94 protein-coding genes, 1 tRNA gene and 2 pseudogenes are annotated in these 97,495 nt (G+C 37.6%); 29 read left to right on the plus strand and 68 right to left on the minus strand.

Translation table 11 applies throughout. The features are described from left to right. Positions 1–88: 88 nt before the first annotated feature. The 5 genes from rnr to BAU23_RS13585 all read right to left on the minus strand — a co-directional run bounded on the left by rnr (position 89) and on the right by BAU23_RS13585 (position 4,945). Complete coding sequence (rnr, locus tag BAU23_RS13565; RefSeq protein ID WP_071734643.1) at positions 89–2,515, minus strand: ribonuclease R; 2,427 nt, start codon at positions 2,513–2,515, stop codon at positions 89–91. Between the two features lie 142 nt (positions 2,516–2,657). Next, entirely contained in the window at positions 2,658–3,398 is a 741-nt protein-coding gene (gene estA / locus BAU23_RS13570) for a carboxylesterase (protein ID WP_165615090.1), read from the minus strand. Between the two features lie 161 nt (positions 3,399–3,559). Beyond that, entirely contained in the window at positions 3,560–3,793 is a 234-nt protein-coding gene (gene secG / locus BAU23_RS13575) for a preprotein translocase subunit SecG (protein ID WP_000557263.1), read from the minus strand. Between the two features lie 94 nt (positions 3,794–3,887). Further along, positions 3,888–4,580: an LrgB family protein gene (locus tag BAU23_RS13580; RefSeq protein ID WP_000078301.1), complete on the minus strand. Its 693-nt coding sequence runs from the start codon at positions 4,578–4,580 to the stop codon at positions 3,888–3,890. Continuing rightward, complete coding sequence (locus BAU23_RS13585) at positions 4,577–4,945, minus strand: CidA/LrgA family holin-like protein (RefSeq protein ID WP_000673215.1); 369 nt, start codon at positions 4,943–4,945, stop codon at positions 4,577–4,579. Before BAU23_RS13585 ends, BAU23_RS13580 begins: the two co-directional genes overlap by 4 nt. 293 nt (positions 4,946–5,238) lie before the next feature. On the opposite strand from BAU23_RS13585, the gene BAU23_RS13590 reads away from it, so the two are divergent. Further along, on the plus strand, positions 5,239–6,189 hold the full coding sequence (locus BAU23_RS13590; RefSeq protein ID WP_071734644.1) for a nucleoside hydrolase: 951 nt from the start codon (positions 5,239–5,241) through the stop codon (positions 6,187–6,189). Between the two features lie 51 nt (positions 6,190–6,240). On the opposite strand, the gene eno is transcribed toward BAU23_RS13590, so the two are convergent. From eno to BAU23_RS13635, 9 genes are all read right to left on the minus strand, one after another. After that, the gene (gene eno, locus BAU23_RS13595; RefSeq protein ID WP_000103949.1) at positions 6,241–7,536 is read right to left on the minus strand and encodes a phosphopyruvate hydratase; all 1,296 of its coding nucleotides are present in this window, start codon (positions 7,534–7,536) and stop codon (positions 6,241–6,243) included. 30 nt (positions 7,537–7,566) lie between these two features. Continuing rightward, entirely contained in the window at positions 7,567–9,096 is a 1,530-nt protein-coding gene (gene gpmI, locus BAU23_RS13600) for a 2,3-bisphosphoglycerate-independent phosphoglycerate mutase (RefSeq protein WP_001231161.1), read from the minus strand. Continuing rightward, entirely contained in the window at positions 9,093–9,848 is a 756-nt protein-coding gene (tpiA, locus tag BAU23_RS13605; RefSeq protein WP_001231042.1) for a triose-phosphate isomerase, read from the minus strand. The genes gpmI and tpiA overlap by 4 nt, the downstream gene beginning before the upstream one ends. 32 nt (positions 9,849–9,880) lie before the next feature. Continuing rightward, positions 9,881–11,065 (minus strand): phosphoglycerate kinase, encoded by a 1,185-nt coding sequence (locus BAU23_RS13610; RefSeq protein WP_001036333.1) that lies wholly within the window; start codon positions 11,063–11,065, stop codon positions 9,881–9,883. A gap of 139 nt (positions 11,066–11,204) precedes the next feature. Next, entirely contained in the window at positions 11,205–12,209 is a 1,005-nt protein-coding gene (gap, locus tag BAU23_RS13615; RefSeq protein ID WP_000161234.1) for a type I glyceraldehyde-3-phosphate dehydrogenase, read from the minus strand. Positions 12,210–12,236: 27 nt separating this feature from the next. After that, positions 12,237–13,265 carry a gapA transcriptional regulator CggR gene (gene cggR / locus BAU23_RS13620; RefSeq protein WP_001258192.1) on the minus strand — a complete coding sequence of 343 codons (1,029 nt, stop codon included), beginning with the start codon at positions 13,263–13,265 and terminating at the stop codon, positions 12,237–12,239. Between the two features lie 135 nt (positions 13,266–13,400). Next, positions 13,401–13,646, minus strand: coding sequence for a glutaredoxin family protein (locus BAU23_RS13625; protein ID WP_000869723.1), 246 nt, complete (start codon positions 13,644–13,646; stop codon positions 13,401–13,403). Positions 13,647–13,655: 9 nt separating this feature from the next. Continuing rightward, positions 13,656–14,963, minus strand: a complete 1,308-nt coding sequence (gene rpoN / locus BAU23_RS13630; protein WP_071734645.1) for an RNA polymerase factor sigma-54 — start codon at positions 14,961–14,963, stop codon at positions 13,656–13,658. A 258-nt stretch (positions 14,964–15,221) separates the two neighbouring features. Next, a tRNA-Arg gene (locus tag BAU23_RS13635) sits at positions 15,222–15,297 on the minus strand. A gap of 204 nt (positions 15,298–15,501) precedes the next feature. Here BAU23_RS13635 and BAU23_RS13640 point away from each other — a divergent pair. The 8 genes from BAU23_RS13640 to clpP all read left to right on the plus strand — a co-directional run bounded on the left by BAU23_RS13640 (position 15,502) and on the right by clpP (position 20,086). Beyond that, complete coding sequence (locus BAU23_RS13640; protein ID WP_000216167.1) at positions 15,502–15,708, plus strand: DUF1657 domain-containing protein; 207 nt, start codon at positions 15,502–15,504, stop codon at positions 15,706–15,708. Between the two features lie 91 nt (positions 15,709–15,799). Next, positions 15,800–16,288: a YhcN/YlaJ family sporulation lipoprotein gene (locus BAU23_RS13645; RefSeq protein WP_044738072.1), complete on the plus strand. Its 489-nt coding sequence runs from the start codon at positions 15,800–15,802 to the stop codon at positions 16,286–16,288. A 28-nt stretch (positions 16,289–16,316) separates the two neighbouring features. After that, on the plus strand, positions 16,317–16,793 hold the full coding sequence (gene spoVAC, locus BAU23_RS13650) for a stage V sporulation protein AC (RefSeq protein ID WP_000095410.1): 477 nt from the start codon (positions 16,317–16,319) through the stop codon (positions 16,791–16,793). After that, a complete protein-coding gene (gene spoVAD, locus BAU23_RS13655; protein ID WP_000938981.1) occupies positions 16,794–17,810 on the plus strand; it encodes a stage V sporulation protein AD in 1,017 nt (338 codons plus the stop codon). After that, positions 17,807–18,157: a stage V sporulation protein AE gene (gene spoVAE, locus BAU23_RS13660; protein WP_000575919.1), complete on the plus strand. Its 351-nt coding sequence runs from the start codon at positions 17,807–17,809 to the stop codon at positions 18,155–18,157. The genes spoVAD and spoVAE overlap by 4 nt, the downstream gene beginning before the upstream one ends. A gap of 9 nt (positions 18,158–18,166) precedes the next feature. Further along, positions 18,167–18,373 (plus strand): DUF1657 domain-containing protein, encoded by a 207-nt coding sequence (locus BAU23_RS13665; protein WP_071734646.1) that lies wholly within the window; start codon positions 18,167–18,169, stop codon positions 18,371–18,373. A gap of 20 nt (positions 18,374–18,393) precedes the next feature. Beyond that, the gene (locus tag BAU23_RS13670) at positions 18,394–19,263 is read left to right on the plus strand and encodes a DUF421 domain-containing protein (protein WP_000018902.1); all 870 of its coding nucleotides are present in this window, start codon (positions 18,394–18,396) and stop codon (positions 19,261–19,263) included. Between the two features lie 241 nt (positions 19,264–19,504). Continuing rightward, positions 19,505–20,086, plus strand: coding sequence for an ATP-dependent Clp endopeptidase proteolytic subunit ClpP (clpP, locus tag BAU23_RS13675; protein WP_001049163.1), 582 nt, complete (start codon positions 19,505–19,507; stop codon positions 20,084–20,086). Positions 20,087–20,468: 382 nt separating this feature from the next. Here the strand turns inward: clpP and BAU23_RS13685 are convergent, their stop codons facing one another. The 23 genes from BAU23_RS13685 to BAU23_RS13795 all read right to left on the minus strand — a co-directional run bounded on the left by BAU23_RS13685 (position 20,469) and on the right by BAU23_RS13795 (position 41,051). After that, the gene (locus BAU23_RS13685; RefSeq protein WP_000250255.1) at positions 20,469–20,717 is read right to left on the minus strand and encodes an HPr family phosphocarrier protein; all 249 of its coding nucleotides are present in this window, start codon (positions 20,715–20,717) and stop codon (positions 20,469–20,471) included. Positions 20,718–20,740: 23 nt separating this feature from the next. Continuing rightward, the gene (whiA, locus tag BAU23_RS13690; protein WP_000006565.1) at positions 20,741–21,691 is read right to left on the minus strand and encodes a DNA-binding protein WhiA; all 951 of its coding nucleotides are present in this window, start codon (positions 21,689–21,691) and stop codon (positions 20,741–20,743) included. A gap of 88 nt (positions 21,692–21,779) precedes the next feature. Then, positions 21,780–22,733, minus strand: a complete 954-nt coding sequence (locus BAU23_RS13695; protein ID WP_000712191.1) for a gluconeogenesis factor YvcK family protein — start codon at positions 22,731–22,733, stop codon at positions 21,780–21,782. Positions 22,734–22,736: 3 nt separating this feature from the next. Next, on the minus strand, positions 22,737–23,618 hold the full coding sequence (rapZ, locus tag BAU23_RS13700) for an RNase adapter RapZ (RefSeq protein ID WP_000138460.1): 882 nt from the start codon (positions 23,616–23,618) through the stop codon (positions 22,737–22,739). Between the two features lie 20 nt (positions 23,619–23,638). Beyond that, positions 23,639–24,097, minus strand: coding sequence for an NUDIX hydrolase (locus BAU23_RS13705; protein WP_001190080.1), 459 nt, complete (start codon positions 24,095–24,097; stop codon positions 23,639–23,641). 214 nt (positions 24,098–24,311) lie between these two features. Continuing rightward, complete coding sequence (locus BAU23_RS13710) at positions 24,312–25,118, minus strand: DUF368 domain-containing protein (protein WP_000455189.1); 807 nt, start codon at positions 25,116–25,118, stop codon at positions 24,312–24,314. 161 nt (positions 25,119–25,279) lie between these two features. Then, positions 25,280–26,236 (minus strand): thioredoxin-disulfide reductase, encoded by a 957-nt coding sequence (trxB, locus tag BAU23_RS13715; RefSeq protein WP_001288070.1) that lies wholly within the window; start codon positions 26,234–26,236, stop codon positions 25,280–25,282. 83 nt (positions 26,237–26,319) lie between these two features. After that, entirely contained in the window at positions 26,320–27,831 is a 1,512-nt protein-coding gene (locus BAU23_RS13720; protein ID WP_071734647.1) for a tetratricopeptide repeat protein, read from the minus strand. 145 nt (positions 27,832–27,976) lie between these two features. Further along, positions 27,977–28,483, minus strand: coding sequence for an acyltransferase (locus BAU23_RS13725; RefSeq protein ID WP_001255076.1), 507 nt, complete (start codon positions 28,481–28,483; stop codon positions 27,977–27,979). 78 nt (positions 28,484–28,561) lie between these two features. Next, complete coding sequence (ppaX, locus tag BAU23_RS13730) at positions 28,562–29,212, minus strand: pyrophosphatase PpaX (protein ID WP_000700952.1); 651 nt, start codon at positions 29,210–29,212, stop codon at positions 28,562–28,564. A 66-nt stretch (positions 29,213–29,278) separates the two neighbouring features. After that, on the minus strand, positions 29,279–30,091 hold the full coding sequence (lgt, locus tag BAU23_RS13735; protein ID WP_000924237.1) for a prolipoprotein diacylglyceryl transferase: 813 nt from the start codon (positions 30,089–30,091) through the stop codon (positions 29,279–29,281). Positions 30,092–30,115: 24 nt separating this feature from the next. Continuing rightward, a complete protein-coding gene (gene hprK, locus BAU23_RS13740) occupies positions 30,116–31,045 on the minus strand; it encodes an HPr(Ser) kinase/phosphatase (protein ID WP_001127254.1) in 930 nt (309 codons plus the stop codon). Positions 31,046–31,201: 156 nt separating this feature from the next. Further along, on the minus strand, positions 31,202–31,582 hold the full coding sequence (locus BAU23_RS13745; protein ID WP_001267314.1) for a phage holin family protein: 381 nt from the start codon (positions 31,580–31,582) through the stop codon (positions 31,202–31,204). Positions 31,583–31,768: 186 nt separating this feature from the next. Further along, positions 31,769–34,639 (minus strand): excinuclease ABC subunit UvrA, encoded by a 2,871-nt coding sequence (gene uvrA / locus BAU23_RS13750; protein WP_071734648.1) that lies wholly within the window; start codon positions 34,637–34,639, stop codon positions 31,769–31,771. An 11-nt stretch (positions 34,640–34,650) separates the two neighbouring features. After that, complete coding sequence (gene uvrB / locus BAU23_RS13755) at positions 34,651–36,627, minus strand: excinuclease ABC subunit B (protein WP_071734649.1); 1,977 nt, start codon at positions 36,625–36,627, stop codon at positions 34,651–34,653. 150 nt (positions 36,628–36,777) lie between these two features. Next, positions 36,778–37,209 carry a DUF4362 domain-containing protein gene (locus tag BAU23_RS13760; protein ID WP_071734650.1) on the minus strand — a complete coding sequence of 144 codons (432 nt, stop codon included), beginning with the start codon at positions 37,207–37,209 and terminating at the stop codon, positions 36,778–36,780. A 46-nt stretch (positions 37,210–37,255) separates the two neighbouring features. After that, complete coding sequence (locus BAU23_RS13765) at positions 37,256–37,876, minus strand: hypothetical protein (protein ID WP_071734651.1); 621 nt, start codon at positions 37,874–37,876, stop codon at positions 37,256–37,258. Then, a complete protein-coding gene (locus BAU23_RS13770) occupies positions 37,873–38,634 on the minus strand; it encodes a MerR family transcriptional regulator (RefSeq protein ID WP_000260354.1) in 762 nt (253 codons plus the stop codon). The genes BAU23_RS13765 and BAU23_RS13770 overlap by 4 nt, the downstream gene beginning before the upstream one ends. A 100-nt stretch (positions 38,635–38,734) precedes the next feature. Continuing rightward, positions 38,735–38,962: a hypothetical protein gene (locus BAU23_RS13775; RefSeq protein WP_000521907.1), complete on the minus strand. Its 228-nt coding sequence runs from the start codon at positions 38,960–38,962 to the stop codon at positions 38,735–38,737. A 105-nt stretch (positions 38,963–39,067) separates the two neighbouring features. Further along, a complete protein-coding gene (locus tag BAU23_RS13780; RefSeq protein ID WP_001150206.1) occupies positions 39,068–39,289 on the minus strand; it encodes a hypothetical protein in 222 nt (73 codons plus the stop codon). Positions 39,290–39,306: 17 nt separating this feature from the next. Beyond that, on the minus strand, positions 39,307–39,696 hold the full coding sequence (locus BAU23_RS13785; RefSeq protein ID WP_071734652.1) for a hypothetical protein: 390 nt from the start codon (positions 39,694–39,696) through the stop codon (positions 39,307–39,309). A gap of 11 nt (positions 39,697–39,707) precedes the next feature. After that, positions 39,708–39,905 carry a helix-turn-helix transcriptional regulator gene (locus BAU23_RS13790; protein WP_000538358.1) on the minus strand — a complete coding sequence of 66 codons (198 nt, stop codon included), beginning with the start codon at positions 39,903–39,905 and terminating at the stop codon, positions 39,708–39,710. 123 nt (positions 39,906–40,028) lie between these two features. Continuing rightward, entirely contained in the window at positions 40,029–41,051 is a 1,023-nt protein-coding gene (locus tag BAU23_RS13795; protein WP_071734653.1) for a YeiH family protein, read from the minus strand. Positions 41,052–41,203: 152 nt separating this feature from the next. Here BAU23_RS13795 and BAU23_RS13800 point away from each other — a divergent pair, with 152 nt between their 5' ends. From BAU23_RS13800 to abc-f, 4 genes are all read left to right on the plus strand, one after another. Continuing rightward, on the plus strand, positions 41,204–42,097 hold the full coding sequence (locus BAU23_RS13800) for a LysR family transcriptional regulator (RefSeq protein WP_001100000.1): 894 nt from the start codon (positions 41,204–41,206) through the stop codon (positions 42,095–42,097). Positions 42,098–42,148: 51 nt separating this feature from the next. Beyond that, on the plus strand, positions 42,149–42,517 hold the full coding sequence (locus BAU23_RS13805) for a MerR family transcriptional regulator (RefSeq protein ID WP_001219183.1): 369 nt from the start codon (positions 42,149–42,151) through the stop codon (positions 42,515–42,517). Positions 42,518–42,521: 4 nt separating this feature from the next. Further along, positions 42,522–43,067, plus strand: coding sequence for a flavodoxin family protein (locus BAU23_RS13810; protein ID WP_000497593.1), 546 nt, complete (start codon positions 42,522–42,524; stop codon positions 43,065–43,067). A gap of 265 nt (positions 43,068–43,332) precedes the next feature. After that, a complete protein-coding gene (abc-f, locus tag BAU23_RS13815; RefSeq protein WP_071734654.1) occupies positions 43,333–44,967 on the plus strand; it encodes a ribosomal protection-like ABC-F family protein in 1,635 nt (544 codons plus the stop codon). Positions 44,968–45,248: 281 nt separating this feature from the next. On the opposite strand, the gene BAU23_RS13820 is transcribed toward abc-f, so the two are convergent. The 10 genes from BAU23_RS13820 to BAU23_RS13865 form a co-directional block, all read right to left on the minus strand. Then, on the minus strand, positions 45,249–45,560 hold the full coding sequence (locus BAU23_RS13820) for a YbjQ family protein (RefSeq protein ID WP_000637520.1): 312 nt from the start codon (positions 45,558–45,560) through the stop codon (positions 45,249–45,251). Between the two features lie 65 nt (positions 45,561–45,625). Next, entirely contained in the window at positions 45,626–47,341 is a 1,716-nt protein-coding gene (locus tag BAU23_RS13825; RefSeq protein WP_016130854.1) for an ABC transporter ATP-binding protein, read from the minus strand. A gap of 127 nt (positions 47,342–47,468) precedes the next feature. Next, positions 47,469–48,653 carry a PDZ domain-containing protein gene (locus BAU23_RS13830; RefSeq protein WP_176527010.1) on the minus strand — a complete coding sequence of 395 codons (1,185 nt, stop codon included), beginning with the start codon at positions 48,651–48,653 and terminating at the stop codon, positions 47,469–47,471. 95 nt (positions 48,654–48,748) lie between these two features. Continuing rightward, positions 48,749–50,185: a S41 family peptidase gene (locus BAU23_RS13835; RefSeq protein ID WP_000830323.1), complete on the minus strand. Its 1,437-nt coding sequence runs from the start codon at positions 50,183–50,185 to the stop codon at positions 48,749–48,751. A gap of 118 nt (positions 50,186–50,303) precedes the next feature. Then, positions 50,304–51,197 carry a permease-like cell division protein FtsX gene (ftsX, locus tag BAU23_RS13840; protein ID WP_000645024.1) on the minus strand — a complete coding sequence of 298 codons (894 nt, stop codon included), beginning with the start codon at positions 51,195–51,197 and terminating at the stop codon, positions 50,304–50,306. Next, entirely contained in the window at positions 51,187–51,873 is a 687-nt protein-coding gene (gene ftsE, locus BAU23_RS13845) for a cell division ATP-binding protein FtsE (protein ID WP_071734655.1), read from the minus strand. The genes ftsX and ftsE overlap by 11 nt, the downstream gene beginning before the upstream one ends. 321 nt (positions 51,874–52,194) lie before the next feature. Further along, complete coding sequence (cccB, locus tag BAU23_RS13850; RefSeq protein ID WP_071734656.1) at positions 52,195–52,518, minus strand: cytochrome c551; 324 nt, start codon at positions 52,516–52,518, stop codon at positions 52,195–52,197. Between the two features lie 458 nt (positions 52,519–52,976). Next, a protein-coding gene (prfB, locus tag BAU23_RS13855) for a peptide chain release factor 2 (protein ID WP_097809445.1) occupies positions 52,977–54,075 on the minus strand; the annotation gives its coding sequence in 2 pieces (ribosomal slippage) (positions 52,977–54,002 and positions 54,004–54,075; 1,098 coding nt in all). Between the two features lie 143 nt (positions 54,076–54,218). Further along, positions 54,219–56,726, minus strand: coding sequence for a preprotein translocase subunit SecA (secA, locus tag BAU23_RS13860; protein ID WP_000579391.1), 2,508 nt, complete (start codon positions 56,724–56,726; stop codon positions 54,219–54,221). Positions 56,727–56,979: 253 nt separating this feature from the next. Further along, positions 56,980–57,918, minus strand: a complete 939-nt coding sequence (locus BAU23_RS13865) for a helix-turn-helix transcriptional regulator (RefSeq protein ID WP_071734657.1) — start codon at positions 57,916–57,918, stop codon at positions 56,980–56,982. An 83-nt stretch (positions 57,919–58,001) separates the two neighbouring features. On the opposite strand from BAU23_RS13865, the gene BAU23_RS13870 reads away from it, so the two are divergent. After that, complete coding sequence (locus tag BAU23_RS13870; RefSeq protein ID WP_001008700.1) at positions 58,002–58,445, plus strand: VOC family protein; 444 nt, start codon at positions 58,002–58,004, stop codon at positions 58,443–58,445. A 103-nt stretch (positions 58,446–58,548) separates the two neighbouring features. Here the strand turns inward: BAU23_RS13870 and hpf are convergent, their stop codons facing one another. The 7 genes and pseudogenes from hpf to BAU23_RS13905 form a co-directional block, all read right to left on the minus strand. Continuing rightward, complete coding sequence (gene hpf / locus BAU23_RS13875) at positions 58,549–59,091, minus strand: ribosome hibernation-promoting factor, HPF/YfiA family (RefSeq protein ID WP_000671183.1); 543 nt, start codon at positions 59,089–59,091, stop codon at positions 58,549–58,551. Positions 59,092–59,412: 321 nt separating this feature from the next. Next, entirely contained in the window at positions 59,413–59,610 is a 198-nt protein-coding gene (gene cspC, locus BAU23_RS13880) for a cold shock protein CspC (RefSeq protein WP_071734673.1), read from the minus strand. A 125-nt stretch (positions 59,611–59,735) separates the two neighbouring features. Beyond that, positions 59,736–60,341 carry a ComF family protein gene (locus BAU23_RS13885; RefSeq protein ID WP_071734658.1) on the minus strand — a complete coding sequence of 202 codons (606 nt, stop codon included), beginning with the start codon at positions 60,339–60,341 and terminating at the stop codon, positions 59,736–59,738. Further along, positions 60,341–61,549 (minus strand): annotated as a pseudogene (locus BAU23_RS13890) (ATP-dependent helicase ComFA). Before BAU23_RS13890 ends, BAU23_RS13885 begins: the two are co-directional and overlap by 1 nt. Positions 61,550–61,679: 130 nt before the next feature. Further along, positions 61,680–63,062: a C40 family peptidase gene (locus BAU23_RS13895; RefSeq protein ID WP_116733294.1), complete on the minus strand. Its 1,383-nt coding sequence runs from the start codon at positions 63,060–63,062 to the stop codon at positions 61,680–61,682. Positions 63,063–63,295: 233 nt separating this feature from the next. Then, on the minus strand, positions 63,296–63,610 hold the full coding sequence (locus BAU23_RS13900) for a winged helix-turn-helix transcriptional regulator (RefSeq protein ID WP_000400851.1): 315 nt from the start codon (positions 63,608–63,610) through the stop codon (positions 63,296–63,298). Between the two features lie 172 nt (positions 63,611–63,782). Beyond that, positions 63,783–64,625, minus strand: coding sequence for a DegV family protein (locus BAU23_RS13905; protein WP_071734659.1), 843 nt, complete (start codon positions 64,623–64,625; stop codon positions 63,783–63,785). 238 nt (positions 64,626–64,863) lie between these two features. Between BAU23_RS13905 and BAU23_RS13910 the strand changes: the two genes are divergently transcribed. Further along, entirely contained in the window at positions 64,864–65,499 is a 636-nt protein-coding gene (locus BAU23_RS13910) for a YigZ family protein (RefSeq protein WP_071734660.1), read from the plus strand. Between the two features lie 74 nt (positions 65,500–65,573). Beyond that, the gene (locus tag BAU23_RS13915) at positions 65,574–66,692 is read left to right on the plus strand and encodes an LCP family protein (protein ID WP_000392810.1); all 1,119 of its coding nucleotides are present in this window, start codon (positions 65,574–65,576) and stop codon (positions 66,690–66,692) included. Between the two features lie 102 nt (positions 66,693–66,794). On the opposite strand, the gene wecB is transcribed toward BAU23_RS13915, so the two are convergent. Both wecB and BAU23_RS13925 read right to left on the minus strand, forming a co-directional pair. Continuing rightward, positions 66,795–67,910: a non-hydrolyzing UDP-N-acetylglucosamine 2-epimerase gene (gene wecB, locus BAU23_RS13920; RefSeq protein WP_000140120.1), complete on the minus strand. Its 1,116-nt coding sequence runs from the start codon at positions 67,908–67,910 to the stop codon at positions 66,795–66,797. A gap of 75 nt (positions 67,911–67,985) precedes the next feature. After that, positions 67,986–69,356: pseudogene (locus BAU23_RS13925) on the minus strand (UDP-glucose dehydrogenase family protein). Positions 69,357–69,796: 440 nt separating this feature from the next. On the opposite strand from BAU23_RS13925, the gene BAU23_RS13930 reads away from it, so the two are divergent. The 3 genes from BAU23_RS13930 to BAU23_RS13940 all read left to right on the plus strand — a co-directional run bounded on the left by BAU23_RS13930 (position 69,797) and on the right by BAU23_RS13940 (position 74,596). Beyond that, the gene (locus tag BAU23_RS13930) at positions 69,797–70,870 is read left to right on the plus strand and encodes a glycosyltransferase family 4 protein (RefSeq protein WP_000378308.1); all 1,074 of its coding nucleotides are present in this window, start codon (positions 69,797–69,799) and stop codon (positions 70,868–70,870) included. A gap of 208 nt (positions 70,871–71,078) precedes the next feature. Next, on the plus strand, positions 71,079–71,816 hold the full coding sequence (locus tag BAU23_RS13935) for a polysaccharide deacetylase family protein (RefSeq protein ID WP_000595944.1): 738 nt from the start codon (positions 71,079–71,081) through the stop codon (positions 71,814–71,816). A gap of 104 nt (positions 71,817–71,920) precedes the next feature. Then, on the plus strand, positions 71,921–74,596 hold the full coding sequence (locus tag BAU23_RS13940; RefSeq protein WP_071734661.1) for a sigma-54-dependent transcriptional regulator: 2,676 nt from the start codon (positions 71,921–71,923) through the stop codon (positions 74,594–74,596). 154 nt (positions 74,597–74,750) lie between these two features. Here BAU23_RS13940 and exsM read toward each other — a convergent pair whose 3' ends face one another. Further along, positions 74,751–75,164, minus strand: a complete 414-nt coding sequence (exsM, locus tag BAU23_RS13945; protein WP_000207036.1) for an exosporium regulatory protein ExsM — start codon at positions 75,162–75,164, stop codon at positions 74,751–74,753. Positions 75,165–75,353: 189 nt separating this feature from the next. On the opposite strand from exsM, the gene BAU23_RS13950 reads away from it, so the two are divergent. Continuing rightward, positions 75,354–76,535 carry a chromate transporter gene (locus BAU23_RS13950; RefSeq protein ID WP_071734662.1) on the plus strand — a complete coding sequence of 394 codons (1,182 nt, stop codon included), beginning with the start codon at positions 75,354–75,356 and terminating at the stop codon, positions 76,533–76,535. Positions 76,536–76,575: 40 nt separating this feature from the next. Here the strand turns inward: BAU23_RS13950 and chbG are convergent, their stop codons facing one another. From chbG to BAU23_RS13975, 5 genes are all read right to left on the minus strand, one after another. Then, positions 76,576–77,280, minus strand: a complete 705-nt coding sequence (chbG, locus tag BAU23_RS13955; protein ID WP_000593464.1) for a chitin disaccharide deacetylase — start codon at positions 77,278–77,280, stop codon at positions 76,576–76,578. Positions 77,281–77,331: 51 nt separating this feature from the next. Then, positions 77,332–78,657, minus strand: coding sequence for a 6-phospho-beta-glucosidase (gene celF / locus BAU23_RS13960; protein WP_000145740.1), 1,326 nt, complete (start codon positions 78,655–78,657; stop codon positions 77,332–77,334). 3 nt (positions 78,658–78,660) lie between these two features. After that, positions 78,661–78,984 carry a PTS lactose/cellobiose transporter subunit IIA gene (locus tag BAU23_RS13965; protein WP_000989054.1) on the minus strand — a complete coding sequence of 108 codons (324 nt, stop codon included), beginning with the start codon at positions 78,982–78,984 and terminating at the stop codon, positions 78,661–78,663. A gap of 183 nt (positions 78,985–79,167) precedes the next feature. Further along, a complete protein-coding gene (gene celB, locus BAU23_RS13970) occupies positions 79,168–80,475 on the minus strand; it encodes a PTS cellobiose transporter subunit IIC (protein WP_001168835.1) in 1,308 nt (435 codons plus the stop codon). Between the two features lie 16 nt (positions 80,476–80,491). Beyond that, entirely contained in the window at positions 80,492–80,794 is a 303-nt protein-coding gene (locus BAU23_RS13975; protein ID WP_001023569.1) for a PTS sugar transporter subunit IIB, read from the minus strand. Between the two features lie 429 nt (positions 80,795–81,223). Between BAU23_RS13975 and BAU23_RS13980 the strand changes: the two genes are divergently transcribed. Then, positions 81,224–82,777, plus strand: coding sequence for a polyamine aminopropyltransferase (locus BAU23_RS13980; protein ID WP_071734663.1), 1,554 nt, complete (start codon positions 81,224–81,226; stop codon positions 82,775–82,777). Between the two features lie 18 nt (positions 82,778–82,795). Next, positions 82,796–83,167, plus strand: a complete 372-nt coding sequence (gene speD / locus BAU23_RS13985) for an adenosylmethionine decarboxylase (RefSeq protein ID WP_071734664.1) — start codon at positions 82,796–82,798, stop codon at positions 83,165–83,167. A gap of 301 nt (positions 83,168–83,468) precedes the next feature. Here the strand turns inward: speD and BAU23_RS13995 are convergent, their stop codons facing one another. The 3 genes from BAU23_RS13995 to BAU23_RS14005 are packed head-to-tail and all read right to left on the minus strand — an operon-like array spanning position 83,469 to position 85,414. Further along, complete coding sequence (locus BAU23_RS13995) at positions 83,469–83,786, minus strand: PTS sugar transporter subunit IIA (protein WP_000379630.1); 318 nt, start codon at positions 83,784–83,786, stop codon at positions 83,469–83,471. Between the two features lie 9 nt (positions 83,787–83,795). Continuing rightward, the gene (gene celB, locus BAU23_RS14000) at positions 83,796–85,097 is read right to left on the minus strand and encodes a PTS cellobiose transporter subunit IIC (RefSeq protein WP_071734665.1); all 1,302 of its coding nucleotides are present in this window, start codon (positions 85,095–85,097) and stop codon (positions 83,796–83,798) included. 14 nt (positions 85,098–85,111) lie between these two features. Further along, complete coding sequence (locus BAU23_RS14005) at positions 85,112–85,414, minus strand: PTS sugar transporter subunit IIB (RefSeq protein ID WP_001023562.1); 303 nt, start codon at positions 85,412–85,414, stop codon at positions 85,112–85,114. A gap of 225 nt (positions 85,415–85,639) precedes the next feature. On the opposite strand from BAU23_RS14005, the gene BAU23_RS14010 reads away from it, so the two are divergent. The 3 genes from BAU23_RS14010 (at position 85,640) to BAU23_RS14020 (ending at position 88,645) form a co-directional block, all read left to right on the plus strand. Next, positions 85,640–86,857: a dicarboxylate/amino acid:cation symporter gene (locus BAU23_RS14010; protein WP_000649358.1), complete on the plus strand. Its 1,218-nt coding sequence runs from the start codon at positions 85,640–85,642 to the stop codon at positions 86,855–86,857. A 208-nt stretch (positions 86,858–87,065) separates the two neighbouring features. After that, positions 87,066–88,223 carry an acyltransferase gene (locus tag BAU23_RS14015; protein WP_071734666.1) on the plus strand — a complete coding sequence of 386 codons (1,158 nt, stop codon included), beginning with the start codon at positions 87,066–87,068 and terminating at the stop codon, positions 88,221–88,223. A gap of 41 nt (positions 88,224–88,264) precedes the next feature. Next, positions 88,265–88,645: a VOC family protein gene (locus tag BAU23_RS14020; RefSeq protein WP_071734667.1), complete on the plus strand. Its 381-nt coding sequence runs from the start codon at positions 88,265–88,267 to the stop codon at positions 88,643–88,645. Positions 88,646–88,684: 39 nt separating this feature from the next. Here the strand turns inward: BAU23_RS14020 and BAU23_RS14025 are convergent, their stop codons facing one another. Further along, positions 88,685–90,685, minus strand: a complete 2,001-nt coding sequence (locus tag BAU23_RS14025; protein WP_071734668.1) for a YhgE/Pip family protein — start codon at positions 90,683–90,685, stop codon at positions 88,685–88,687. 135 nt (positions 90,686–90,820) lie between these two features. On the opposite strand from BAU23_RS14025, the gene BAU23_RS14030 reads away from it, so the two are divergent. Continuing rightward, the gene (locus BAU23_RS14030; protein WP_071734669.1) at positions 90,821–91,705 is read left to right on the plus strand and encodes a LysR family transcriptional regulator; all 885 of its coding nucleotides are present in this window, start codon (positions 90,821–90,823) and stop codon (positions 91,703–91,705) included. A gap of 58 nt (positions 91,706–91,763) precedes the next feature. On the opposite strand, the gene BAU23_RS14035 is transcribed toward BAU23_RS14030, so the two are convergent. Both BAU23_RS14035 and BAU23_RS30205 read right to left on the minus strand, forming a co-directional pair. Beyond that, complete coding sequence (locus tag BAU23_RS14035) at positions 91,764–92,849, minus strand: transcriptional regulator (protein ID WP_071734670.1); 1,086 nt, start codon at positions 92,847–92,849, stop codon at positions 91,764–91,766. A gap of 90 nt (positions 92,850–92,939) precedes the next feature. Further along, positions 92,940–93,089: a hypothetical protein gene (locus tag BAU23_RS30205; protein ID WP_071734671.1), complete on the minus strand. Its 150-nt coding sequence runs from the start codon at positions 93,087–93,089 to the stop codon at positions 92,940–92,942. A 254-nt stretch (positions 93,090–93,343) separates the two neighbouring features. Between BAU23_RS30205 and cydA the strand changes: the two genes are divergently transcribed. From cydA to BAU23_RS14055, 3 genes are all read left to right on the plus strand, one after another. Beyond that, complete coding sequence (cydA, locus tag BAU23_RS14045; protein ID WP_000381947.1) at positions 93,344–94,699, plus strand: cytochrome ubiquinol oxidase subunit I; 1,356 nt, start codon at positions 93,344–93,346, stop codon at positions 94,697–94,699. Continuing rightward, positions 94,692–95,717, plus strand: a complete 1,026-nt coding sequence (locus tag BAU23_RS14050; RefSeq protein WP_071734672.1) for a cytochrome d ubiquinol oxidase subunit II — start codon at positions 94,692–94,694, stop codon at positions 95,715–95,717. The genes cydA and BAU23_RS14050 overlap by 8 nt, the downstream gene beginning before the upstream one ends. A gap of 375 nt (positions 95,718–96,092) precedes the next feature. Beyond that, on the plus strand, positions 96,093–97,451 hold the full coding sequence (locus tag BAU23_RS14055; protein ID WP_016130880.1) for an arsenic transporter: 1,359 nt from the start codon (positions 96,093–96,095) through the stop codon (positions 97,449–97,451). Positions 97,452–97,495: the final 44 nt, after the last annotated feature.

Consider the following 97,495-nt stretch of genomic DNA (forward strand, 5'->3'; position numbering starts at 1 on the left):
CGAAGCCGCCGAACATTCTAGCCACTGCAGCTGGATTACATTAAAAAGAAAAAGCCCCGCTTTTCATCAAAGCGAAGCCACTCTTCTCTTACTTACGCTTTTTCTTTTTCTTCTTGAATCCTGGTACATTTTCAAAGAATCCTTTTTTCTTCTTGCCATTACTATTACTATCTTTTTTACCCGGCTGACTAGCGGATGTGGATGCTGATGCTTTTCCTTTTCCTTGGCCACCACGATCAAACTTTCTTCCTGTGCCGCGTTCGCCACCGCGCTCATTACTACGCTCACTACGTCCACCGCGTTTCTTTCTGCCTGTTCTTGGCTGCTCGATAACAACCGGACGATCTTTGAACTTACGACGAGGCGTACCTTTCATGCCAACGATTTCGAAGTCAATCGCGCGCTCGTCTTTATTTACGTTAATAACGCGAATTGTAATTTCGTCACCGATGCGGAATACGTTACCTGTACGTTCTCCGATCATTGCGAAATGTTTCTCGTCATAACGGTAGTAATCATCCGTTAAGTAGCTAACATGTACAAGACCTTCAATTGTATTCGGAAGCTCTACGAATAAACCGAAGTTTGTTACTGAGCTAATCATACCGTCATACTCTTCACCGATCTTATCAACCATATACTCTGCTTTTTTCATTTCGTCTGTTTCACGCTCAGCTTCAACAGCACGGCGTTCCATATTAGAAGAGTGCTCTGCAATCTCCGGTAAGTTTTCACGCCATTTTGCTTGTGTTTCCTTGTCGACTTTACCGTTAATGATGTATTCACGAATTAATCTATGAACAATCGTATCTGGGTAACGACGAATTGGTGATGTGAAATGCGTGTAGAACTCAGTTGATAAACCGAAATGTCCTAAGCTCTCCGAATCGTAACGAGCTTGCTTCATAGAACGAAGCATAACTGTTGAAATTACTATTTCTTCCGGCTGCCCTTGAACCATTTCAAGAATTTGTTGCAGTGCACGAGGATGCACTTCATTCGCACGTCCTTTTACTGCATATCCGAAGTTCGTTACAAATTCGAAGAAACGCTCAAGCTTATCTTCTTTCGGATCTTCATGGACACGATACATAAACGGTACGTTCATCCAGTGGAAGTGCTCTGCTACTGTTTCGTTCGCAACAAGCATAAACTCTTCAATTAACTTCTCTGATACAGAACGATCACGCATTACAACATCAGTCGGTTTTCCTTCTTCATCTACTAACACTTTTGCTTCTTTAAAGTCAAAGTCAATTGCACCACGGCGCATACGCTTTTCACGTAAAATTTGTGCCAATTGACCCATCTCTTTAAACATCGGTACTAGCGGCTCATAGCGTTTGACTAACTCTTCGTCCTCATCTTCTAAAATGCTTCTTACGTCAGCATACGTCATACGCTCTGTCGTTTTAATCACACTTTGGAAAATCTCGTGCTTTACAACATCACCTAGATTGTTGATTTCCATTTCACAAGATAGTGTCAGACGGTCTACTTTCGGATTTAACGAACAAATACCGTTTGATAAACGATGCGGAATCATCGGAATTACACGGTCTACAAGATATACACTCGTCGCTCTCTCTGCTGCTTCAACATCAATTGGAGAACCTTCTTGAACGTAATGACTTACATCCGCAATATGAACACCAAGCTTGTAGTTACCGTTCTCAAGCTTCGTTACTGTAACAGCGTCATCTAAGTCTTTTGCATCTGCGCCGTCAATTGTAACAATCATTTGGTCACGTAAATCACGGCGATCTTTTAAATCCTCTTCTGAAATCGTTTCTGGTACACTGTTTGCATGCTCCATCACTTCTTCAGGAAATGCTAAAGGTAAATGGTGTTTATGGATGACAGATAAAATATCTACTCCTGGATCATTTTTATGACCTAGAATTTGAATAACTTCACCTTCTGCACTTAAACGATTCTCTGGATAGCTCGTAATTTTCACAACTACTTTATGGCCTTCTACAGCACCCATTGATGCGCTTTTCAAGATGAAAATATCACTTGTCCAACGCTTATTATCAGGTATAACAAACCCAAAGTTTTTCGATTCTGTATATGTACCAACTAGTTCCTTCGTTCCACGCTCTAAAATACGAACAATTGAACCTTCTTGGCGTGATCCACTTGATTGTGAGCTAACACGTGCTAATACTGTATCACCATGAAGTGCACCGTTTAACTCTGTAGGCGGGATGAAAAGATCATCGTCTCCCGTTTTCTTCTCGTCTGGTACTACGAATGCAAAGCCACGTGCATGTCCAATTAACTTACCACGTACTAAATTCATCTTTTCAGGAAGACCGTAGCGATTACTACGTGTGCGGATAACAAGTCCCTTCTCTTCCATCATTACAAGTGCCTTTACAAAATCTTTAAAGCCTTCAGAACCTTCAATTCCAAATGCCGCTTCTAACTCTTGTATTGTTAACGGTTTATACGCTTCTTCTCTCATAAATAATAACAACTTATCAATATTTTCTTGTATGATTTCTTCCAAGCAGAAATACCTCCTTTAAACCCTTATATTATTTAGTGTATCCGAAAGACTCGGGATGTATAAAGCGAAACTTTAATACTCCCCTAATGATTTTTACAGTTTTCACAAAAAATTCCTTATGAAAAAAAGAGGCAACTAGATCTTACCAATCTAGTTGCTCCAAGAAGTTATATACATCCTCATGTAGCTCGTCACGTTGCTTATCAAGTGTAATGACATGCGTAGAGTCTTCATACCATTTAATGTCTTTTAACGTAGATTCTACACCGTTATAAATAATGTTAGCACTATCTGTATTAATCATTTCATCATGACGCGCTTGTACAACAAATGTTGGTGCATAAATCATATCCACATTGTTACGTACGTCAGCAATTAATTGTTGTAATGCTTTTAATGTATTCATCGGTGTCTTTTGGAATTCCAACATTTCTTGTTCGATTTGCTCTGGTGATTTTTGCTCACGATTTTTATATTCGCGGGCATATGCCAATATACCTTGGTACATCGTTTCTTCACTCTTAATATACATCGGTGCACACATTGGTACCACACCTAAAACCGGTACTGTATAACCTAATTTTAAAGAAAATACTCCGCCAAGTGATAATCCAACAACAGCAATTTTCTCAAAGCCTTTATCTTTTAAAAGCTGATATGCCTCCGTTACGTCTTGCCACCAATCTTCAGGACCCGTATGAACAAGCTCTTCTGGTGGTACACCGTGCCCTTTATAAATTGGCGCATGACAAGTGTAGCCTTTCTTTTCTAAGAAACGCCCTAACATACGTACATCAGCTGAGTTTCCTGTGAAACCATGTAGTAATAAAACAGCGCGGTCTCCACCCTCAAATGTAAATGGTTTCGGAGATGCTAACTTCATCATGTACTTCTCCTCTTTCTCTTCTGTAATCTAGTCGTATTCTTTCTATATCTAGTGTACCATATTTATATTTCTATAATCTAATTAGAAACATCTTTCAAATGGCAAAATAAAAAAAGAAGAACCATTAGTACAACTTACTAACGCTTCTTCTTTCAATTCTATAAATTTAAGTACGTAACAGCAATTGTTAATACGAAGAATAGAACGGCTAAAACAATCGTAATACGGTTTAATACTGCTTCAATTCCACGTGCTTTTTGCTTACCAAATAATTGCTCTGCACCGCCTGAAATTGCACCTGAAAGGCCTGAGCTATTACTAGACTGCATAAGTACCATAACAATCATTAAAATCGATACAATAATAAGTAAAACGGATAATAACGTATGCACTTGGCGTACCTCCTACAAAGATTCAGTTATTTTAACTGTAGCATAAATCCTATAGAAAAGCGAGAGCTATAGGGTCGCTCTCGCTTTTCTTCTATTACATAAACATCATTGCAAATAATGGTCCGAGCAAACATGTCAAAATTGCTGTTAATGTCATTGTTACCGATCCAATAACACCTTCATGCTCATTATTTTTCATCGCTCTCATAACACCCATAATATGAGATGCACATCCAAATCCGATACCTTTACCAACAGAGTTTGTAACACGGCTCCATTTTAATAAAAGCGGGCCTGTAATCGTTCCAGTAATACCTGCGATAACGACGAAGGCCGCTGTTAAGGAAGGGACACCGCCCACTTGTTCAGATACACTCATCGCAACTGGCATTGTCACTGACTTTGGTAAAGAAGATAAAATTAAACTTTTATCTGTTCCCATAAGCGTGGCGATAGCGAAATCACTTGCAATCGCCACTGTTGTACCTACTAATACGCCACCAGCAATTGGTACAACATATTTTTGCAGAACGTGGCGTTGTTTATAAAGCGGGATTGCAAATGCTACAACACCTGGTCCAAGTAGCTTCGCAATCCAGCCACCACCGCTTTCCATATAGTTTTGATATGGTATATCAAGCATGATAAATAAGAAAGCCATTAATCCTGTCGCTACAAGCATTGGAATTGTAAATGGTGTTGGAAATAATTTATAGATTTTTTTAGATAATTGATATAATAGCACCGTAAAAAGAACCCAACCGATTCCGATTAATATTTGGCTCATTGTGTCTCTTTTTCCTTTCTATTCGCAAGATATTGTCCTGTATGTCCTGCGACGATAATAATTAAAAATGTACTCGCTACAATTGTAATGAAAAGAGAAATTCCTTTACTCATAAAAAAAGCACCGTAATTCATTAGGCCAAGTGTTGGCGGAATTAATAAAAACGGCATAATCGCAACGAGTGTTTCTGCTCCTAAATCAAACCATTTCACAGGCAGAACTTTTAAGCTAAGTAAAACAAGTAAGAGAAACATCCCAATTAAACTTCCTGGAATCGGCATATTTAACATTTCTTGCAGCCAAGTTCCAACCATATAAAACACATAAAGAGCAGCAATTTGGACAAGAATCTTTGTAAATTTCATCTTCATCATCCCTCATGTTTATACGATCTTCTGTTAATATCTTTATCATAGTATAAATTGTAAAATGCTGCAATTTATCAAATCGACAATGAAAATTCACTATATTATACGCTTACACCCCTGATATGACTGCGTTTCCGAATGTAATTTATGTCAAAAACCTTGACCTATTATATAAAGTTTATATTTTCTGAATTTTGATGGTTGTTATTTTAATAAAACAAAATTCTTCACTCCATTTTTATTCTTCCTTCTCTTTAGCACACATATATATAAATATAGGTGGTGAACATATGTCTAAAAAAGTTCTCATTTTTTGTGATCCTGGAATCGATGATACGATAGCCCTCCTCCTTGCATTCTTTATCGATGAAATTGAAATCGTTGGGATTGTCGCTGATTACGGCAATGTTCCAAAAGAAATGTCCGTACAAAATGCTCATTTTCTTAAACAAAAATCAAGAAATAGAGATATAAAAATATTTGGTGGTTCAGACCGTCCTCTCAATGGAGATCCTCCCGCTTTTTTTACCAATATTCACGGTAAAGAAGGGTTAGGGCCAATCATCCCAAATGAAAAGTTACAAAACGGGGAAATGGAGAATTTTTTTGAAGTTATCCCGCTTATCGAGCAGTATAAAGACGAACTAATCATTGTAAGTTTAGGGCGACTCACTTCCCTAGCTGTTTTATTTATTTTATGTAAAAATTTAATGCAGCAAATCAAGTCTTATTACGTAATGGGTGGTGCCTTTTTGCACCCAGGTAATGTAACTCCCATATCAGAAGCGAATTTTTATGGTGATCCAATCGCGGCTAACATTGTATTACAATCCACATCCAACATGTACATATACCCGTTAAATGTAACTCAGTATTCCATCGTTACACCTGACATGGCTGAATATATTGAGGCGAAAGGAAAGGCTTCTCTCGTTAAACCTCTATTCGATCATTACTACTATGGATATTACGAAAAAATTTTGCCACAATTAAAAGGCTGCCCTTTTCATGACACGATACCGATATTAGCTTTACTTGATAATTCTATGTTTACCTACTACAAATCACCAATTACCGTCATGACCGAATCTTACGCTCAAGGAGCAAGCATCGGTGATTTCCGCTCTTTAGTAGGATCAAGCCCATTCATCAATCGGCCCTCGCAACAAATTGCTATCGATTTTGATTATAATCTCTTCTTTAAACATTTCATGTCACTTATGACGAGTGAGCAATTTTAAGCATAAAAAAACAGACCGTGATTTCTCACGGTCTGTCGTTATTTTCTACAATTATCGTTTGATGTTGTAGAAAGATTTGATACCATCGTAAACAGCGATTTCGCCTAGTTCGTCTTCGATGCGTAATAATTGGTTGTACTTAGCAATACGGTCCGTACGGCTCATAGAACCAGTTTTGATTTGGCCAGCGTTAGTTGCAACTGCGATGTCAGCGATTGTAGCATCTTCAGTTTCACCAGAACGGTGAGATACAACTGCTGTGTAACCAGCACGTTTAGCCATTTCGATAGCTTCGAAAGTCTCAGTTAAAGTACCGATTTGGTTAACTTTAATTAAGATTGAGTTAGAGATACCTTTTTCGATACCTTCAGCAAGTTTTTGAGTGTTAGTTACGAATAAATCGTCACCAACTAATTGTACTTTATCACCGATACGCTCAGTTAATAATTTGTGACCATCCCAGTCGTTTTCGTCTAAACCATCTTCAATAGAGATGATTGGGAAGTCTTTGCAAAGCTCTTCGTAGAAATCAACCATTTCTGCAGAAGTTAAGCCAGTACGGCCTTCGCCTGCAAGGTCATATTTACCAGTTTCTTTGTTGTAGAACTCAGAAGAAGCAACGTCCATTCCTAAGAATACGTTCTCGCCAGCTTTGTAACCAGCTTTTTCGATAGCTTCGATGATTACTTCTAATGCTTCACGGTTAGAACCAAGGTTTGGAGCGAATCCACCTTCGTCACCTACTGCAGTGTTAAGACCTTTGTCATGTAATACAGCTTTAAGTGCATGGAATACTTCAGCACCCATACGGATTGATTCTTTGAATGTTGGAGCGCCAACTGGTAAGATCATGAACTCTTGGAAGTCTACGTTGTTATCAGCGTGAGAACCACCGTTGATGATGTTCATCATTGGAGTTGGTAATTGTTTTGCATTGAATCCACCAAGGTAACGGTATAATGGAAGACCTACGAAGTCAGCTGCTGCGTGAGCTACTGCCATAGATACACCAAGGATAGCGTTAGCGCCTAGTTTACCTTTGTTTGGAGTGCCATCTAATTCGATCATAGCACGGTCGATACCAGCTTGGTCAGTTACGTCGAAACCAACGATTTCTGGAGCGATTGCTTCGTTAACGTTGTTTACTGCGTTCATAACACCTTTTCCAAGGTAACGAGATTTGTCACCGTCACGTAATTCTACTGCTTCGTGCTCACCAGTAGATGCACCACTTGGTACGATAGCGCGTCCGAAAGCGCCGCTTTCTGTGTAAACTTCTACTTCTACAGTTGGGTTACCACGAGAGTCAAGGACTTCGCGAGCATAAACATCAATAATTGTTGACATAATAAATTCTCTCCTTTTTATATAAGCAAATTATTTAATAATTGTTTTACCTGTCATTTCTTTCGGTTGTTCCACATTTAAAAGTGTAAGCATTGTTGGAGCGATATCTCCTAAAATACCACCTTCACGAAGCTCTACATCATTTTTTGTAACGATGAAAGGAACCGGGTTAGTTGTATGAGCTGTCATTGGTCCACCATCAGCAGTTAACTCCTGATCAGCATTACCATGGTCAGCAGTAATAAGTGCTACACCATCTTTTGCAAGAATCGCTTCTACAACTTTTCCTAAACATTCGTCAGTTGCTTCTACTGCTTTAATTGTTGGTTCCATCATCCCAGAATGGCCAACCATATCACAGTTTGCAAAGTTAAGAATGATAACATCATGTTTATCATTTTCAATTTCATTTACTAAAGCGTCCGTTACTTCGTAAATGCTCATTTCAGGTTTCAAGTCATACGTTGCAACCTTCGGTGAGTTAATTAAAATACGCTCTTCTCCTGGGAATTCAGCCTCACGACCACCGCTAAAGAAGAATGTAACGTGCGGATACTTTTCAGTTTCCGCGATGCGAAGTTGCTTTAATCCCGCTTGCGCAACAACTTCACCTAATGTGTTATCAAGGTTCATTGGCTTGAATGCCACGTAACCATCTACAGTTTCACTGAAATGTGTCATACAAACGAATTCAGGAATGTGAGGTACTTTTTCACCACGATCGAACTCACGGAAGTCTTCGTTTGTAAATACACGAGCAATTTGAATTGCACGGTCTGGACGGAAGTTATAGAAGATAACTGCATCATCATTATTGATTGTTGCAACTGGCGTGTCATCTTCGTTAACAATTACAGACGGCAATACGAATTCATCGTAGATACCATTTGCATAAGAGTCTTCTACACACTCTTCTGCTGATTTATAAGTAGGTCCTTCGCCATTCACCATAGCACGGTAACATTTTTCTACGCGATCCCAACGCTTGTCACGGTCCATGGAGTAATAACGACCAGAGATAGTCGCGAATTGTCCTACACCTGTTTCTTTAATTACTTCATTTGTTGCATCGATATAACCTTTTGCTGTTTGTGGTCCAACATCGCGGCCGTCTAAGAATGCATGGATATAAACTTTCTCCACGCCTTCTTTTGCAGCTAAGCGAAGAAGAGCAAACATATGGTTCATGTGACTGTGCACACCACCATCAGAAAGTAAACCGAATAAATGAAGAGCAGTACCTTTTTCTTTTACGCTTTTAATTGCATTTTGGAAAGTTTCGTTCTGATCGAACTCACCTTCACGAATTGCAACGTTTACGCGTGTTAAGCTTTGGTATACGATGCGGCCTGCACCGATATTTAAGTGACCAACCTCAGAGTTACCCATTTGACCTTCTGGAAGACCTACTTCCTCACCACAAGCTGTAAGCGTTGTGTGAGGGAATTTGTTCCAGTAACCATCAAAATTAGGTTTCTTAGCTTGTGCTACAGCATTCCCGTAAGTTTCTTCACGTAGTCCGAAACCATCAAGAATGATTAAAGCTGTTGGCTTTCTCATTTTACCGCCCCCAGAAGACCTAAGAACGAAGCAGGCTCTAAGCTAGCACCGCCAACTAAAGCGCCGTCGATGTCAGATTGTGCCATATACTCTTTAATGTTTTCTGGTTTTACGCTACCGCCGTATTGAATACGAACAGCTTCTGCAGCTTCTGGAGAAACAGCTTCTGCAACAACTTTACGGATGTGCGCACATACTTCATTTGCATCTGCAGAAGAAGAAGATTTACCTGTACCGATAGCCCAGATTGGCTCATAAGCGATAACAGTTGCTTTAACTTGCTCTTCTGTTAAACCTGCAAGTGCTTTTGTCACTTGACCTGCTACTAGATCAAATGTTTTTCCGCTTTCGCGCTCTTCTAAAGTCTCACCACAACAAACGATTGGTGTTAAACCATGTTCAAATGCTGCAAGAGTCTTTTTGTTTACTGACTCGTCTGTTTCAGCAAACATTTCACGACGCTCAGAGTGGCCAAGTACTACGTAGCCTACTTTTAAGTCGCTAAGTGCTACTGGGCTAATTTCGCCAGTGAATGCACCATTTTTTTCGAAGTGCATGTTTTGTGCACCTACTTGTAAATCAGTTCCTTCAGTTGCCGCTACTAAGCGCTCTAAGAATAGAGCTGGAGAGCAAACTACTGCATCAACAGCTGAAGCTGCTGGGATTTGACCTTTAACTTCCTCTACGAAGCTAACTGCTTCAGATAGAGTTTTATTCATTTTCCAGTTACCTGCGATAATTGGTTTACGCATGCTTTGCACCGTCCTTTTTCTTTGGCTGCTACTTATTTGTCGTTAAGACAAACTACACCTGGAAGTTCTTTACCTTCCATGAATTCTAATGACGCACCGCCGCCAGTAGAAATGTGGCTCATTTTATCAGCCATACCGAATTTTTCAACAGCTGCTGCAGAGTCACCACCGCCGATAACAGAGTATGTATCTTCTGCATCTGCTAATGCTTGTCCTACTGCTTTTGTACCTTCTGCGAATGGAGTCATTTCGAATACACCCATTGGTCCATTCCATACAACAAGCTTAGAATTTTTAATTACATCTGCATAAATTTCACGTGTTTTAGGACCGATGTCCACGCCTTCCCAAGTAGAAGGGATAGAGTCGATACCTACGATTTGAGTTGTTGCAGTTTCAGAGAATTCCTCTGTGATTACAACATCAACTGGCATGTAGAAGTTTACGCCTTTTTCTTTTGCAAGTTGCATAAATTCTTTAGCTAGTTCGATCTTGTCGTCTTCACATAGAGATAGACCAATTTCATGACCTAAAGCTTTAACAAATGTGTAAGCAAGTCCGCCACCGATGATTAAGTTATCTACTTTGTCTAATAGATGACGAATTACACCGATTTTATCTTTTACTTTCGCACCACCGATGATAGCTGTGAATGGACGTTCTGGGTTAGAAAGTGCTTTACCTAATACATCTAACTCTTTTTCCATTAATAGACCAGATACTGCTGGTAGGTAGTCTGCGATTCCTGCTGTAGAAGCGTGAGCACGGTGAGCTGCACCGAATGCATCGTTTACGAAGATATCAGCAAGAGCTGCAAATTCTTTCGCAAGTTCTGCATCGTTCTTTTCTTCGCCCGCATAGAAACGTACGTTTTCAAGAACTAATACGTCGCCTTCGTTCATTGCTGCAACCATTTCTTGTGCAACTGGTCCGAATGCTTCGTCCGCTTTTTTAACATCTTTACCAAGAAGCTCGCCTAAACGTGCTGCTACTGGAGTAAGACGTAATTCTTCTACTGCTTGACCTTTTGGACGGCCTAAATGACTTGCTAAAATTACTTTCGCACCTTGCTCTACTAAATATTGAATTGTAGGAAGAGCTGCACGGATACGAGTTTCATCTGTAATTTTGCCTTCTTTCATAGGTACGTTGAAATCAACGCGGCAAAATACACGCTTACCTTTTAAATCTACGTCACGAATTGATTTTTTGTTCATTGGATTTCCCTCCGACTACTAGTTAGGATTGACAAAACCCATTCAAAAGCTTAACACATTTGCTTCTAAAACGAAAGAAGAGAGAGAGGGAACAAACCCTCTCCCTCGTTTTGTCATTGATTACTTATATACTTAAGAATTAAAGACCTTTAGAAGTCATGTATGCTGCTAAGTCTACTACGCGGTTAGAGTAACCAGTTTCGTTATCGTACCAAGAAAGTACTTTAACCATGTTACCTTCCATTACCATTGTAGATAATGCATCGATTGTAGAAGAAGCTGTACATCCGTTATAGTCGATAGATACTAATGGCTCTTCGCTGTATCCAAGGATACCTTTTAATTCGCCTTCAGCTGCTGCTTTGAATGCTGCGTTTACATCTTCAACTGTTACTTCTTTGTCAAGTTCAACAACTAAGTCAACAAGAGAAACGTTAGCAGTTGGAACACGTACAGCGCCACCGTTTAATTTACCTTTAAGTTCTGGTAATACTAATGCTACAGCTTTAGCAGCACCAGTAGATGTTGGGATCATGTTTTCAGCTGCTGCACGAGCACGACGTAAATCTTTGTGTGGTAAGTCTAAGATTTGTTGGTCGTTAGTGTAAGAGTGAATTGTTGTCATCATTCCGCGTTTTACGCCGAATTTTTCGTTTAATACTTTAGCGAATGGAGCTAGACAGTTTGTAGTACAAGAAGCGTTAGATACTACGTTGTGGTTAGCTGCATCGTATTGTTCGTGGTTAACACCCATAACTACAGTGATATCTTCGTCAGAAGCTGGAGCTGAGATGATAACTTTCTTAACTGATCCACCTAAGTGTTTCTCAGCGTCTGATTTTTTAGTGAAGCGGCCAGTAGATTCTACTACTACTTCTACTCCGTAGTCGCTCCATGGTAATTGAGCTGGGTCACGCTCAGCGATAACTTTAATTTCTTTACCGTTAACAACGATGCTGTTTTCGTTAGCAGATACTTCTGCATTTAAAGTTCCGTGAACTGTGTCATATTTTAAAAGGTGAGCTAATGTTTTAGCATCTGTTAAGTCGTTGATTGCTACTACTTCTACCTCAGAGTTGTTAAGAGCTGCGCGGAATACGTTACGTCCGATACGTCCAAATCCATTAATACCAATTTTAGTCATTTGAATTTCCTCCTTGGGGGATTATATTTAAAGGGTAATACCCTTTGTTAACTGTTTTGCTGCACCTTCATCTGTAATTAGAATTGAAGTGTGCCCTTGCTTTATTACAGCCTGTATTGCCTTTGCCTTTGAAGAACCTCCAGCGACTGCAACAACGTGAGATACATTTTGTAAATCTTCAAGTTGCATACCAACTGTTCTTACTTTATGAACAACATTTCCTTGTTCATTAAAGTAGTAACCGAAAGCTTCGCCAACTGCTTCGCTTGCCTGAATCTTTAACCAATCTGCTTCTGAAGTATTTCTGCGACGTGCCATTGTTAGCGCATCACCAATTCCATGAATGACGATATTGGAAGATCGAATCAACTCAAGAACTTCTTTCACGGAGGGCTCTGTTACAATGGACGCATATGCTTCGCTACTAACGTGATCTGGAACATACAATAAGCGATAATTACTCATCGTATTTTGTGCCATTTTGGCGCAAATGGTATTGGCTTCTAACTCAACACCTTCTCCAATTCCACCACGTGCTGGGACAAATAGCATATGTAAATCTTTGCAATCAAGTTGCATCATGTCCGCAGCAGCAGCTAGCGTAGTTCCTCCAGCCACAGCAACGATATTATTCACTGTCAGACGGTCTTTTATACAAGTCACACAAGCACGGCCCATCTCCAGTTTGACCCAAGGTGATTCATCACTATCACCAGGGACAACGAAAACTTCATCCAAGTCTAATGTTTCCTTAAGTTGTTTTTCTAAAACCTTTAACCCGGAAATTTCTTTCATAAAGTCTTCCAAAGCAAGAACTAAAGCTGTTCCTTCTTCTGTCAAAGTCATTCCAGAAGAAGCGACGTGAACTAAGTTTTGTTCTTTCAAAACTTGAACTTCACTTCGCAATACTCGTTCTGTCATACCGAGACTTGCTGATAAGTTCCTTCTTCCAATCGGCTGCATGAGCCTGATGTATTGAAGAACTTGCATTCTCGTTTGCATAACAGGTAGCAGATCAGGTAATAATTTTTTTGTGTTCTGAATCCATGAGCGCATATCTTTTCTCCTCACTACATTGGTTCATTTCCCCTTGTGGTCACTTTGTGTCCCGTAGTGACATTTTATGTCCCACATAGGTTAAAAAAATAATCCCTGCTACGTGTATTATTGTAACAGGAGATAGAAACTTATTCAACTCTTAACTGCATTGTTTATATAGTTTATTATGACACCTTTGTGAATGTTACCATATTCCACCTGTTCCCCACCTATTTCTACAACCGGAATCATTAAATGATATTTCTCCAAAAGGTCATTATCTTCATATATATCTATTTCCTCGATTTGAAAAGAATATTCACATTGTACTTCCTTTAAAACTTGTTTCGCTTTTTCACAAAGACCACAATCTTTTTTTGTATATAGTACAACTTTCATCTTCTTCACCTATCCAATTGTTTTTCTTAGAGACGAAGCTGGAATATGCATCTGTTCTCTATATTTCGCAACTGTTCTTCGAGAAATAACGATTTCATGCTCTTCTTCTAATAATTTTGAAATCTTTTGATCTGAAAGTGGCTTTTTCTTATTCTCCGCTTCAACAAGTGTTTGAATAAATTGTTTTACACGCTTTGTAGAAACTGCTTCATCTTCAGTAGTCGACACGGCATTGCTAAAGAACGATTTCATCTCAAATAAACCGTGTGGTGTTTGCACATATTTATTTCGCGTTGCACGACTAATTGTAGATTCATGCACACTTAATTCTTCTGCTACTTCTTTTAAAGCAAGCGGTTTTAAATACGCTGGACCTTCCCAGAAGAAATCACGCTGTTTTTCCATTATGATGCCCATTACTTGTAAGAGCGTTTGTTTTCTCTGTTTCAAACTGCGCATAATCCATTGCACATGCTGATATTTCTCCGATACGTAAGAAGCAACTTCACTTTCACTATTATTTAGAAGCGCACTATACTCAGAATGAATTTCAATTCTTGGCATATTTCTCTCATTCATTTGTAAAACGAGACGATCACCATCTTTTTTCACCGCCATATCAGGCACAATATAAAGTGGTTTATCAGAAGAAAATGCAAGACCTGGCTTTGGTTGTAATGACGTTATACAATTTACCGCACTTTGCAATTCCTCATTACTACACTTCAGTACTTGAATGAGCTTTCGCCAATCTTTCTTCACGAAATAAGCAAAGTGATCCTCTATAACCTCTTCCGCTAATCCATTCCGTCTTTGTAAGCGCTTCAATTGCAAAGTTAGACATTCCTGAATATTACGTGCTCCTACCCCTGCTGGCTCGAGTGATTGGACAAGCTCAACAGAGCGGTCGACTACATGAAGCGGTGCGGAAAGGAGATCTGCTAACTCTTCATTCGTTTCTTGTAAATACCCATTTCCATCCATATTCATAATAATGAAGGAAGCTACTTTTCGCTCTTCTTCTTCTATTTTATAATACTGTATTTGATTTAATAAATGTTGCTGAATCGTTGTTGAATCCACGCTGTAGATTTCCATCTGATTCTCGACTTGTTTGCTGGTACTTTTACTTGTGTTAGAGCTCTTTTTCTTCTCCCTCTCAAAACCACCTAACTCAATAAGGGGATTCTCTAACGATTGCTCATACAAAAACTCCGATAATTCTTGTATATTATACTGGAGCATTGTAATCGCTTGCCTTAACTCTTGTGTCATTGCCAAACGTAAGCTTTGTTCTTGTAAAAGACTTGCCTTCAAACTAATCTCCCCCTTGTTTCTATTGTACAATAAGTTTGGTAAAAGGAGAATGCTATCACAGACACCCATTCCAAAATATTATTAATTTATATGTATTAATGAGATTTACAACTTACAACCGAAATTTGAATAATATTGAAAGAAAATAATAAAGGAAAACATTATTACCAAGTACTAATAGTAAATCTTATCACTAGATATAACAAGAGGGAAATAAAAAAAGTCCTAACCTACAAAACGTAAGTTAGGACTTTTTGACGCGCCCAGAGGGATTCGAACCCCCGGCAGACGTGGTACCGGAAACCACCGCTCTATCCGACTGAGCTATGGGCGCATGGATATAAAAATCACTTCATTTTCTTCTCATAATAATAGCAATAAAATCCATCTAAATCAATAAAAATATCCCCTTAATCCTTTATGCACCTTAGCTAAGAGCATATAAAACATATCTCTCCCCTAAATTTTCCAATCATAAATTCACCCCAATTCACAAATTATAATCTTTGAATTGATATTCCAAAGGGGGCTTCATTCAATGACTGTAATTACTAAACTAAAGCAAACTGTTTCTGGATTAAAAAGTGCACAAGCTAGCTTAGAGGGGTTCGCTCTTGATACGGATAACCAACAAGCAAAGCAACTTTTCCAAACAGCTGCGCAACAAACACAAACAATTATCGATTCTTTAAACCCGCGCGTTGAAGAAGTCCAGCAAGAAGAACCACAATACACACAGCAATAACGAATCAGTCATGCTGTGAAATAGAAAAAGGATGATATACAATCATCCTTTTTCTCAAATTACATAACGCAATAGAAATGGAATGATTATAATGCGAAAACTCGGAATCATAGCCGCGTTATTTATGCTCCTATTCGGTTCACTTACCGGATGTGATAATAGCCCGTTAGATAAAAAAGTAAAGAAAGAAGAAGCGAAGCGAACAGATGAGAAAAAAGGCCCTAAATTAACAAAAATGAGCACAGAATCCTTTAATCAATCTATATCGCAAGACGCTAAGAAAAAAGCTCTTGCTATGGAGGGAATTATAGAAGCTACCGCAGTTAATACAAATTTAGATCTTTACATAGCCATCAAACCTGAACATCACGAAAGATTTGGTTTAAAACCTTTACGAAGTAAATTAAAAAAGAAGCTAAGTGATGAGAACCCTACTTTCGATATTCGTGTAAGTACGGACAAAAAGATTTTTATGCTCATAGAAGAACTTGAAAACAAAATTAAGAACAAGAAAATAAGCAAGGATGGCATTAAAGATCAATTGAAACTCATTCAATCAGAAATGGGATCTAATATTTAAGCTTTCTAAAAGAGAAGGAAGGATTCAAATGTCTAGTAAAGATAAAAATTTAACACCTGTGCAACAAGAATATAAAAAATTTGAACAACAGCGCGAACCGAAGCGCCCCGTTTTAAAAAATTGTATAAAGGCTTTTTTCGTCGGGGGATTCATTTGTCTAATAGGCCAATTGATTTCCACCTTTTATATTACGTATTTTGATTTCACTGAACGCTCTGCCGGAAACCCTACCGTTGCAACTCTTATTTTTATCTCCATGCTATTGACGGGATTTGGCGTCTACGATCGCCTTGGGCAATTTGCTGGTGCTGGCACCGCAGTTCCCGTTACTGGATTTGGTAACTCTGTTATTGCCGCGTGTATTGAACACCGTACAGAAGGGTTCGTTCTCGGCGTTGGTGGTAACATGTTTAAACTAGCAGGATCGGTCATCTTATTTGGCGTATTTTCAGCTTTTGTCATCGCTCTTATTAAAACGATTCTCTTTCAATGGGGAGGGCTGTAAATGTTACAAGGACACCGAACATGGGTATTCGAAAACAAACCAGTTATCATCTCAACAGGTGTAGTCGGTGGCCCATTTGAGGCAAATGGAAAAATCCCTGAAGACTTCGATACCCTGCATGAAGATTTATGGCTCGGACAAGATTCTTACGAAAAGGCGCATAAAATTTTATTTGAAGAAGCTTGTAGCCGCGCTACCGAAAAGGCAAAGCTCCGTAAAGACGATATTCAATTCGTACTCGCAGGGGATTTAATTAACCAAATAACTCCAACGAGCTTTGCATGCCGCACACTCGGAACACCTTATCTCGGTTTATTCGGCGCCTGTTCTACCTCTATGGAAGGCTTAGCACTCGGCGCAAGTATCGTAAATGCAAAAGGTGCAAAGTATTTATTAACTGGGGCATCAAGTCATAACGCTGCGGTAGAAAAACAATTCCGCTATCCAACTGAATATGGTGGTCAAAAACCTCCTACGGCTCAGTGGACAGTGACCGGTGCAGGCGCGGCTATTTTAAGCGACACTGGATATGGTCCACAAGTAACATCGGCCACCATTGGACGAGTTATTGATATGGGACTAACAGATCCATTTAATATGGGAGGCGCGATGGCTCCAGCTGCTGTCGATACGATTGAAGCCCATTTACGCGAACGACAAATCGACGCCTCTTATTACGACTTAATCGTAACAGGGGATCTTGGACATGTCGGTCGCGAAATTGCTTACGACCTACTACATAAACATGGAACAAAGGTAAAGAGCGAGCAATTTCAAGATTGCGGAATCATCATTTATAGAGAAGGTCAACCTGTCATAGCTGGTGGAAGTGGTCCAGGCTGTTCAGCAACAGTCGTATACGGACATTTATTAAACCGAATGAAAAGAGGAGAATTCAAAAAAATACTTGTCGTTGCGACAGGCGCTTTACTATCTCCACTTACATTCCAACAAGAAGAAACGATTCCGTGTATCGCTCACGCTGTTTCGATTGAATTTGGAGGTGCAACGCAATGATTTTTTTCTGGGCTTTCGTCATTGGTGGACTCATATGCGTAATCGGACAGCTTATGTTTGATGTCGGCAAACTAACCCCCGCTCATACGATGGCAACACTCGTTGTTGCTGGAGCTATATTAGATGGATTCAATCTGTATGAACCATTAATCGACTTCGCAGGCGCTGGCGCAACTGTACCTATTACAAGTTTCGGTAATGCCCTCGTTCATGGCGCGATGGAAGAAGCAGCCAAACATGGCATCGTCGGCGTTATTACCGGCATGTTTAAAGTAACGAGTGCTGGTGTATCAGCCGCCATTATTTTCGGCTTCATTGGAGCATTGCTATTCAAACCGAAAGGATAAGGTGTTCGTATGACAGTTATCGCTAGCGTTAAAACCTGCCTTGCCAGTGTAAGGGGCGCTCAAGCAAGTTTAAGCTCCCTTTCACTAAATTCACAGGATGAAGAATCAAAACGTGTATTTCATGAATGTATGTTAGAAATGGACAGCATCATCACCGATTTACAGGATAGAGTTTCAGTATTAGAACGTGAAGAACCTCAATATAAAGGGTTTTAAGTAGACTGGAGGAAATGACTATGTCTCACCTGCCGGAATGGACACTTGTCATTCTTCGCTCTGTATTCATATTAATTATTTTATTCGCTATTACGAAATGGTTAGGGAAAAGACAAATCTCTCAGCTCTCCTTTTTTGAATACATAGCCGGAATGACAATCGGTGACATCGCTGCCCAAGTATCTACAGGGCTCGATTCAAAATTTTTCCACGGTGTCTTTGCGATACTCATTTTCGCTGTGGTACCTTTTTTCACAGGAATCCTCTCTTTAAAGAACAAAACAGCTCGAGATTTTTTTGAAGGAAAATCTACCGTATTAATAAAAGACGGAAAGATACTCGAAGACAACTTAAAGAAAGAAAAATATACAAGTGACGAATTACTGGAACTTCTCCGTGGAAAAGATGCTTTCAGCGTAGCTGATGTTGAATTTGCTGTACTAGAACCTAGCGGAGAATTAAATGTATTATTGAAGAAAGATCGCCAACCACTTACAGCAAAAGACATCGGCTTAAAAGTACCAAACGAAAAAGAACCACAAACTGTTATTATGGATGGAAATATTTTAGACGAACCTCTATCCGCTAGTGGACATAACCGCGCTTGGCTACATTCTGAACTAGAAAAGCTTGGTGTTGTTATTGAAAATGTCTTTCTCGGTCAAGTGGATTCATACGGACAACTTACTATCGACATTTATAATGACAAACTACAAATGCCCTCTCCTCAAAACAAGCCTTTATTATTAGCGTCTTTAAAAAAATGTCATGCTGATCTTGAACTATTTTCCCTAGAAACAAAGTCGAAATCAGCAAGCGAAATGTATAGTAAAAACGCGAAACACATCGAAAAGATTTTAAATAAAGTAACCTATCTTTTAAAAGAATAGATATCGAAAGAACGCTTCAGTCAAAAGGCGTTCTTTTCTGTTTTTCTACAGTTTTTATAACGTTTAAATTTATGTAATTCGGTTATGATGTTGAAGATACATAAGCAGGGAATTTCAAAAACATAGCGAATATTTCATGGTACAACTACATATTTTTTTGATTTAAAGTGGTTTCGTTTGACCTTTATTGACCATAATTGTATTATAAGACTAAGAAAGCTTTAGAAGGAGGAAATAACAGATGAATTTAATTCCTACAGTAATTGAACAAACAAATCGTGGAGAACGCGCTTACGATATTTACTCTCGACTATTAAAAGACCGCATCATTATGCTTGGTAGTGCAATTGATGACAACGTAGCTAACTCAATCGTTTCCCAGCTTTTATTCTTGGAATCTCAAGATCCAGAAAAAGATATTCACATCTACATCAACAGCCCTGGTGGTTCTATCACAGCAGGTATGGCAATTTACGATACAATGCAATTTATTAAACCACAAGTATCAACAATCTGTATCGGTATGGCTGCATCTATGGGTGCATTCTTACTTGCAGCAGGTGAAAAAGGAAAACGTTATGCACTTCCAAACAGTGAAGTAATGATTCACCAACCACTTGGTGGAGCACAAGGTCAAGCGACTGAAATCGAAATCGCTGCTAAACGTATCCTATTCTTACGTGAAAAACTAAACCAAATTCTTGCTGACCGCACAGGTCAACCACTTGAAGTTCTACAACGCGACACAGACCGCGACAACTTCATGACAGCAGAAAGAGCTCTAGAATACGGTTTAATCGATAAGATCTTTACAAATCGTTAATTAATTAAAAGCGAAGGCGGCTCGTTTAGAACAGGAGGAAGTTGGAACCCCTGATTCCGAGGCGCCTTTTGCCTCGAATGAAGGGGTGAAACGACCGGAGATTCTAGCCGCCGGAGCTGGATACATTAAAAGCGGAGGCGGCTCGTTTAGAACAGGAGGAAGTTGGAACCCCTGATTCCGAGGCGCTTTTTGCCTCGAATGAAGGGGTGAAACGACCGGAGATTCTAGCCGCCGAAGCTAGATACAACTAAAGCGGAAGCGCCCTATACACAGGGCGCTTTTTTATTATGCCCTTTCGTCTACATCCCCCACCAATCGAACTCCCCGCCCCCCACCACAAACAGCAAAACAAAAAAGCTATCGCACATTCGCGATAGCCTTTTTATTGTACATATGCAGCTAATGCTTCTAAAGCTTCCTCTGCATCTGAACCTTCTGTTGTAATTGTAATCATGCTACCCGTTCCGATTGCTAAGCTCATAATCCCCATTATGCTCTTTGCATTCACTGTCTTCCCATCTTTCTCGATGAAAATATCAGAATGAAAACGATTTGCCTCTTGCACAAACAACGCAGCCGGACGTGCTTGTAAGCCGTTTTTTAATGAAACTTTAACCAGTTTTTGAACCACAGCTCCATTTCCCCTTTAACCTCTTATTTTTTTGCTACTGCTTCCCCCGCGCGTAATTTCTCTGCAATATCATCGATTTTACGCAAACGATGATTAATACCCGATTTACTAATTTTCCCCCCGGATACCATCTCACCTAACTCTTTCAATGTTACATCTTGATAATCTCTTCGTAACTGTGCAATTTCTCTTAATTTATCTGGCAAAATATCAAGCCCAACCGTCTCGTCAATATAGCGGATATTCTCGATCTGCCTTAGCGCTGCACCAATTGTTTTATTTAAATTAGCTGTTTCACAGTTAACTAAACGATTTACTGAATTACGCATATCGCGAACAATTCGAATATCTTCAAATCTTAAAAGTGCATTATGAGCACCTATAATATTTAAAAACTCTGTAATTTTCTCAGCTTCTTTCAAATACGTAATGTACCCTTTTCTTCTTTCCAACGTCTTACTATTTAAATCAAATCCGTTCATCAGTTCACATATAGCATCATTATGTTCCTTATATAACGAAAAGATTTCTAAATGATAAGATGATGTTTCTGGGTTATTTACTGAACCACCTGCTAAAAATGCACCTCGTAAATACGATCGTTTACAACATTTCTTCTCGATTAATTCCGGCGATATATTTCGAATTAACGAAAAGTCATCTCGAACAATACGAAGATCTGCTAATATTTCGCGAGACTTCTCAACAAGCCGTACGATATATACATTATTTTTCTTCAATCGCATTTTTTTACGAACAAGTAATTCTACCGTCACATCATATCCTTTTTTCAAAAGCGTATAAATCCTTCTTGCGATTGCTGCATTTTCCGTTTGAATATCGATAGATAAGCGACGGTTTGAAAAAGAAAGCGACCCATTCATTCGAAGCAACGCTGATAATTCAGCTTTCTCACAGCATTCCTTCATTTCAAGGTTGGTCAACTCTTTCTTGGTTTCCGATGCAAATGACACAGTCAACACCTCCTTATACGATTATTTTGGAACAAAAATCTTGTCCTATATGAATGAGGAGCGTTACCTCAAACGAGGCAACGCACATTTATAGCAGTGAATATAAAATCGAAGCTAACTTTAATGTATCATGTCTTACAACACGCTCATCATACTTCGCTAATTGATCTTGAATGATTTCGATATTATTTGCAGCAAAACGATCTGTATCCACTACAACTGGTCCCGACATTTCTTCCTCATATAACTTACGTAATTCACAAGGAATATCACGATTATTTACAATTGCAGTGTCGATAAATGGTTTACCTAAATGATCATGTAACGCCTGCACATGATCGAACGCAGTATACCCCATCGTTTCACCCGCTTGCGTCATAACATTACACACATATACCTTCTTCGCTTTTGCAGCAAGAACAGCGTCCCCAATTTTATTAACAACTAAATTCGGTAATATACTCGTGTACAGACTTCCTGGACCGAAAACAAGTAAATCAGCTCGTTTAATTTCCATCAACGTTTCATATAGCGGTTCTACATCTTCTGGAGTTAAAAAGACACGATTAATCTTCTTCCCGAAATAAGGGATCTTTGATTCACCTGTTACAATTTCCCCATCTTCTAACTCTGCATGAAGTACCGCACTTTGATTCGCTGCTGGCAATACACGTCCTCTGACATTTAATACTTTACTTGTCTCCGTAATCGCGTGGTAAAAGTCTCCTGTAATCGAAGTCATACCTGCCAATAATAAATTTCCTAACGCATGACCTTTCAGCCCGTCTCCAGTTGTAAAACGGTGCTGGAATAAAGCTTCCACTAATGGTTCTACATCCGATAACGCAACAAGTACGTTACGAATATCACCTGGAGGTGGAATTTCTAGCTCATCACGTAGTCTACCTGAACTGCCCCCATCGTCGGCTACTGTTACAACTGCCGTAATATCAACAGGATATTGTTTTAATCCTCTTAATAATACAGAAAGTCCAGTTCCTCCTCCCATGATGACAATTTTAGGTTTTCTCTCTTTTTTCATCCCTTAATGGCCCTTTCTCTTCTCCACATCACGATGAGATACATGAACACTATACTCTGGTTTCAAATGTTTCCCAAGGTACTCTGTAAGCGTAACAGAACGATGTTGTCCCCCTGTACATCCAATCGCAATTACAAGTTGACTCTTACCTTCTCTTTTATAATGAGGCAGCATGAAAGTAATAAGATCCGTCAATTTCTCTAAAAACTTATGTGTCTCATTAAATTTCAACACATACGACGAAACTTCTTCATCCAGTCCTGTTAATGGCTTCATATGTGGAATATAGTATGGATTTGGTAAAAAACGAACATCAAATACTAAATCAGCATCAATTGGAATTCCGTACTTAAATCCAAACGACATAACATTTACACGGAACGCTTGCTCAGTTTCTGTTGAGAATATGTGAACAATTTTTTCTCTTAATTCTTTCGGTTTCAAATCTGATGTATCAAGCACAATATTTGCTCGCGCCTTCATATCAGTTAATAGACCTCGCTCAGCTTCAATTCCCTTTAACGGCAAGCCAGTTGGCGCAAGTGGATGCGAACGTCTCGTTTCTTTATAACGAGTTACAAGCGTGCTATCTTTCGCATCTAAAAATAAAATATGAGGGATAATCCATGTACGTTCTGATAAATCATCAAGTGCTCCCCATAAATACTCAAAAAACTCTCGGCCACGTAAATCAATACCGAGTGCCACTTTATTCATTTTACCTTTTGAATCCGCCATAAGTTCAATAAACTTTGGCAATAACATCGGTGGTAAATTATCTACACAAAAATATCCTAAATCTTCAAAACTTTGTAACGCTACCGTTTTTCCAGCTCCAGACATCCCTGTAATAATTACCATTTTTATATCATTATTCTCTGTCATCGTATCCTCTCCTTGCAGATTTAACTCGGATCTAATCGATATGAAAGCAACTCAAAATCTGGGGTATATACAAATGTACCGTAGATTATACCATTCCCTTTAATTAAATAATCAATAATGTGATAATCTCCTGGTGCCATTGCTAAATCATCAATTTTATCAAATGTATGCCAACCAATGATGCCTTCTTCGCTCTCTAATTTGTTTTCTCCTGCAAAATCTGTTGCTAAAAAGGAGAACATCATCCATTCAGAAACAACCTTATCACCTTCTTGGATGACAAAGGTGAAGACCCCTTTTAATGCTGGGTTCTTTAAATAAATACCTGTTTCTTCACGATACTCGCGAACAACGGAATCTCTTACCGTCTCACCACGCTCCATCTTTCCGCCTGGCGCAACCCACCAATTTCGGCGAGGTTTTTGGAGTAAGAGTACTTCATTATCTCTAATTAACACACAGTTTGTCACTCTTTGCATGTTTCTTCACCTCAGCTACTTGCAGCAAAATTTCTCACTGCATACTCATTTCATTATACTATCAAAAACAGTTTGCTACAACGAAGGTGCCAGTCCCCTTTCGCTAAGCAATCGTAAAATTTTTTCTATAACAAGCAATCAAAATACCTTACTTCCCATGAATAGCACATAAAAATCCCCTTAACGTTTTTACCGTTAAGGGGACGAAAAATCCTTATTTCTTACCGAAATAAGTAACAACCGCAAATCCTAAAATAAAAGTAATAATTGAACTTACAATTGAAATTCCACCAGTCGGAATGCCAGGGAACACAATGACAATTGAACCGATAACAAGTCCAATAATTGCCGCAAATGTCATACTTTTATAACGATCTAATAAAAAACTAATTCCTTTACTACTTACAACAAATCCAACCATAACGCCGGCACCAATAACCGCGATTAACGGTAAATTGAGTGTAGTTAAAGCGTTAATTGCTGTCGGGTACACACCAATAATTAATAAAATAAACGATCCGCTAATTCCAGGAAGAAGCATAGCCATACTAGCCATCCATCCTGCGAAAAATAAGCCAATTGCATTTAAAATTGTTAACGTCGTAATTGGATCAGCTGCCTTATCTGGTTTAAAGAATGCTGTTATCGCAACAAGAATTGCCGCAATTATTAATAAGGCAATATGACCACCTTTAAACGTTGCCTTTGCATCCGCTTCTCTCATTAACATCGGTAATATACTAATAATTAAACCGAGGAAGAAAAATTGAGTCGGTTCATAATGATTTGCTAATAAATATTTAATAACGTGACTTAACGTTAGAAAAGCTGCCGCTACACCCGCTGCAAGTGGGATTAAAAATGCTAAATGTTTTTTCCATTCGCGACTAAAGAATCCGCTAATTGCTGCGAGCAATTGTTCATAAATCCCTAACACAACAGCGATTGTTCCGCCGCTCACACCAGGAATTAAATCACTAACGCCCATACAAAATCCACGATATATATTACGCCATTCCATACTGAATAAATTCCTCATTTCTTATAGTGATTTTTTCCGTAAATTCTAGTATAACAATAAGAAACATTAAATTCTTAATTATTTTTGACAAAAGTTTGACATTTGAACAAAAAAAAGAAAGCCACCCATCGGTAGCTTTCTTCTCAAAAGGAAAAATCCCCTTATTTTTCTGTTACAGTTTTTAATTCTTCTACTAACTCTTCTATATAATGCTGTGCACTCTGCGCTGCAATACTACCATCACCTGTTGCAGTTACAATTTGACGAAGCATTTTTTCACGAACATCACCAGCTGCGAAAATACCAGGAACTTTCGTTTCCATACGCTCGTTCGTTTCAACATAACCATTTTCATTTGTAATACCTAGCTCAACAAACGGTTTTGATAATGGTAACATACCGATGTATACGAAAACGCCGTCAGTTTTAACTTCTTGTTCTTCTCCACTGTTTACATCTACAAGTGTTACACTTCCTACTTTACCATTTGCATCGTTAATTTCTTTAATCGTGTGATTCCAGATGAAATCTACTTTCTCATTTTGGAAAGCACGATCTTGCAAAATTTTCTGTGCACGAAGAGTGTCACGACGGTGAACAATCGTTACTTTTGATGCGAAGCGTGTTAAGAACACACCCTCTTCAACAGCAGAATCTCCGCCGCCAATAACAACAAGTTCTTTACCTTTAAAGAATGCACCATCACATACTGCACAATATGATACACCGCGGCCGCCAAGTTCTGCTTCACCTGGCACACCAATCTTTTTATACTCTGCACCGCTTGCAACGATAATTGCACGTGTTTTATATTCTTTTTTACCAGCAATAATTGTTTTGTACTCTTTACCATCGATGATTTCTTTTACATCACCGTATGCATATTCAGCACCAAATTTCTTCGCATGCTCAAACATTTTATTTGATAAGTCTGGTCCTAAAATAGACTCATAACCTGGATAGTTCTCTACATCTTCTGTATTTGCCATTTGTCCACCTGGAATACCACGCTCAAGCATCAATGTGCTTAAATTCGCACGAGATGTATATACCGCAGCTGTCATACCAGCTGGTCCTGCCCCAATAATAATGACATCATAAATTTTTTCTTCTGACACACTATTCACTCCCATTCATTCATACACATTAAGTTACCCTCATTATACTGTTAGCATCACTTTTTTCCCAATGATTTGCCTACCTACGTGTGCGTGCGCTTAACAGCCTGCACATACTTTCGTACAGTCGCTACAGATACATTATATACATCACCAAGCTCTGCCTGTGTCATCTTATTTCTTTGTTCGCCGCGCACAATGTATTCAATTGCCGCTGACCAACCGTACACATTTGTAAAAGTCGCTCCAGATGTATATAAACGTATGAACGTACAAAACCAAAAGTTTAAACACTCTTCGATTAATTCATCGTCTTTTTTCGTATAATTGTATAATGCATCTGCAATTCGTACGCACTGTTCAAATTGCTGTAAATCAGCTGGGATGCTTTTATGACTATTAAGTAAAAAGAAATACTTTGCAAGTTGCGATACGATTGGAACACCATTTTTCGCTTGCGTTACATCGAAGAAGAATCCGACCTTCTCTGGCGTTGACAACTCATTCATTAAATATAAAGCTAGCATCTTCTCTTCTAGCGTCGTACTTTGCTGAAATGATTTTCGTAACTCTTCAAATAAAAGATTTTGTCCTTCATCTGCTAAATTCAGTGCATTCCACGGTTCTTTTCCTTTTTTATCCGGATGCAATTCTACAACATGTTGCCACATTTTTTCAGCTACTTGCTGTTCCTTCATCATATACGCAGAGTATGCAAACCAGTAATAAAAACTAACATCTCCTTCGTACCCTTGACGCTTTAATACTCTGAACCATTTATATGCAGGTTCAAAATGACCAATTGTTGCAAGCGTTGTTCCAAGTTTCAAACGATGCTCAAATGAAATTGGATATACCGAAACTAACTGCCCGGCTAATGACTCTACTTGCTTATGCTCTCCAATTGAATATAGAAAAATAAGCGTATTACAAAGCGCATGCATATTACCAGGATTTTTCTCTAAAATCATTTCTGTTAACTTGAGCGCCCTGTCTACATTACCTGATTGAAAATGTGCAATCGCTAAATTATTATGTCCCGACCAAAATTCTGGATATTCTTTCGTAACAACTTCTAATGTAGCAATCGCCTCTTCTAATTGTCCGTTACGAATGTAGCGATTCGCTTCTTCCTGCATAACAATCAGCTCATCTTCATCCTCAATCTCTTCCGCACCCATCGCTTCTTCTTCCATAATCTCAAGCAAGTCTAATGTATCTTCTACGAATTCTTTCTCTTCCGCAACTTCTAAATAACGCTCTGCATACTTTTTCGCCTGTTGAAACAAGCCCATATATGCATAATTATTTGCAATAAAATAATAGCATTGCTCAAGTTCCGGATTGGATCTAACAAGCTTTAGAAATATCTGATTCGACTCTTGATATTCACCAGATTCAGATAATGCTATTGCTAGTTGGCATAAAATAAACGGCTCCTTCTCGCTTTGTGCCGCTCTTCGAAAATATTTAATTGCGTCTTGCAATTTTTGCCCTTTATAAGCCCTCATCCCTTTTTTATAAAAGAAGTCCGCTAATTGATTAAAAGAGATAACTTGTCTGTTCTCCTTATATATTCTTTGATTTTTCCCCATATATCCTCCAGTTTTTTGTTTTCTTCGTTCACACATTCTTCTATCTATAAGTATAAACGATTCCGTAAAAAACAAAACAGTATATTATAATCAATTATTTCCTTTTTATTCATAAAAAGAGAAGGGAAATGTTACATTTTTAACATCAACCTTCTCTAGTGGCCATTTCCTCTTTCGTATAAATAATACGCATCGGATTTCCGCCTACGAAAGCGCCACCTGGTACATCTTTATGGACAAGTGTGCCGGCAGAAACGATAGCACCATCTCCAATTGTCACACCTGGTAAAATTGTCGTATTCGCTCCAATCATAACTTCATTCCCTATGATGATTTCTCCGAGTCGATACTCACGAATTAAATATTCATGCGCTAAAAGCGTTGTATTATAGCCGATAATTGAATTGTCCCCCACAGTAATCTTTTCTGGAAACATAATATCTGGCATTACCATAAGTGCAAACGATGTTTTCTTTCCTACCTCCATCCGCAAAAACGTGCGATACAACCAATTCTTCACGGATAAAACGGGCGTGTAACGTGCGATTTGGATAATAATAAAGTTTTTCATTACCTTCCAAAAAGAAACTGTTTTATACACATTCCACAATGAATTCTCTCCTGAAACAGGATAGCGCGTTGTCCGTCGCACTTAACTCTCTCCTCTACTAAAAAAAGTGACACTTGAAGTTAGTAGAGAAACATATCCCCTACTTGATTACTTGGACCTTTATGCGTGGTTAATACCCGATAGAATCGGTAGTAAATCACTCATTTTATCCAGCACATAATCTGGTTTATACGCTTCTAAGTACGCTCTACCTTTCAATGTCCATGAAACCGCTACTGTTTTCGTACCTGCATTTTGTCCACCAACGATATCATGATGATTATCACCAACCATCAATGTTTCTTCTGGTTTTGCATCCAATAATTTTAATGCTTTTTGAAGTGGTTCTGGATGTGGTTTCACATGTTCCACATCATCAATCGTCACGACAACATCAAAAAATTGATCAAGTTTTGAAAGCTTTAATCCCATTTCAACCGTCTGTCTCGCTTTCGTTGTAACGATACCGATTTTATAACCCTGCTTCTTCAATTCTTGAACAGTTTCATATACAGTCTCATATTCTTCCACTAATTCATCATGATGCTCATGATTAAATTGGCGATAACATGCAATCATTTCTTCAACCTTACTTGTATCCATCTTACTAAAAGTGTCATGCAAAGATGGACCGATAAATGCCAATACATCTTCACGCTTATATTGATTTGGGTAATATGTATGTAACGTATGCAAAAAAGAAGAGATAATAAGTTCATTTGTATTAATTAACGTTCCATCTAAATCAAATAACACTGTATTTATTTTCATTGTCCTTAATCCTTTCATTACCTGAATATGAAAGAAGCAGCATCTTATATAAGATGCTACTTTTCTCTAATTTTCTAAATATCTTTTATCAGCTTGCCCCATCTTTCGTCTCACAATAATGAAAATGATAGAAATAACAACAATTCCAATAGACATTACTTGTGCAATACGAAGTGGTCCTAACATTAAACTATCTGTACGCAAACCTTCTACGAAGAAGCGTCCAACTGAATACCAAATTAAATATGTGAAGAATAGTTCCCCGCGGCGTAAATTCGCTTTTCGTAATGCGAGTAGTAAAATAACACCTGCAAAGTTCCATAATGATTCATATAGAAACGTTGGGTGATAATACACACCATCAATATACATTTGATTAATAATGAAGTCCGGTAAATGAAGACCTTCTAAAAACTGTCTCGTTACTTCATCACCATGCGCCTCTTGGTTCATAAAGTTTCCCCATCGGCCAATTGCTTGTCCTAGTAAAATACTTGGCGCAGCAATATCCGCTAACTTCCAGAATGAAAGCCCACGTCGTTTCGCAAAAAGAATCCCTGTAATAACAGCCCCGATTAAACCACCGTGAATCGCCAAACCACCTTGACGAATATTAATAATTTGACTCGGATTTTGCGAATAATATTCCCATTCAAAAATGACATAATACATTCTCGCAAAAAGAATAGCAATTGGTACTGCGATTAATACAAGATCGATAAATGTATCTTTGTGAATACCTAGCCTTTCTCCCTCGCGAGTCGCTAGCCAAAGACCTAATAGCACACCTGTACCGATAATAACCCCATACCAATAAACAGGGAACGGTCCAAGCTGAATTGCTACACGGTCAAGCTGTGGTACGGAACCTAGCAGCATATGTATGACCTCCCTCTCCAGAGTCTACTCTTGATTTCCTAACTCAATCGCACTCATCAATCGTTCAGAGAACTGCTGTGCCGCATTGACTCCCATACGTTTTAATCTGAAGTTCATCGCTGCTACTTCAATAATAACAGCCAAGTTTCGACCAGGACGAACTGGAAGTGTAATCTTCGTAAGTTCTGTATCAATAATCTTCATCTTCTCTTCATCAAGACCTAAGCGATCATAATTTTTCTTTTGATCCCAAATTTCAAGATTAATAACAAGTGTAATACGCTTATAATTTCGTACTGCCCCTGCACCGAATAACGTCATTACGTTAATGATACCTAGACCACGAATTTCTAATAAGTGCTCAATTAAATCAGGTGAGCTTCCTACTAATGTGTCTTCATCTTCTTGGCGAATTTCTACGCTATCATCCGCAACAAGGCGGTGGCCACGTTTTACAAGTTCAAGCGCTGTCTCACTTTTCCCGACACCACTTTGACCTGTAATTAAAACACCAACACCATAAATATCTACTAACACACCATGAACAGCTGTTGTTGGCGCTAACTTACCTTCTAAATAGTTTGTTAAACGACTTGATAATCTCGTCGTCGTTTGAGAAGAACGTAATAAAGGCACACCTGATTCGCGTGATGCTTGTAATAACTCATCTGGCACATCTTGATTACGAGTTACAATAATACATGGCGTCTCCTCAGTACAAAGCGCTTTCATTCTCTCTTGCTTTTGCTCTGTCGTTAACGTATCAAAGAACGTAAGCTCTGTTTTTCCAAGAAGCTGTACACGATCAGCTGGATAATATGTAAAAAATCCTGCCATTTCAATTCCAGGTCGTGATAAATCACTTGTATCAATTGGACGATGAATTCCTTCTTCACCGCTTACTAACTCCAATTGAAATTGTTCAATTAAATCTTTTGTCCTTACTTTTGGCATATGTATAAACCTCCACTCCGCTGCGGGTTCAGTCTCATTTGATGTAAAATTCCATTCTACCGGGTATTGTACCATTTTTTTCTGGAAACAAGAAATACGGTTTCTAATAAATAGAAAAAAACATTTCATACGAATCATGAAATGTTTTTCTTTTTGTCATTTTCTCTTTTTTTCATATAACGGTTCAACAATTGCCTTTTCAATTATCATATTAAAAATCGAAATACAAATTGCCGCAACAATCGCTACACCAAATCCTGATATATTAAAAGCATCTCCTAATAATGAATCTGCCATTTTTAACGTAATCGCATTAATAACAATTAAGAAGAAACCGAAAGTTACAACAGTAATTGGTAGCGTAATTAAAATTAAAAGCGGCTTTACAAATACGTTTAAAATCGCCAATATAATACTCGCAATAATTGCAGTTTGTATATTTGCTATGTAAAATGCGTCTGGTGCAACCCCTTTTAAAAGTCCGGATACAGCGATTAACACAACGCTATTTACAAGAAGTGATACAATCCATCTCATTTCTTTACACATCCTTTTAACATATATATTTCATCATACGCTAATAGATAATAAACGCAAGTAACATACAAACACTTATATCAACTTATTCTACCCTTTATGCTTGTATACCTACTAACAACCTTACCAGTTTTCCTTAGTGAAATAAAAACCGAGTGTAATTCCCACTCGGTTTTTATTAACAACTTATTGCGATAACTCTACTTCTTTTATTTTCGCTTTCATTCTTGCTTTATCACGATCTAAAATCTCTTTTAAATACTTACCTGTATACGAGCGTTCTTCTTTCACTACTTGCTCTGGCGTTCCGGAAGCAACGATTTGTCCACCTTTGTCCCCGCCTTCTGGTCCAAGGTCAATGATATAATCAGCTGTTTTAATAACATCTAAATTATGCTCAATTACAAGTACTGTCTCGCCACTCTCAACAAGACGTTGCAACACTTCTAGAAGACGCGCAATATCATGGGCATGTAAGCCAGTCGTTGGCTCATCTAAAATGTATAACGTACGCCCTGTAGAACGACGGTGCAATTCAGAAGCTAATTTCACACGTTGCGCCTCACCACCTGATAACGTCGTAGCTGGTTGCCCTAATTTCATATAACCAAGCCCTACATCTACAAGCGTTTGAAGTTTACGCTTAATTTTCGGGATATTACCAAAGAACTCTACCCCATCTTCAATCGTCATTGCTAATACTTCAGAAATGTTCTTATCTTTATATTTCACTTCTAATGTTTCACGATTATAACGCTTACCATGACATACTTCGCACGGAACATACACGTCTGGTAAGAAATGCATTTCGATTTTTATAATTCCATCACCGCGGCACGCTTCACAACGGCCACCCTTTACGTTAAAGCTAAAACGTCCCTTTTGATATCCGCGTACTTTCGCTTCATTCGTTTGTGCAAACACATCACGAATGTCATCGAATACACCTGTATACGTAGCTGGGTTGGAACGTGGTGTACGCCCGATTGGTGATTGATCAATATCAATAACTTTATCTAACTGCTCAAGACCCTTAATTTCTTTATAAGCCCCTGGCTTCGCTTTCGCTTTATATAGCTTTTGAGCTAACGCTTTATATAATACTTCATTAATCATCGTACTTTTTCCAGATCCAGATACACCTGTTACTGCTACGAATGTACCTAGAGGGAATGACATTTTCGCGTTTTTCAAGTTGTTTTCTTTCGCACCGACGATCTCCACTTTACGTCCGTCACCTTTACGTCTCTCAAGTGGTACTGGAATGAACTCTTTACCGCTTAAATATTTCCCTGTTAATGAATTCTCGTCTTGCATCACTTCAGCTGGTGTACCCGCCGATACAACTTGACCACCATGAATACCTGCACCAGGTCCGATATCAAGTAAATAATCAGCAGCCATCATCGTATCTTCATCATGCTCAACAACGATTAACGTATTTCCTAAATCACGCATTTCCTGCAATGTGCGAATAAGACGATCATTATCACGCTGATGCAAACCGATAGAAGGCTCATCAAGAATGTAAAGTACACCCGTAAGACGAGAACCAATTTGTGTCGCTAAACGAATACGCTGCGCCTCACCACCTGATAAAGTTCCTGCAGCACGACTTAACGTTAAATAATCTAAGCCAACGTTCACTAAGAAGCCTACGCGTTCCTGAATCTCTCTTAAAATTAAATGAGCAATTTTTTGTTGTTTCTCAGTTAGCTCAACATTCGAGAAGAATTCCTGTACTTCTTGAACAGAATACTTCGTAACATCCGCAATCGTTTTATCACCAACGAAAACAGCTAAACTCTCGGGCTTTAAGCGTCCGCCTTTACACTTCGGACAAGCTTGCTCTGCCATATATTTCTCCATTTGCTCACGAACATAATCAGAACTCGTCTCACGATAACGACGCTCGATATTCGGAATAACACCTTCAAATAAAATCTCATTTTCCTTTACTTGACCAAATTCATTCACATAGCGGAAATAAACCTTCTCTTCCCCGCTTCCGTACAACACTTTATCAAATAAATCTTTCGGTATGTCTTTCACCGGCATATCCATATCAACGCCGTAGTGGTTACATACAGATTGTAAAAGTTGTGGGTAATATTGTGAACTTGTCGGTTCCCACGGAGCAATCGCATGTTCATTTAATGATAAATCCCAGTTCGGAATAACAAGCTCTAAATCTACCTCTAACTTTGAGCCAAGTCCATCACAAGAAGGACATGCGCCGAACGGACTATTGAAGGAAAACATACGTGGCTCTAGTTCTCCGATTGAAAAACCACAATGCGGACAAGCATGATGTTCACTAAATAGAAGCTCTTCGTCGCCCATTACATCGATTAATACTCGGCCACCACCAAGCTTTAAAGCACTTTCGAGTGAATCAGCTAGACGGCTTGCAATTCCTTCTTTCACAACAATACGATCAATCACAACTTCAATTGAATGCTTCTTATTTTTATCTAACGTAATCTCTTCAGATACATCTAGCATTTCACCATCAACACGCACACGAACATAACCTTGTTTCTTAATGTCTTCTAACACTTTCACGTGCGCACCTTTACGCCCTGATACAATAGGTGCTAATACTTGCAACTTCGTACGTTCAGGATATTCAAGAACACGGTCTACCATCTGTTCCACTGTTTGTGATGTAATTTCAATCCCATGATTCGGACAAATTGGTGTACCAATTCGTGCAAATAATAGACGTAAATAATCATAGATCTCCGTTACTGTTCCGACAGTTGAACGTGGATTACGACTCGTCGTTTTTTGATCAATTGAAATCGCTGGAGATAAACCTTCAATCGTATCAACATCCGGCTTATCCATTTGCCCTAAGAACTGACGTGCATACGCAGATAACGATTCTACGTATCTGCGCTGTCCTTCTGCATAAATCGTATCGAATGCTAACGATGATTTTCCAGAACCAGACAATCCCGTCACAACAACAAGCTGATTTCTCGGAATGGTTACGTCAATATTTTTTAAGTTATGTGCTCTAGCACCTTTTACAACAATAAAATCCTTGCTCATGCTCACTCTTTTCACCCTTCCGCTTTTAATTCTAATAGTAAATCTCTTAATTCAGCTGCACGCTCGAAATCTAACGCTTTTGCTGCTTCTTTCATCTCTGCTTCGATCTTAGCGATTGTTTTCTCACGTTCTTTCTTCGTCATCTTCTTAGCAGGAGTTGCTTCATATGTTTCCGGTTCTTCAGCCGCTGTCGTTGCACGGATTACATCACGAACGCCTTTTTGAATCGTTTTCGGCGTGATACCATGCTCTTCATTGTAAGCTTCTTGTATAGTACGACGACGCTGCGTTTCTTCAATTGCAATTCCCATTGATCTCGTTATACGATCTGCGTACATAATAACGCGGCCGTTTTCATTACGCGCCGCACGACCAATCGTTTGAATTAACGAACGTTCTGAACGCAAGAACCCTTCCTTATCTGCATCTAAAATAGCTACGAGTGATACTTCCGGAATATCTAATCCTTCTCGTAATAAGTTAATACCGACAAGTACATCAAACTTACCAAGGCGAAGGTCACGGATAATTTCAATACGTTCTAACGTTTTAATTTCAGAGTGAAGATAGTTCACTTTAATCCCTACATCTTTTAAGTAATCCGTTAAATCCTCTGACATCTTTTTCGTTAAAGTCGTAATTAATACACGTTCATTTTTTGCAATGCGGTCTTGAATCTCTCCTAATAAATCGTCAATTTGACCTTCAATTGGTCGTATATCAATTGGTGGATCTAACAGCCCTGTTGGACGAATAATTTGTTCTATTACTCCCGGTGCCTGCTCTAACTCGTACGGTCCTGGCGTTGCCGAAACGTAAATAACTTGATTCGTTTTCTCTTCAAACTCATCAAACGTAAGCGGTCTATTATCTAAAGCTGACGGCAGACGGAATCCATGATCCACAAGCACTTGCTTACGCGCTTGGTCTCCGTTATACATCGCTCTTACTTGCGGCACCGATACGTGCGACTCATCCATAACAATTAAGAAATCCTCTGGAAAATAATCTAAAAGCGTATACGGTGTTGAACCTGCTGGACGAAGTGTTAAATGACGGGAATAGTTTTCAATCCCTGAACAAAAGCCCATCTCACGCATCATTTCTAAATCATAGCGTGTACGTTGTTCTATGCGCTGCGCTTCTAACAATTTACCGTTATCATTTAATTCTTTTAAACGTTCTTCTAATTCTTTTTCAATATTTTCAATAGCGACCTTCAACTTTTCTTCACGTGTAACGAAGTGAGATGCCGGGAAGATTGCTACATGATCACGTTCTGCTAATACTTCACCCGTTAATGCACTTACTTCTCGAATACGATCTATTTCATCACCGAAAAATTCAATTCGAATACAATGCTCGTCGAGTGATGCCGGGAAGATTTCAACTACATCTCCGCGCACACGGAATGTACCACGCTTGAAATCAATATCATTACGTCCATACTGTACATCAACAAGTTCACGAAGCAATTGATTACGGTCCTTTTCCATACCAACTCGAAGTGAAACAACTAACTCGCGGTATTCTTCCGGAGAACCTAAACCGTATATGCACGACACACTCGCAACGATAATAACATCATCTCGTTCAAATAAAGAAGACGTTGCCGAGTGACGTAATTTATCGATTTCATCATTAATTTGTGCATCTTTTTCAATAAATGTATCCGTATGTGGTACGTACGCTTCCGGCTGATAATAATCATAATAACTAACAAAATACTCAACAGAATTGTTAGGAAAGAAATCTTTCAACTCACTATATAACTGTCCTGCTAACGTTTTATTATGAGCCATTACAAGTGTTGGTTTCTGCACTTCTTTAATGACATTTGAAATCGTAAATGTCTTACCCGTTCCTGTTGCTCCAAGCAACACTTGCTTTTTCTTACCACTATTAATTCCCTCTACAAGCTTCTCTATCGCTCCCGGCTGATCACCTTGCGGGGAATACTCTGAGATAATTTCAAATGGATGTTCCAACTAAAAACCGACCTCCTCATAAAAATCTGTATTATTATTTTACCACGAATACTCATAAAAAACCTAAGAAAACGAACAGATATTCGGTAAAACTTTCGACAATATATACATAAAAAAGGAAGGAATAAATACTTCCCTCCTCTACTAACTCTATTTTTTAAGTACATATAATAAGTCATATCCATTGCGCCCATTTTCATTCGTACAATCTATTAACCTATATGCCGTTTCTGATTCACGTTGCTCTTTAACAATCCTTTTACAACTATCTTTATGTAACCCTTTATGGTCACCAGCAAATTGATCTTGCCTATTATCAAACACATGAAGTATATTTGTCCCACTATGCTCTAACGTTTGAAAAACAGGATCACCTTCATGTGTATAATGTACAATTCTTATTTTATCAACTTCCCCTTGTTCCACATTCAAAACGAACTTTTCGAATTTATCTAGATTAGAAATTTCTGCCCCCTTCGCAACGACATCATTCTTCTTATCAATTGCACTGTTAGGTTGTGAACAAGCTACTAAAATAAAGAGAAATAGACATATAAAAACTGCTCTTTTTCCTATTGTTATCCTCTCCTATACAAACTATTGGTATACTAGAAAAAGCTACTTTCCTCTATGAAAGTAGCTTCTTGTTTCCTTTCTCCTTCTTCGGAAAAATAACATATGAAAATGAAATCGCAGTATCCGCTAAAAGAATAATAGCCCATACTTGGCTTACACGGCTTGCCGTTTTATTTAAAACGATTCCTGACTCTAACCAATTTCCCCACTGTTCTACCGGAATAAGCCCATACATGAAGAAAAAGGATATATGAACCGCAACAAACAAAATAAGATGTAAAACCCAATTTTTTATTTCCTGCTTCGCATGCGCCATACCTGTTACTTCAAGTGGTTCTTCGATAATAGGCGCCGGTTCATTCCGCCACTTCGCAACTAATTTTTGTACATATATATCTAATTTCTTCAAATCCTTTTTCCCATAAAAAACTGCATATAATAAAATGATTACCGTAATGATTTGAAAATTAGAGAACTTCCCTGTTTGATAATAGTCCACTACCCCTAAAGTTAAAATAAACACTTCATTTATGAGCAGCACAATCCCCATAATAAAGCTCGCCTTTTTCAAGCGAAATCCATACCTTAGTAAAAAGAATCCGATAGCTGATAGCCAAAATACAATCTCTGCACCAATTAAAAAGTACCATCGATATTCTGCGAGTATACTCATTTATCCCTCTCCCTTTCATCATATATACGAAAAGCCTCATCCATATATACTAGAAGCTCTTCCTCAATTGGATACATACTCATTTTCTGTGAATCTTCTTTTGACTTTCTTACTTCCCACAATTTATCTAAAAATGCTTCATCACCATTGGCCATCTCTAAACATTTCTGCATTAATTTCTTTGTTGCACCTTGTACCTCATCACACGATGCTTCCTTACCGTCTTTCATAAAGTTACGCAATTTTTTTAATAAATCTATCCACTCTAAAACATTTGGATCTTCTTCGCTCATGTTCGGCAAATTATGAAGCAACTTTTGTTCTCCCTTAGAAAAAACTTCATTTTGAAACATCTCACGTATTCGCGGAGACTGTTTCGAAAGCTGAATGAGTTCAAACATAACTTTCCAATCCAGTTCCCCTTCTACATCTACTGAATAAACAACTGCTTGTAAAATACGTTCCATTCGATTAAATTTTTTCTGTTCTTCTTGTACAAACTTAAGTTGCTTTTCAAGCGATACTTTTAAATTGAGCTCATCCGTTACTAACACATTCGTAATCTCTTTTAATGAAAAACCCATTTCTTTTAAAAATAAAATTTGCTGTAGTCGAATGACATCAGTTTCACTATATAACCGATGTCCACCCTCCGTTTTCCCGCTTGGCTTTAATAAATCTATTTGATCATAATAACGTAATGTACGTACTGTTATCCCTGTCTCTTTTGTCAATTGTTGTATTGAAATCACTACCATCACCTCTTCCCCTTCATTATAAAAGATGACGTTACGTAACTTTCAAGACTTTTGTAAAAAAAATACAAAAAGCTGTTTATACCTTTTGTATAAACAGCTTTTATGGAAATAACCCCTTTTGTACAGCACGCCCACAAGATAAAATAATTGCCCCAACAACAACACTTGTTGCTGTTTTATGATAATGCGCTAAAACTAATAAATAGTATGATAAACCTACAGCGCCAATCATAATACATACACTTGGCACTGGATTACGAGAGAAGTTTTGCATCCCCCACAAAAGTGCAAATATAGCCGTCGCAACACATAACACCGCTAACCCCATCCCGTTTCCCCTTTATATATTTATTTGATTTCCCTTGTTGCTAATACACTCGTTGATGCCCTGCTAAAGATAAGCTCCCTACAAACCTCATAACCGCTTGCTTACTCATACATGATCAGCCTCTTTTTGATTTCTATATTTCCATTTCGGCCAATAGTTCACAAAGAAATAAACAAACTGTCCTAATACAAATAAAACAAACGGCATGCCCGCATTTCCATAAACAATTAAATTGTATAAACTCCATACCGCTAAACTCATTGTTAAAAACAACCCTACATATTTAAACGCTTTATCTGACTGGAATCTCTCAAACTCATCTTGCATTTTCATTCCTCCTATCGCTATGCTCGTTTCCCCGCCATTACTCCTATGATGAGACTACCAGCAAATAAGAAACTACATATAATAAATATTTCTGGCGTAGGTATGACATCTCTGCCTACAATTTTGCTCGCACCAATGTAAACAATAAGAAGGACAAATGCGAATATAAGCGAGACATTTACATGCCTTTTTATATTTTCATTTACTCGCTCATCTATATCTGGAAGTTCTTCTTTTTTGTACTTCCGCTTTTTGTAATACACATAAACTGTTAAAAGTAAAATTGCTAAAATGTTACTAACTATTAGCGGTAACATTGGTATAGATGGGTCCATAATACGAACTAAAACGTCTCCTCCACATAATCCTAAGACAGTAGCGATATACAACTTTTTAGTGTCGTTCATTTTCTCTCCCCTTACTCCAGCGTAAATATTTCCTCCACCTTCATCCCAAAATATTTGGCGATTTTTAGGGATAGCTCTAGACTCGGATTATAATGATGGTTTTCAATCGCCACAATCGTCTGCCGCGTCACCTGCATCGCCTTCGCCATTTCCACTTGCGTTATATGATGTTGTTTTCGTAATTCCTTAATTTTATTTTTCACACCCATAGGCTCCACCTTCGAAAGTAAAGATATCTTTACTTTAATTATAAATATTTTCCAATTGCAAGTAAAGAAACCTTTACAAAAAAAGGTAAAAAAAAGAGACATCTATAAGATGCCTCTTTGCTACTACATAAATCCTAATGCATATACAAGAACGTACCCAAGAACAGATAAGCAAACCGAGCCAATCAGCCCTGCCACAAATGCTCTGCTTCCTAATTTGCGGAACGTTTTAAACTCTACATTTAAACCGAGTCCTGCCATCGCCATTGCAATAAGCATGTACGCAATGACTACAATATATCCAGCAACAACTTCTGGGATAATCCCAAGCGAATGCACTGCACTCATTGCTAAAAATCCGAAGATGAACCAAGGAATCGGAAGATCGCGCCACGATCCTTTTTCTTTGCTTCCCTCGCTCTTACCAAACCATAATCCAATTAAAATCGCTACTGGCACAAGCATCGCAACGCGCGTTAATTTCACAATAACTGCGATGTCTACAGCCGTGCTACCGCCTGGTGCTGCAGCCGCGATAACGTGAGCAATTTCGTGCAGCGTCGCCCCTGAGAACACGCCGTAACCGTAGGGTGAGAAACCAAGCACTGGGTATAATAGCGTATAAATAAGTGTAAATATTGTACCTAAAATTGCAATAATCGCTGCCCCAACTGCCGTTTCTTCATCTTTCGCTTTCACTTGGGGTGCAATTGCTACGACCGCTGCCGCGCCGCAAATTGCAGTCCCGCATGCTGTTAAAATCCCAAGTTTCTTTTCTACTTTAAATACTTTCGTTAGTCCATATACAACGAAAATTGTAAATGTAATAACAACCGCTGCGATAACCAATACTTTCGGTCCCGCCTTTGCAATATCTACAAGATTTAACCGCATTCCAAGTAAGATAATCCCGAAACGAAGCAACTTCTTACTCGCAAAGTTCGTTCCCACTATCGCTTCTTGAGGAATCCAGATTGCGGCGCGCCAAACCATCCCGATTAGAATAGCGATTACTAATTGTCCCATAATATTTAAAAATGGAAGCTCTGCTAAATATTTCGCGACAATGGCGATTAATAACGTAATCCCAATACCTTGCGAAAATCCAAAGCCCTTCTTCTTTTGTATAACAAGTGTTTGTTCCACCTTGTACCACCCCAATAATCATATTGGAACATGCATGTTCTTTCTAGTTACATTATAAGAGAGTTTTAATAATAAGTTTAATATCAATATCGAATCTCTATCATCAGAAATACTTATGATAAAATAAAAACAAAAATAAAGGAGCCTAACAAATGAACGTTGACATTTTGAAAATCTTTGTTACTGTCGTTGAACAAAAACATTTTTCGCGTGCTGCGGAATTATTAAACCTTTCACAACCTGGCGTAAGCATGCACATTCGCAACTTGGAAAATGAATTTGGAACTACACTTATTCAGCGCTCCCCCAAGCACGTCCAAGTTACGGAAGCTGGAAACATATTATACATACACGCAAAGCAAATGCTTTCACTTTATGAAGATGCAAAACAAGAAATTAATGAATTGCACAATGTCGTAACAGGAACGCTGCGAATCGGCGCTAGCTTTACAATTGGTGAATATTTGCTTCCAAAAATACTCGCTAACTATGCGAATGAAAATCCACACGTCGAAGTTCATACATTTATCTCCAATACGGAAGAAGTTTTGCAAAGCCTTCGCTCTAATCAAATTGATATCGGCTTAGTCGAAGGCCAAGTCGTATACGCTGACGTAGACGTTGAAACTTTTATGCAAGATGAAATGAAACTCGTCGTCCCGCCAAACCATCCATTGCTCCATATCAAGGGGATTAACGAAAATACATTGCAAGACCAAGTCTGGGTATTAAGGGAAAGTGGCTCTGGCACACGTGCCTATAGCGATCGTTTTATACACCAACATCATTTAAAAATGAAACGCTTCTTTACATTTAGCAGTATTCAAAGCGTGAAGGAAGCCGTTGCAGCCGGTCTTGGCATCGCTATCCTTTCAGATTGGACTGTTCGAAAAGAACTGTTGGCACAAGAAATATTCCACATCCCCGTTCCGAACGAAGAGCTAATCCGTCCATTCTCCATCGTGCGCGGCAAATATTTTATCTCGTCTAAAGCTATTCAAGTCTTTTTAAAACACGTAGATTCTTTTGCGAAAAAACAGAGTTGACCTTTACATTAGTGTGAAGGTTTACAATACATGTAAAAGGAGTGAAACGCATTGCGAATTGGAGAGTTATCAAAAGAAACTGGGGTTAGCGAAAGGGCACTAAGACATTATGAGGAAAAGGGATTACTCCCTTCGAAACGCCTAGCAAATGGCTACCGTGATTTTGATGAAAGTGCAATCGAAAAAGTAGAGCTGATTCAAATGTATTTACAGCTCGGCTTAAATTTAGAAGAAACAGAACGAATGCTACGTTGCCTTGAAATTGAGCCGCATCTTTACGAAAATCCGTGTAGTAGTATCCTTGCACTTTACGAAGACAAACTTGGTGAGGTAACGAAGCAAATCACATTACTTTCCAACATTCAAACAAATTTACAAAAACACGTTTCACTCCTAAAACAAGCAAAAGAAAAGAGATGATTACATGTTTGTTATACATGGCAGTTCAAGACCAAACGGAAATACAGAAGCTTTAACACATATGGTGATTGATGGAATTGAAACAGAACAAATTTACTTGCGTGATCATATCGTCCACCCAATCATAGATCAGCGCCATGATGCAGAAGGGTTTCAACCTGTAAATGATGACTACGAGCAGTTAACCAAACGCATGCTAGAGCACGACACGATTATCTTCGCTACACCGCTATACTGGTACGGAATGAGCGGCCACATGAAGAACTTCGTTGATCGCTGGTCACAAAGCTTGCGTGATACATCTCTTCATTTCAAAGAAAAAATGAAAGGCAAAAAAATGTACGTTGTCATCGTTGGCGGAGACAATCCAAAACTGAAAGCATTGCCGCTTATCGCCCAGTTTCAATATATCTTTGATTTTGTTGGCTCATCATTTGAAGGGTATATTATTGGGGATGCGAATGGACTAGATGAAATCAAGAACGATGCTGAGGCGCTGGCAAAAGCGCAATTGTATAATAACAAATTCAAAAATAGCAAACAGAAATAAGTTTGACAAATCCATTTGTATGCGCATACAATAAAAATAATATTATGAAAGGAAGGTACTTTGACCAATGAAGTTCTAATTCTCTTATTTATTTCATCCATCACAAATAGTGAACAAAAATGATGAAAACTAGCAGAGGATTAGTCTGTCCATTTGTCGATACTTTCTTTCGATACGATCATGTAAAAAATCGTTTATTTATGTACGATTTTTTACATTGAAGGGCGACGTTTATCCTCTCTAGTGAAACTAGGGAGGGTTTTTTATGACTATTTTAATCGCACGTAATATCGAAAAGAGCTTTGGTGATCGCACCATATTTACGTTACCATCACTAGAAATTCAAGCAAACGATCGTATAGGAATTGTCGGAGTCAACGGATCCGGAAAATCTACGTTATTACAAATATTAAGTAAAGAAATAGAAGCTGACAAAGGTACAGTAACTCATCATAGCTCTATCGCCATCATTCCTCAGCTTAGCGAAGAAATACCGGAAACCGCTTCTTCCCTCGCTAAAGGAAAATGGAATATTTCAAACGTCGCAAATTCAATGAGCGGTGGTGAACGAATGCGCCTAAAGATCGCCCATGCCCTCGAACAAGATGCAGGCATTCTATTTGCTGATGAGCCAACAAGTCACTTAGATATGTTTGGTACAGAGCAATTAGAAAAGGCACTTTTATCTTACAAAGGTGCACTTGTTTTAATATCACATGATCGTGACTTCCTAAATACCATATGTACCAAAATCATCGAAATTGAAGACGGCATAATTCAAGAGTACAAAGGGAATTATTCAAACTATCGAAAGCAAAAAGAACGTGAGCGAATACAAAAACAAGCAGAATATGATCAATATATACAAGAAAAAAATCGGTTAGAACAGTCAATTTCACAAAGAAAGCAACGTGCTTCTAGCATGACCAAAATCCCAACACGGTTCAGTTCATCTGAATCTAAACTTTATAAGTGCAGCGGGGCTCATGGGCAAGAAAATGTTAGCAAAGTAGCGAAAGCACTAGAAACACGCCTTGAAAAGTTAGAAAAGAAAGAAAAGCCGAAAGATTTTTCTCAAGCTCAGTTTGACGTACAATACCACACACCAATTCATAGTAAAACGGTTGTACAGTTTAATAAAACAACGAAGAAAATAGGGGATCGCACACTATTTAAAAATATGAATGGAACATTTGTCCCTGGGGCAAAGCTTGCTATTTTAGGGGCAAACGGAAGCGGAAAAACAACCTTGTTCAAAATGCTTCTCGCAAACGAGCGTGGCATTCAGCTTTCGAAAAGTTGTAAAATTGGATACTTTGAACAAACATTATCTATTTTAAAAACAGATAAAACAATTTTAGAAAACGTTCTAGAAGAAACAAACTATACAGAATCGTTCGTTCGAACAATACTTGCAAGGCTCCTATTCCGCCGCGAAGATGTTCATAAACCTGTGCACGTCTTAAGTGGTGGAGAACGCATGAAAGTTGCACTCGCAAAAGTATTTTTAGGAAACTATAATATGCTTCTGCTCGACGAACCGACAAACTATTTAGACTTGGCAACACAAGAAGAATTAGAAAACATGTTACAGGAGTATCCTGGCACAATACTTTTCATTAGCCATGACCGTGCATTTATTCGTTCTGTTGCCAACCATATTCTACAAGTAGATGAGAGCGAACCAAGAATATTCCACGGCAATTACGAGCAATACACAAAAAGAACCACCGGGGATTCTGTAAACGTTACTGAACAAGAATTATTACGATTACAAACAAAATTAACAGAAATCATCAGCCGGATTTCTATCCCAAATCAGCATGATGACATCACATTTCTCGAACAAGAATATGAAAAATTATTAGTTCGAATTCGGCAGTGTAAAGAAGCGCTCTAATGTCTTCCCCATATATCGACGGGACCTTCCACATTTCCCAAGAAATATCGAGGCTTCGACATAGAATATCACCCTACCTATCATGTTAGACACAATAACAACAAAAAGCCGTGCACCAGCACGGCTTTTCACTTTATCCCGCTATTTGTGGGCAGTAAGACTCCCACCTCAAAATTCGGCTTGAGCAAAGAAATTAGGTGGGAGTCGGGCTGCCCGTAAACGCCCGATTGGTGAAGGCTAATAATCAGTGGGGGATGCCCCCCACTGATTAAAGTTTCACTTTATATACGGACAGCAGTCCCACTCACCGCAACCATTAGCATCCCTTCGCGAACTACTTCGTAGTCCACGTCGATACCAACAATGGCGTTCGCATTTTTTTGTCTTGCGAGAGTTTTCATCTCTTCCATTGCAATGTCGCGCGCTTCTTTTAATTTGCTTTCATAAGCGCCTGAGCGACCACCAACAACGTCGCGAACAGAAGCAAACAGGTCACGAACGATATTCGCCCCCATAATTGCTTCTCCATTGACGATATCGATATAATCAATAATTTCTTTCCCTTGAATTGTAGAAGTTGTTGTTACAATCATGCTTTATAGCCCCCCATATAAGATTTTCACTTACTTATGGTGCACTAATTCAGCAGAAATTATATTTACGAACTGAATTGAGCTTCATATAACCGGCTGTATCCTCCGCCTTGCCCAATTAGTTCCTCATGCGAACCTTGCTCTGCAATACCATCTTTATTTACAACAACGATACGATCTGCATTTTTAATCGTTGCAAGCCTGTGAGCAATAACTAATGTTGTACGGCCAACAGATAGTTCTGCAAGTGATTTTTGGATAGCAAGTTCCGTCTCTGTATCTAGCGCAGAAGTTGCTTCATCTAAAATTAAAATTGGTGGGTTTTTCAAGAACATGCGAGCAATCGCTAAGCGCTGCTTTTGTCCTCCTGAAAGTTTCACACCACGCTCACCGATAACTGTATCTAAGCCATCTGGTTGCGAGTAAATCAAGTCCTCCAACTGGGCACGTTTTACCGCCTGCCAAATGTCAGCTTCTGAGGCTTTTAAGTTTCCGTAAGCGATATTTTCACGAATTGTTCCTGAGAATAAGAAAACATCTTGCTGTACAATTCCAATTTGCTTACGAAGTGACGACAACGTCATCTCTTTTGTATCAATGCCATCAATTTGAATCGATCCAGATGATTGTTCATAAAAACGTGGTAATAAACTACATAATGTTGTTTTCCCTGCCCCTGATGGCCCTACGAAAGCAACTGTTTCACCTGCATGTATTTTCAAACTAATATCGTTTAAAATCGGCTCTTTATTTTCATATCCGAACGTGATGTTATTGTATTGAATATCACCGTGTACATGTTTTACTTCAATTGCATCTTTAGAATCTACAATATCCGGCTCTGTTTCAAGAAGCTCTACATATCTTTTAAAACCAGCGATTCCTTTCGGATAACTTTCAATAACCGCATTAATTTTTTCAATTGGGCGGAAGAAAATATTCGTTAATAAAACGAATCCAATAAATCCACCGTACGTTAATTCACCTTGCAGAACAAACCATGTACCACATATTAATACAAAAAGTGTTACAAGACGCATCAACATATAACTAATCGATGAATTTAACGCCATAATTTTATACGCCATTAATTTCGTTGTACGGAAACGAGCGTTGTTCACAGCGAACTGGTCTTTCTCAAACTTTTCATTTCCGAATGCTTGTACAACGCGGATACCACCAACATTGTTCTCAATACATGCATTGAAATCAGCAACGTCTGAGAATAAACGTCTAAACGTACCTGTCATTTTTTTATTGAAATAAAGTGCCAACCATAATAAGAACGGAATCACGAAGAATGTTAGAAGCGCTAACTTCCAGTTGATCATCATCATAAATGAAAATGCTCCAACTAAAGTCATAACAGCAATGAATAAATCTTCTGGTCCGTGGTGAGCAATTTCCCCAATTTCCATTAAATCATTTGTAAGACGTGAAATTAAATGACCTGTTTTATTATTATCAAAAAATCTGAATGATAGCTTTTGAATGTGATCAAATAATTTCTGTCTCATATCTGTTTCAATGTTAACACCAAGCATATGTCCCCAATATGTAACGACATATTGTAAACCTGCATTTAACACATAAACTGCGAATAAACCGAAACAAGCCCATAAAATAAGCGTCCAGTTTTGTCCTGGTAATAACTTATCAATAAATTGATTTACGATAAGCGGGAAACCAAGTTCGAGTAAACCTGCGATAACTGCACAGGAAAAATCGAGTACGAATAAACCTTTGTACGGTTTATAGTAAGAAAAAAATTTACGTAGCATATGTTTCCTCCCTTTTCCAAATTAAAAAGACTCTCTAAATGATAACCATTATCAAATAATTATTCAAGTTATCCGTCTATGAAACTAAAAAAACCTTCATCTATTTCGGATGAAGGTTTTCCATTTATTATATAGCTTCTGAATCCCACTCATGCTCCTGCTGAATAAACACAACACCTAATTCGTGATGACCTCCGGCGTATAATGCCGTTTGAGCAAGACGAAGCTCCCCATTTGTGTCTAATACTTCTAATTTACAAAATGCTCCTGTTGTCTTCGTTTGAAGCGCATCATAAAACTCTTCTGTACTTCTTGGAATGACTCCATTTACTTTCGTAATAACTTCTCCAGGCTTTAAATGCATCTCTGCCCCAATTGTATTCGGAATTGTATCTAGCACAACGAGCCCATCATTACGTGCGGCAAAGTACGCCGGCCTTGTCTCATCCGCAATTTTCTCTTGCATTGAAATTGTGAAACGCCCAAGCATTGCAACTCCCATCGCAATTATCGCGAATACGTGCCACCAATAACTTGCGATTCCTAAAACGAGTACGAGTCCTGCTAGTCCATATACACGTCTTCCTGTAAATAATAAAGCTTCCTTCGGCTCATAACTTCTAATCTTTCTCATAAATCCAATTAAAAATGGAACGAGGAATAAAGAGTATGTAGTTGAACCTATTGAAACGACAGGCCACCAAGGAATAAATCCTGTCACTGCGTCTCCTGGTATAAGAATAAATACTGGTACAAGCCATAGACGATTTGATTCATGTAGTCCAATTCGTAACCCACGCTTACCTTTTTTAATTTTCGGCGTAGAATATCGTACTGCATTTTTAGAGATCAATAAACCCTCTACAACGAGCATAACGCCTAGTAAAATAGCAAGGGATACAATCGTACCCTCTTCACCTTCTCCAAGCTGTAAGAAGGAAACTGGCATCTTAGACGATAACAACACGAATGCAATAGCGATACCGAACGTATACGCTACAGATAAATATCGATACATAGCAGTTAATCCAAATAATAACGTCCAAAGTAAAACTGCCCATAAACTCGCTTTTGAAACGACAAGCCCGAGCCCAATCGTAATAATAGATACGATTAATCCGTACCCAATACCTGCAAATAGAGTTGTTCGTAGTTCAAACCAAATATCATATACTTTAAAAGAAAAATCTTTTCGTTCTCTTAATATACGTAAGTATCCAACGAAGATACTACTAATTAAAAATACATAGACAGCAGGGTGTAAGAAAAAACGTCCAACTGCTCGTAATATTTCAAAAAGCCATGCCTCCACGAATTCATTCACCACCATTTATATCATTCTTTCTTTTTATCTTATCATATTTAACACATAAAAAAATACAGGCATCAAAGTGCCTGTATTCTTTCTTATTTCGCTATTAATTTCAATGCCGTTTGTAATTGTAAATCGTTTTCTCCAGAACGGATTTTTTCAATAATTTTATTTTGAATTGCTTCAGCTGTCTTTTTATCAAGTTGCCCTGTCGCTTCAATCTCATTTGCATTTTGGAACGCTTTTAGTGCTGATTCTGTCTCTTTACTAAAGTATCCATCTTCACGACCTGGTACATATCCTAAGCTCTTAAGCATTTCTTGCGCGTGTTTTACTTGCACATCATTTGAATTGTATGAAAGTGTCTTTTCAATTTGAAGTGGTGTCGCATGATAATAATCTGGTTGCTTCACTTCTACAGTTGGCGCGATTCCTTTTTTATGAATCCAATTACCGTCCGGTGTTAACCATTTAAACATCGTTAATTTGATGTTGCTGCCATCTTTAAATGGAACAGCCTGCTGAACAGTACCTTTACCAAACGTTTTTTCACCAATTAAATCGTATCCTTCTCCTTCTTTTAGCGCACCAGCTAAAATCTCTGAAGCAGAAGCACTTCCGTTATCAATTAATACTGAAATTGGATATGATTTTCTCTCTTTCAATTCCGTAGAGAATTTCTTCTTCTCACCATTTCGCTGTTCTACTTGCAACATTGGCTTTTTATCTGTCATGATTTCTCCTAGTATGTCTTCTACACTATTTAAATAGCCACCAGGATTGCCACGTACATCAATAACTAAGCCTGTAATATTTTTCTTTTCTAATTCTTTCAACTGATCCTTAAACTCTTTCGCAGTATTTTCAGCGAAAGAAGTAATTTGCATATAACCGATATCTTTTCCGCTCTCTTTCTTTACTGAACTAAATACAGTGAAGATTGGAATCTTTTCACGCTTAATTTTAAATACGATCGGATCAGCTACTCCTGCGCGCTTAATTTCAATTGCAACAGTCGTTCCTTTTTTACCACGAATTTTCAATACTGCTTCTTCACGTGATAAATCTTTCACACTATTTCCATCTACAGATAAAATTTGGTCGTTCGGTTTAATTCCTATCTTTTCTGCTGGTGAACCTTTAATCGGCGATACGATAATAAGCTTACCGTCCGTCTTGTTCACTTCAGCTCCAATCCCTTCAAGCTCAGGATCTAGTGACTGACTAAACTGTTTTGCCGTTTCTTTATCCATATACGTGGAATAAGGGTCCTTCAGCGTAGACAACATGCCTTGTATTGCACCTTCGACTAACTTGTCGTCTTTCACGTCTTCCACATAACGTGAATCGATTAGTGCATACGCCTCATTAATTTTTGCCAAATTCCCTTGCGCTGTGCTAGCATTGCCATTCGACATCGTTTGCGTTACATACGCTGGATTTATCCCAAGCCAGTACATACCGCCAAACATCCCGCCAGCACCAATTAAAAATGCAACAACCATTCCAATAATTGCAACTCTACGTTTCAATGCGGAATTCCCCTTTCCAGAACACACAGGTGGTGTAGCAAAAGGCATCACACGATGTGTGATGCCTTTACCTATTTCTACTATATGATAAGCTTGTACGAATTATGTTTGCAACTTTTTATACTTTTAAGAAGCGACGAATTGACATTACACTTCCCCACATACCAATTAATGCACCAATTAACACTAATAAACCAGCTAATTGGAATACGAACGGGTTGTATGGTAGAAGCTCGAAAATTGTTCCGCCAAGTTTTTCATTAAACACACCTTGCAATGAATTATATATAACTAAAATTACTCCGATTGGAATAATTGATCCTAATACTCCTAGGAATAATCCCTCTAACAAGAACGGCCAACGAATAAACCAGTTTGTTGCACCAACAAGTTTCATAATTTCAATCTCAGTACTACGAGCATAAATTGTAATTTTAATTGTGTTAGAGATTAAGAACATCGCTGTGAATAGAAGACCAGCAATTAACGCAATCCCGATATTACGACCAGTTTTTACAGTATCAAATAATTTTTCAACTTGACCTTTACCATATTGAACATTACTTACAAACTGCATTTTCTCAACTTTTTTCGCAATCGCTGCTGTATCAGTCGGCTCTTTCGCCTTTACAACAAATACGTCTTTCAGTGGGTTATCTTGCTCAAATAATTCGAACGTTTTTCCACTATCGCCTAAGCTTTTAATTAAACGTTTCAACTCTTCTTCTTTAGAAGAATATTTAATAGAATCTACTTTCGCAATTTTACTCATATCTTCTTCTAATTTCTTTTGATCAGCTTCTTTTGCTGCTGGATCAATATGCACACGAATTTCTACATCTTGCTCTACTTTCGTCGCAAAATGGTTCATATTCATAATCGCTGTTAAAAAGACACCTACAAGTAATAATGTAACTGTTACTGCACTTACAGAAGCAAACGTCATCCATCCGTTACGGGATAGATTTTTCACACCTTCTCGCAAATGTCGACTAAGGGTTTTAGCCTTCATATCCGTATCCTCCCTCAATCTCGTCTCGAACAATTTTTCCGCCTTCAATTGCAATTACACGATGACGAATTGTATTTACGATATCTGCGTTATGTGTCGCCATAACAATCGTTGTACCACGCTCATTAATACGTTTAAAAATCTTCATAATATCAAGAGGTGTTTCAATATCTAAGTTACCTGTTGGCTCATCGGCAATTACAACCTTTGGCTTATTTACAATCGCTCTTGCAATCGCCACACGTTGTTGCTCTCCGCCCGAAAGCTCATTTGGAAGTGCATCGGCACGCTCTTCAAGACCAACAAGACCTAATACTTCTGTAACGCGCTCACGAATCGCATCTGGTTCTTCTTCAATTACCTCTAAAGCAAACGCAACATTCTCATATACCGTTAATTTAGGTAGCAATTTAAAATCTTGGAAAATTACGCCTAATTGACGACGGAAATATGGAACATCTCTTTCTGCTAATGTTTCAATTACAAGTCCATTTACATTAATTGATCCTGTAGATGGTTTCTCTTCACGATACATCATTTTAATAAATGTAGATTTTCCGGCTCCACTCGGTCCAACTACGTATACGAATTCACCTTGTTTAATGTTAACTGTGAGACCAGCAATGGCTTTCATACCATTTGGGTACTCCTTATAAACATTCGTCATTTTTATCATTATTTATCACCCAATACTTAATGATTTTTTTCGAAATACTTTTCTGCACATTTGAAAATAAAAGAAAACCTTACTCTCGCTTGACCATTCTTGTTGAAGGTAGCTTTCATACATGCTTTTTATTAGCACCGCTACTCTATGTAATATATTTCATCAAAATTCTACAAACCTCATTGTAACATCAATCGGTTTCCAGTTCGGATACAATTTTGTTACAGTTATGTTACATCCCCAAAAAAGGTAAACGAGCTAATGTAATTGCTTAACCTAAAGCGCTTTTCGGTCAAGTTATACAATCAGCTCGTTTATTAATTACGTTTCTTATTTATGTTCAGCTAACCACTCAGCTACTTTTTTCGCATCTTCACCTTGAATAATTCCTGGTGACATTGAACCGCGACCTTTTTCAATAATCTTTTCAATCTCTGCTGCGTCGTATTTCTGCCCTACTTTTCGTAAATCGGGTCCAGTTGCTCCTGATAAATCTTTAGCATGACAGCCTATACAACTTTTTTGAAAAATTTGTTCTGCACTATCTGTACTTGCAGATTGTTTAGAAGGTTTACTTTCTCCTTTATTTCCACATGCTCCTAAAGCAAAAACGACTGATGTTCCTAACGCAATAGCCAACAATTTCTTTTTCACTTCTATCGCTCCCCATTGTTGATATTCTTTTCATTCCTAACTAGGCAATAGTCCTCATAACACACTCAATATTCATTATAAGCATTATCTTTATATAGAAAAACTAAGGTGTATTTCATATTTTTTACAAATATATCGAGAAGCCTAATAAAATAAAGCTTTCACAAATTGTTTCAATTCTGTGAACACCTTAGAAAATTCTATAAAGAACCTCTTTCTTCAAAGTAAATCAAAAAAATTCTATATAAGATCCTACTCTATTACCGCTTTGTTTTACTATTCTCTACTTTTTACAAAACAATATGCAGCGTTGTATTCTACATATAATCTCATCAAAAAGAGAAGTTGTCGTTTTCAACTTCTCTTCCTCATTATTTCATCAATATAAATAAGATAAACCTCTTTATATCCTCTTTTACCTCAGCATGTGCCAACAATCCTGTTGGCTTTTTCTCTTATTAAATACGAGAACGTAAATACGCATCAATAAATGGATCAATTTCTCCATCCATAACTGCTTGTACGTTACCGACCTCTGTATTTGTACGGTGGTCTTTCACAAGAGAATACGGGTGGAATACGTAAGAACGGATTTGGCTACCCCATCCGATTTCTTTTTGTTCACCGCGGATTTCATCTAATTGTGCTTGTTGTTCTTCTAATTTCTTTTGATATAATTTTGCTTTTAACATTTTCATTGCATGCTCACGGTTTTTAATTTGAGAGCGCTCTGACTGACATGTTACAACCGTATTTGTCGGTGTATGCGTAATACGAACTGCTGAATCTGTCGTATTAATGTGCTGCCCACCAGCTCCACTTGCACGGTACGTATCAATTTTCAAGTCTTCTGTACGCACTTCAATTTCAACTTCATCATTGAACTCAGGTACAACTTCACAAGATACGAATGATGTATGACGACGACCTGAAGAATCGAACGGTGAAATACGTACAAGACGATGTACACCTTTCTCTGCTTTTAAGTAACCGTAAGCGTTATGCCCTTTAATTAATAAAGTAACACTCTTAATACCAGCTTCATCACCTGGTAAGTAGTCAACCGTTTCTACTTTAAATCCACGTTTTTCAGCCCAGCGTGTATACATACGTAATAACATAGAACCCCAGTCTTGTGACTCTGTTCCACCTGCACCTGGGTGTAATTCTAAAATCGCGTTATTTTTATCATAAGGATCGCTTAGCAGTAACTGAAGCTCATACTCATTCATCTCTTGAATTAAAGTTTTCACTTCTGACTCTAATTCCTCATGTAAATCCTCATCATACTCTTCCTTTAACAGTTCATGCGTCATTTCTAAGTTTTCGAACGTCTCATCTAACTGACGGAAACTTCCAACCATATCTTTCAGCGCATTCGCTTCATTAATTACAGTTTGTGCGCCTTGTTGGTCATCCCAAAATCCTGCGCTCATCATTTTTTCTTCTAATTCTGCAATTTGTTTTTCCTTAGTAGGGAGGTCAAAGAGACCCCCTAAAAGCCGCTAATCTCTTAGCCATTTTTTCTAATTCTTGCCTAATTTCTACTAATTCCATTTCCTTCACCTCTATGTAATTGCTGTTACTTTCATATGAAAACAAGGGAAACTCTCTCCGCTTATTACGGAGAGAGTTTAATCCTTTTTATTACACATTTTTGATGTAAAAGTTTGCACAGCAGTCTGAACTACCGCTCTGTATTACTGCCCAATGCCACAACAGTTTTTATATTTTTTGCCACTACCGCATTTACATAAATCATTGCGTCCCATTTGGTCACCTTTTACAACCGGTTTTTTCTTCGCTTCTTCGCCATCGCTAGATGGATGAACAGCTTCACCTTGAACAACTTCTTGACGCTCTAAGTTTTGTTCAATTTCAGCTTTCATAATGTAACGAGAAATTTCCTCTTCGATAGAAGCAATCATTGACTCGAACATTGCGAATCCTTCCATTTGATACTCACGAAGTGGATCAATTTGACCGTACGCACGTAAATGAATACCTTCACGAAGATGATCCATCGCATCAATATGCTCTGTCCATTTCGTATCTACAACACGGAATACAACAACTTTTTCGAACTCACGCATTTGCTCTTCTGGCAGAAGCTTTTCTTTGTCGTTGTAACGCTCTAATAACTTCGCGATAATTGGCTCGCTCATTTCCTCTGGAGCAAGACGACGTAATTCTTCTTCTTTTACATCTCCTTCTTGCAGAAGGTTTGTATTTAAGTAGTCAACAAGACCTTTAATGTTCCAATCTTCTTCAATTTCCTCTTGTGTATGAAGCGCAACAGCACGTTCTACCGTAGATTTCATCATACCTTCAATAATGCTGCGTAAGTTCTCAGAATCCATTACTTCTTGACGCTGTTTGTAAATAACTTCACGTTGCTGACGAAGTACATCATCGTACTGCAGTAACTGCTTACGTGCATCATAGTTATTTCCTTCTACACGTTTTTGTGCAGATTCTACCGCACGAGAAACCATTTTACTTTCGATCGGCTGTGAATCATCCATACCAAGGCGATCCATCATCGCTTTCATATTATCAGAACCGAAGCGGCGCATTAGTTCATCTTCCATAGACAAGTAGAACTGCGTTACACCAGGGTCCCCTTGACGACCAGCACGACCACGTAACTGATTATCAATACGACGGCTTTCATGACGCTCTGTACCGATAACTGCTAGACCAACGTTTTTAATATCGTCTCCAAGCTTAATATCCGTACCACGACCAGCCATATTCGTCGCAATCGTTACAGCACCTTTCATACCAGCTTCTGCAATGATATCTGCTTCACGCGCATGGTTTTTCGCGTTTAAAATGTTATGGCGTACACCTTTACGTGTTAACATTTTTGAAATAAGCTCTGACGTTTCAATTGCAACTGTACCAACAAGAATAGGTTGTCCTTGTTTATGACGATTTACAATATCCTCAACAACTGCATTGAATTTGCCTTCCATTGACTTGAAGATTAAATCAGCACGGTCATCACGAATAATATCTTTGTTCGTTGGAATTACGATAACATTCATATTATAAATACTACGGAATTCTTCTTCTTCCGTTTTCGCTGTACCAGTCATACCAGATAATTTTTCATACATACGGAAATAGTTCTGGAACGTAATTGTTGCCAGTGTCATACTTTCATTTTGAATTTCTACGCCTTCTTTTGCTTCAATAGCTTGGTGTAAACCTTCGCTATAACGACGACCTTTCATAAGACGACCAGTGAATTGGTCTACAATTACGATTTCGCCTTCTTGCACAACATAATCTGTATCAAGGTGCATAACAACGTGTGCACGAAGCGCCTGATTAATATGGTGAAGAAGTGCTACATGTTTTAAATCGAATAAGTTATCGATATGGAAAGCTTTCTCAGCTTTCGTAATACCATCTTCTGTTAACATTACATTTTTCGTTTTCACATCAAATGAATATTCTTTTTCATTTTCTAATGTACGAACGAATGCATTTGCAAACATATATAGCTCTGCTGATTTTTGAGCTTGTCCAGAAATAATAAGCGGCGTACGTGCCTCATCGACTAAAATGGAATCGACTTCATCGATGATAGCAAAATGAAGTGGACGCTGAACACACTGCTCTCTATATAGCACCATGTTGTCACGTAAGTAGTCGAATCCAAGCTCGTTATTTGTGCTATACGTAATATCAGCAGCATAAGCCTCTTGTTTCTCTTCGCGTGACATACTGTTTAAGTTAATTCCTACTGTTAAGCCAAGAAACTCATGAAGTTGTCCCATTTCGCTCGCATCACGTTGCGCTAAGTATTCATTGACTGTAACAACGTGAACGCCTTTTCCTGTTAAAGCATTTAAATATACAGGTAAAGTAGACGTTAACGTTTTACCTTCACCCGTTTTCATCTCAGAGATATTCCCTTCATGTAAGGCAATACCACCCATTAACTGCACACCATATGGACGCATTCCAAGAACACGAGTTGCTGCTTCACGAACAACCGCAAAAGCTTCAGGAAGTAGATCGTCTACTGTCTCACCTTTTGTTAAACGCTCTTTAAATTCAAGCGTCTTTCCTTTTAATTGCTCATCAGTTAGTGGCTTAATAGATGATTCTAATGCATCAATTTGCTCAACTGTCTTCTGCATACGTTTAATTTGGCGTTGGTTAACATCGAACACCTTTTTTAAAATACCGATCATAGGGAATACGCTCCTCTTTTTATTAAAATAAAACTTCCGATTGCTTTTTTCTTTCTCTCTTTACAATCAGTCGTTATAAAAATCAAATATATGTTATGCCAATTTTTCTCCTAATTAAAAAAACTAAAATGTATAAACCTAATGATAATTGTAACACTTGTCTTATAACTATGACAACAATCGTCCAAATGTCTAGCCCTATATTCAGAAAAAGTTTGTATTTCATTTGTTTCAACAAACTAATCTCTCTTCGTTACAAATTTTGTATTAAATCTAAGTAGTATTCTTTTAAGTTCTCTTTTAAAGAAGATGGCTCAATTATTTTTATAGTTTTACCAAAACTAGCTAGATACGAGATGATAAAGTCAATTTCAGCAGGCTCATAAGTTCCTATTAAATATGTCCCTTCATGTTCCTCCCATAATTTCATCGAAGGATATTGTTGTTGCTTAAATATCTCTATCCCCCTCGCAGTAATTGAGCATTTAAATTGAATAGCTTGTTCAGTTGCTTTCCAAAGAATATGTGCGTTATGTATATTTATATTTTCCAAATCCAGACTATCCTGAGCATCTACTATTTCTGACGACCTAATACGATCACAGCGAAACACTCGATAAGCAGATTTATCTAAATCGTAAGCCTGACAATACCAATAACCTTTCATTGCATAAATCGAAATCGGCTGAATACGGCGCATTGTCGTTTGTTTCGGTGTTACATAGTTTATAGTTAAAGCCCTATTTTGAACAGCGGCTAACAAAATCTCTTCTAGATAACCACATTCATGTGCTTGTTCCGAATGAAAAAAGGAAACTCTTTTTTGCAAGTTTTCAATTTGCTCACGCTGTTTTGATGAAACACTATCCAAAAACTTCTTATTGATGGAACGAAGCGAGATTTGAAAGGGAATACTTACAAAACTACTTAGTGCTTGCATTGCAAAATAAAGTGCAAAAACTTCATGATTTGTAAATGAAATCGGTGGTAATGTCATCGATTTTATTAAACGATATCCTCCATATCGACCATACTCTGCCAAAAGAGGTACACCCATTTCCTCTAAAGATGCAATATCACGTAAAGCTGTCCTTTTTGAAATTTGAAATTCATCCATTAAATCTTTCAATGTGAATGTTTGTTTTTGATTAATAAAGCGTAGCATCTGATTTAAACGTTCAACTTTTTTCATAAACTCTCCCTATAGGTGCCAATGCGTGGCACCTTATACTTGTATAGTAATAAGTGTACACATATTATGAAGGAGGCAATACAATGAACTTTGAAGTAATCACTTTTTTATCATTAAATGGGCAAGGTGCTAAAGCAATTGCATTTTACGAACAGTATTTAGGTGCAAAAGTTTTATTTAAAAAGAATTATAAAGAAATGAAAGAAATAGATCCGAATTTCACGTATAAAGAAAGCCAAGAACATTATATTACCCATTCCGTTTTACAAATTGGTACTAATAAAATTATGATTGCAGAACAGGCAGTGGATTCCACACGCCCTTGGCAATTAAGTAATAGCTCATCATTATGCATTCAATCTAAAGATTTCCAAACCATTGAAACACTCTATCACAATCTAATTCAACATGATGAGGTTTATATTTTAACACCTTTTGAAAAAAATTCCTTCAGCCCGGGTTATGCCATTGTGCGAGATCCTTTTGGAATAGTAATACAATTAACCGTGACAAAACATGACTTCTAAATTTCATTACGAATTAGCCATTAAAATTCATATCAATATTACAAGATAAGGAAGCAAAAAACATATAAAAAAGCGTAGCCATTTTGGCTACGCTTTTGAATGATTATTTTGTTTCGATTAAACCATATTTTCCGTCTTTACGGCCATATACAACATTTGTTTCATTTGTATCAGCATTTGTGAAGACGAAGAAATTATGTCCTAGCATATCCATTTGCAAGATCGCTTCTTCAACGTCCATCGGTTTTAAATCGAATCGTTTTGTACGTACAAGTTCTAATTCATCCTCTTCTACCGCATCCAGAACAGCTACTGCTTCCGGAAGGATAAAGTTAGTTTTCACAGAACCTTTCTCACGTAATTTACGGTTTACTTTTGTTTTATGTTTACGAATTTGTCGCTCAAGTTTATCAACTACTAAATCGATAGCAGCGTACATATCGCTATTAGTTTCTTCTGCACGAAGTAATAAATCTGTAAATGGAATTGTTACCTCGATACGTTGCTTGTCAGAGTATACTTTTAAATTAACCTTAATCTCTGGGAATGTATCAAAATAACGCTCTAATTTACTTAGTTTTTTCTCTACATATTCCTTTAATGCTGGAGTTACTTCAATATTTTCACCACGAATGTTGAACTTCATAGATGAATTCCTCCTTTCAAGCCTATGTACTATAATTTCGACATTGGCTTAAAAACTCCTTCTAATTTTTTTAAAAAAATTAGTGGAATTGCGATTTTTTTATCGTTTTTTGTTGAAATGAAAAGATGCATCGTTTCTATCTTTATTTTATCCTATTAACATCGTGAATAACGAATGTAACTGTGGACAATTAGTTACAGAAAAGAAACAACTTTTTGACAACTTCACCACAACAAAAAAGCCCTTATTACGAACAAGAGCTTTCACCATCTATATAATACTGCTAAAAATACAGCTCTATCTTTTCCAAAAACTTAACCTTTACAGTTTCAAAACATTAGCCGCTTGCGGTCCACGCGCTCCATCTACAATATCAAACTCCACTTGTTGACCTTCTTCTAACGACTTATACCCATCTTGTTGAATAGCAGAAAAATGGACAAAAACATCGTCACCATCTTCACGCTCAATAAATCCAAATCCCTTTTCTGCATTGAACCATTTTACTCGTCCTTGCATGTTCATTCCATTCCCTTCACTCTTAAAATCAGGGCATTCGCCCCATATTTTGACTATAACGAATGACAACATATTAAGTCAAAGAAGACTTGTCGTCTTTTTATTCCCCATTTCGACAGCGCATATTAGCTTCTACAAAGCGTCAAACTGGAAACTTCTCTCGCTCCTCTACCATACAAAAGGCTTCCAATTTGCCTAACAGTAATTCCTGTCGTATACACATCATCCACGATTAAAACATGTTGCTCATGAAACATCTCTTCCCCTTGAAAATAAAAAGGATTAATCCCCGACACCCTTTCTTTACGCTTCTTCTTACTTTGTTTTTCTGTTTCTATTCTTTTTAATGATGTACAAAGCATTTTGACAGGCAAACAAGAAGCGAGTAACTCAGCTTGATTAAAACCACGTTCGCATTCTCGCTCTTCACTAAGTGGAACTGGAATGACAGCTGAAATATCCGCAAAATATTTTTGAAAAAGGCTTCGAAAAGGCTGATGGAAAATATGCACTAATTCAGTATCTCCTCGAAATTTAAACTGTGCTAATATTTCTTTCATCCCTTCACCATACATTATGAGAGACGGAAATCTCTCCTTGCAAATATCTCCTATAATATAGGAAAGTTTCTGCTCACATCTATCACATATATACTTTTTATGGGGCTTAACAAAAAAAGTGTACCAACTAATCGCGCACGAAATATATTCATCACAAAGTAGACAATGCATCAATCTATCAGTCCTTGTTCTTTAGCCTTCTTATTCATACTTTGAATATGTTTTTTCGCACGCACCATCGCCTTTGTCTTTCCATAATGAAAATAGATGACATCTCCATGAGGTTCATCAGAGCTTCTGCCAGCGCGCCCTGCGATTTGAACGAGAGCACTTTCTAAAAATATTTCTTCCTCTGCTCCTAAAACTGCTACTTGTAAATTCTTCACAGTTACCCCCCGTTCCAAAATCGTCGTTGTAACCAATAAAGGGATTTCTCCCTTCCTAAAAGCTGCTACCTTCTCTTTTCTCGCCGGATCTTCTGCATGCACACCGTCAATTTGATTGTTTAATGATTTTAATAACTGGCTAATTTCTTCTACATATCGCACATGAGGCACAAATAGAAAAATAGGATGTCGTTTAGATAAGTACCTATTTAACCATTGTAATAAAGCACGAGGAATTTTTTTACGCATAAGACCCTTTTTCCAATTTCCGCACCACCGAAATATCGGGACTGGCAATGGATGACGATGATAACGACCTGGAATAACAATCCCTTTTTGCTTACCATTCCGCAATTTGCGCTTCCACGTTTCATCTGGAGTTGCAGTTAAATAAATACGTGCTGCCTCCTCTTTCATCGCTTCGTTTACTGCATAATGCAACATCTTATCCGCATGATATGGAAAAGCATCTATCTCATCTACAATCATGACATGGAACGCTCTATAGTAACGTAACAATTGATGTGTAGTCGCAACGATTAACGCCGCATCTTTTTCTCCGTCTAAACTCCCTCCGTATAAAGCAGCTACATTTATATTCGGAAACACTTCTTATAATCTTGGTGCTAACTCAAGTACAACGTCCGTTCTCGGCGTTGCAATGCAAACTCTCTCTCCCCTTTGTAGTGCCTCTGCAATTCCACAAAACAACATTTCTGTTTTTCCAGCCCCGCGCACCAGTACAGCACATTCACTGACCCTTCCCATCGTTATACACTTACAACAATACGTACATACTTTACTGCACCGTTTACATACAAATGATGCAAATAGTCGTTGCTCTATATTGCCGCAACGCTGGCACGTATATTTTGAAAATTTCTTAATTACACCTTGCACACAAACGACTTCTCGGTTCCTTTTCAAATGATCCAATTTATCCTGCAAATCTGAAGAAAGTTCTTTTAACAATAACTGTCTACCAGCTAACATCATCAATAACCACCTCCAGCACTACTATAAATCCTTCTCTTTATCTCGTAAAAACTCAAAAAAGCCGATAACCTACTTATAAAATAGTAAGCTATCGACTTTATACACGTATTTTATTCAATTATAAATCCTAGAATCTACCGTATCCTAAGAAATGTTTTTGGTTGTACGAACTGTTAATATCACCGTACGCAATCCCTTTATCACTCGCATGAATCATTTGTCCATTTCCAACATAAATACCGATGTGAGACGGACCATTTTTATAAGTGTTTTGGAAGAACACTAAATCTCCAGGCTGTGGGCTACTTACTTTAGAAACTGAATTCCAATATCCATTAACATCTTGACGACCTACACCATAAATGTAAGAAATGAATCCACTACAGTCAAAACCACCGTTTGATGGAGATGCACTTGCCCAAACATAAGGCATACCTAAGTATTGTTGTGCTTTACCAATTACGCCAGGAACCGGAGTTGGACCTGGTGCTGGCTCTGGTTTTTTGTTTTCTTGTTTAGGTGTCTCTTTTTTAGGCTCTTCTTTTTTAGGCTCTTCTTTTTTAGGCTCTTCTTTTTTAGGTTCTTCTTTTTTAGGTTCTTCTTTTTGAGCTTGTCCACCATTATTCGCTGGTGCAGCTTGCTGCGCTGGGGCTGCAGCTGGTTGAGCTTGTGCTTCTTTAGCCGCTTGTTCTGCTTGTTTTTGAGCAGCAGCTTCTTGTGCCGCTTTTGCTTGCGCTTCTTCTTCCGCAATACGTTGTAATTGCAGTGCTTGTTTCTCAAGATCTTTCAATTGACTTTCCGTGCTTGTCATCGTAGTTACAACTGTATCCATTTTACCGCTTAAATCGTTTACCGCTGTTGCTTTTTTCTCTTTTTCAGCGTCAAGTTCTTTCTTAGCAGTTTCAATTTGAGCTTGTGCTTCTTTTAATTCTTTTTGTTTTTCTTTTACTGTCTCAACATCTTTTTTCACGTTCGTTTGATCTTCTTGTTGAGTTTTCATGATATCTTCGTCAGACTCAAGAATTTTAGACATAGAATTGAAACGATCCACTAAATCTGCAATGTTTTTAGAGTTTACAAGAACTTCTGTTACAACGTTCGTGTTTGGTTGTTCTTGTAGTGCAACTAAACGTTTTCTTAATAACTCTTCACGTTTTGCAATCTTTGTTTGTAATTCTGCAATATCTTTATTTTTCTTTTCAATTAATTGCTCAGTATCAGAAACTTTTTTCGTTGTTTCATCAAGTTTTGCAGCGTTCTCTTGAACAGACTTATCTAAACCTTGAATTGTTTTGTTTAAGTCGTTCATTTGTTTTTGTAATTCATCACGTTCTTGTTGTTGTTTATGTAAAGTGTCATTTTGTGTGTTAATTTGTGAGTTCACGTCAGAAATTTTATCCTCTGCAAATACATTTGGTGTTAGCCCTGAAAACATTAACCCTGCAACTAATGCGCAAGATGCCATTTTTAGCTTTTTCATTTTATTTTTTACACCGCTTTCTTTTTTCATTTTCCGTATATAACCTATTAAAATTTATACCATAATTCGGGAGTTTTTTTGCTAATGTTACGGTTTTGTAAAATAAATGTAATATTACATTTATCTCTATAGCAAAATATATCTAATTTTGTATATATATGTAGAAATTTAGGTGACTTCCGATATTTTTTATAGAATTGAAAAAAACGTAAGGGAATCCCTTACGTTTTGAAAATACTCCAAGTATGAATGAGATAGAAACGTTACTTCATCCATTTCTCAGCCCAATTTTGGACTTCATCCATAACACGTTCCAACGCTTTCCCTTTATCAGTTAAACCATACTCGATTCTAACTGGTACTTCTGGGTAAACATTACGAACTACAATACCTTCACCTTCTAATTCCTTTAAACGTTCTGACAACATACGATCGCTCATATTCGGTATAATATCTGCGATTTCTCTAAAACGTTTCGGCTCTTCCAACAAAGATTTAATAATTAAGCCAGTCCATTTCTTACTAAGCAATGTAAAAGCTGACTCAAACTTTGGACATAAACAAGAATTATGCTCCATATGTTTCACCTCTCTTCCATTATAAAATAGTTTCTTGTAAAAAGTAAGTAATAAAACTTTCCTCATTATTTAATTTTACGTACATTTTACCATTTCCAAATATTAACTTGTCAATTCTTCGTAAAATACCCGTAAAAAACCCTCTTCAAGTAAGAGAGCTTTTACATCTTTATCACTTCGTATACCAGCCTAAACCAAGCGCACCTTCACCTAAATGCGTCCCAATTACAGCTCCGAAATAACTCGTACGAATTGTAACGTGAGGGTATATCTCTTCTAATTCTTGTTTCCATTCATTAGCTTCCTCTTCACGATTCGCATGAATAATAACAACCTCCATAGGCACACCTTTACTTGCCTGCTCATCAAAGATTTCAACGATACGTTTTAATGCTTTTTTACGCGTACGAATTTTTTCGAATGGAATAATTATTTTATCTCTAAAGTATAATACTGGTTTTACTTGTAACAAACTGCCGATGAAAGCTTGCGCGCTATTTAATCTTCCACCGCGCTGTAAATGATGTAAATCATCTACTACAAAATAAGCATCCATCGTTTTTTTCATTTCATCAAAGCGAGCGATAACCTCTTCTGGAGCTTTCCCTTCACCTGCTAATTTCGCACCTTCACGCACGTAAAATCCTTGTACTTCACAACTAATTTCAGAGTCGTACGTATATACATCGATACCATCTACCATCTGTCCAGCTGTCGTTGCCGTTTGGTATGTACCACTAATTCCACTGGAAAGGTGAATGCTAATAACTGCATCATATTCTTTAGATAACTCTTCATATAACTCTAAAAACTTTCCAATTGCTGGTTGCGAAGTTTTCGGAAGTTCTTCTTGTTCACGTACTTTTACATAAAAATCATTTGCTGAAATTTCAGCCTCTTCTTGATAAGATTCCGTTCCAAACACAACGTTTAATGGAATCATATATATATTGAGTTCATCACGAATATGCTTCGGTATATATGCTGTACTATCAGTAACAATAGCTGTTTTCATTTTCGTACCTGCCTTATAAAAAAATTTTATTCCCTAATTTTACACGAAAACGAGAAAAGGTGCATCCATACATAAAAATGCCAATTAGAAATTGTAATCACCCTCTCGACAAATTACAACAACAAGATCAAATCCTCATCAAAAATTTCAACATATTTGCAAAAAATGTTTGAATATAAAAACAACCGCTTTTAAAATGTAAAGTACTAGTCATTTTGAAGAATAGGGGCGTATACCATTGTTATTACAATATTTAACAATCAAAGGCTACGGCGAGCACGAAATTGTCATTCAAAAATCAAGATTCATTTGCTATGTAAATCGCGCCACAACAGAAGAGGAAGCTCAAGCATTTATACAAAAAATAAAAAAACAAAATTGGAATGCAACACATAATTGTTCTGCATATTTAATCGGTGAACAAGATCAAATTCAAAAAGCGAATGATGACGGTGAACCGAGCGGCACAGCTGGTGTACCTATGTTAGAAGTATTAAAAAAACGAGGTCTAAAAGATACTGTCGTCGTCGTTACACGCTATTTTGGCGGCATTAAACTTGGTGCTGGTGGATTAATTCGTGCATATGGAAAATGTACAAGTGAAGGTCTTAACCATGTCGGCGTTGTTGAACGAAAACTAATGCGCGTTATGCAAACAGAAATTGATTATACGTTGCTTGGCAAGCTAGAAAATGAATTACGTAATTCAGAATATGCCATTAAAGATATACACTATCTAGAAAATGTCACATTCGATACTTATGTAGAAGAGGACAAAAAACAACCATTCATAGATTGGATGATTGAATTAACAAATGGGAAGTGTACAATTAAAGAAGGAGATATGTTGTACTTAGAACAAGACGTTATCTAAGAATAGCTAACTTATCGCCTCTAAAGATTAATGTAGTGAATTAATTCCCTACAAATGAACTAAGGAGATTATATATGGAAGAACGTTATTATCATCTCCAAAATAGCAGAATAAAAAAGAAACGTAGAAGAAAACTTTTTTTCTTTCTTATTTTCGCATTTTTATTTGGTAGCGTAGGACTTTATGTATTAAATTCCTACACTTCTCTCATGGGGATGTACAGTGGATTTAACCGTGAAAAATCTAAATTACGAGCAGAAGATGTGGAAATCACAAAAAAACCTTTCACAATACTAATTATGGGTATTGAGGATTACGCAACAGATGGTCAAAACGGCCGAACAGATTCACTTATGTTCGCGACAGTTAATCCAAACTCAAAAAAGGTTTCACTTATGAGTATCCCTCGCGATTCTCGTGTTAAGATTGTTGGTAAAAATAAAGAAGACAAAATTAACGCTGCCCATGCTTATGGTGGAGAAAAAATGGCAATTGACACCGTCGAAGGATTTTTAAAAGTCCCTGTTGATCATTATATTAAAATTGATTTCCAAGGCTTTAAAGGTATCGTTGATGCTGTTGGAGGTATTACAGTTGATGTTCCTTTTGATTTCGAGGAGCGCTCCGATATAGATTATTACAAATTAATTCACTTTAAACAAGGTAAACAAGACTTAAACGGTGAAGAGGCACTCGCTTACGTCCGCATGCGAAAGCAAGATCCTAACGGTGACTATGGCCGAGCAGCGAGACAAAGGCAAGTACTGGCGGCTGTTGCCCAACAGCTAAATTCTGCTTCAACCGTATTTAAAATTAAAGATTTAACCGCGGTAGTTGGGAAATATATAAAAACCGATATTCCTATTTCTGACGGACTTGCTCTTTACAATAAAATCTCTGGATTCGACCCACAAACGATCCAAACATTAAAGCTTGAAGGAGAAGATAAAAAAATTGGTGGTATTTATTATTTCCTTCCAGACCCAATCAGTGTAGAGACAACTCGTAACGAGATATTAAAAGAAATAGGGGAAAAAGAACAAGCCCCAACAGAAACTACAAAAAATGAGAGTACAAATTCTGATTCTAACTCCATCGCAAAACAAAAGAAGGAACCGAGTGAGAACAAAACACCACCACCTCCTCCTTCTACAAATGCTCATGCAGAGTGGATTATGAGGAATCATGAATAAAAAAAGCCAAATCGTATACGATTTGGCTCTTTTTATTTCCCGCGATTGTTGTGGGCTAATACTAAATGAAGGATGCAACCTTCCATTTAGTAAAGTTTCACTTTATTTGTTGAAGTGTTGTAAAATCGCTTCTACAATACGCTCTGATGCACGACCGTCGCCGTAAGGATTAGATGCTTTCGTCATCTTATCATGAGCTTCTTTATCTGATAACAACTCATCAGCAAGACCAAAGATTGTTTCTTCATCTGTTCCTGCTAATTTCAGCGTACCTGCTTCGATACCTTCTGGGCGTTCCGTCGTGTCACGAAGGACAAGAACTGGCACACCTAGTGACGGTGCTTCTTCTTGTACACCACCAGAATCAGTTAACATTAAGTATGAACGAGCTGCAACGTTATGAAAATCGATTACATCTAGCGGCTCAATTAAATGAATGCGGCTATGCTCGCCTAAAATATCATTCGCTATTTCACGAACAACAGGATTCATATGAACAGGGTATACAACTTGTACATCTTCGTGTTTATCAACAAGACGCTTAATTGCACGGAACATATTGCGCATTGGTTCCCCTAAGTTTTCACGACGATGTGCTGTCATAAGTACAAGACGATCATTTCCAAGTTTTTCTAATACCGGATGGCTATAAGTTTCTTTTACAGTCGTCTTCAGTGCATCGATCGCTGTATTTCCTGTTACGAAAATGCGTGACTCATCTTTATTTTCTTTTTGTAAGTTCGTTGCTGATTTTGTTGTAGGTGAGAAATGAAGATCCGCCATTACACCTGTTAGTTGGCGATTCATCTCTTCTGGATATGGAGAATACTTATCCCATGTACGAAGTCCTGCTTCAACATGTCCTACTGGAATTTGATTATAGAAAGCAGCTAAGCTTGCAATAAATGTCGTCGTTGTATCACCATGCACAAGTACGATATCAGGCTTCGCTTCTTTCATTACTTTATCTAAACCTTCTAAACCACGTGTTGTAATATCAATTAACGTTTGACGATCTTTCATGATATTCAAATCGAAATCTGGCGTAATTCCAAAGATATTTAATACTTGATCTAACATTTGACGGTGTTGTGCTGTTACAGTCACAATCGATTCAATTTTTTCTGGGTGCTTTTGCAACTCTAATACAAGAGGTGCCATTTTAATTGCTTCTGGTCGTGTCCCGAAAATTGTCATTACTTTTAAACGTTCAGTCATTTCATTGCCTCTTTTCTTTCACTAGTTACAACTTCTATTATCGCATATAAAAATATGCATGTGAAAATACACTTTTTAACGTACCTGAGAAACATTACTATTACAGACGCCTTTTCGCCCAACTGAGTAATAATCTAACCCCTGCCTCTCGGCATCCTCATTAGTATAACAATTTCTCCCATCAAATAGAATAGGTTCCCTCATAAGCTGTACATACTTCTCTAGCGGATAATTTCGAATTGATTCCCATTCTGTTACGATAAAAACTGCATTTGCCGCTCTAATCGATTCGTCTATACACTCAGCGTATCGTATAGCATTTCCAAACATACCTTTTACATTTTGAATAGCCTGCGGGTCATATACAACCACATCTGCACCTATATTAATTAATTCTCATATTATAATGAGAGAGGGTGCTTCCCTAATATCGTCAGTATTCGGTTTGAATGCTGCACCAAGAACCGCAATCCGCTTCCTCTTCATATTTATCATTTTCTTCGCTTTTTCTATTAACAGCAACTGTTGTTTATTATTCACTTCAATGACTGCTTTCAACAAGCGAAAATCATGAGAAACATTCCCTGCAATTTGCACAAGTGCTTTCGTATCTTTCGGAAAACAAGACCCTCCATATCCAATGCCTGCATTTAAAAAAGATGCACCAATTCTTTTATCCATCCCCATCCCTGTAGATACATCTACTATATCTGCACCCACCTGCTCACATATATTGGAAATCTCATTGATAAAACTAATCTTCGTAGCCAAAAAAGCATTAGATGCATATTTAATCATCTCAGCACTTCGAATATCCGTAATATACGTTTGTAAGCTTAATTTACTGTACAAATTCTCTACTTTCCTTGCTGCTTCCTCACTACATGCTCCAATTACAATGCGATCACCATGAAAAAAATCATAAATACCAGAACCTTCCCTTAAAAATTCTGGATTCGATACGATATGTAATTCGTGTCTACCTTGTAGTTTCTCCTCAATCCATTCCCTCATCACATCATTTGTACCTACTGGAACCGTACTTTTCGTAACAACAATAATATCGTTATTCACATATGCTCCAATATCATCACAAGCACTACGAATATAGGTTAAATCTGCTGTTCCATCTAATAAAGATGGCGTTCCAACTGCAATAAATATAAACTCTACATCATTAAATGCAGTTAGTCTGCTTGCTGTAAAAGTTAAATGATTGTTCTCATACTCTTCATTTATTAATTCATTTAATCCACATTCATAAATAGGTAACTCGCCTTGTTTGATCCGTTCAATTTTTTCACTATTTATATCAAAACATGTGACTGAATGCCCCAATTTCGCCAATCCTACTCCTGTAATCAATCCAACATATCCGGTACCTATTATCGTAATTTTCATTTTCCTTTCGCACAGGAATATACATAAGAAAATATACGAATACATAGAATCACCACTGTGCTTCCCCCTCTCGCACCAAAAATAAGAAAACTTTTTTTCTTATTTATTATATGAATTGTCTTTTTATTCATTTTTAAGATTTTGTAAAGTTAAATGATGCAATATATATAAAATGTAAATTCCCACATTTTAACACGGAACTTACTCATTTTTACGTGCAACACTTATAATAAAATACTTGTTATAGACGAGGCAGATACACTGTCATATTTCAAGTCGCAATATGAACAACCTTCTCAAACGATTCAACATTCTATATACAATTGTCATATATTCTATGCACTGCCATTTACAGCTAAAAGAAAAAAAGATTGAATTCTAATCTTTTTGTGATACCATATGTTATGAGCCTGTAAATAAACATCATAATTTTCAGATAAATACAATTAGAAAAATTACGTTAAACTATAAAAGGTGGGGTATTAATGGACTCACAAGTGATTTATGCCATTTTGGCATCTTTCATCACTGTACTCGTCGTTACTCCTTTAGTTATTAAATTAGCTTTCAAAATAGGAGCAACAGATAAACCAAACGCACGTAAAGTACACCAAAAAATTATGCCTCGTCTTGGCGGGTTAGCAATTTTTATCGGTGTAGCTGTAGGATTTGTTGTCGGTGGATTGTACGAACAAAGAATGCTATCGATAACTTTAGGTGCTATCATTATTGTTATCATCGGGATTTTAGATGATATGTACGAACTATCTGCGAAGGTAAAATTCGGTGGACAACTATTAGTTGCCATCATGATTGTAAAAAGTGGATTATTAGTGCAAGTATTATATATTCCAATTCTTGGAGATACTGAACTCGGGTGGCTTGCTTATCCAATTACAGTATTTTGGATTGTCGGTATTACAAATGCCATCAACTTAATTGATGGATTAGATGGATTATCCGCAGGGATTTCATCTATCGTACTTGCAACGCTAGCATATATGGCCTTCACTAGCCCATGGGGTACTGGAGCAGCTATTATATTACCTCTAGCACTAATCACATTAGCAAGTACAATTGGATTTTTGTTCTACAACTTCCATCCTGCAAAAATCTTCATGGGAGATACAGGAGCACTATTTTTAGGATACTGTATTTCTGTTATATCGTTACTTGGATTATACAAAAGCGTAACGTTATTCAGCTTTATCGTTCCAATTATTATTTTAGGTGTACCTATATTTGATACGACGTTTGCAATTATCCGCCGTATCGTAAATAAAAAGCCTATTTCAGCACCAGATAAGTCGCATTTACATCACCGTTTGCTTGCAATGGGATTCTCTCATCGTAAAACGGTACTAATTATTTACGCACTTGGTATTTTCTTTAGCGTAAATGCAATCATTTTCAGTAGTGCGACATTATGGTTATCCATTATTCTTCTTTTCGTTTTAATCTTCTTTACAGAAATTATTGCTGAAGTAATCGGTCTTGTACACGAACGTTACAAACCAATTATTTCCTTCTATAAAAAAGTGAAAAAACGCGAAGACTAATTGTAGTATAGCCTTTACTTTTATGAAATATTCAAATAGCATCCTCTTTTTCATAAGAGGATGCTATTTTTATTTTTTAATCCTCATTCCCCATTTCCAAAATATAGATTGTTTGAGAGTGCCTCTATTGGAGAAAGATATACGTATAACGAAAAAAGTATCAAATTTTCATTTTTACATCTTGATTGTCAAACTGAGGGTGAATGTTATGATCAAGCGATTACTTCAATGTATAATTTTATTTTTAACTATTACTATGTACGCATCATCTAATACAGAAGCAACTACAGACATTCAAGCAGAAGATCAACAAAGCACTCAAACTACCTCTCCTACAAAAAAAATTGCGTACTTAACATTTGATGACGGGCCGAATAAATACACACCACAAATTTTAAATATTTTAAAAGAGAAGAACGGGAAAGCAACTTTCTTCGTTATCGGCGGAAAAGTGCCACATTATAAAAAAACGATGGAGCGATTGATTAAAGATGGACATTATATTGGCCTCCATAGCATGTCACATGATGTAAAACGTCTTTATACTGGCGATCCATCAATTTTAATTGAAGAAATGGAACAAACTCAAAATATTGTCCGGCAAGTTACACATCTAAATACACATCTCGTTCGTGTCCCATACGGTAGCATGCCTTATTTAAAAAAGAATTACCGCGACGCACTCGTATCTTCCCAGTATAAAATGTGGGATTGGACAATTGATACATATGACTGGAAAAGCTATGATAATCCTTCCGCAATACTAGAAAGAGTGCGAAATCAAAGCGATGAACAAGTAGAGGTTATTTTAATGCATGATTCTAGTGTCACAGTGCAAATACTCCCAAAAGTAATTGATTATTTGCAATCACAAGGATACAAACTACTTCCCTACAATCCATCTTCCCATCTCGAAGTGAATTTTTGGAAAGACACAAGATTGTAACAGCTTTAGTGCCTATATACTAAAGCTGTTTTATTTTTCTCTTCCCACACTTCCCATTTTTGTGTAAAATTTTAAATAGTGATGAAGTTTCGAGGTGAATAGAAATGAAACGAATAGATCTCATTTTTAACGCAATACAAAAAGGGAATTATATAGAAGGTGTAACAGCATCTGAACTCGCTACACTTCTACAGTTAGACCGTGCAAATGTTAGTAGCGACTTAAACAAGCTCGTGAAAGACGATCGTTTATTAAAAACGAGTACACGTCCTGTCCGTTTTTATATAGAAACGAATACTTCCTTGGAAACGCATTCAATAAAGGGCACTTCATTAGATACATTTGCAATTGAAAATACAAGCCTAAAAATTGCCATTGAAAAAGCAAAAGCTTCTATTCTCTACCCTCCAAACGGTATGCATACTTTACTACTTGGAGAAACAGGTGTCGGAAAATCGATGTTCGCTTCTTTAATGCACGAATATGCAATTGAAGTGGAACAACTTCCAAAAGATGCACCTTTTATCGTCTTTAACTGTGCTGATTATGCAAACAATCCACAACTACTACTTGGACAGTTATTTGGGATAAAAAAAGGAGCTTACACAGGTGCCAGTGATCAAAAAGGTTTAATTGAAAAAGCCCATGAAGGAATCCTTTTCTTAGATGAAGTACATCGTCTTCCTCCAGAAGGACAAGAAATGCTCTTCACATTTATTGATCGCGGAGTATATCGCCGCCTTGGAGAAACAGAAAATGAACGTAAGGCACAAGTATTAATTATTACTGCAACAACAGAAGAACCAAACTCATTTTTATTAAAAACATTTACAAGACGTATTCCAATGACCGTTACGCTTCCACCTCTTCGTGAGCGAACGCATAAAGAACGCTTTGCTTTGTTGCAACTATTTTTCACAAATGAAGCGATTCGACTACGAAAAGAGATTCATGTTAGTCCAAACGCAATGCGATCCTTCGTCTTTTACAATTGCCCAAATAACATTGGTCAATTGAAAACAGATGTACAAATTGCCTGCGCGAAAGCTTATTCTGATTTCGTAACAAAAAAACGTGATTCTGTCGGTGTTTCAAGTACAGATTTACCTTGGTATATGAAAGAAGGACTGTTTATCGAAAGAAAGAGCCGTCACCTATACCAAATACCAAATGAAACATTTGTATTTACAGGTGATGAAGGCTGGAGCAAGCATAAAACAGAAGATGAAAAACGTTCTTCTATTTACGATTATATTGATTATAAATATGAAGAACTTCAAGCACGCGGCATTGAAGAGGAAGAATTAGAGTTACTAATAGAAAATGATATTCAAAGCTTTTTCGTTCAATATTTTAACCAAATGTCTAAAAAAACAAGCCATGAAAATGTTTTTAAAATTGTGGATCGTAATATCGTTTCCGTGTGTGAAAAAATTGCAGAGCTAGCTGAAAAATATTTATCTAAAACTTTTGATGAAAAAGTGTTTCTTGCTTTAGGTTTACATGTACAGACAACTCTACAACGCTTACAGGGTGGGAAACAAATTCACCACCCACAATTAAATCAAATTCGTACGAAATATAAAGAAGCTTTTTCCGTAGCTATGCAATGTATTCAACTGTTAGAAGAAGAATTACAAATAACAATGCCTATTGATGAAGCAGGCTTCTTAACAATGTTCTTCGTTGTTGACCCAATTCCTGCCTCACAAACAGAAGTAAAAGTATTAATATTAGCGCATGGTAATGGCATCGCAACAGAAATGGCAAACGTCGCAAACGAACTGCTCGGTATTGATGAAGTAACTGGTATCGATATGCCCTTGCATGAATCACCGAAAGATTTCTTAGAGCGTGTTAAGGTGTATATGAAAACACTTCAAAATGTAAACGGGCTTCTCTTACTTGTTGATATGGGATCTCTCGCTTATATTGGTGATATATTAGAAACTGAATTCAAAATTCCTGTACGTGTTCTTTCCATGACGAGCACACCACATGCACTAGAAGCAGCTCGAAAAGCTCAGCTTGGCTACTCATTAGATGCACTATATGAAACAGTGAAGAACTTAACGCCATTCTATTTAAATGTACAAGAAGAAAAGAAAAAACCGCTGTCACCAATGAAATCTGTTATTTTAACAGCTTGCTTAACTGGCGAAGGAAGTGCTTTAGCAATTCAAAAAATGTTAGAGAACTATTTACGCTTTGATAAAGACTTAATTGAAATTATTCCGATTAGCATCGTTCACGAAAAAGATTTAACAAAAATGATTGAGAACATAAAAAAAGAGCGTAATATCATTTGTATCGTCACGAATTTCGATGTGCAAGTACCATGCTTAACATACCACTTCCAAGACATTGTGAACTACACAGCGATTCAGCCAATTCAAGAATTAATTACGTATGAAGAAACATATGCGAAAATGGCTGATATTCTTGAGCAACAAATGCAGCGTAACGACGGGGCATTACTTATTAAAACAATTCGTTATGCATTAAATACCATTCAAGAATTAATTTCTTTACAGCTAACTCCTGACAGTTTAATGGGTGTGATTTTGCATATGAGCTGCATGGTTGACCGTCTTCAAAAAGGCGAAAGTCTCCTACCTCATCCTGATAAAGAGAAACGAAGACAAGATGAGTACTGGATGTATATGAAAGTAAAAAAAGCATTGCAACCTATTGAAAATACATTTGAAATACAAATACCAGATGACGAAGTATTTTATGTAATGGACTTCTTCATTAAAAATCAACCTGTAAAAAATTGATCTAGGTGATATTTTCGAGTAGTACCTAGCGCGTAGTAAGTGAACTTATATCGGCGATTTTTTAAATATATCGACTCACCGACAATACTTCACAAAAACCGCAACCAGTATAATAAAAAAAGGCTGTTCCAATTTTTTGGGACAGCCTTTTCGTTTACTTCTTTACTTTCCTTATTCTCCCCCTTATTTCTCCCTTCTTATTGGACCTCGTATAAACATTTACATATACATTCGCCTGAATAATTTCTTGAAGCAAGCTGTCAAATGCACTCCCCTGTAAGGGCCCTTCAAAATCCTCCACATTTGCTACGCCAGTAACGACTCCTTCATTTACACTAATACCTTGCTTTAGCGGACCAAACAAACTTAAAACAACTGGACCAATTTGATCTGCTTTCCCTAAATGAATTTGACACGATGTAACTTTTTCAACATTTTTCAATATGATTCGATATTGCAACTTCTTTAAATCCTCACTAAAAATGAACTCTGTTACACCATAAGCTTCTGTATTTACAGGAGGTATTTCCCTCTTCCCTGTTAACCTAGCAAAGAAATGTGTTGTCATACGGGCATTCTCCTCATATAAATTTCCCAGCACTACTTCTACTACTTTATGGTTTAGACATAATCATTTATGACTTTTTCAATTTTTAATTACAACTAAAAGATTCACAGAATCTTTACATAGAAATCATTTCATTCACTTTACTGCCTCTTGTATAATGCACTTAGAAAAACATTCTTGGAGGCCATTTTGAAAAATAACAACTACTCTTTACGATTATTAATGGAGATTTTTCTCGTCTCATTTAAATTAGGGCTCACTTCGTTTGGAGGCCCTGTCGCTCATCTCGGGTATTTCCATCATGAATACGTGCAAAAAAGAAAATGGATGGATGAAAGAAGTTACGGAGACTTAGTAGCACTATGTCAATTCCTTCCTGGACCAGCCAGCAGTCAAGTCGGTATGGGGATTGGATTATTACGCGGGGGATTATTAGGATCCATAATTTCATGGATTGGATTTACTCTACCGTCTGTGCTCGTTTTAGTTTTCTTCGCTTCATTCCTTAATCAGTTCGAACTTGGAAGTACGGGCTGGATTCATGGACTGAAACTTGTAGCGGTTGCAATTGTCGCTCATGCAATATGGGGAATGGCTCAAAAGTTAACCCCGGACCGAAACCGTGCAACAATCGCGATTGTAACTGCCGCAATCGCCCTATTATGGCCAAGTAGTTGGACACAAGTCATTCTCATTATAGTATCTGGCTTTATCGGTTGGTTTTTATATAGCGGCCAACCCGTTAACCAAGCTCAAAAAATAAACGTCCCTATTTCAAAAATGGTGGCAATTTCTTGTCTCATCTTATTCTTCGGACTATTAATACTGCTACCAATATTAAGACCGTTCTCTTATTACATCGCTTTATTTGATAGTTTCTATCGCTCTGGTGCACTTGTATTTGGAGGCGGACATGTAGTGCTGCCCCTTCTTGAAAGTGAGTTCGTACAAAACGGAATGATGACGAAAGAACAGTTCCTAGCTGGATATGGATTAACACAAGCCGTACCAGGACCACTATTTACATTCGCCTCTTATATAGGAGCAGTGATAAACGGGACACTTGGGGCACTACTCGCAACAATCGCTATCTTTCTTCCTGCTTTCCTGCTCGTTATTGGCGTCTTACCATTTTGGGACAGTGTAAGGAGAGTATCCTACATACAAGGCGCACTACTTGGAGTGAATGCAGCTGTTGTCGGTATTTTAATAGCAGCTTTTTATGATCCTATTTGGACAAGTACAATTATAAACACTGTAGATTTTGTTTTTGCGTCTCTTCTATTTTGCTTGCTCGCTTTTTGGAAAACACCACCTTGGGTTATCGTTATACTCGGAGCCTTTGGCGGATATATCCTATCGATTTTGTAAATACAAAAAACGACGGCATTATGTGGCCGTCGTTTTTCTATTAAAACTTCACAAGCTCTATTCCTTCAGGCAACTCGCTCTCCGTTAAAATACGCAATTCTTTCACACGATCCATTACGTAAGAAGAACGTTTCACAAGCTCTGGGTCAATATAAGCTGGATGGACCATAATTTCTACCGTTTGTTCATCTTGTACTCTTTCTTTTAACTTCACAAAGTAGTCATCCGTTACACCATCAGCATAAAAGTCACTGTAAAACACATCTGAAAACGGACACACCGCTCTATCTTCCTCACAACGACGAATCGGAACATTATACTTAGCCGCTAATCTCTCAAGAACATCGTGCAAGATTGGTAGCCCATGTACATGATGATGACTATCTAAATGAGTCGGTGTTAATCCGTAAGATAAAAACTTCTCAATTTGAGCCGTCCATTCTCTTTCTACCTCTTCTGGATTTATATTTCCTCCCCATACGATGCTTTGTTTATGAAATGCTCCGTGGCTACTTACAAGTGATGGTACATCTGTAAGCAGCGGTTCTCCTGCTGTTAATACGAGATGAACTCCTACTCCTAGCGTTTCATACTCTTTTGCTAAGCGTACCGCATGCTCTGTCCCTGGCATATTCATCATCATCGTCGTTGAATTTACAAGCCCATTTATATGTCCATCAATAATTCCGTAATTTGTACCTTCTGTAAGACCGAAATCATCTGCATTTACAATTAACTTAATCATCGTAATACCTCCTACTAGAATTAAAAAAAGCGGGCTAAATAGCGCCGCTTTTTATTTCTCTACCTTTTTGAAGAACTGTGGAAGATGTTCTTTATGTGCTTCCAACATTTCATCTAAAATTTGTTTTGCAACTTTATCTGATGGTACAAGTGGATTAATTGTCATAGCAAGCAGCGCTTTATGATAATCCCCTGTAATAGCAGCTTCAATTGTTGTGCGCTCAAATGATTTAATTTGCTGTACTAAACCGCGAACTGGTACTGGAAGATCTCCAACTGCAATTGGTTTTGGACCTTCTTTCGTAATAATACAGTTCACTTCAACAGCTGAATCATGTGGTAAGCTTGCAATTGTTCCGTTGTTTCGTGTATTAACAGGCTGGATATCACCTTTATTATTGTAAATAGACGTAATTAAGCTACATGCTGCGTCACTGTAATAAGCGCCGCCACGTTTCTCTAATTGTGGTGGTTTAATATCTAAGTTCGGGTCTTTATATAACTCGAATAAATCATCTTCTAATTGTTTTACTACTTCTGCACGTGTACCTTTTTCAATCGAAGCTTCTTTCTCTTCTTCTAACATTTCACGTGTTTTGTAGTAGTAACGATGGTATGGACACGGAATGGCACGAAGACCGCGAATAAAGTCTGGCTCCCAGTTAAGCGCAGCGATATTTTCCATCGTGATTTGCTTTTCTGGATCTGTTACAAGCTCTAACACACGATCCATTACACTTACGCCATCTAAATATACGTCTAGTCCATATACCATATGATTTAAACCTGCAAAATCAACGTGGACACGACTTGCATCTACTTCAAGTAATCTTGCAAGACCCATGCGGATTCCGATTGGAACGTTACATAGACCAACTACTCTTTGAATATTTGTATAACGAAGGACTGCTTCTGTTACCATACCTGCTGGGTTTGCGAAGTTAATAAGCCATGCATTTGGACAAAGCTCCTCCATGTCCTTACAAATATCTAAAATTACAGGAATCGTTCTCAGTGCTTTAAATAAACCACCAGGACCATTCGTTTCCTGACCGATTACATCATATTTTAATGGAATTGCTTCATCTTTTGCACGTGCTTCTAATAAACCTACGCGAAGCTGTGTTGTTACGAAGTCAGCACCCTTTAATGCCTCACGACGATCAAGCGTTAAATGAATATCAATTGGTAAACCTGATTTTTTCACCATACGTTTCGCCAAGTTACCAACGATTTCTAACTTTTCTTTTCCTGCCTCAATATCTACTAACCAAATTTCACGAACAGGAAGCTCATCATAACGTTTAATAAATCCTTCAATTAATTCTGGTGTATAGCTAGATCCACCGCCGATTGTAGCAATTTTAATTCCAGTCATGCTTTATTCCCCTTTCGCTTCAAGCTTTTTATAAAGGTCGATAAACTCTGCTGCTAATTCTTTTACTGTAATAGAATTCATTAAGTGATCTTGTGCGTGAATTAAAAGAACACTAATCTCTGTTTTTTCTCCTCTTGCTTCTGATTGTATGAGCTCTGTTTGGAAATGATGCGCTTCATTAATCGCTTCTTTCGCCTTTACCATCGCTTCATCTGCTTCCGCCATTTTCCCCTGTTTAGCGAATTGCAGTGCCTCCATTGCAAAGCTTCGTGCGTTACCACTATTTAAAATCAATTGGAATGGAATTTGTTCTGCTGTAGTCATCATAATTACCGCCCTCTCTATTATGGTTCAACCGATTTAAATACCCCTTCAGTTTGAACATTTCTATTAAATTATTATTTTATTAATGATAGTTTAGTGTTCTTATAGATGTGTTTCATCTTTTTGAACATGATATAAAGGTGATTGTTCTCACAGATAGTGTTATCTGTGAGAACAATCACTGTGTTACATCGGTACAGAGTTATTATTTCCTTGTGCTGCTGCTTTTTCAGTACGAACAACAGAACGGTCGCATAATACAACGAATGGGTAGTAGATTACCATCGCAATTACAAAGTTGAATAACTGTAGAATTGCACCTGAAAGATGTCCACCTGTTACAAGATAACCACTAATAATTGGTGGTGTTGCCCATGGAATCATCACAACTGTTTTTGGTACCCATCCAATAGATATAGCTGTATAGGAAGTAATTACTAATACAATTGGTGTTACAATAAACGGTAAGAATAAAATTGGATTTAAAATAATTGGTGTACCAAAGATTACTGGTTCGTTAATGTTAAATGCACCAGGTCCAATTGATAAGCGAGATACACCGCGTAATTGTGCACTTTTTGCTACAAGTAATACCACTACTAAGAATGCTAATGTTGCACCAGAACCACCAAGATATACGAAAGTATCAAAGAATGGTTTTGTAATAATATTTGGAACATCAAATGCAGATGTACCACCTTGGAATAACTTCATATTTTTCTCTAATGCCGGTAAGTATAATGGCTCAATAATACCACCAACGATATTTGGCCCATGTAAACCGAAGAACCAAAGAAGATGAACAAGGATTACAATGACAATTGCACTTGGTAATGTCCCTGCTAAACTTTGCAGTGGTGATTGAATCGTATTAAAAATAAATTCATGAACACTTGTACCAGCTAATTTCACTGCTAATTGAATACCTGCAACTACTGTTAAGATAACAAATGCTGGAACTATAGCTGCGAAAGATCTTAAAACTGCTGGTGGTACTCCATCAGGCATTTTAAAAGTAATGTTTCTTTGTACAAAGAAACGGAATACCTCAGTAACAAGAAGTGCCACGATAATTGCTACGAATAGCCCTTGTGCACCTGTCCAAGCTAAGTTCAATCCGCCTTCTTTCGGTGTTGTTGGCGTAAGAATAATTAACGCACCAAATGAAATAATACCTGCTGACAAACCATCAACGCCGTAAGATTTTGCTAAGTTATAACTTGTTGTAAATGCTATGATTAGTGCTAGAATTGCGAAAGAACCAGTCCACATTCCACCGCCAACTTGTTTCCACGTTTCACCAAACAAACCTTTCATGAAATCTTGGAAAACTTCAGACGGAAAACCATTAATTAGTGATGCCAGTGCACCAACTAAAATAAGTGGCATAACTGCAATAAATCCATCACGGATCGCAGCTAAGTGACGTTGCGATCCGATTTTACCAGCGACAGGAACAATATACTTCTCCATAAATGCAATAAATTTTTGCATTTCGCTTCCCCCCTAATTATTTTTTAAGTGTTAACGCGTGATCTAAAACTGCTTCTCCATTCATCATGCCGTAGTGCATTGGATTAATAACATCGATTCCAACATTTCTCTCATCGGCAAGCGTTTTCATTGAAGAAAGCATGTAACGAACTTGTGGTCCTAGTAATAATACATCTGCTTGATCGATATTTGTTTTTACTGCATCCCCAGATACAGCCCAAATCTTTCCTTCTAGACCGCGAGCTTTTGCAGCCGCTTCCATTTTTGTAACTAGTAAACTTGTAGACATCCCTGCTGAGCAACATAATAAAATATTCATTTGAAAATCCCCCTTGTGTAGTATAAAAAATTTATATTTTATTTATTTTTCTTTACGCTATTTATTAATGCAATTAGCGTGCCAACTTTTTAAAACGCCTAAAATCAGCGTTTTTTCGAGCAATTTATTTGTGTGTTACCGCTTTCAATCAGTGTGTCACTCAAAAAACACACAGTGTGTTATAAAACAACACGCTTTTAACACATAACTGTATGAAAATAGATTAGTGTTTAGTTGTCTAGTTGTGTTTAAAGCAAAAAAACACTAAAAATTTTTAAAAACGTGAAAATATAATAGAGAAAAATATAATATTTCGACTCAAATCAAAAACAAATACCTATTCAAGACACTCGTCTAGCTATTGTCCAGTCAAACTCTATTGAATTACATAGAATAGAATAAAATAAAGTATTTTGAAAGGGGATCCCAATGCCAAAGCATAGAAAAAAGAATAGAATGAAGATTTATAGAATACAGTTTCAAAATAAATGGTATAAACGTGAAGAGGATTCTGAATTAAATTCCGACGCGTATAAACTAGACAAACAGGACACTGAAGATACGCACGACAAACAAGATAAACACGACAAGCAAGATAAACAAGACAAACCTGATAAACAGGACAAGCAAGATAAACAAGACAAGCAAGATAAACAAGACAAGCAAGATAAACAAGATAAACAAGACAAACAAGATAAACCTGACAAACAAGATAAACACGACAAGCAGGACAAACAAGACAAGCAGGACAAACCTGACAAACCTGACAAGCAGGACAAACCTGACAAACCTGACAAGCAGGACAAACCTGACAAGCAGGACAAACCTGACAAACAAGACAAACCTGACAAACAAGACAAACAAGACAAACCTGACAAACAAGACAAACCTGACAAACAAGACAAACAAGATAAACCAGGTAAACCAGATAAACACGATAAGCAAGACAAACAGGACAAACAGGACAAACAGGATAAACAGGATAAACAGGATAAACAGGATAAACAGGATAAACAGGATAAACAGGATAAACAGGATAAACAGGATAAGCAAGTACAATCGGAAAATGTAATAATAGTACCCACAGATTCGCACAGCTTAGATATATGGGATGAAATTTCGCTAAAAGAAATACAAGCTGGTGAACATACAAGTTTATTTGAAAAAAAAAGCAATTATCAAAACATTGATTTACTCCAAGTAAGCGATATTCGTCTATATTTGGATAAACAACTACAATTTAGTTCCGTCGATGAGCAAATCTATCATGAAGCACTTGTTCACCCGATTATGTCAAAGGTAATAGATCCAAAGCGTGTTCTCATATTAGGCGGTGGCGATGGTCTTGCTTTAAGAGAGGTTTTAAAATATGAAACGGTTACCCATGTAGACCTCGTCGACTTAGACGAAGAAATGATTAAGATGGCTCGCAATGTTCCAGAATTAGTTTCTTTAAATCAACAGGCATTTTTTGATGATCGTGCAAATGTACATGTATGTGACGCGAAAGAATTTTTGAAATCTCCTTCCTCTTTATATGATGTAATTATTATTGATTTTCCTGATCCAGCGACAGAAGTATTAAGCACTTTATATACAAGCGAACTCTTTGCCCTTATAGCTACATTCTTAACAGAAGATGGTGCATTTGTTTGCCAATCTAATTCACCCGCTGATGCACCCCTTGTATATTGGAGTATTGGTAACACAATTGAAAATGCCGGATTAATTGTAAAAAGCTATCATACAATTGTTCCTTCTTTCGGAACTGACTGGGGATTTCATATTGCTGCTAACTCCTCATTTGTACTCGATCAAATTGAACAATTATACGTAGTACCATCCCCTCGAACATTACCTTCTCTTCTTGCTCCTTTATTTCAATTTAAAGAAGAACAGTTAGAGCACCGTAATAATGCCGTTTTAAATTCAGAATCTGACCTTACCCTACATCAGTGCTACCAAATAGAAATGGAGTTTTAACAAGGAGGATACAAATATATGGACTATTCTACGTTTGGTCGGCATATAATAGTAGATTTATGGGGCGTAAATTTTTCTCTATTAAATGATATTCATTTTTTAGAGCATCATTTAATTGCTGCTGCGAATCGCTCTGGTGCTCACGTTTTAAATGTAAGTAACAAAGAATTCCACCCATATGGAGTTACGGTATTAATTTTATTATCAGAAAGCCATCTCTCTATTCACACTTATCCTGAAAAGGAATTTGCAGCTATTGATTGTTATACTTGTGGTACATCTGTTGATCCTCAAAAAGCCATTGATTCTATAATAAGCGTATTAAAACCAGAACGCATGCATATAAAAAAATTAATTCGTGGTGTAGGAGAATTCGTTACTATCGATTAGTTATCATCCCCATTTCCCCATAAAGAAGGAGGCTCGTTAATATAAAAATACCATCAGTGTAACTTATAACACTCCACTGATGGTACACACACATACATAGTTTATTCATCTTAATTGATGATTTAATTTTGCTATTTTTCGTTTCCAATATAAAGTCATCATAAACCATATAATGAAGCTCACTTTGCCCTTTCATTTTTACATAAACCTGGAAATAACACATACAATTCTGTGTAAGTGGCCCTCTTTTCGTCATAACTGTCTCTTTTAAAAACATAAAAAAACCTTGCATAAGCAAGGTTCATTCAGCTACTGACATCTTCCTATATAATTCTACAAACTCACTCGCCAATTCCTTCACTGTAATTGCGTTCATTAAATGATCTTGTGCATGCACCATTAGCAGGGTAACTTCGGTTTTTTCCCCGGCAGCCTCTTTCTGTATGAGCTCTGTTTGTAAGCGGTGCGCCTCTTGCAATTCATTTAAAGCTTCTTGTAGTTTCGCTTCCGCTTCCTGAAATTCACCGCGCTTTGCGCAATCAATTGCTTCCATTGAACAACTTCTCGCATTACCACCATGCAAAATTAAGTGAAAAGCTTTCGTCTCTATCGTATCCATTTTAGTTCTTTACTCCCCCTTTTCTTCCGCTACTTTTTGTTTATCCCATATCTTTAAGAATGGAAAATAAATAAGAAATGCAAGTGCAAAGTTAACTAGCTGCAAAACAACCCCTGAAATTTTCCCGCCTGATCCTAAATATCCACTAAAAAGAATAGGTGTAGTCCAAGGTACAGCAGCTCCGCTCGGACGTGCAACCCATCCCCATTCCATTGCAAAATAAGAAACAACCGTTAACACGACTGGCACCAATATAAATGGAATAAGTAAAAGTGGGTTCATTACAATCGGCATACCGAAAGTCACCATTTCATTAATATTAAAAATACCTGGCGCAATTGATAATCGTCCGATACTTTTTAATTGCTGACTTCGTGCAAATAATAACATTCCTACAACTAAAGCAAGTGTTGCACCAGAACCGCCCATATAAATCCATAAGTCAAAGAACTGTGCAGTAATCGTATTCGGTACGTCTTGCCCAGCCTGAAAAGCAATTCGATTTTGGTCCATTAACGACAACCAAATCGGACTCATTACACCACCAACAATTGCAGCTCCATGAATTCCGCACGCCCAAAGTACATGGACAATGATAACTGCGATTACCGCACCCCAAAGGCTAGCCCCAAGTACACTAAGAGGCTCCTGTAAAAGCTTTCCTATAACATTATGGATGCTACCGAAAGTCGTATGTTCAAAAATTAATCTAATGATCCAAACAACCGTCACAACAATAAAGCCTGGAATAAGCGCAGCAAATGAACGCGTTACTGCTGGCGGAACTGTCTCTGGCATCTTTATAATCATCTTTTTCTGTACAACGAATCGATAAATTTCAGTAGATATAATTGCAATAATCATCGCTACAAACAACCCTTGACTTCCCATTAACGCAGCTGGTATTGCTCCATCTATCAGTATACTTTCTTTCGTACTTGGTACGATATATGCAACTTGAAATGGTGTTGCAAGTAAAAATGTCACAAGTGATAATGCACCAGATGCTAACGAATCTACTTTATAGTATTCGCCCAATCTGTAAGCGATTCCAAAAACAGCTATTAAAGACATTATATTAAAAGTAGCCCCCACTGGGTACCCTAATGCTACATTCCAATTCTCCCCAAAGATTCCTGCCATAAAATCATTATACCCGGGTATCGGAAGAGCACTAATGATTAGAAAAAAAGAACCAATAATCAAGAAAGGCATCGTTAAAACAATTCCATCACGAATCGCTTGCAAATGTCTCTGTTCTGCAACCTTTCCTGCCACTGGCATCACATATTTCTCTAAAAACCCTATCATCTATCCCACTCTCCTCATGGTTTCATTGACAAAGCTGCTTGTAAGATAGCTTCTCCATTACAAAGCCCGTAATGGACGGATTGAATTACATCAACAGGTATTCCCTTCTCTTTACATAATTCTTTCATTTTCGGTAATAAATAGCGTACTTGCGGCCCAAGTAAAAGTACATCTGCATCATCAATATGATTTCGTACTTCTGAACCTGATACAGCCCAAATCTTTACCTCTATCCCCCTTGTCTGTGCTGCTTTCTCCATTTTTGTAACTATCAAACTGGAAGACATTCCCGCTGCACAGCAAAGCAAAATATTCATCCCGCTTCCCTCCCCCTTTTTCTACGCCTAATTTATGATGCAGCCCTTGCCACCACTAGGTTACAAATATATATGTCTAGATTTCTAACTGTATGCCGAGCTTAAAAACAAAAATTTCTTGGTTTTCACGCTATTCCATCTATCGCATTTTCCTAGTAAAGACGTCTCTAACTCGCTATAATGATTCAGTATGATTTTTTTTATAATCGATAGGAGGGTTTATTTATGAAGGCATATCGCTTTCCACTTATTTTATTATCTTCTATCCTAATTGGTGGTTTCATTGGTTATTTCATGGGTGCCGATGCAGTTGCTTTAAAGCCGCTTGGTGACATTTTCTTAAACTTAATGTTTACGATTGTTGTACCTTTAGTATTCTTTAGCATCGCGTCATCTATTGCTAATATGGATGGATTAAAACGTTTCGGTAAAATTATGTCTAGTATGGCTGGAACTTTCTTATTTACAAGTATTTTAGCTGCTATTTTTATGATTATTATCGTGAAAGTATTCCCGCCAGCACAAGGTGTTGTATTAGAACTAACACAGCCCGATAAAGCTGAAAAAGCAGTTAGTGTTGCTGATCAAATTGTTGGTATCCTAACAGTATCAGACTTTTCAAAGTTACTATCTCGTGAGAACATGTTAGCCCTTATTTTCTTCTCTATCTTAATGGGGATTGCAACTTCAGCAGTTGGTGAAAAAGGGAAACCATTCGCTACATTCTTACAAGCTGGTGCAGAAATTTCAATGAAAGTTGTATCTTTCATTATGTACTACGCTCCAATCGGACTAGCTGCTTACTTCGCAGCATTAGTTGGTGAATTCGGACCGCAACTTCTTGGAACTTACTTCCGAGCAGCAATGGTATACTATCCAGCTTCTCTTATTTACTTCTTTGTATTCTTTACATTCTATGCGTACCTTGCAGGTCGTAAACAAGGTGTACAAATATTTTGGAAGAACATGGTCTCTCCTACAGTTACATCTCTTGCAACTTGTAGTAGTGCCGCAAGTATTCCAGCTAACTTAGAAGCAACGAAGAAAATGGGTATTTCTTCTGACGTTCGTGAAACAGTTGTCCTTCTGGGGTCTACACTTCATAAAGACGGATCTGTTTTAGGCGGCGTATTAAAAATTGCTTTCTTATTCGGTATTTTCAACATGGAATTCGAAGGACCGAAAACATTGGCAATCGCACTTGTCGTTTCTCTATTAGTAGGAACAGTAATGGGTGCTATTCCGGGCGGAGGTATGATTGGTGAAATGTTAATCGTTTCTCTATACGGATTCCCGCCAGAAGCGTTGCCAATTATCGCAGCAATTAGTACAATCATTGACCCTCCTGCGACGATGTTAAACGTAACAGCAGATAACGCTTGTGCCGTAATGACAGCTCGCCTTGTAGAAGGTAAAAACTGGATCAAAAATAAATTTGCTTAATATATAGAAAGAGGATGCTCGTTAGGAGCATCCTCTTTTTGTTGTCATTTGTCAGTGAATCGATATATTTGAAGTTGTGATAGATATATTAGCAAAACCGTTAATATAATCCCATCCCGCCACAAATTTGTTATAATCTTCACAAATATTCCACACCTATTATCCATTCTCCGTACTATAATCATGTATGGAAAAGGAGATGGACACAATGACTCAAAGCGCACCAGAATTTAAAGTTTTGCAAAGCATTGCATTTCTTGCTGTCGTTTTGCAAAGTTCCTTATTATATACAATGAATCAAGGAAATGTCTTACTCGAGCAATCCCTCATTATGGGCATGCTATTCAACCTTGCAAAATTTTCAGCACCTGCATTCATATTTATCGTCGGCTTTCACTTAATTCGGCAATATACAAAGCAACTAGCCTACACAGAATATATTTATGAAAAAGCCGCACATTTACTCATTCCTTATTTCTTCTGGTCTATTCTTTACTTATTAACAACAAACGATATGATTACACTACAAAGCGGAATAAAAAGTTTATTACTCGGAACGGCTGCACCTCATCTTTGGTACGTTATTATGATGTTCCAAATTCACTTATTGTTCCCTTTGCTGTGCACACTATTTTATTGGTTTCAAAAACGAACAGAAAATAAAAAAGACATATACAAATATATGACCATTTTCGCTTGCCTATATTTCCTTTTAATGTGGTACTCTTCTCACTACATTTTTAATGGAGAGAAATTGACGAGCTCAACCATTTTACATTATACAGATCGTTCCTTCTTCTTCTACTCATTCTATTTCGTCATGGGAGGAATAGCTGCTGTCGCATTAAAAACTTGGCGTTTATTCGTCATGAAACATATCCCGCTTATAACAATCTTATTCTTTATTTTATTTTTATTTATCAATTATGAGTTATTTAGTTTTTATGGCGTGAACTCTATTCATTTAACTGTTTCTACTTATTTAAAACCATCTATGTTTCTATATATCGTATGCGAAATTATCATACTATACGTGCTATCTATTACAATTGTACAGCGACGCGGTTTCTTATATAAAGCTTTACGGTTTATTGGGAATTACACGTATGGTGCTTATTTAGCTCATTTTTTCTTCTTACAACTATGTACAAAATTTCTTTCTTTATTCACATTGCAAGAAAACACAATAGTATATAGCCTATTATTATTTATACTAACCGCCACAATCTCTATTTCAGCAATGGTCCTTTGCAGCATACTACCATTTCATACTTGGATTACAGGGCCTTCCCCTACGACAAATATGAAATGGGCCAAGATTGCCATTCGAAAGAATCATGAAAAAGTATTCAAACCATATCTTTGATATAATAATACCTATATAAGAAAAGAAAGCAGGAGACACCTATGATTAATCAAATCGGACAAATTATGTTATATGTAAATAATCAAGATGAATCAGTACAATTCTGGACAGAAACAGTTGGCTTCCAAATCGTTGCGGAAGAAAATAACGGACAAGGATTTCGCTGGATTGAAATTGCGCCGGCAAAAGAAGCTGGAACAAGCATTGTCCTTCACGATAAAGCGTTAATCGCGAAGAGGCAACCTGAATTAAACTTAAATACACCGTCTCTAATGTTCTTCTCTAATAACTTAGATCAACTATATAAAGATCTTTCTGAGAAAAATGTCACAGTTGGACAAGTTGTAGATTTACCTACTGGTAGAGCCTTCAATTTTGCTGATAATGAAAATAATTACTTTGCAGTTATGGAAAAGAAATAAGAAAAAGCTATCCGGAAAAATCGGATAGCTTTTTTCATTTTAAGAAACTTGTTCTGTATTCGTTTCTCTATGTTGTATATGACTCGTAATCCAAGCAATTCCTCCAGCAACAACGAGGTAACATAACAATATTAAAATTTGCATTTGTAATTGCGACCAATCTCCTAAAGAGATCACATCTTGTAATCCTCTAAGAGAATGAGACATTGGGAGAAACTGTCCGATTTTGCTAAGAACAGCTATGTTTAATTCTCCTGGGAAAGTACCTCCGCTCGTCGCTAATTGCAAGACAAGGAGCGTTACCGCTGCGAACTTCCCAACAAGACCAAATACCGTCACTAACATAAGAATGAATGTCATGAACGTAAAGGAAATAACAATACTAGATAAAACAAAGAGCGGCACACTTGCAACTTCTAATTTCATAACGCCTAGCACAACCACATCCACAAGTAGCGCTTGAATAAGTCCAATTAAATATACCAACCCTAGTTTATTAACAAAATGTACCGTTCCGCTTACCTTCATATTCTGTCTACGGCCAAGAGGTAAAATATTCGATGCCATAATTCCGCCAACATAAAATGCAAGCGATAAGAAATATGGTGCAATACCTGAACCGTAGTTAGGCACGTCAGAAACTGTTGACTTCACTAATTGAACTGGTTCTGAGAACATCGTATTGCGTGCATCATCATTGCGAACATCCGCTATCTTTTCTGCGCCCTCTCCCAATTTCGTGGAAAGTTCTTTCGCACCCTCGTCAAGTTTAACAAGTCCATTCGTTAACTTCTCAGCACCGTTATTTAGCTCCGTTCCACCACTCGCAAACTGATTTACACCTTCTTGTAGAGAAGTAAATCCATTCCCCCACTTCGCAAATCCATCAGCTAAATTCGAAGTGCCATCTGCTATCTTTTTCGTTCCAGCAGTAGCTTCATTTAACTTAACTCCGAATGTATTCATGCCTTCTTCAACTTTATACTGACCGTCAGCAAGCTTCTTCACGCCTTGTGTCAATTGTTGTTGGCTATTATTCAAAGTATTTGTTGCTTTAGCTAATCCATTAGAAGTAGCAACGATTTTTTGAAAAGTAGGATCTTGCTGCACTTCTGGATGACTTTTTGCGTACTCTTCTAACTGTTGTTTTACACTATTTGCTGCATTGTCCGCTTTCACTTGCCCTTCAGCAAGCTTCTCACTTCCGTTCACCCATTCATTTGTACCGGCACTTAATTCACTAACTCCTGATTGTAAAGTTTTTTCACCTTGCGTTAGTAACTCCATACCACTATGAAGTGATGTCGCTCCTTGACTAAGCTCATTTGCTCCCCCTGTTAACGCCGATTGGCTAGAGGCAAGCTTACCACTTCCTTCTTTCAACTTCACTGTCCCGTCACTTAAACGATGAATACCATCTGCAAGCTGATCCGCTCCATTTTTGGCATCCGTCGTTCCTTCATGTAACTTCTCAGCACCATTACTTGCATCACTCAACCCTTGTGCCAAATCTTGAAACTTTGAAAAGACACCTTCTGTATAAGATTTCGTAATACTATTTGAGATTTTTGTTTTCATATTTTCAACAGCTGTCGTTCCAATTTGAGCTGCTACAAAGTTTTTACCTGGATTTACTTTATACTGCAATTGTGCCGGCTCTGGTTTCTCATCCATAAGTGTACTTACCTTTTTAGAGAAATCTTCCGGAATCGTAACAACCATATAATACTTATCTTCTTTTAGCCCTTCATCAGCATTTTTTTCTGATACGAAATGAAAAGCCAGTTCCTTATTCTCTTTTAAATTTTTAACGAAATCGTCTCCTGCATGAATTGTTTTTTCATCCATTACAGCACCCTTATCTAAATTCACAACCGCAACAGGTAATTTATCTAATCGTCCGTATGGATCCCAATATCCAGCTAAGAAGAATCCTGAATAAATTAAAGGAACGATTAACAAAAAAATTAAAGCGATACGTCCATGTTTATGGTTCCACATCGCCTTCCAATCTTTAAATATAAGTTGAATTCCCTTCATGAAACATACTCCCTCTTCTAATTTAACACCCTTCGAATGGTTTAACAGATTTACTATACACGTCACTTTACATACTGTATAATACATCTTTAATTATCAATTCATTCTTTTTGGTCTATAGAAAGGGGAGTCAAAATGGAACTTCTTCAACTAAAATACTTTCAGACAGTCGCACGATTAGAACATATGACAAAAGCAGCTGAAGAATTGCATATCGCGCAGCCTTCACTCAGCAAAACAATCGCTAGACTAGAAAAGGACTTAGGCGTCCCATTATTTGATCGCCAAGGTCGACAGATTATATTAAACTCTTTCGGAAAAGTATTTTTAAAACGAGTAGAACGTATTTTTCATGAATTAAGTGAAGGGGAACGAGAAATTAAAGATTTAGCTGCATTACAACAAGGCTCTATTACGCTAGCCGTTTCTATTCCGCGAATATTACCAGAACTACTCGGTTCTTTTTTACTAGAACATCCTAACGTTCGATTCCAGCAATTTCTCGCGTCTACTCCTTCTATGAAACGGCAACTAGATAATATAGAAATTGACTTTTGTATCTCTTCTGTACCAATTGAAGGCGAGGAGATCGTTTGGGAACCACTTATTACAGAAGAAATTTTCTTAGTCGTTCCTTCAGGCCATCGGTTATCAAACCGGGAAAGTGTCCATCTACATGAAGTAAAAGACGAATCTTTTATTAGTATGAACACTGGCTACGGATTTCGGCACTTAACAGATGAATTTTGTAAAGAAGCTGGTTTCACTCCGCATATCGCTTTTGAAGTAGATGAACCAACCGTTATTAGCGATCTTATTAAGCAAGGTCTTGGCATCGCATTTGTCCCAAGTTTAACTTTATTAAAAAACTCCACTTTAGCCTCTAATAAGTTACGTATTATTGAACCTAATTGCGAGCGAACCATCGGCTTAAGTTGGTCGAAGAAACGTTACTTATCAAAAACTGCCCAGCAATTTCGTGAATTCGTGATTGATTACTTCTCCAATATTAGGCCATGAAATTATATCGACGATTTATCAACAAATAAAAGGTGCCATATCCCTAGGGTGGCACCTTTTATTTCTTACTCTTATCTAATTCCATTTCAGCTAAAAGTGGTAGTACATTATCAAAAATATGCGTATTGTTATTCTCACCAGTTACATATCCACCATAATATCTACTAAATACATTATCATTTCGGAATGTAGTCATCCTTTCATACAATTCCTTCGCAAACTTTATATCACCTGTTTGTAATACGTACAAAATTGTTAATCCATAAGATGCTGGTGATTCATAGTTTACAGTTTGTTTTCCCGTTTCTAAGTTATAACGACCGTATAACTTTCCGTCCTCATGGAATTTTTTCTTTATAAATTCCAAATAAGCATCTGATGAAAGACCGCCTAAGCTACGATGATACGCAACGTAGGATTGATCAATAAGATTCACTTCTTTATCGTATGTAAATGTACCATCTTCTTTATACTCTTTCGGAAATGCCCAACCCTCTCTCGGATAATGTGCTAAAAACTGAACAACTTCCTGATACTGCTGTGCAGAAATTTTTCCGTACTTTTTCATATAAGAGAATGCATGAGGATTTATGTAAGATGTTGTTGTAAATTTATTTTGTTGACCTGCATCTGCATCATAATAATCCACGTAATAATTATCTTTTTTATTATAACGAAGTACAGCATTGCTCAATTGATCAGCAAGGTTTTTATAGCGCTCTTCCTTATACATTTCATAAGCACGATATAATTGTTCAATAATACGAAGATCATCTATAAGTGCATTGGTGGCTGACTGCATTTCTCCCTTTTCAGAGATTTTCCATAAAACGATGTGATCCTTATGTACAAAATTATTTTGAATAACCTTTACTTGTTCATCGAATAGTGACTGATCATCTTTATCGAGCGTATATTGTAACCATAGTCCTGCCGATTCTGATAAAGCTTCACGGCCTTTCGCCTCACCTGTTCCTGCCTTTGTATCTGCTAAACGGTAGGTTGCAAGTGTTCCATTTTCATTTACCATATGCCTTAAAATAAAATGCTCTGTACGGCTTCCTTGTAAGGCCGACCAAAATACAATTCCTCCTAAAGCGATTAAGAGAATAACCCCAATCCCTATATATAAACGTTTCCGCAAACTTTTCACCTCCTTAGTAAGGCTAACCTTAATGTTATCAGAACATACGCGAATATAAAAAAGACAATCCTTTAGATTGTCTTTTTCGCATTACCCCTCACAATCCTCTTTAGAAGGTCTATATAGCGATTCCACAAGTCGATCATATTCACGACGCGTAATTTCTTTATTATATAACTTTAATAATAAATCTCTATGCTCTTTTGAAAATGCCATCTTTTTAATGACTTCAGGATACATAAAACACCCTCCCCATTTCACATAAACTTCTTCAACCACAAAAAAGAACTTATGTTCGCATAAAAGATTATAAAATATTCTTCTCTAAAAAACAAACAAAATATTACCTAATATACATTTCTTTATTTTTTGAATATTCAAAAAATCACATTAACACATTCCCTTTTTTTAATGCATATATATTTTTGGCATTTTATTGAATAAATCTTCCAATTCAATCAGAAAATAATGGCAAAAAGAAGAGGAGTATACATATGGATACCGTAACATTAGCAAGAGCATTTTTTGGTTCTTCACTAGCATTCCACATTATCTTTGCAACACTTGGAGTCGGACTTTCATTGATGATTTTTATAAGTGAAATACTCTATCACTGGAAGAAAGATTCCGACTATGCCATTATGGCAAAAAGATGGACGAAGGCTTTTGCTATCCTTCTCGGTGTAGCAATTCCAACTGGAACAATTGTTGGTGTACAAATTTCACTTCTTTGGCCTGGTTTCGCCAAAATTGTTGGCCAAGTTATTTCCGTACCGTTTCAAATTGAGATTTTTGCCTTCTTTTTAGAGGCTTTATTCATGTCTATTTATGTATATGCAGCTGATAAATTACCTCCATTTATGAGGTTAATCTCGTTATTTTTCGTTATGATTGGCGCCACTGCATCCGCCGTGCTTATTACATCAGCAAACACATGGATGAATACACCTGCGGGCTTTTCAATGGGGCCAGATGGCTCAGTTTTTAACGTTGATCCGTGGAAAGCTTTCTTTAATCCAAGCTTTGGCACAAGTGCATTCCACGTCGTTATTACAGCTTATGCAGCCGGAGCAGCTGTTATCGCTTCTATCGCTGGATTTAAATTATTAAAGAAAAATTTAAGTGCACGTGAAATTGCTTACCATAAAAAAGGATTACTATTAGGGCTTGTCGTTACATTTATTACAGGTGCTACGATGTGGATTTCAGGACACGAATCTGCTATTGCCTTACATAAACATTCACCCGAAAAGCTAGCATCTGCTGAAGCTTTGTTTGAAACGACATCACACGCTCCTTTATCGATTGGCGGGGTTGTGGATCCGAATACACTTGAACTAAATTATGCACTCGAAATCCCGAACATGCTTAGCTTATTAGTAGGACTAGACCCTAACACTGTTGTAAAAGGTCTAAAGGAATTTCCACAAGAAACATGGCCACCATTTTACACACATACACTGTTCAACTTAATGGTCGGCACCGCTGCCTTTACCTTTGCAGTTGCAGCTATTGCCCTCTTATATTGGTACTTTGTTTACCGAAAAAAAGGAGTAGAGTTACCGAAGTGGCTTCTTTGGGGAGCTGCCGCCTGTGGACCCGTTATGTTGCTCGGTATTGAATTTGGATGGATTTTTAGTTGTAGTGGTCGTCAGCCATGGACAATTTATGGCATGCAACGCACGGTAGATGCTTCTACACGCGCTGATTTCGTCGGTCCTTTATTTGTTTTATTCATCATTTTATATATTGGACTCGGTATTTTAACAGTCTTTGTACTACGGACATTCTTTAAGAAACATCCGTTAAAGAATGATTTACATCACGAAGGAGGCGATTCTCGTGCATGAGGAAAGCATTGCAATCATCATCTTATGGGCTCTTATTTTCGTATATAGCATACTAGGGTCCATTGATTTTGGAGCTGGTTTTTGGGGCATGGTATACGCTAAACATCCGACGCTCGCTGCCAAGCTTGCTAATCGGTACTTATCACCAACTTGGGAAGTAACAAATACGTTTCTTGTCTTTGTCGTTGTCGCTTTTCTCGGTTTCTTTCCAAAAGCGGCCTTTACCCTTGCAACCGTTATGTTCGTACCCGTTATGTTAATTTTAGTACTCGTTGCGATTCGCAGTACATTTATGGTATTTGCTTACTCCCTGCCAAAGTACCAACACCTTCTTCGGATTATTTCAGGTATTACTGGGCTCTTAATCCCAACTCTATTAATTACCGTTCTACCCGTTACAGAAGGTGCCTATATTACGATGTCTGAAGGAAAAGAAGTGCTCCTTTACGGAAAGCTTCTTTCTAGTCCTGTTATTTATTGTTATATGCTCTTTGGACTAACTTCGGAACTATTTCTATCATCTCTCTTTCTTGCTGATTTTGCGAGAGAACAAGGTTCAGAAGATGCATATAGAATTTATAGAAGAAATGCCATCATACTTGGTCCGGCAACGCTCGTCACCGCTATTATTGCCCTCGTTGTAATGGACCCTGAAACACACTGGCTTATGCAAGGATTAATAAAGCAATTCCCATGGTTTACAGTCTCTATCGTTTTATTTGTTATCGGATACTCCTCCCTTTGGTGGACAAATAAGAAGTATGGCACACTAGGATTTCCTCGTATTGCAGTTTTAGCCGTCGTCGCTCAATATGCATTTGCAAGCTACGCTTACGGCGTCGCCCATTTACCGTATATCATTTACCCGGACGTAACTGTATTTACAAGCTTTACGACGGTCGAAACATTCTATGCACTTCTTATTCTTTACGCAATCGGAATTGCAATTTTACTACCCGGATTCATTTTCTTCTGGAATTTATTCTTGAAGGATCGAACCTTTTTGAAGGAAAAATAATAAAGTGAAACTTTAATCAGTGGGGTTTTTGTTCATCCCCCGCTGATTATTAGCCCGCACCAATCGGGCGTTTACGTGCAGCAGGGCTCCCACCTAACTTCTTTGCTCCAGCCGAATTTTGAGGTGGGAGTCTTGTTGCCCGGCAAATAGCGGGATAAACGAGGGGCATTCGTACATAGAATGCCCCTCATTTATTAGACGTCTATCCTAATAGTTATTACACTACCACTTATACTTGTCCTATAGCTCAAAAAACACATATTCACTCCATTCCATTATATGTCTAGTTCCTCTTATTTCCTACTGAATATACTACCAATATAACCTTGAGACAAGCCACATTTTCTCAAGGAAAAATAGAAAGGTAGGCAGAATATGAGCATTGAAATATGGATTACTATTATTGTATTCTTCTTAACGATGATTGTTATCTTTTGGCGACCCCGTGGTTTAAATGAAGCGTGGCCAGCAGCAATCGGCGCTGGTATCATCCTCATTACGGGACTCGTATCAAAACCTGACGTCATAGATATTATTAGTAAAATAGGAGGAGCCTCCATAACAATATTAGCGACCATCGTTATGGCGGTTATATTAGAAAGCTTCGGCTTCTTCCACTGGGCCGCAGCGAAACTTGCAAATTTAGCAAAGGGATCCGGTCGCCGTTTATATTGGTATATTCAATTACTCTGTTTTCTTATGACTCTTTTATTTAATAACGACGGTAGTATTTTAATTACAACACCAATCCTAATTTTACTCCTGAGAAACCTTAAATTAAAACCTCATCAACAAATCCCTTATTTATTAAGCGGCGCTTTAATCGCCACTGCATCTAGTGCACCAATTGGTGTAAGTAATATCGTAAACTTAATCGCATTAAATATCGTTCATATGACTCTTTATATGCACACAGCGATGATGTTTGTACCTGCAACATTAGGTTTATTATTTATGTCATGGCTCATGTATACAGTTTTAAAGAAAAAACTCCCGGAAAGATTACCTGTTTCTTCATATGATATCGAAGAAATTTTCTTCACGAAAAACTTCCATCCGTTAAAAGGAAAAAATTCTGTTGATACGAAACAAAAACGTACAAAATTCATGTTAAAAGTATTAGGCTTCGTCTTCCTTATGCGCTGTCTTCTATTCGTTGCATCCTTCTTATCGATTCCAATCGAAATTGTTGCTGTACTCGGTTCACTCGTTCTTCTCATCTGGAGATGGTACTACTTACGAACAAACCCAGTCGATATTTTGAAAAAGACACCGTGGCACATTTTAATTTTCGCTTTCTCTATGTATGTAATTATTTACGGGCTTCACAATGCAGGATTAACAGCGGCACTTGTAAGTTGGCTTGAGCCAGTTGTAAGTCAGCATCTACTCTATGCAAGCTTTGCGATGGGCGGACTTGTATCTATCCTCTCTAACATCTTCAATAATCACCCTGCACTTATGATCGGTACCATTACGTTAACAGAAATGGGCCTAGATCCAGTCACATTAAAAACTATCTATCTCGCAAATATCATTGGTAGTGACATCGGTTCACTATTATTACCAATCGGTACGCTAGCTTCCCTCATTTGGATGTATATCCTAAGACAAAATAAAATTAAAGTGAAGTGGAAAGATTATTTAAGCGTATCTCTCATCGTAATCCCACTCACAACAGCCGTCACATTATTCCTCTTATACTACTGGGTACAATTATTCTTCGCCTTATAAACGACAGAAGCCCGCTTTGCTACCGTCTTAGCAAAGCGGGCTTC

Source organism: Bacillus nitratireducens, from assembly GCF_001884135.1.
Lineage (GTDB): Bacteria > Bacillota > Bacilli > Bacillales > Bacillaceae_G > Bacillus_A > Bacillus_A nitratireducens.

What these genes read in the sequence shown, in the direction of transcription:
- estA (WP_165615090.1), bottom strand. Translation starts at nt 3,398, where the DNA reads ATGAAGTTAGCATCTCCGAAACCATTTACATTTGAGGGTGGAGACCGC.
- BAU23_RS13580 (WP_000078301.1), bottom strand. Translation starts at nt 4,580, where the DNA reads ATGAGCCAAATATTAATCGGAATCGGTTGGGTTCTTTTTACGGTGCTA.
- BAU23_RS13585 (WP_000673215.1), bottom strand. Translation starts at nt 4,945, where the DNA reads ATGAAATTTACAAAGATTCTTGTCCAAATTGCTGCTCTTTATGTGTTT.
- BAU23_RS13590 (WP_071734644.1), top strand. Translation starts at nt 5,239, where the DNA reads ATGTCTAAAAAAGTTCTCATTTTTTGTGATCCTGGAATCGATGATACG.
- eno (WP_000103949.1), bottom strand. Translation starts at nt 7,536, where the DNA reads ATGTCAACAATTATTGATGTTTATGCTCGCGAAGTCCTTGACTCTCGT.
- gpmI (WP_001231161.1), bottom strand. Translation starts at nt 9,096, where the DNA reads ATGAGAAAGCCAACAGCTTTAATCATTCTTGATGGTTTCGGACTACGT.
- tpiA (WP_001231042.1), bottom strand. Translation starts at nt 9,848, where the DNA reads ATGCGTAAACCAATTATCGCAGGTAACTGGAAAATGAATAAAACTCTA.
- BAU23_RS13610 (WP_001036333.1), bottom strand. Translation starts at nt 11,065, where the DNA reads ATGAACAAAAAATCAATTCGTGACGTAGATTTAAAAGGTAAGCGTGTA.
- gap (WP_000161234.1), bottom strand. Translation starts at nt 12,209, where the DNA reads ATGACTAAAATTGGTATTAATGGATTTGGACGTATCGGACGTAACGTA.
- cggR (WP_001258192.1), bottom strand. Translation starts at nt 13,265, where the DNA reads ATGCGCTCATGGATTCAGAACACAAAAAAATTATTACCTGATCTGCTA.
- BAU23_RS13625 (WP_000869723.1), bottom strand. Translation starts at nt 13,646, where the DNA reads ATGAAAGTTGTACTATATACAAAAAAAGATTGTGGTCTTTGTGAAAAA.
- BAU23_RS13640 (WP_000216167.1), top strand. Translation starts at nt 15,502, where the DNA reads ATGACTGTAATTACTAAACTAAAGCAAACTGTTTCTGGATTAAAAAGT.
- BAU23_RS13645 (WP_044738072.1), top strand. Translation starts at nt 15,800, where the DNA reads ATGCGAAAACTCGGAATCATAGCCGCGTTATTTATGCTCCTATTCGGT.
- spoVAC (WP_000095410.1), top strand. Translation starts at nt 16,317, where the DNA reads ATGTCTAGTAAAGATAAAAATTTAACACCTGTGCAACAAGAATATAAA.
- spoVAD (WP_000938981.1), top strand. Translation starts at nt 16,794, where the DNA reads ATGTTACAAGGACACCGAACATGGGTATTCGAAAACAAACCAGTTATC.
- spoVAE (WP_000575919.1), top strand. Translation starts at nt 17,807, where the DNA reads ATGATTTTTTTCTGGGCTTTCGTCATTGGTGGACTCATATGCGTAATC.
- BAU23_RS13665 (WP_071734646.1), top strand. Translation starts at nt 18,167, where the DNA reads ATGACAGTTATCGCTAGCGTTAAAACCTGCCTTGCCAGTGTAAGGGGC.
- BAU23_RS13670 (WP_000018902.1), top strand. Translation starts at nt 18,394, where the DNA reads ATGTCTCACCTGCCGGAATGGACACTTGTCATTCTTCGCTCTGTATTC.
- clpP (WP_001049163.1), top strand. Translation starts at nt 19,505, where the DNA reads ATGAATTTAATTCCTACAGTAATTGAACAAACAAATCGTGGAGAACGC.
- BAU23_RS13695 (WP_000712191.1), bottom strand. Translation starts at nt 22,733, where the DNA reads ATGAAAAAAGAGAGAAAACCTAAAATTGTCATCATGGGAGGAGGAACT.
- rapZ (WP_000138460.1), bottom strand. Translation starts at nt 23,618, where the DNA reads ATGACAGAGAATAATGATATAAAAATGGTAATTATTACAGGGATGTCT.
- BAU23_RS13705 (WP_001190080.1), bottom strand. Translation starts at nt 24,097, where the DNA reads ATGCAAAGAGTGACAAACTGTGTGTTAATTAGAGATAATGAAGTACTC.
- BAU23_RS13710 (WP_000455189.1), bottom strand. Translation starts at nt 25,118, where the DNA reads ATGGAATGGCGTAATATATATCGTGGATTTTGTATGGGCGTTAGTGAT.
- BAU23_RS13720 (WP_071734647.1), bottom strand. Translation starts at nt 27,831, where the DNA reads ATGGGGAAAAATCAAAGAATATATAAGGAGAACAGACAAGTTATCTCT.
- ppaX (WP_000700952.1), bottom strand. Translation starts at nt 29,212, where the DNA reads ATGAAAATAAATACAGTGTTATTTGATTTAGATGGAACGTTAATTAAT.
- lgt (WP_000924237.1), bottom strand. Translation starts at nt 30,091, where the DNA reads ATGCTGCTAGGTTCCGTACCACAGCTTGACCGTGTAGCAATTCAGCTT.
- hprK (WP_001127254.1), bottom strand. Translation starts at nt 31,045, where the DNA reads ATGCCAAAAGTAAGGACAAAAGATTTAATTGAACAATTTCAATTGGAG.
- BAU23_RS13745 (WP_001267314.1), bottom strand. Translation starts at nt 31,582, where the DNA reads ATGAGATGGATTGTATCACTTCTTGTAAATAGCGTTGTGTTAATCGCT.
- uvrA (WP_071734648.1), bottom strand. Translation starts at nt 34,639, where the DNA reads ATGAGCAAGGATTTTATTGTTGTAAAAGGTGCTAGAGCACATAACTTA.
- BAU23_RS13765 (WP_071734651.1), bottom strand. Translation starts at nt 37,876, where the DNA reads ATGAGTATACTCGCAGAATATCGATGGTACTTTTTAATTGGTGCAGAG.
- BAU23_RS13770 (WP_000260354.1), bottom strand. Translation starts at nt 38,634, where the DNA reads ATGGTAGTGATTTCAATACAACAATTGACAAAAGAGACAGGGATAACA.
- BAU23_RS13775 (WP_000521907.1), bottom strand. Translation starts at nt 38,962, where the DNA reads ATGGGGTTAGCGGTGTTATGTGTTGCGACGGCTATATTTGCACTTTTG.
- BAU23_RS13780 (WP_001150206.1), bottom strand. Translation starts at nt 39,289, where the DNA reads ATGCAAGATGAGTTTGAGAGATTCCAGTCAGATAAAGCGTTTAAATAT.
- BAU23_RS13785 (WP_071734652.1), bottom strand. Translation starts at nt 39,696, where the DNA reads ATGAACGACACTAAAAAGTTGTATATCGCTACTGTCTTAGGATTATGT.
- BAU23_RS13790 (WP_000538358.1), bottom strand. Translation starts at nt 39,905, where the DNA reads ATGGGTGTGAAAAATAAAATTAAGGAATTACGAAAACAACATCATATA.
- BAU23_RS13800 (WP_001100000.1), top strand. Translation starts at nt 41,204, where the DNA reads ATGAACGTTGACATTTTGAAAATCTTTGTTACTGTCGTTGAACAAAAA.
- BAU23_RS13810 (WP_000497593.1), top strand. Translation starts at nt 42,522, where the DNA reads ATGTTTGTTATACATGGCAGTTCAAGACCAAACGGAAATACAGAAGCT.
- abc-f (WP_071734654.1), top strand. Translation starts at nt 43,333, where the DNA reads ATGACTATTTTAATCGCACGTAATATCGAAAAGAGCTTTGGTGATCGC.
- BAU23_RS13820 (WP_000637520.1), bottom strand. Translation starts at nt 45,560, where the DNA reads ATGATTGTAACAACAACTTCTACAATTCAAGGGAAAGAAATTATTGAT.
- BAU23_RS13825 (WP_016130854.1), bottom strand. Translation starts at nt 47,341, where the DNA reads ATGCTACGTAAATTTTTTTCTTACTATAAACCGTACAAAGGTTTATTC.
- ftsX (WP_000645024.1), bottom strand. Translation starts at nt 51,197, where the DNA reads ATGAAGGCTAAAACCCTTAGTCGACATTTGCGAGAAGGTGTGAAAAAT.
- ftsE (WP_071734655.1), bottom strand. Translation starts at nt 51,873, where the DNA reads ATGATAAAAATGACGAATGTTTATAAGGAGTACCCAAATGGTATGAAA.
- secA (WP_000579391.1), bottom strand. Translation starts at nt 56,726, where the DNA reads ATGATCGGTATTTTAAAAAAGGTGTTCGATGTTAACCAACGCCAAATT.
- BAU23_RS13865 (WP_071734657.1), bottom strand. Translation starts at nt 57,918, where the DNA reads ATGAAAAAAGTTGAACGTTTAAATCAGATGCTACGCTTTATTAATCAA.
- BAU23_RS13870 (WP_001008700.1), top strand. Translation starts at nt 58,002, where the DNA reads ATGAACTTTGAAGTAATCACTTTTTTATCATTAAATGGGCAAGGTGCT.
- hpf (WP_000671183.1), bottom strand. Translation starts at nt 59,091, where the DNA reads ATGAAGTTCAACATTCGTGGTGAAAATATTGAAGTAACTCCAGCATTA.
- cspC (WP_071734673.1), bottom strand. Translation starts at nt 59,610, where the DNA reads ATGCAAGGACGAGTAAAATGGTTCAATGCAGAAAAGGGATTTGGATTT.
- BAU23_RS13885 (WP_071734658.1), bottom strand. Translation starts at nt 60,341, where the DNA reads ATGCATTGTCTACTTTGTGATGAATATATTTCGTGCGCGATTAGTTGG.
- BAU23_RS13895 (WP_116733294.1), bottom strand. Translation starts at nt 63,062, where the DNA reads ATGAAAAAAGAAAGCGGTGTAAAAAATAAAATGAAAAAGCTAAAAATG.
- BAU23_RS13900 (WP_000400851.1), bottom strand. Translation starts at nt 63,610, where the DNA reads ATGGAGCATAATTCTTGTTTATGTCCAAAGTTTGAGTCAGCTTTTACA.
- BAU23_RS13905 (WP_071734659.1), bottom strand. Translation starts at nt 64,625, where the DNA reads ATGAAAACAGCTATTGTTACTGATAGTACAGCATATATACCGAAGCAT.
- BAU23_RS13915 (WP_000392810.1), top strand. Translation starts at nt 65,574, where the DNA reads ATGGAAGAACGTTATTATCATCTCCAAAATAGCAGAATAAAAAAGAAA.
- wecB (WP_000140120.1), bottom strand. Translation starts at nt 67,910, where the DNA reads ATGACTGAACGTTTAAAAGTAATGACAATTTTCGGGACACGACCAGAA.
- BAU23_RS13930 (WP_000378308.1), top strand. Translation starts at nt 69,797, where the DNA reads ATGGACTCACAAGTGATTTATGCCATTTTGGCATCTTTCATCACTGTA.
- BAU23_RS13935 (WP_000595944.1), top strand. Translation starts at nt 71,079, where the DNA reads ATGATCAAGCGATTACTTCAATGTATAATTTTATTTTTAACTATTACT.
- BAU23_RS13940 (WP_071734661.1), top strand. Translation starts at nt 71,921, where the DNA reads ATGAAACGAATAGATCTCATTTTTAACGCAATACAAAAAGGGAATTAT.
- exsM (WP_000207036.1), bottom strand. Translation starts at nt 75,164, where the DNA reads ATGACAACACATTTCTTTGCTAGGTTAACAGGGAAGAGGGAAATACCT.
- chbG (WP_000593464.1), bottom strand. Translation starts at nt 77,280, where the DNA reads ATGATTAAGTTAATTGTAAATGCAGATGATTTCGGTCTTACAGAAGGT.
- celF (WP_000145740.1), bottom strand. Translation starts at nt 78,657, where the DNA reads ATGACTGGAATTAAAATTGCTACAATCGGCGGTGGATCTAGCTATACA.
- BAU23_RS13965 (WP_000989054.1), bottom strand. Translation starts at nt 78,984, where the DNA reads ATGATGACTACAGCAGAACAAATTCCATTCCAATTGATTTTAAATAGT.
- celB (WP_001168835.1), bottom strand. Translation starts at nt 80,475, where the DNA reads ATGCAAAAATTTATTGCATTTATGGAGAAGTATATTGTTCCTGTCGCT.
- BAU23_RS13975 (WP_001023569.1), bottom strand. Translation starts at nt 80,794, where the DNA reads ATGAATATTTTATTATGTTGCTCAGCAGGGATGTCTACAAGTTTACTA.
- BAU23_RS13980 (WP_071734663.1), top strand. Translation starts at nt 81,224, where the DNA reads ATGCCAAAGCATAGAAAAAAGAATAGAATGAAGATTTATAGAATACAG.
- speD (WP_071734664.1), top strand. Translation starts at nt 82,796, where the DNA reads ATGGACTATTCTACGTTTGGTCGGCATATAATAGTAGATTTATGGGGC.
- BAU23_RS13995 (WP_000379630.1), bottom strand. Translation starts at nt 83,786, where the DNA reads ATGGATACGATAGAGACGAAAGCTTTTCACTTAATTTTGCATGGTGGT.
- celB (WP_071734665.1), bottom strand. Translation starts at nt 85,097, where the DNA reads ATGATAGGGTTTTTAGAGAAATATGTGATGCCAGTGGCAGGAAAGGTT.
- BAU23_RS14005 (WP_001023562.1), bottom strand. Translation starts at nt 85,414, where the DNA reads ATGAATATTTTGCTTTGCTGTGCAGCGGGAATGTCTTCCAGTTTGATA.
- BAU23_RS14010 (WP_000649358.1), top strand. Translation starts at nt 85,640, where the DNA reads ATGAAGGCATATCGCTTTCCACTTATTTTATTATCTTCTATCCTAATT.
- BAU23_RS14015 (WP_071734666.1), top strand. Translation starts at nt 87,066, where the DNA reads ATGACTCAAAGCGCACCAGAATTTAAAGTTTTGCAAAGCATTGCATTT.
- BAU23_RS14020 (WP_071734667.1), top strand. Translation starts at nt 88,265, where the DNA reads ATGATTAATCAAATCGGACAAATTATGTTATATGTAAATAATCAAGAT.
- BAU23_RS14025 (WP_071734668.1), bottom strand. Translation starts at nt 90,685, where the DNA reads ATGAAGGGAATTCAACTTATATTTAAAGATTGGAAGGCGATGTGGAAC.
- BAU23_RS14030 (WP_071734669.1), top strand. Translation starts at nt 90,821, where the DNA reads ATGGAACTTCTTCAACTAAAATACTTTCAGACAGTCGCACGATTAGAA.
- BAU23_RS30205 (WP_071734671.1), bottom strand. Translation starts at nt 93,089, where the DNA reads ATGTATCCTGAAGTCATTAAAAAGATGGCATTTTCAAAAGAGCATAGA.
- cydA (WP_000381947.1), top strand. Translation starts at nt 93,344, where the DNA reads ATGGATACCGTAACATTAGCAAGAGCATTTTTTGGTTCTTCACTAGCA.
- BAU23_RS14055 (WP_016130880.1), top strand. Translation starts at nt 96,093, where the DNA reads ATGAGCATTGAAATATGGATTACTATTATTGTATTCTTCTTAACGATG.